Source organism: Enterovibrio litoreus (assembly GCF_045679545.1).
Classification (GTDB): domain Bacteria; phylum Pseudomonadota; class Gammaproteobacteria; order Enterobacterales; family Vibrionaceae; genus Enterovibrio.
Map to the genome: position 1 here is coordinate 1037732 of NZ_CP166195.1, position 115343 is coordinate 1153074.

The following is a 115343-nucleotide window of genomic DNA, read 5'->3' on the forward strand; positions in this document are numbered from 1 at the left end:
CCAATCATTTTGATGACATCCTTGGTTTCTGATTTTTCGTGTTTTAGCATGAGTTGATAAATATCATGAAAAAATGGGAACAGATGCAATGCTTCATGCAGGTGTTTGCATTCAATAAGGACGCCGAAGATGAGTGATTACATCATTAAAAAGCACGCCATTGAAGAGATGGAAGGGACCACCAAAACCCACTTTTTAAACCCCAATGCAATACGCACCAATAAATCTTTGGGCGACCTTGTCGGTTTAACAGGGCTGGGCTTCCATATTATTGAGATTGAGCCTGGCTATGAATCAACCCAATACCATGTTCACTATTTTGAAGATGAGTGCGTCTATGTGTTGTCAGGGACGGCGGAAGTCACTATCGCTGAACAGGCCTACACAGTTTCTGAAGGAGACTTCATCGGTTATCCCGCAGGTGGTTTACCGCATACCATGATCAATACTGGAGACAGTACATTGCGATGCATTGTGGTTGGGCAGCGTCTTGCACACGATGAAGCGGATTACCCGCGTTTGAACAAGCGTATTTTTCGTAACCAAGGTCGCCCTTGGCAATTGGTAGACATTGAGGATATTGATTTTCCAAACGCAGGGAAGAAGTCGTGAACAAAAAGCTTGCAGAAATCGCTCTCGTAACGGGGGCAAGCCGAGGGATTGGCGCAGCGACGGCGAAGCAACTTGCGGAGCAGGGGTTTGTTGTCTGTGTCAATTTCCACAAAAAGAAAGACACAGCCGAACAAGTAGTGGCAGATATTGAAGCGCAAGGTGGGCGTGCTTTTGCAGTTCAAGCGGACATTTCTAAAGAAGACGATGTATTAGCGCTCTTTGGTAGTATCGATAAAAGAGGTTTGCCACTTACCCGATTGGTCAATAATGCAGGCATTTTGTTTACCCAGAGTAAGCTGGTGGACATGAGTGCAGATCGAATCAACAAGGTGTTAATGGCGAACGTAACGGGCAGTTTACTTTGTGCACGTGAAGCCGTTAAACGCATGAGTTTTTCTTGTGGTGGAAAAGGTGGGGCGATGGTGAATGTATCATCGGGTGCTTCACGCACGGGTTCTCCGAATGAATACATTGATTATGCGGCAAGCAAAGGAGCCATCGATTCTTTCACTATTGGTTTATCGAAAGAAGTCGCTTCTGAGGGCATTCGTGTGAACGGTGTTCGGCCGGGTTTAATTTATACCGACATTCATGCTGATGGTGGCGAGCCGGATCGCGTTGCACGCCTGACTCCACGAATTCCTTTGCAACGTGGTGGAACCCCAGAAGACGTTGCCGCAGCAATCTGTTTTTTGTTGTCTGATGAAGCTTCATATATTACCGGTAGCATCATTGACGCGACGGGAGGGATATAGCTTTCGTTACATTATCCCGCTTCAAAAAATGAGAGAGGGTATCAACAATCTATCCCATCTATGGAATAATCCTTGACCAACTAACAGGTTGATAGGTTTGATGTTGTTCTTTATGCGGTCTTCCTTTTGTGTCTCTGCAGCTCTTCTGGTCTCATTGTTTGTATCATCGGCTTTTTCTGCTGGATTTGCCGATGAGCCTAGTGCTAGCACTGCCCCCTCTCCGAATCTTTATGAACGACAGCAGGTAAATATCAGTGAGCCTGTCTGCAGTGCCAATCTTCGCGCCCAACTTTTGCAACAACAAATTATGTTCAGCAATAGCCAGAACTCTCAGGAAGTGCGGCGTATTGCAGAGGAAAGCATTGACGTGGCACGCGCTGCGTTTGAAGAAGAAAAAAGTTATTGTGCTGCCAGTCTAACTCTGACCCAATTTGTAGAAAAACATACAATTGAAAATGCGAACATGCCGAAAACCGGTCAGATCCAAAGCTTCGACAGAAGTCATTGATATTTATACAGCATGACTCTCAATCGGTGGCTCGGGTAATGGGTGACTCGGGTGCATCTCACCGATTGGCTTTTAATATTCGAGTAGAAGCCATGTGTTTTTTGCGGTAAGCCAACGGGCTTAAACCGTTAATACGACGAAATTGGCGGCTAAAGTTCGCGAGATTGTGAAAGCCGACGGTTTGGCTGATGTCAGCGATAGCGTTATTCGTTTCACTTAGAAGCACACAGGCACGTTGTATCCTGACGCGATTGACGAAGTCGGTAAAGCGGTGGCCCGAAGATTGATGAAAGAACCGCGAGAAATACGATTCTGTCATCCCCAGTTTGTCTGCGAGCGTCTTTAATCGAAGCGGTTGTTGGTAATTCTGCATGACGTAGTCCACCACTTCATTGATTCGGCTTTGTAATGTGCCGGCATCTTTCACTTCTGACGCTGGCATATTAGAGAGTAAGCGGGTGCTGCGCTGGCTGAGGTAATCAATAAAAGAAAGAAAATTGACCAAGCGTGTGACGCCTTCGCTCTCTTTTACTTTGGTAAAATAGTCTACTGCCGTATCGAAAGGCACATTCAAAAACTCGATGCCCATTTTGGCTTGCTCTAGTAAAGGCGCAAGTTGAGCAAGTTCAGGAAACGACTTTGCGGCAGTATAGAAAAGATCAGGTTTGAACAGGATCACCATATCTCTGAGTTCGTGCGTTTCCCCGGGCATTAACTGACTTTCCCAATTGTGCGGTAGCCAAGGGCCTACGAGGGTCAATTGCCCTGGAGAAAAAGGCCCAAGGTGATTCCCTATCATGGCTTTGCCATTGGTTTTGACCATCAAGTGCAGTTCATATTGTTCGTGAACATGCCAATGGATACTGTGATGTGGTACGCCGTGTTCCTTATAAAACACAGATTTGTCTTCAATCTGGATAAATTCCCAAACCGGATCTTTAGCAACTGACATCAGGATGTCCCTCTACCTGCTTGTGTGGCCATAAGTCGGCGATAGTGCTTGGTATAAATCGCTAAAATGCACATGCTTATTCACATAGATATCGTGCCTGTGTGAGTTGGGCTGATAGATGGCTTCGACAGGCGGTGGTGCACAGACCGATTTAATATCTTGCTGAGTGTGACTCAATATAGCAAGTCTCGCAGCGCCCATTGCAGGGCCTGTCTCAGCCCCTTGGTATTTGTGAATGGGCACATTCAATACATCGGCCAATATCTGTAGCCAGAATGCGCTTTTTGCGCCGCCGCCAATGGCGCCGAGAGCAGTTAAAGGTCGATCACTTTGATTGAGCGCCTGTAAGCAATCGCGGAAACTAAATGCGATACCTTCCAAAATAGCCTGTGTCATGTCGCTGCGCTGAGTATGCCCAGTCACGCCCTGAAAACTGCCTGTGGCAAAAGGGTTGTTGTGGGGTGTACGTTCACCTGTGAGGTAAGGCAGAAAGTAGACTGACAGTTCAATGTCATAGTCGCTTTCTGCTTCATCTAACAAGGTCGTTATCGGTGTTGATGTAATAGAAGAAAACCACTGCAGTGGGCTAGCGCCATTGAGAAGACAGGCCATGTGACACCATCGGTTTGGAAGTGCGTGAGCAAAGGCATGAATGTAGGCGTCTGGGTTAGCGAGATGTTGTTCTTTAGCGACGAATATTTGGCCAGACGTACCGAGTGATAAAAACGCATCGCCTTCGTTAATCGCCCCGATGCCAATACCGCCAGCCGATGCATCTCCTGCACCTCCTGCAACCGTTACGAGCGAGGACAAGCCAAGCTCTTTCGCAACGTTTTCCAACAACGAGCCGCTATTATCGTTGCCTTCGATCAGCGTTGGCATTTGCACTCGCGTCAGGTGACAAGCTTGCAAAATGTCATCATCCCAATCTCGTTTGGCTTCGTCGAGCCAGAGGGTGCCAGCGGCATCGCTGACATCCGTAAAATACTGACCTGTTAGCTGCAGGCGAACATAGTCTTTGGGCAAGATGACCTTGTGGATCTGGCGAAACAGATCCGGCTCGTGTTGATGCAACCAAAGTAGCTTGGGGGCAGTAAAGCCGGGCATGGCTGGTACGCCTGCTATATGGCCGATATTTGGGCACAAATGGTTGAGTGTCGCGCTCTCTTGGAAGGCGCGACCGTCATTCCATAAGATAGCGGGACGCAATGGCTGCCCTTGGTCATCAAGGCAAACCGCGCCGTGCATTTGCCCTGATAATCCAATGGCTGCCACTTGGGGCCAAGCTGCTTCGTTTCTTGCTTGCAGCGTTTTAAGTACTCGGACAGTCGCGTTCCACCACACGTTTGGGTTCTGTTCGTTCCATATGGGCTGCGGTGAGTCGATTCCGTATGATTCGGAGTGACTATCAAGCACCTGCCCCCGATTATCGACCAGCAGCACTTTGACTGCTGATGTCCCAATATCAATGCCAAGATAGTTTGTCATACCGTTAACTCATCACGTTGCCGCCGTCGACGTTATACGTCTGGGCGGTGATGTAGTCGGAAATCGGCGAGGCAAGAAACAGTGCCATGCCAGCGATGTCATTGGGCACGCCCATTCGCCCGAGAGGCACTTCTTCACCCACGAGTTTTTTCTTTTCACCGAGTTGGCGGTTTTCGTACTTGGCAAACAGCGCATCAACGTTATCCCACATGGGGGTATCAACCACACCCGGGGAAATGCCGTTTACCGTAATACCGTGTTCTGCCAAAGCCAACGCGGCGGATTGGGTATAGCTGATCACGGCGGCCTTGGTGGCGCAGTAATGGGCGACGAGCGCTTCGCCGCGGCGTCCTGCCTGCGATGCCATATTGATGATCTTGCCACCGTTACCGGCTTCCACCATCACGTTGGCGACATCTTGCATCAGAAAGAACATGGCTTTCACATTCACGTCAAACAGCTTGTCGAATTGTGCCTCAGTGGCTTCCAGCAACGGTCCCATATCGAAGATGGCAGCATTATTAAATAACACATCGATGGTGCCGAATTGCGATAAGGTTGAGCTAACAATATGGCGTCGTGAATCAGCATCCGTGATGTCCGCATGCAGATAAGCAAGGCTGTCGCCGTATTGGTCTATCAAAGCGGACAGACCAGCAGACGGTTCTTTGGGTAAATCTGCTATCACACATTTTGCACCACTGGCTAGGTACGCATAAGCTACCGCTAAACCAATGCCGCCATTGGCGCCTGTCAGTAATGCTACTTTACCTTCCAGTAGTGGTTTGCCGTGTTGCTGCAATGAAAGGGTCATGGATAGCGCTCCTGATACTCATCTAATGTCTGCATGATTTGCGTGGCAAGTGATTCAGCAAATAGAGGATAGCGCTGATTGAGCCCCTGCCAGATATTTGGGTCTTTCAAGAAGGCATCGATGGGGTCAGCGTGCTCCATCCACCGTTGTGCAGCGGCGAGGTAGGGGTCTTTATAGTTAAATGTAAAACGACCACTGATGTTGAGCGCCAGAAAGCAATACCAGTGCGCAATAAGCCTCATGGCAGCGGTTGGTATATGGTTTCGCTCTAAATTGAGTTTTACTGTTGGCAAAATGAACTGTGGAAATTTGCTGATGCTGTCCATTGCGATACGTTCGATAGAGTCGGCAATATAAGCATTGCTGAAACGAGAAATAATGATTTCCCGATACGCTTCCAAATCAAACGGGCGATCGTAGATCGTTGGGATGACTTCATTTTGATGATACTGCTTGAGCCATTCGTTGAGCTCAGCGTCTCGCACATTCTCATCGTAAGTTTGATAGCCACGCAGCGCACCGACATAGGAAAGCAGAAAGTGGCCGCCATTGAGAATGCGGATTTTTGCTTCTTCAAACGCATGCACCTTGTTGGTGAACGTCACGCCGACTTTTTCCAATGGCGGGAAAGCGGTCGCGAGTTTGTCTTCGATGACCCATTGCTCGAAATCTTCGCCCATGATTGGGCAGGCATCGTCAATACCTGTGTATTGCTTCACTTCTGCAGCTAGCGATTGGGGGGGAACCGGTGTGATTCTATCCACCATAGAGCAAGGGAAGGTGACGTTGTCACTTATCCAATTTGATAGTGTGTTGAATTCAGCGGCGTTAACAAACTGAAAGAAGGCTTTTTCAAGGCGTTTTCCGTTGTCGCGCAAGTTATCGCAGGTGGCGACCGTGATAGCGCCATCATGCATTTTTTTGCGAGTCAGCAGGGCGAGAGCAAGGTAACCAAAAAGTGTCTTAGGTTGTCCGCTACCTTGGCGAATGACAGCGACGTCATGTGACACCTCGTGATTGTCGAGATTGAGGTCGTCGCTGTCTGTCAGGTAATAACCGGCTTCCGTCACTGTAATGGTTAGGGCCTTAACGGCGCTATCATTGAAGATACGCTCGATCACAGACGGGTCTGCCGACGCATCTTCAACGCGGTCGATACTGTCTATCTGAATGTATTGTGCTGCACCGTCTGGCGCGATGCGCTTGAAGTGATAGATGCCTTGCTGCTTTTTCAATGCATCCGGTATGTGCCGGGTGTCATCTCGTAAGTTCACATCGGTGTAATACCAACGATCGGCTTCTTGAAGCTGCTCATTGAGCAGTTTCAAGTAATAAGCCTGATGGCCTCGGTGGAATGCACCAATACCAAAATGGACAAGACGATTGTTTTTAGACATGACTAACCTCGCCATAAATATTGGTGGTTTTTCCCTCACTATCAAATAGATAGACTTTAGATGGGTCCAGTTTTACCCCGACAGATTCACGTAGCTTAGGCGTGAATTTAGGCTCTGCACGAATAACGATGGTTTCGCCACTTAAGGTGCGAACATAGGTGAGTGTTTCGCTACCCAGTTGCTCAATGACTTCGACATCACCCTTGATGTCACCTTCATCAGCAGTGCAAATGGTCAAAGATTCAGGACGAAAGCCGATGCTTGCCGATGCGAGTGCGCGCCCGTCATAGGTGTCTTTGGGCAATCGAATTCGCGCATCTTCATTAAAGGCCACATCGAGCATTTCTCCGTCAGTGACTTTGTTGACGGGTAAGACGTTCATTTTCGGTGTACCGATGAAGGTGGCAACGAAACGGTTTGCTGGCTGATGATAGAGCTCAAGCGGTGTGCCGATTTGAGCCACTTCACCTTGGCTCATGATCACCACTTTGTCAGCCAACGTCATGGCTTCGATTTGATCGTGGGTAACATAAATCATGGTGCTTTGGAGTTCTTGGTGCAGCCTTGAAAGCTCGATGCGCATTTCGACGCGCAGCGCGGCATCAAGGTTGGACAAGGGCTCATCGAACAGAAAAACTTTCGGATTTCGCACAATGGCGCGACCAATAGCGACACGTTGGCGCTGCCCACCAGAGAGGGCTTTGGGCTTGCGATCAAGCAGTGCATCAAGCTTCAACGCTTTGGCGACTTTGCCGACCTTTTGCTCGATTTCCTGTTGTGGACGTTTCGCCAGCTTTAACGCAAAAGACATGTTGTCTTTCACTGTCATGTGCGGATAGAGCGCATAACTTTGAAACACCATGGCCACATCACGTTTCGAGGGGTGCGTTTCGATAATGGACTCACCATCAAGGTGTATGTCGCCCCCTGAGGAAGACTCTAACCCTGCAATGGTGCGGAGCAGTGTAGACTTTCCGCAGCCAGACGGGCCGACAAAAACCACGAATTCTCCTTTTTGAATTTCGAAGTCGATGTCTTTGAGTGCCAGTGTTTCGCCATATTTCTTGTATAAGTGTTTAACTTGTAAGTAACTCATTTCACAGCCCCAAAGGTTAATCCTTGAACCAGTTGTTTTTGACAGAACCAACCAAGAATGACGATAGGCGCACACGCGAGGGTAGAGGCCGCAGACAGCTTCGCCCAGAACAAGCCTTCTGGACTGGAATACGTCGAAATCATGGTGGCTAAGGTTCCCGCGTTGGCTGACGTCAGGTTGATGGACCAGAAAGCTTCGTTCCAACTTAGTACGATGGAAAGCAGCGCAGTGGATGCAATACCGCCTAGTGACAAGGGCAATAGCACGTGGCGGATTTCGCCTAGCGTATCTGCACCATCAAGACGCACAGCTTCAAGGATGTCACGCGGGATATCCTTGAAGTACGAGAACAACATCCACACCACAATTGGCAGGTTAATCAGGGTATAAATAATCGTCAGTGCAAACGTCGTATCGAGCAATCCCGTTTTTTGGCAAAGCACATAAATCGGAACAAGCACACCAACGGCGGGCAGCATCTTGGTTGATAGCATCCACAGCAGCATATCTTTGGTGCGTTTTTGCGGATAAAACGCCATGGAGTAAGCTGCGGGAATGGCAATGATCAATGCCAAAATGGTAGAACCAAACGCGGTGATGACTGAATTGATAGCAAACTTCATGTAGTCACTGCGTTCTTGCACAATCCCAAAGTTTTCCACGGTTGGTTCAAAGATGAACGTCGGTGGTACGGCGATCGCTTGTTGCTCGGTTTTGAATGCGGTGATCAGCATCATGAAGATGGGGAAGAACACCAATAGCGCTATTGCCCAACAAATGATGGGGCGTAGCCAGCCCGTTTGATCGATAAGTGAAACGTCTTTAGCCATGATGCCTCCTTAAGCGACCAAGTTTTTGCCAATTGCGCGAATGAGGAAAAACGCAACAATGTTGGCAAGAATGACGGCAATCAAGCCACCTGCAGAGGCGACACCCACGTCAAACTGCATTAGCGCCTGCGCGAAGATCAGGAAAGCGAGGTTGGTAGACTCGTATCCTGGGCCGCCGCCAGTGGTGACAAAAATCTCAGCAAAGATCGATAACATGAAGATGGTTTCAATCATCATCACGACGGCAATAGGGCGCGCTAAGTGTGGCAAGGTGAGATAACGGAATACTTGCCAACCTGTTGCACCATCAAGCAATGCTGCTTCTTTTTGCTCGTGGTCCATCGATTGCAGCGATGTAATGAAAATCAGCAATGCAAAGGGCATCCATTGCCAACTGATCATGGTAATGATGGAACCAAGCGGGAAAGCCGTTAGCCAATCGATGGGTTCGAGCCCCACGCTTTCCCAAAGTGAAGCCAGCACGCCGTATACGGGGTGCATCATCATGTTTTTCCAGATCAGTGCGTTGACGGTTGGCATGATGAAAAAAGGTGAAATTAACAAAACGCGGGCGATGCCTCGTCCAAAAAAGGGCTTGTCTAGTGCAATGGCAATGAGTAGCGCACCAATGACTGTCACCACCAATACCATGCCCACTAAGGTTAAGGTATTGAACAGTGCCGGCCAAAAAGCATCGTCGGTATAGAAAAATTCGAAATTCATCGAACCGATGAATTCGTTCTCTCCGGGGTAAAGTAGGTTATATCTGATGGTTGAGAAATATATCGTCATGGAGAGAGGGACGATCATCCAGAGCAGCAAGCTGACAAAGGAGGGCGCAACCAACAGTCGAGGCAACCATTTTTGCATGAGCGACTATCCGAAAAACTGAAGAAGAAGTAGCCGGACAGCGAACTGTCCGGCGAAAGGACAATTACTTGTAGTAGCCAGACTTACGCATTTCGCGATCCGCTGACTTGTTGGCGCTTTGTAGCGCTTTTTCTACTGTCGTTTTTCCAGCTAATGCAGAAGACAATTGCTGACCTGTTGCAATACCAATGGCTTGGAATTCAGGGATGGCAGCAAATTGAACCCCTACGTAAGGGCTCGGGTTCTGTGTGCTGTTGGCGGGGTCTGCCGAATTAATGGCAGCCAGTTCCGCTTCTGCAAAAGAAGCAGCGTCAAGAAATGCTTGTGTTTCATAGGTTGATTGACGAGTGCCAGTGGGTACGCTTGCCCAACCATTCTTCTCAGCCACTAACTTGATGTAGTCTTTTGACGTTGCCCAAGTCACGAATTTTTGTGCGGCATCAGTATTTTTGGTTGCAGCAGGCACTGCCAGTGCCCAAGCCCAGAGCCAGTTTGCACCGCGATCGGTAACAGCGACGGGAGACTGTGCAAAGGCGACTTTGTCATGCACTTTGCTCTGTTTGGGATCGGTGATGAATGATGCCGCAATGGTGGCATCAATCCACATACCGCATTTGCCTTCATTGAACAGTGCGAGGATTTCATTGAAGCTGTTCGAGCTTGAGCCTGGAGGGCCATAGGTGCTCAGAAGATCCACGTAGAAGTTAACGGCATGATTCCACTCTGGCGAGTTTAGCTGCGGTTTCCAATCTTCATCAAACCATTGAGCGCCAAACGAGTTAGCCATGGTGGTGACGAAAGCGGTATTGTCGCCCCAGCCTGGCTTACCACGAAGACAGATACCGTAAACACCGTTATCGGGGTCGTGAATGGCAGCCGCAACGTCACGGATGTGTCCCCACGTTGCGCGGTCTGGCACTGTCATTCCTGCTTTGTCGACCAGATCTTTGCGGTACATCACCATGGAACTCTCGCCGTAGAAAGGAACGGCATAAAGTTTACCGTCTGCCGATAAACCTGCGCGCATGGCTGGCAGGAGATCGTCAACGTCATATGCTTCGTCGGTTTCGATTTCTTTCAACCAACCTTTTTCTGCCCAAATCGGCGTCTCGTACATACCGATTGTCATGACATCAAACTGACCACCTTTGGTCGCGATATCTGTAGTGACGCGTTGACGAAGTACACCTTCTTCGAGTGTCACCCAGTTGAGCTTGATGTCGGGGTTCTGCTTTTCAAACTCTTCGCTGAGCTTTTGCATTTCGATCATGTGACCGTTATTCACCGTTGCGATGGTTAATTCGGTCGCCGCATAAGCGGACATTGAGAAAGCGGTACAACATGCAGCAAAGGCGGTTAACGTTTTCCTTGTAGACAGCATTTTTAGTTCCTCACGGTTGAAAAGATGAATATCAAATTACTGTTAACATCTGTTTAACAATGTAAGTACAAAAAAAGGCAATAGTGAATAAAAGAGGTGAAGAAAAGTACTTTTCTTCCAGTGGAATGATGAATTCTTTACTTCTGGGGGGACCTGCTGTCGGCATTATTGGGCGTGAAAACAAAAAAGCTGCCCCGTTTCTAAGGCAGCCTTTTTATGGAGATATTTGAAAGAATTAGCAGTGTAGCGCTTTAGAATCGAGCTCTGTCAGAAGATCCTCTGAGATGGAAACGGGCGCTTGTTTGAGTATTCGCTCACAGTAAAGCGTCATGAAATCTTCGCGAACCAGTTGTTCCAATTCGATCGCTCGTTCGGTCGGGCAGAACAATCTGATATGCACTTGCGGGTCGCCTAATTCTGTTGATGTGACCAAAATATGAGGATCTGCGCCAGGAAGATCGACGCCCGCATGACGCTCAATGACGTGATTATATCGTGTTGCCACGTCATAAAAATCTTCACAATGGTCGTCTATGCGTGCGAGCAGGCTCGGCACCAAAGGATAGAGGTTAGCTGTCTCTTTTACAGTGATTTTAAATTCATGATAAACATAGCGCTTCATGAAATTTAGATTTTTCACTGGTGTGGTGAAAAACAAGCTGTTTGGAAAGGTGACCGTTTTACCTGTGTAGTTATAAGTACCGTGGTAAAGGTCGATTTCCTGAATTTTGGTTGCGATCAGGTTATGTTCGATCACCTCCCCACACTGTGAACCGACTTCAATCCATTCACCAATCTGAAATGATCGTGAACTTGCGCGCTGAATAGAGCCAGTAAAACACAAAATAATCTCTTTTGAGGCAACAACAACCGCAACCGCGATGGCCGTTAGTGAAAGGGCAAACTCATTGATTTCTGATTGCCACACCAAAAACATCACGATGAGAAGCACCGTAAATGACCCATTTTTGGTTTGCGAAATCCATTTGCGTTGTTCTTCGCTCAGAAAATTTGTATCGCCCCAAATGAGTCGGATCATGATGCGTCGAATGGTCCAAATGACAGCAATGATCAACAAGGTCAGGAGAAATTTATGTTCACTAAAAAACGTGATAAGTGACTGAAGTTGTTCCACTGGTGCTTCCTGTTAAACGTGGGTTTTTAAATCGATAAAATCCTTCGGCGCCACACTACTGACTAAATAGAGCCTGATCAAGGGAGAGCATGCTCTGTTTTTGATATTGCGCAGTTTGTGGGGGACTCATTTCTTAAAGTTTAGCGTGAAGATGGGAAGCCCGTTGGTTGTGGGGGTTTTCTGTTCACATTATTCGAGTGTTCAGGCGAGATGGTTCGCACACATGATCAGGAAAGAATGTAACCAATTGAACTGCTAGCGCTTAAAATGTGCGCCTGGTATTGGATAAAAAATAAACAGCATCATTATCAACCGTTGCCTTTATCAATGAGTGATCGTCAACCATTATTAATAAGGAATCAGATGTCTCCTAATTGAAAATGGTGATTTAATGATGTTCAACTGGCGTCGAGTTGTCACTTTCTCCCTTGCCCTTGTACCTGCGGCGGCCATTTACGGTGCGACGATTGAACACGTCAGTGGAAACAGTCCATTGCTTTCTGATGCTCAGCCAGTGGCTCGATCATACTCAGCAAATCAGACGCCTTTTTCTGGGTTTGTGCCCGTTGAAACCGTGGTGTTGCCCAACGGCAAGGTGAAGTCAAAACATCAGCAATATTATCAGGGGCTGCCTGTCCGTAAGGGCCGTATCGTATCGGACAAATCGGGAGGTGGGTACAGCAACGCGCTCGGCAAACATGTGGTTGGGTTATCTCAGAGCCTACCGCAAGTGACGCCATCATTGAGCCATCAAGGCGCGAAACAACGTCTAAAAGACCGGCAACTACTTTCTCCCCCTTTTGTCGATGTTGCCATCCCGGAAGATGAAGCCAGTGAGTTGTTTGTGTGGCTTGATAAAAACAACACCCCTTACCTTGCCTACGAAGTTAGCTTTTTTGTTCCCACTCAGAAACCGACACGACCCCACGCCTACATTGATGCCAAAACGGGGGAAATCCTCAAAATGTGGGAAGGGTTAGCGCATGCCGCCGATATTGGGCAAGGGCCGGGTGGTAACACAAAAACAGGGCTTTATGACTATGGTGATGATTACGCGGGGCTTAGCATTGATAAAGTGGGTAACACTTGCACGCTCGAAAACGCCAACGTGAAAACCGTGAATTTGAACCATGGAACCTCGGGTTCGACAGCGTTCTCCTACACCTGTAATGACAGTAGCAACATCAATACGCATAAAAGCATTAATGGCGCCTATTCACCATTGAATGATGCACATTTCTTCGGCCAGCTGGTGTTTGACATGTACAACGATTGGTTAAGCATGGCGCCGCTTTCGTTTCAACTTGTGATGCGTGTGCACTACGGCAACAACTATGAGAATGCATTCTGGAATGGTGCTTCCATGACCTTTGGTGATGGCTACAGCACGTTTTATCCGCTGGTCGATGTGAATGTGTCAGCACATGAAGTGAGTCATGGCTTTACCGATCAGAACTCTGATTTGATATACAGCGGCATGTCCGGCGGCATCAATGAAGCGTTTTCCGATATTGCGGGGGAAGCCGCAGAGTACTACTGGAAGGGCAGTGTTGATTGGGTGGTCGGCGCGGACATTTTTAAATCTGGCAGCGGCCTGCGCTATTTCGTGACACCGTCTAACGATGGTCGTTCAATTGACCATGCCAGTGAGTATTACCCTGGTTTGGATGTTCACTATTCGAGCGGTGTGTTTAATCGCGCATTTTATCTACTCGCTACCACGTCGGGGTGGGATGTTAGAAAGGCATTTGAAGCTTTTGCGTTTGCCAACAAACTATACTGGGAAGCCAATTCGAATTTTGATGATGGTGGCTGTGGTGTTGTTCGTGCCGCCGACGATCTAGGTTACAACACCTCAGATGTGGTGAATGCTTTTGAACAGGTGGGAGTTTACGCCTGTTTAGATGCGGTTGAGCTATCGGATGAAACTCCTGTCGCGAATATCAGTGGCGGTGCTGGATCTCAAACTTACTTCTACTTCTCGCTCCCAACCAACACGGACAATGCCACGGTGACCTTATCTGGCGGTTCGGGCAATGCGGATTTGTACGTGAAATACAATGGTTGGCCGTCGCCTTCAGATTATGATTGCGTTGCGGCTGGGGCAAGCAACGATGAGGTTTGCGACGTGACCTTGCAAGGAAGCGGCGAGTACAACGTGTTGGTCGTGGGGGACTCGAGTTATAGCGGCGCAACGATTGAGCTTGATGTCAACGTGACACCGCCTCAAACATTGGCGGTGGGTGACACAGTGTTGAGTCTCTCGGGCAGTCGGGGTGACATGTTGTTCTATATTTTCTCCATACCAGAAGACGGCAGTGACTTGGATGTGCGTATTGCTGGTGGCTCTGGCGACGCCGACCTGTATTTGAATCTTGGTAGCGCGCCGTCTCAATCAGATTTCGATTGCCGACCCTACTACTATGGAAACAACGAAACATGCACGGCATCTGGCGACGTGGGAGATACATTCTATGTGATGCTTCATGGCTATAGCGACTTTGCAGGGGTGGCGTTATCTTTGCAAAAAAGTGCGCCACCATTGCCGCCAGAACAGCGTGCTGATCCTATTGACCCAGCCATACCCGTTACCAATCTGCAGGGTTCCCCCGGGGCGGCAATCTATTACTCTTTTACCGTGACCAGTGCCGGCGTATTAGCGTCAAACCGTGCTACACCAAACGCCAGTGGTTTTTCTGCTGGGGGGGTCACCATTTCTTTGGCTGGAGGAATAGGGGATGCAGACCTTTATGTACGAGCAGGAGAAGCGCCGACTACCGCAGAGTATGACTGCCGATCGTCGTCCAGTTCAAATCAAGAAAGCTGCCTTTTGTCTGGACTGAGTGCAGGAACCTACTACGTGATGATATATGGAGTTCAAGCCTTTGAGGGAGCGACGTTGTCGATGTCAGAAACATCGAGTCAGCCCAGTGTGGATTCCGGCGGAGGTGGTGGCGGGAACGCATTTTTTCTAAGTTTCTTTGCAGCAATATTGCTGTTGTCCTCCAAAGCCATGAGTCGAAAGAATCAGCGGGTAGATACGATTCGGCAGTCTTCACCTTCAGGTTGCTCAGTAGGTGAAGCCATCGCTCGTAGCTAGAGGGCATCATTTAAATGCGATGGTTTCCGCAGTGTCCAAATGGTTTGACGCGGATTGGTTTGCTGCAGATTGGTTTGCCGCAGATTGGTTTTGCCGCGGAAATATTGCTGGACTATGTGTTTTTCTCTGGCGGGAACTGTTTGAACATTTCTTTGACTTGCTCCTGAATGAAAGCATTCTTGCTGGATGGCGTCATGCTATCAGTCAACTTTCTTTTCGATACGGCGCGCCAAATCACTTGGTTTGTTCTTGGGTCAACCATTTCAACCACCAACTGGCCATACTCTCGCTCTTCAACACGCACAGGGGTTTCGTAACCGATACCAACGCGATTAAAGCCATAGCCAAAACGAAATGAAGGGCCATAAGCGACACTTTCCGTCTTAGGCTCAATAAAATAGCGAACATTCACACTTGGGTTGCTATCTGCTTCCGTTAGCCCTAGCAGAAGAAGTTCTTGTTCTACTGCACGTTTTATCCGGCTGTCATCCAAAGAAATCGGCGTTGATGAAGGATGTGCAACGATCTCGAAAGACTGAATGTCATTGTAGGAATACTGTTGATCGTAGTCGGTATACACGCTTTTCATGCACCCCACCAATAGCAAGGTAACAAGAAGTGAAATCAGACGTAAGTGCATGATAGTCCTCTCAGGCATAATGAAGTAGATAATGACCTAGATGCGACGACATATACCCAAGCATTTTGAGGTTGTTTGGGTATCTGTCTGCAAGGAAAGGGTCAGCATAAGGCTATAGACCACTAAACGGACAAAAAAGTTGCTGAATTTGAAATCATGCGGGAAATTTTGGCATTGCAGATTGAATATTCATTAAGGGCAGTTCAGGCCCTTAATGAATGCGGCTAGGTGTTGGTATCGGCGATAAGAGATAGGGCTTCTTGCGTCAGAGGGTGCGTAGGAGCCAGCTTTTGCATTTCTTTTGCCCAAGATTGCGCTAACTGTGGTTCATTCATATCTAAAGCCGCTTTAACGGCACCAATATGTATCCAAGCTTGTGGGCCAAATGGGTAATACTTGAGTTGCTCCGACGCCATCATGTTTTTAAGCATGTTATAACCGCGCTCTTTTTGATGAAGATACTCTGGCGTGTTTGCAAAGGTAATGGCAGCAATCGACTGTATGTAAATACCTTCATTCAGACCGTAATAGGGTTTAGAAAAGGAGTCGTTGGAAAGCAATTCTAGCGATTTGTTGAGTGAAGCCATCCCGAGGGTTGAGTACTTTTGTTTATTCCAAGGGAGCCAAGAATCCCGTGCTTTTACAGAGAGAGTACTTCCGTAGTAAGCCGTTAGCAGGGCATCTTCAGGATATTGTCGGAGTAGGCTATCTACTGCGCTTAACACACGCTCTCCTGCACCGCTGACACCTGAAGTCGCGTCGATGAATACTTCCTGCAGGGTTTTTGGGATAGGGTCGGCATTTACTTGTGCAAACCAGATAGGAATGATGCTAGTAAAAACGAAGATACCAACGAGGGCTGAACGACTCATGAAGTTGTCTTTAAGGGGCATGGTTGCCTCCCAGTACGAAGCAATGTGTTTGATATGCCGCCACTCTATACCGCATATGTATAATGAAAAGTGCGATGCGACAAAAGGTAAATCTTACGGATAAATAGCAAATACAGACGCTGAGAGCATTGCCCAATATGATGGATGAGAAAACTACATTTGTTTGAACAATGCATTGGCGTTGCGACTGACGGGAAGTTTGCGATTGTCATTAGACATCTCCACCACCATTTTCCCTGTGATGTCTCTTGAAACGCGGTTAATCGATGCGACCTTCACAATGATAGAACGGTGGATCTGCCAAAAAGTATCACTGCACAAACTTTTTGATAGGTTCTTCAATGGTGTTCTGATGATGTATTCATTGCCTTGAGTCACAACAGTAACGTACTTGTCTTCTGCCTTAAAATAATCAACGTCATCAACATGGATGAGATGTATATCTTCACCTTTCGCTGCCTTTAGCCATGTCAGCGGTGTTTCTCGTTTCACTTGGGTTTTGGCAATAAGTTGAATGAGGTCGTCTCGATTAAGGCTTTGCTCAAATTGATTCTCTAATCTTTCACATGTTTTTTGTAAGCGGGTTTCATCAATGGGTTTAACCAAATAATCAATGGCGCCCTTCTCGAAAGCTTCAATCGCATAATGATCATAAGCTGTGACAAATACGATGTGTGGTAACACATCAAGTTGGTTGATGGCGGTTGCCACTTCTAAGCCATCAAGCCCAGGCATTCTTATATCCAAGAACACCACATCGGGGGTGAGTTGCTTGATTTTCTCAACGGCTTCAATGCCGTCTTTTACACTCGCAACGACTTCAATATTTGTGCTTAACTCACCGAGTAATTTGCTCAAATGGTGGCGAAGCAATGGTTCATCATCGGCAATTAATGCGCGCATAGAATAGAAATCCTTGTTGTAAACCCGCCGTCACGATGTGGAAAGAGTTCGAGCTTTCCGTGCTCTCCATAGAGAGCTGAAAGACGTTGTCTGACATTTTTCATGCTAAGACCGTTTCCTTTTGAGGCCTCATTAAAACCAATCCCGTTATCTGATACTTCAACCGTAACAATGTTACCGTCACGGTAAAAATGCAGATTAATGTGTCCGCCTTTAATCGAAGGTTCAATACCATGAATAACCGCGTTTTCTACTGCAGGTTGAATTAAAAAGGGAGGGATCAAGGTTTGTGGTGAGATAGATTCATCAAGCGAGATGCTATATGCCATACGTTCAGAAAGACGGATTTGTTGTATCGCTAAATAACTATCGAGGAGTTTTATTTCATCACTTAGTGTGATGGTATCTTTTCGCTGCTGTTTAAGACTGGCTCGAAGTAGATCGGTGATTTTACCAAGCAGTGTCTTTGCTTTGTTTGCGTCGGTATCAATCAGAATTTGAATGTTTGCCAAGGTATTAAACAGGAAATGAGGTTCCATTTGCCCTTGAAGGTTTCTTAGCTGGCTATTGATGAGCGCTTTTTCTTGCTCCGCTTGACGCAATTGAATGTCTTTTAGTTCTGATTCTGCACGCGTGGCGCGTTCTCTGGCAACATAGAAATAAGCCATAAAAAAGGCGATAGCGACCGTCGCTAATAGTGCGGGGATAATGGCATCTACCTTCCAGATCCCTTTGTAAGCATAGATCCATAAAAGCATGTTGATGATCCCAAAAGGCATGCCACCAACGGTAGCAACTAAGATACACTTTCCGCTGGGCCAGTGGGGGAACATGTTATTGATATAAGCATTGGAAAGGGTAAATGTGATGCCGAATCCGAGTGAAATGGCGAGATGGTAGGTCAATGAACCGCCAAAAATATGCTGAGTACAATAGGCGATAATGAGACTCACAACTGTAGTCACAATTGTTATGGTTCGGTCAATGCGTGAGAAAATTTTTGACATGTTTGATTGCCTAATAATTCTTAGAAGATGTTAATTTTTATCAGGGCAAATCGAAACACCTAGATCTTCGAAGGAAAGTGATAATTGTCGAGAAAACTACAAATTTCACTTAGCCAACGCATCATATTCAACGTTGAAATAAATACGTGATTAAAAAATAGGCGCAGCAAAAAATATGCGCGCCTTTCGATAAGGTATTTCGGATGCACAGTGGCTTTTCCGTCATGTTTGGTAATACAAGATTGGAAAAACAACCAACAGCGCCACGTTAACGCAAAATTTCCACCAGTGTTAACGGATGAGATAAAGGTGAATATTTGCCGATAAACCGCGCTATGTTGGAATAAAGCGGGCGTGAGTAGTACCTATACCTGAACAACCTCAAGATGCTCTGAATCCTGTATCGTGAGGTTGCTTGGATATACTAATTCCCCTGCAATGTGTTGGGCGATGAGTGAATCTCAATCACATCAGATCGCGTTCCATTGCCGCCTTGTCTTTCTGCATCAATGCGCATCATTTCACTGGTATTAAACATATGTTGAGGGTTAATGCGGTCAGCGGTACTTTCAAGTGATGACAACCCAATGCTTAGTGTAAGTGCGCCCGTTTTTGACAAGATGAAGGGAATATTTTGCTGTTTTAGGCCATCGTGTAATTTCTGACAGACCACTTTCGAGTTGTCGCGTGTGGTGTGCGGCAAGATAATGGCGTATTTGCCGTTGAGAAGAAAGGCGAGCACATCAGAAGATCGCTGACAGGTGTTTTTGATGACTTGGCCTATCACAGCAAGCTTTTTGTTAGCATCGTCTTCACCATGGGTATCAAGGTAGCCGTCGAATTGATCAACCGAAACAAGCAATAAGCTGAGGGGCGTTTTATAGCGGCTTGCTCGGCGTAACTCTTTATCTAGCATGTCGTTAAAATGACGAACGTTGGCCAATCCCGTAAGATCATCAATGGTGTTGACTTCTTCGAGTTGGTGCGTCACATCCTCTAATGCTTCTTGGTTTATATCTAAGGCGTGAGTGAGTTCGGTGTTTTCATCACTTATCTGGTGAATGGTCTCGGTTTGTCGTTTTGCGAGCAATACGAACGCGAGCACGAGTGAGAGAAGACCAAACACGACAACCAGAGTCGTTAAGGCTTCTGTTTTATATTCCTGCCAAATGGGTGGCTGATAGTTAATGAACCTCGCCCCTTCTAGCAGTCGTGTTTTATCAATTCTGTGATTTTCCACTGCCTCTAAGTCGAAGAATAACGAGGCTGGTGCCGTCTGATGATCAGGTAGCGGTGCATTAATATCTGACGCTAATACTTGCAGTGCCAGTTGCGCTGCAGCTTTCCCTTGACTGAATCCAGTCACAATCTGACCACCCAGTGCGCCGTGTCCAATATGTGAGTGCCAAAAGGTATAGACAGGAAAAGGCGTCACAGATGCTAACAGGCGCGCTGTTTCAGCGGGGCTATAAAGCGTCCCATCACTTTTAGGTAAAGTATTGCTGAGCGCAAAGAGGACGGTGTTGGTCGGGAGTTGGCTTAAAGCGGCATCGAGTTCATCAAGTGGCTTGTCTATGTAGATCTCTATGTCGAGTTTGTTTGCGAATGCAGGAACAACGCTTTTTTTGATGATGTCGACAATGCGTTGATTGTGAGGTTCACGCTGCGAACCAATAAACGCCAGACTTTGTGTTTTTGGATGCAGAGAGAGGGCAACATCGATGGCTTGTTGGTAATCGGTATATTCGGCGATTCCTGTCACGAGTGGGTTCATGTCGTACGCGTCGGTCGACACATCCTTTAGCGCTGTATAAATAATTGGTTGGCGAGGAAACAGGTCTTTTTGATGAGCCAATGCAAATTCAATGGCGGCGTTATCTGAGGTGATAACTAGATCTGTCGCATCAGAAACGCGTTTGAGCTTAAGAATATCAGCCAATTTATCTTTGATGGGTAAGGCATCGTGACGAAGCGCATCAAGGTATACGACAGATAGCTCTATAGGCACCGCTGAGGATGCTAACGTTTCTCTTAAGCCGTTTTCTACTTCATCACTCCATCCGTAGCCGCGGTGATGTGAATTGATGAAGAGTATTTGTTTGGCATCTGTTTCCGCAGAAGCATGGGGGGATGCCATCATGATGACACTTGTCGTCAGTAAAACACCGACGGCCATGGCGAGAAAATAAAGACTGAATAATCGAGCGACGGTGGTTTTTGTGATGTATCGAAAGCGGTTGCTCATAGCTATCCCATTTACGGTGTCGTTTTGAATGCGATTTCACGCCTCAATAATGAGACGGTCTAGCTTGTAAGTGTAGTTTCAATATCAGCAGGTGCGTCGAACAAAAAGTAGGATATGAGAAGTAGGAAGCTTAAAACAATCAATTGGTTGTTGGTGGTTATGGGGTGCTCAAGGGCTAGAGAAAAGAGTGCTTAGCAGGGGGGGGCTTTCACTGGCAATGACGTAGATACTCGATTTTTTAGTGTCAGACTGTGACTCAATTCTCTGTTTACTTGAAGTAATGGAACGATCTCTGTACTCTTGCGGCGTTTTGTATTCATAGCTCAGGATAGTAATAACTTTGATTAGTACAGCTAATATCACCCAGCAATTTGGCGCTAAGCCTCTTTTCGAAAACATCTCTGTTAAGTTTGGCGATGGTAACCGCTACGGCCTTATCGGCGCGAACGGTTGCGGAAAATCAACCTTTATGAAAATCCTGAGCGGTGAGTTAGAGCCTACCGGCGGTAACGTGAGCGTGGATCCTAACGAGCGTGTCGCTAAGCTAAGCCAGAACCAGTTTGCGTACGAAGAATTTACCGTTATCGACACTGTGATCATGGGACACAAAGAATTGTGGAACGTGAAGCAGGAGCGTGACCGCATTTATGCGCTGCCAGACATGAGCGAAGATGACGGCATGCGCGTGGCGGATCTGGAAGTAGAATTTGCCGAAATGGACGGCTACATGGCGGAATCTAAAGCAGGTGAACTGCTTCTTGCCGTGGGTATTCCACTAGACCAACATTATGGCCTGATGAGCAGTGTTGCACCGGGCTGGAAACTGCGTGTGTTGTTGGCACAGGTTCTGTTTGCTGACCCTGATATCATGCTGCTTGATGAACCAACGAACAACTTGGACATCGACACAATCCGTTGGTTGGAAGATACGCTTAATGAGCGTAACTGCACCATGATTATTATCTCGCACGACCGTCACTTCCTGAACTCTGTGTGTACCCACATGGCAGACTTGGATTACGGTGAACTGCGTGTTTACCCAGGCAACTATGACGAATACATGACGGCGGCGACTCAAGCCCGTGATCGTCTATTGACCGACAACGCGAAGAAGAAAGCACAGATTGCAGAGCTTCAAACCTTCGTCGCGCGTTTCTCTGCGAACGCATCAAAAGCGAAGCAGGCAACGTCTCGTGCCAAACAGATCGACAAGATCAAATTGGATGAAGTCAAAGCCTCTAGCCGTCAAACGCCATTTATTCGCTTTGAACAATCTAAAGAGCTGTTTCGTAACGCACTAGAACTCGAAAACCTGAGCCAAGGTTTTGAGCATGATTTGTTCTCTGGCTTTAGCGGCATCTTTGAAGTGGGCGAGCGCATCGCAATCATTGGTGAAAACGGCGTGGGTAAAACAACCCTGTTGAACACGCTGGCGGGCGTACTAGAGCCGCGTACTGGTTTCTACAAGTGGTCTGAAAACACCAACCTTGGCTATTACGCGCAGGATCATGCTTCTGATTTTGAAGAAGACTTGAACCTGATGGATTGGATGGGCCAATGGCGTCAAGAAGGTGAAGACGAGCAAGTTGTTCGTGGTTTCCTTGGTCGTATGCTGTTTTCACAAGACGATATCAAGAAATCAGTTAAAGTGCTGTCTGGTGGAGAGCAAGGCCGCATGTTGCTGGGTAAACTAATGATGCACAAGCCCAACATGCTGCTGCTTGATGAACCGACTAACCACATGGACATGGAATCCATTGAATCTTTGAATACCGCACTTGAGCAGTTCAAAGGTACTTTGTTCTTCGCATCGCATGACCGTGTATTTGTTGACTCGTTGGCAACACGTATCATTGAAATTAAAGACGGTAAGATCACCGACTTTAAAGGTACTTACGCCGAATTCCTCAAGTCTCGTGGTGTTGACCACTAACCGAGCCTTGGATAAAAAAACACCCGCTGATGCGGGTGTTTTTGTTTGTGCTGACTGGTCAGTGCTTGATCTTGTTAACCAAAGCTTCAAATGCCTCAATGCGTTTTTCTGCAATCGAAATACTTTGCTGCCAAAAATCCGGTTGCTCCAAATTCGCGCCAAGGTGTTTGAGTGCGACCTCTTCCGCTGTCATGCGTCCAGTGTCTTTCAGAAGTGATTTATAGTCTTCATAAAAGGCGTCACCTTTTGCTACTCGCTGCGCGTAAACGCCTGTGCTGAAGAGATACCCAAACAGATACGGATAGTTATAGAAGCTGATTTCGGCAATGCTGAAGTGAAGCTTACTGGCCCAAAACAGATCGTTGGGTTCTGACATGGCATCGCCATACCAATTCTTCCACGTCTCCGACATTAGGCCGCGCAATTGTCGTGGTGTGAGCTCCCCTTGCTGTCGTTGCTCATAGAACGCACGTTCAAACTCAAAGCGGACAGGAATGTTCAGCATTAGGGCCACTGCTGTTTGCGCTTCTTCCCAAAGCATTAACAGTTTATCGTGATCATTGCTCGCTTCTTCAAGCAGCGCGTCACGCACCACGTTCTCTGCAAAAATAGAGGCGGTTTCAGCCAATGTCATTGGGTAGTTGGTTTCCACAAGTGGCATATCCTTCATCACCCAGTTATGGAAAGCATGACCGAGTTCATGAGCAAGCGTGAGTACATCAGACATGCTGCCACCAAAGCTCATGAACACCAGTGGGGTGCGCGTTTTGGCTATCTTTGTGCAGTAAGCGCCCATAACTTTGTTTGGCTGTGGCGCGGCATCAATTAAACCTTGTTCAACCATCATATCCACGAAATCAGCCATTTCTGGGTGCACGGAATGGAAGGCGTGACGAATGATGGCAATAGCATCCTGAAATGAATAGCTTTTAGAAGCGCCGCCGTCTTGCACGGGCATCGCTGCCATTTCGTCCCAAGGCGCCAAGGTTTCATGACCAAACATTTTTGCCATGGCTTTCGCGGCGCGGCGAGAGAGGTCTTTGTGTTGCTCTGTTACACGTATCATGGCATCAAGTGTTTTTTTCTCAATGCGGCTTTGTTCTAATGCAGGCGCAAGAAAGTGCAGGGGCTTTGTGTGACTGCGTTTTTGATACTCCGCCAAACGGCCTCCCGCCAGGGCATTAAGAATGGCTGCAAAGGTGATTTCTTGTTTTTCCATTGCAGCGTGAATAGCTCTCCATGCAGGTTCTCTGCGATAGGTGTCACTGCCGTATAGAAGACTAGCAGCTTGGGATAGCCCCATCACTTCTTCGCTTCCGTCAGGGAACGTCAGCGCCACTTTGGCGGTGCCTGTTATCGAATCATAGAGTCGTCCCCACGCATTGCGTCCATCAACCTGCAACGCAGATAGGAGTTGCTCTTCGGGTACAGACAATCGGAAAACACGGTGCTGACGAAGACGGGAGAATCGGAACGCGTGACGATCGTAGTTTCCAGCGTCGTCACTGCCTGACATGACGGCGTTAAAAAAGCCGTCATCACAGACCGACAATTGGCTTTCAAACGGGCTGAATGCTTGTGTTAGCGTTGATTGCATGACATCGGTCTTGACCACCAATGCTTTAGCCGCTTCGTTGGTCGCATCAACAGAAGACTGACAACCGGCATAGTTAGAGACGGACTGAATGAGGGTAAGAATATCGTCGTGAAGGGTAAGTGCCCGCTGGCAGGCATCGACTACGTCTATGGATAGGTGTGTTAACGCATCCAAATACTGGTTGCTAAGTTGCAGGTCTTGATTGATCGCAGGGTCTTGAAGGCTTTGGTAAACAAATGAAAAATCCCAACTTGGCGCTGACATGCCGCTTTCCTCTTACGTGCTTATGTTGTGTTAACCATAACGCATTAAAGAGAAGGTGAGTACCTATAGACGGGCAATGCCAAGTTGGAAATAACGACTGATTCTAAATTTTTGAAAAACAGTCATTTATTCGGGTCACGCGTTTTCTTGTGTGCCTGTTTTCTCATCAGCACTTGCGTTTTCAACGCTTGATTCTAGTGAATCAACCGCTGCGTCAGATTCTTCTGATGCCAGTTTCTCGCGATCCGCTTTAGAAACGTATTTAGGCTTGTTAGAAGTATGCAATTTTGCATTTTTCTTCTTCTCGCGTTTCTTTAGCGTTTGAATGATTTTCTTTTTTCTGTTCATTGTTGATGACCATCAATATTTCGAGGGGGGATTGTAAGGACAAACCATAACGGGACTCAAGCACAAACCTTGAACTTGGCGAATATAGTACGAATAGTGAGCAATCGACGCGGTCGTCAATCATTCACGTGGTGAATGCATCCACCTTTTGGTTGGTGTGATGTTCGTCTCATTTTTAGCCTGATAACGATAGCTTAACCATACTGACATTGTGATGACAAATGGCTGTTAATCGGCTGTTGCACCTGCCGGATTTGGCTTAAATTCTTGCACTTTTCAAGAGAAGAAATCGCTGTATACTTCGCCAACTTTTTGAACTCACAGTGTGTAATATGATGAAAAAAATTGCGATGAAAGCTATTGCTGCGGCAGTGCTAACTGCGTCTTTGACGGGTTGTATCGGTCAAATGGCGACGTCTGGTATGGTAATGAAATTGAACCTGACCGCTGTAGATAACCGCTACGCTCGTGCAGGCCTGTACCTACTGATGAGCCCGGTTTACGGTATCGCTGCTACTGCTGACCTGTTCATTTTTAACTCTATCGAATTCTGGACTGGCACTAACCCAATCTCTGGTAAGTCACCCGCTGTTGCAGATATGCCTGCGGATGCAATTTTCCGAATCAATCAGAAGCTGGATAAAGACCTGACCACGGCACCAATCAAGATCTCTTCGGCTGACGTGAAGCAAGTTAACGACAAGTCTATCGAGATGTCAGTTGCCTATGCAGATGGCACCACACAAGTACTACGTGGCGAAAAAGACGGTGAGATGGTTAACTTCTTCTTGAACGATGAGTTCATCACCACTGTTTCTGTTGACGAGCTGAATGACTACGCGGCAAATCGCGTATAATTCTCGCTGAACAAACATATTAAAGTTATTCGGTTGTGAACCGCAGAGCCTCGCCTTTTGGGTGGGGCTTTGCTATTTGTGCGGTGTGACCGATCCAGTGCGGTGTGACCGATCTGGCGGGGTTTGAAATATCCCGCGCATTTTTCGAAAGGATGCGTACTCATTGAGGAGAAACGTATGTTGAAAATTCTCTATACATTGCCGCCTTTTGTATCACTGGCTGTCGCTATTTTATTTGAAATTATGGCCACGTCCATGATGCCAAAAACACAGTCATTTACACAGCCAATCACCACCGCTGTCGTTTTGTCTTGTTATGCGGTGTCGTTCTATTTACTTTCAATCACCGTAAAAACCATGCCTTTGGGAATCGCCTACGCCATTTGGAGCGCGGCGGGTATTGTTTTAGTGTCATTGGTTGCGTGGCTTTGGCATGGTCAGCACCTCGATCTTGGCGCAGTGCTGGGCATGGCATTGATTGTTGCGGGTGTGATTGTCATTAATCTCTTTTCAAATGTGATGCAATAAAGCGATCACGTCGCATAGCACACACTGTTGTGCGGACGTTAGTTGGGTTGATGCGCGTTTAAAAGCTAGGGTTTGGCTTTGGTTGCAAAGCTTCGCGCAATGCCGAGCAGCTCAGTAAAATCGAAATCGCCTTCTGCATCTACCCAAGAAACGCCGACATTATAATCCAGGGTATAAGGGAGCTTCTTTTCGACCGCATATCTATCAACCCTTTCTTTAAAGCGATCCAAGATATCTTGAGTATTGGCTATCGGTGTGTTGGTGAGAAGCACTGCAAATTTGTCGCTTTCCAAACGCGCCAGCACATCAGAGTCACGAAACCCGAACGTCAATAATTCCGCGAAGAACATTAATGCGTTGTCGCCCTCTCGGTTGCCTTGCGATCGGTTAATTTTCTTCAGCCCTCTGACATCAAAATAAGCCAATGAAGCTGGTGCGTTAAGACGTTCGCACATGTTTAGACTGTTTTGTGACAACACCTGAAAACCATGTGCATTGAGGAGACCAGTGAGTTGATCCTGCGTGGTGAGTTGAATGGCGCGCAGCTCGCTTTGCACCAAATCTGCAATGTCCTTAAAACATGCAATGTCATAGTCGTCAAAGCCTCTTGGCTCGTCATCCATGATACTGAGTGTGCCCAATATTGTGCCATTGGCGTGTTTGATGGGGTAACCCGCATAAAACTGAACATTTGGCTCTGCGGTCACTAATGGATTACCACAAAAGCGAGGATCGGTTGATGCATTGTTCACGACCAAAGGCTCAGAACTCAAAATAGTATGTGCGCAGAAAGAAATATCACGAGGGATTTCTTGGTTAAGAGGGCCGATACATGATTTCACCCATTGCCTGTTGGCGTCGATAAAGCTAATGGCCGCGACCTTGGTTGCAAACATCTGCTTAGCAAGCCGAGAAAGCCTGTCAAATCGCTCTTCAGCGCTGGTGTCGAGAATATTGAGGTTCTCTAACGATTGAAGTCTCAAAGTTTCATCAGCGGGCAGCGCGGCCTTTTTCATAAGCAATCCAATGCAATGGCGTTTCCATTACTATAGTCGATGGGGATACCTTTGCATCGGATTGCTAACCTCGTTCGCCAAATGGTTCAAAAGAGATGCGAGGATGTGTTTTCGTGGCTTACGCGCTCGCCCACTGGTTTTGTGCCATGTTGATTTCCCTGTCCGATCTTGGTGCGCTAGGGGTTTCTGAATGAGATCGTTCCCGCTCACCAGTGAATGTGCCTACCAATCGATCGAGTTCATTGGCTAACTGCTCAATAGCGCTGGCTGAGTGGTTGGATTTCTGCGCTGCGGAAGCAGTTTGCCCAGCAAGCTCAGCAATCACCACAATGTTGCGGTCAACGCTGTCGGTGACCATGGTTTGCTCTTCAGATGCCGTAGCAATCTGCATGTTTTGACCTGCAATGTCTTCAATTTGATCGACCATGGCACTCATGACTGCGGCACCTTCTCGCGCCTGATTCACGCTTATCGTGGCCATTTCGCTGCTCTCACTCATCACGTCCACGCTATGGCGGATCCCCGATTGGATCTGTTCGATTATCTTGGTGATCTCATCGGTTGAATGGTGTGTTTTCATCGCCAGTTCGCGCACTTGGTCGGCAACCACGGCAAAGCCTCTGCCTTGTTCACCGGCTCGTGCTGCTTCAATCGCAGCGTTCAGCGCGAGCAGATTGGTTTGCTCAGTGATAGAACGAATAACATCAATCACGGAACCAATTTCTTCGCTGTCTGCATTGAGTCTTTGCATGTTTTCACTCGCGCTGAGCATGCTTGCAGACAGTTCCGTGGCTTTTACCGACGTTTCTGTGTTCACATCTCGTCCTGTTTGCGCGGAGGTTTGTAACTCTCTGGCGACACTTGCCGCGCGTGCCACACTTTGTGCAATTTCACGGCTGGTGGCGGTCATTTCAGTCATGGCTGTGGAAACCGAGTCGGATTCGGCACGTTGCTTCTCTGCGTTTTCAGCCGTCGCTCCCGCCATGACTAGGCTGTGTCGCGCATTGGTCGTTAATTCAGACGAGATATCAGCGATTTTCTCCATGGTGTGCTGGAGGTTAGCAATGAAGCGATTGAAGTGTGTCGCCAGTTGCGAGAGCTCATCGTCACCGGGTAATTGCATACGCACATCCAGTGAACTGTTGCCTCTGGCAATGTTGCCCATCAGTTGATTAGCGACTGAAATCTTTTGAGTGACATGGCGGATAATAAACGCTAAAGCAAGGCAAACAATGACCGCCAATGTGCCACCGATAAGCGTTAGACGCGTCGTGACCTGATGTTCTCGCTGATCGATCGCGCTGACTAAGTTTTCGCTGAGGGATTTCATCTGTGCTTCTGTTTCTCTCACCGATGCTCTCAGGCTACCGTGTAACCCTTCTTGTGGGCTCAAACCAATATCTTGCAGGCTGGACGCCAGTGAATTAAAGGCTTTGTGATAATCCCCTAAAGAGGTTTCCATCAAAAGGCGATGACTTGATGGAATTTCACTGCTGGCAATTACTAGCCCAACGTTACTCATCTGCGCATTAAACTCGTCGACATATTTCACGTCAGAGCGAAGCAGAAAATCTTTCTCATGACGACGGAGCATAAGCAGCATCTTGTAGATGGTGTCATCTTGGATTCGCTGAATGGCTTGCTCTACGCGGTGAGAAGCGGTTCGTGCTATGCCTTGTAACCCTGTGTCATACTCAACGCCCACATTGACTCGTTGGACAACGAGAGAGCTAAAATCCTGCTGATAAGTATCGAGCTTGAGCAGCATGTCGGTTATTGCTTCGCGACCGGACATATTAAGCGAAGACAATTTGCTTAATGCGCTAGAAAGTTTTCCTCTGATTGCGTTGTATTCATCATCAAACTTGTCTTTGTATTTCACGTCATTTCTGGCCATGAAATCTTTTTCGTGTCGACGGAGCATTAAGACGGAAGTCTGGCTTTTTAGAATATCAACGGATGCACTATCTAGCGTCCCAAGCTCTTTGAATGACGACTGAAAAGTGACCGCGAAGACAATAACGGACGCCAAAATTAACAGGACAATACTGCTTAGTTGTCCCTTGATGGTGCGAGGAAGTGGCTTACGCATGTTCTCTCCTGTTTTATTGTAACTGGCGCTTTTACTGCATCGACTGCCGCATGAAATATGATTGCCTGTACATTTCCTGTCTTAAATATAGGACAGCATTTGTATGCGTCACATAAATTGTTGCAAAAATATGACAGCCAAATGTTTTACGTGATGTCGTCCAGCTAGTGTGAGCAAAGAGTGAGGCAATAGGAGGAGATCGAAAGTGAACAAATGTTCGACTTTTAACGTATTGGCACTTCGTGTATTGGCAACTATGTTTATAGAAAGAAGTGAATAAAAAGAAGAATTTGTATTCAGATACAATTCCACAATCATAGAGAGGTCACCATGAAGAAAGTACTAATTGCCATGAGTATGATTGCTGCTTCATCGACAGCTTTCGCGGGAACGACGAACGATGCAGTGGATATGCGTGTTGTCACTGTTGGGCAGGGCGCTTGGGTTCAGGTGCTACAAAATGGTACGCCAGTTGAAGGCGCGACGATCACGTTGTCGGGTTCGTTGGGAGAATATGTCACGCCAGAAAATGGCATGGTGTTTGTCATGACAGAATCGCCTTTTACACGTACCGGTGTGTTTACTGCCATGCTAGAAAATGGTGATGAGGTTCAGCGATCTATTGTCATCCCGCGCGACCACTGATTAGCGAACCTGCGTGTCAATAACAGAAATACACGTTTGAAATCCTGCTTTATGCAGGATTTTTATTTTGTTAGTAGAACGATTTGTTGGCCACGTAACATTGCTCATAGCCATCATTCCAACCTTCAGCGTATCTATCTTCTTTGAACATACGTTCAGGATCTTTGCGAAAGCCATCTTTAATGGTTTTTGCAGCAGTCACTTTGCTATGACACCCATCGTCATAGCCTTCTAAATAGGGGGTTGCGAAACCCAAATCGGCGAGCTTGTCATGACGTGTGGAAGAGCATGCGCTTAGCGCGAACGTCATCGTTATCAAGCTGACTAGCCATGCTATTTTCTTTGCTCTGTAGCCGACGGTCATGCCAAACATCCTCTACTCAAACGCACTAAAATGCGCAGACATTATGCTTATTGATACATAGCAACAGATTACATTTTCATGGCTCACGAAGTCTGTCTCAAAAATAACTTGATGTGTAAAGTCTCCTTTTCGGTACAAATTAGTCTCGGCCCTTTGGAATCAAATATTGGGGTTAGCGGTCTATTCTTAGGCGCGTATTGATGTACTTTGAAGACAAAGCAGAACAGGAAAAAGGATTGATGAAGAGAAGGGGGTTGGCGCGGATTGGCTTGATAGTGTGTGGGTTGATGATAAGTTGCGGGTTGATGATAGTTTGCGGGTCGATTTATGCTGAAACAAAGGGCGTGCAGGAAGACAGTGCGCCCAATGGAATGTTAGACAATACTCGCGTACCCCAAAAAACGGCCGGTAACCCTCTATCAAGCTATCGCGTGATATTTATTCACGGCTCGCCAGGCAGCAAAGAAGCCTATGACGACTATCTTAATCATCCAGCCTTACAGCAAGTCGATCTCGTTTCAATAGATAGGCCAGGCTTTGGTCAGTCCTCAATGCCTGTCGAGACCAGTCTTAAAAAGCAAGCCGAAGCCTTGTTGCCTTTGCTCAAAGAGAATAAAAACACCCTGCTTGTCGGGCATTCTTTGGGAGGGCCAATAGCGCTGCAATTAGCGTTGCTAGCACCAGAACATGTTGATAGCTTGCTGCTGATTGCATCTGCGTTTGATCCTAAGCTAGAAGCGCCAAAGTGGTACAACTATATGGCTGATACCTTGTTGGCAAAGTGGGTGATTCCCGACGATATGTTGCGCTCAAATGCCGAAATGATGGTGTTGGAGAATGAACTGGAAAAGCTCGCCGCGCAGAACTGGGGATCGTTGACCATGCCTATCGTTTTGGTTCATGGGAAGGATGACGATCTGGCTGATCCTGGTAATTCCTATTTTGCTAAACAACGTTTACCGAATGCCAAATTGAAAATGCTTAACAACGAAGGGCATTTTGTGTTGTGGCAAAATGTCCCATTATTAGTGAATGAAATCAAAGCGATGATTGATCTGCCTTGAGTCGTTGGCATGAAAATAGAGCAAAGTTTGTGTGGCGAGAGTGTAAATATCTGTAAAGCACCCTTGAAAAGTGAGCGTGAGAGGCGCATTTTATCTGTTCAGAAGCCAACACGATTTTAATCCACGGGGAATTTACATGAGACAAATCCTGATCGGTGTGGTTACGCTTATTTTGGGCTTCTTTACATTAATGTTTGCTGCGGTGTTTGGCTTAATCGTTTCTATTAGTGCATTGATTGCCAAACCCTTCATCATGAAAAAGCTACGCAAGGCTCAAGCAGAGCAAGCGAATTTGTATCGGCAACAACATGAACAGCCTATTGAGCAAACGCCGTTTGGCCCTAAACAGAGGCATCAAGGACAAACCATTGATGGTGACTATCAAGACGTCACTAACAAGCGGTAGTGCAACGCATAAGAATACTGAAGAACACCAAAAAAAGCCGCTATTGAGCGGCGTTTTTTGATCATGTATTTATGGTTTCTGAAAAGGAAAATAGTCCCATTCATATTCGTCGAACATTGCTTGCAGCTCACCGGACTTTAATAGAGCTTCGAATCGCTGATCATAGATCATCCTCAGTTTTTCTCCCTCTGAGGAATTCACAAACGCGGGATAGAGCTTGAGATCAATGAGGTTTGAAACAGCAAATGCACTTCGGTCAATGTAGCCTTCTTCAAATTCCTCTTCGATTTCAGCACGGGCGTCAATCAGTGCATCAAGTCTGTCTGAATACACCATGGTTAGTCCCTGGCGGCGTGATTTCACTTCCTTCACTATCAGTTTTGTCTTGATGTAATCGTTATAATCGTATCCCTTTATCCACCCGACTGTTTTACCTTCTAGGGATTCTTCACCTGACCATGTTGAGATAACTGACGCCTTGTAAACTGCCACGACTTGCTCGGCATCAAAATGCCAATAGGGATAAAGCACGTTTTCTTGTTCATCGATATAAGAACCAAGAAATGCATGCATCTTTTGGGTTTGAACCAAATAAATACTGCGAGAGTAGGTCGTCGTTAGGGTTTTCACCTTGTATCCCAAGGGTTCAAATACCTTGCGCATAATGTCGAAGTAAAGACCCGTTCCATTTTTTTCGGTTGCGTCTTCCCATGCTTCGCTGACTATCACGATTTCTTTTTCGGTATGATTCTCCGCGAGCGCTAGGGTTGAGAGAGCGAGCGCAAGTAGACAAAAAACTCGCGTTGAAAATTTTGATAACCCGAATATAAATTTAGAAAATTGTGCAGTACGCAACATGACCATCGCTCTCCAACTTGGTGTTTTAAGGCTGTCTTCATAATGAGACTCTATTTAAACCTATGCCAAGTAGAGGAGCGTCGCGAGGAAATTGCGGGTTGTTTTTTTCTTGCGTGATGTGTGATTAACGGCGCAAGCCAATGGTGACGCTGATAATCGCGTGATCACTGCTGTAAGCATCTTGATCAAACTTGGGGTTGATAAGATGCCTGTCTTCACAATGAAAGTCGCCAACTTCTGCAAGACTGGCGGGATCGCTGCTGTTGAATTCATTGGAAAGCAAAATGTAATCAAGCACTGAGCCTTTAGCATGAAAGTAATGCGTGCTAGGACGGGCAAGACCCGTTTCACCGGTATTTTTTACAAATAAGTCCCAGCTATCGTGAAGTTGATAATGCGAGAGTGGGACGTCAGCCATGTCTTCGGTAATAGAGCGCAAACCTGTAACATGAAAGGCACGCAATACGTCTGAATTCAAATCATCGTTAAAATCGCCCATGACAATTGCAGGGTTGTTGGTGTCGGATCGGCGTTGAATAATCGATGCCATCAATTGGCACACTTCTGAACCTCGTTGAATTGATGATGCCCAAGAGCCCGCAATTTCTGCTTGCATGGAATCATGGAGTGTCTTGACCGTTTTACCACCGTCCTCACTTTCTTCCATCATAGGACGTTTTGATTTCAAGTGAACCACGTAGATATCCGTTTGGCCCAGAGAGGGAAGTTCAAGTGTTGCACAAAGCGGCAGACGGCTGTATTCGAAGTCCTTTGTCATCCCAAGCTTTTCCGACAGCTCGGGATCGGCGTGAAGTGGCAATGCACTTAGTATGGGGTAACGCGAAGCAAGGCAAACTACCGGGCTCTTGTATACATAATCGTTGGCTGAATTGATGGGCTCAGGTTCATCAACAACAGAGAAAAAACGATAGCCAAGTGGTTCAAGCAGCGATTTTAGCGCAGAGGCGCTAAACACTTCCTGAAAGGCGATGATGTCAGGTTGGTAGCTGCCAATGTAACGGTTGAGCCACATACGTTTTTGTCGCCATTGGTCTTCACTGTAGATGTTGCTGAACTCATAGAATGCACCAGGTGGCTCGATAAAATTAAACAAGTTAATCGTCGCGAGCTTGAGGCCAAAGGCGCTGTGTGCGTATGAGTTTTTGCTATTAGTCGCGAACACAATATCGTCTCAATATTGAAAATATTTCTTTAGTATAGCGAAGAGTTTGTTGATTATCGGTGAGTCGCCAGGGATTTAAAAGCGTGGGCAGGAAAAAGAAAATGCGCTTCGAGAGGAAGCGCATTGATTCGATGCGTCAGAATGACGGATTTTCTACGTGACCAGATTTATGCTGACACTTTTTCTCCGTCGGGTTTCTTTTTGTCGGCATCCTTCGCTGCCTCTTTGTCTGCGTATGTGTCGTCATGACTTGATTGGTCGCTCAAGACTTCAACCACGCTAGCACGTGAAAGCTGACCTTGAAGTTGACCGTCTTGATCCAGCACAGGCAGTGGCAGTTCATGTTCAATGGTGTCTGGGATGACTTGCTCGATCAGGGCATCAGATTGAATGCCAGGAACGATTTCCAATACCTTGTCATCAATGGCATCGCTATGACGTGATGCATCGAATGATTCCAAACGCTCGCGACTCAGTGCGCCCTGATAACCATCATCGTTCATGTAGTAACCGTGCTGCACTTTTGCCTGGCGCATTTGCGATAGCGCTTCGCCAATGGTGTCTGTGCTGATACGAAGGCTCTGCGGCTGCATAACGGTGTCAACGGTGAGTGCGCGGGCGCGATTTACGTCTTTGACGAATGCTTCAACATAGTCGTCGGCTGGGTTAAGTAAGATATCAACCGGGCGACCCTGCTGGATGAGCTTGCCGTCGCGTAAAATAGCAATGCGATCGCCCAAGCGAAGCGCTTCGTCCAAGTCATGGGTGATGAAAATAATGGTTTTCTGAAGCTTTTCCTGCAAACCAATGAGCTGATCTTGCATTTCACTGCGGATGAGTGGGTCAAGGGCAGAGAATGCTTCATCCATCAAAAGGATTTCTGCATCGGTACACAAGGCGCGAGCGAGGCCAACACGCTGTTGCTGTCCACCTGAAAGCTGTGACGGGTATTGCTGCTCGTAGCCCGCAAGCCCAACCGTGTCTAACCACTCGGTGGCTTTTTTATCACGCTCGGCTTTGTCCACGCCTTGCACTTGCAGCCCGTATGCGACGTTTTGCAAAACCGTGCGGTGTGGCATCAAACCAAAACGTTGAAACACCATAGACATTTTGTGGCGGCGGAAATGCTGCAGCCCTTTTTCGTCTAGTTTCATGACATCTTCGCCTTCAACGATGATTTGCCCTTCAGTCGGGTCAATCAAACGGTTGAAGTGGCGGATCAGCGTGGATTTCCCCGAGCCTGAAAGGCCCATGATCACGAAGATTTCTCCGCGTTCAATGTCTAAATCAATTTGCTGCAAACCCACTGTGTGGCCAGTATCCGCCAATATGTCGTCTTTGGATTTTCCGGCTTTGACGTCGGGCAGGACTTTTTGCGGGTTTTTGCCGAATATCTTATAAAGACCTTTAATTTGGATCAGCGGTGTCGTGTTGGAATTACTCATGATGACCTCCGCTCAAATGTTGCTGAGTACGTTTTGCATAACTTTGTGATACTCGGTCAAAGATGATTGCCAAGGCAACGATCGCAAGACCATTGATTAAGCCAAGGGTAAAGTATTGGTTGGTAATAGACTTAAGTACCGGCTGGCCAAGACCTTTCACCCCAATCATTGAAGCGATCACGACCATAGCCAACGCCATCATAATGGTTTGGTTGATACCCGCCATGATGGTTGGCATTGCAAGGGGTAACTGCACGCCAAACAAGCGTTGCGTGGAACTTGCGCCATACGCGGTTGCCGCTTCCAGCACTTCTTTGTCCACGAGTCGAATACCAAGGTTTGTCAGGCGAATGACTGGCGGAATGGCGTAAATAACCACGGCAATGACCCCAGGGATTTTACCAATGCCAAGCAGCATCACGACCGGGATCAGATATACAAATGCGGGCATGGTTTGCATTACGTCAAGTAGCGGTGTCACCAGAGATTGAATGCGGTTTGAGCGAGCCATAGCGATACCAATCGGTATCCCGAGACCAATGGCTAACATGGTACAAACTAGGATGATACTCATGGTTCGCATTGTATCTTCCCACATGCCAAAGTAACCAATGGCGAGAAAGACAAAGATAACACTGACCGCCAATTTCCATGATCGGCTGGCGAGGTAAGAGACACCGGCGAGAATCGCGATCATCAGCCACCATGGGGTGCCGAGCAATAGCTTTTCAAACCAGATAAGAAATTGAAGAAGGGGATCAAAAAAAGATTCGATGGTTTCGCCGTAGTTTCGTGAGAATTCGCGATAAGCGCCATCAAGGGTTTTTCGGATGGTTAGAAGGTCGGAGCGTTCCATCTCCGGGAATTCCGTTAACCAAGAATTATCTGCCATAACAGTACAGCATCCTCTGCATAGTTGTTATTAGTAAAATATAGTGAATATACCCGCCACGAAAGCAGTCTCGACGTTTTCTGTGAGACTTATGTGATGCAAAACGGGAGAGGGCCTAAGCACTATATTTGCGTGTGGTGAATTTGCGTTTTTTGAAAACGGGCTGATTGTGAGCAGCCCGTTGGCAGAATGCGTGCTTTATAGTGCCGCTTTCACTTTTGCTGCAACCTCAGGGGTAACCCACTGCGTCCAGATGTCAGCATGACTTTGTAAGAAGTATTCGCCAGCAATCTCACCATCAGCCTGATTGTCTTCCATCCAAGCCAGCAGAGTGTTTAGATCATTGGTGGTGAACGAACGATTTGCAAGATAGCTCATAGCACCGGGTGCACGTTGAGCAAAGCTCTCAGTGACAACGGTATCTACCGCTGAAGGTGGGTACATGGTCACTTTTGGCTCAAGACACTGTTCACTGGTTGTACACGCTTTGAAGTGCTCTTCATCAATGCCTGATCCAAAGTCAACTTTAACCATTTCATACTTACCAAGAACCGCTGTTGGTGCCCAGTAATAGCCAAACCAACCTTGACCGCGCTCATATGCTTTGGCGATAGAGCCCGCAAGACCGGCGCCTGAACCTGGATCAATCAATTCAAAACCACTGTCTTCAAGTCCCAATGCGTTAAACAGGTTGCCTGATGAAATCTGGCAGTTCCAACCTGCAGGGCAGCCATAGAATGCGCCTTTCGTTGGATCTTCTGGGTGTTTGAAAAGTAGCGGATTGTTTTTCACACCTTGAATGGTTGCTAGGCTTGGGTCTTTGTCGACAAGAAACTTAGGTACCCAGAAGCCTTCTACGCCGCCTTCAGAGAGTGTGCTACCAGCAAAACGTAATCGGCCTTCTTCTACGCCTTTGTCCAAAGCTGCTTTTAGAGAGTTACTCCAGAATTCTGGCGCAATGTCAGGCTCGCCCTTTTCGATCATCGACGTACCCGTTGGCATGGTATCGCCAGGCACTAACTCTGCGTCGCAGTCATAGCCGTTTGCCAAAATGAAACGGTCAATATTGGCGATGAGTGTTGCCGAGCTCCAGTTCATGTCTGCGATGGTGACCTTGCCACAGTCTGCGGCGAAGCTTGTCATTGGCATTGCTGAAAGCAGCAGGCATGACGTGGCTAAAAGTTTATTCATGGAAGTTCCCTCTCATATGAGCCGTGATAATCAATACAGCTCTAATCATTTACAGTTCCCGCGTACCATTACGAAAACCTATTATTTATGGTTTAACAGATTGAAAAATAGGTACGCATTAAAGTAATCATAACAAACACGCGTCACATTTTCTGCACATACATTACATTTCTAGCTCAAATTGATTCGTCCCCTAATCAATTTGAGCTGGAGGTTATAGGTTGGTTGGCACTTAAGTAATTGATTTTTATTACTTAAATGCCCTTTGGTGTAAATCGGTTGTTTTATTTGTAAGAATTCACATTCAGTTTGGAGAAAGACATACCGAAAACTGTGTTTAGGCGCTCAGTGGTGAAATTTGTGCGTTAGTTAGGCGCTCATACATGGAATCCGACTAAAACAAGGCTAACGGAGTCAACATGTCTCAGACCGTACTCGTATTAGAAGATAATGCCGACATCGCCGAACTGGTATCACTGCACCTCAAAGTGATGGGCAATGATGTCGTGAAAGGAACGTCATTGAAGGAAGGGTTTCGCGTTCTCAACGAAAGAAAAATCGATGCAGTAATATTAGATCGCGGCCTTGATGATGGCGATGGCATGGCTTTGTGCCAACAACTTCGTCAGCAACACAATGGCGTGCCCATCTTGATTTTAACGGCGATGGATTCTGAATCCGACATGGTGGAAGGCTTGGAATCGGGTGCTGATGATTATTTGGCAAAGCCATTTAGCGTGATTGAGTTTCAGGCCAGAGTGCGTGCCCTAATGCGTCGGGCTGGGGTGCACAATCAGTGGAATCAAATGCCCGCAGAAGCCGAAGAGGCGGATTGCGACGAACTGAGCGAGGGGTCTTTGCTGTTTAACCACCTTGAAATCTCACCTGAAACACACAGCGTGACCCTGGGCGGAAAAACCATTGACCTTACTCCCACGGAGTTTTCATTACTGTGCTGCCTCGCTAAACGTCCAGAGCGAGTGTTCAGTAAAGACGAGTTGTTAAGTCGGGTTTGGAATACGGACTACGATGGATACCGTCACACGGTTTGCTGTGCGGTGAATCGCTTACGAAGCAAATTGGAACGTGATCCAGACATGCCAAAATACATTCATACTGTTTGGGGAGTGGGGTATAAATTCCGAGAAGCCACGACCTTGCATCATCTATAACGCGTTGCTGGTTATTGGCTTGAGCCGTGGCGGATTTTTGGCCTTGCTCTGTAACAAGTGATCAATCGTATGGAGTGCGAAATTGACGTTTAAACATCGTCTGTTGTTATTCACCATAGTGTGGTTTTTGTTCAGTGCAGCGCTGCTGACTGCATTGAGCGTGTCTGTGTGGAAAGAAAACGAATTCAGGGCAAAGCAGATCCTGCATAGTGAATTGGCGGTTCACATGAGAGACGACAACCCGTTGATGGTGGGAGATGACTATAGCACTGAAGCGTTATCCTCTATTTTTCACACCTTGATGTTGTTGGGCCCCGATTTTGAAATCTATTTTCTCGACCCTGAGGGAAACATCACCACGTCAGGGCCACCCATTGAAGACGTGCAAAGGCGCAAGATCGATGTCGCACCCATTCAGCAATTTCTAGATAGCCAGCCTTACCCTATTTTAGGCGACGACCCTTTGTCGCATAGTGGCAAAAATGTGTTTTCGGCTGCGCAAATAGATGCGGGTGGCAAGGTTGCTGGCTACTTGTATGTGGTGATCGGGCGTTCTGAAAATGGCGCATTATTAGATTCCGAATCCTTGCTTCTCTATGCACCGGTTGTGTTTGCTGCGCTGGTGGCAATTTTGCTGTTTGCATTGTGTGTTTATCGCATGGTGTTTCGCCATATCATTACACCGGGACGATTGATGGTGCACCAAATTGAGCAAGCGGCGAGTTCTGAATTTCGCGTTACCCCACCACTTAAGTTTTCAACTGCCGAGCTACAAGAGTTAGCGTCGCAATATCGTCGTATGATGGCCGTGATCCAACAGCAGTTTATCCAGCTTAGAATTCAAGAAGCACAGCGCCGTGAGCATCTTGTGCAGCTCAGTCACGATCTTAAAACGCCTTTGGCGAATGTACTGGGTTATCTCGAAACCTGGCGAATACAACATAATGAAGGTCGTGGCATGATTGATACGGCGTATCATAATGCGCAGCGACTACAGCGCCATCTGAAAGAACAACTTGATGCCGCGCGATCCCCCACCGCCAAGGTTGTGCTGTCGTATCAAGAAATTGATGTGAATGCTTTGCTACAAGAGATCAAGCAGCGCTTTGCTTTGTCGGCAAAACATAAGCTGGTCGATATTGTGGTGAGCGCTGACATTCAAATCTCAGTGATTGCTGACGAACAACTGATTAACCGTGTCTTTGATAATTTGTTGGAAAACGCGATCCGTCATAGCCCGTCGCATTCAACCATTTTGATTGATGCTGCTAAAGCGAGTGCGCGCCGTGTAGGCTTTCGTATATCCAATAGCGTTGAAAAGGGCAGTGCATCTGGTTCGTTGGGGATGGGAACCAAGATCGTTGAAGCGATCTTAAGCCTTCATCAAAGTCAGCTTGAGCGTATTGAAGAAGATTTAACAGAGTCATTCAGTGTTTACTTTGAACTCTCGTCGATAGCGGATAAGACGAGCAGCCAAATTCGCGCCGTTCCCGACGTTTTTACTTCAGTTATAGATAGTGAAAACGAACCCCAAATGACCTCATCGTTGCCGACAGTGAATGGGGGCTTACGAGAGACTGCTGATGAAACCCGAGCCATGCCAATGTTGATGACAGACGATCCGGCAAGCGCTGAGCCGTTGCCTTCATTTAGCGCATCAGACACTGGTCCATCTAGTGGCAGTAGTGACGAGAAAAATGAGCAAGCAGATGAACGTGGACGAAAATAAAGCCAGCCAAATGCATCGCTTCTGCGCTTTTAAGTCAATCGTCTTGTTTTATTTGTTTTGGCAGTTGTGAGTTTTGCGGATCTGGGCTGAAGCAATATCAATACAAATATTCCCAACATCACCGCGCCCATGATAGAGAGCAGGCGCTTTCCATCTTCGATGAACGCGCTGCCAGCATTTTGAGTAATGCCGTAATACACCAAGACCACAAATCCGGAATAGAGCAATTGAATCGTGCTGTAACTAGCATTTTTCTTCATGGCATGAATGCCCATAAGGAGCGAGCAGGTCAATACAATGCCCATGTTCCCAATCAGATCGGTTTGCAAAACACTCATCACGAGCACAGGCAATGTGAACAGGAAACCCGCCAAGGTAGCGAGAAAGCGCCTAACACCATAGCTATGGGCACTGATAGGATCGGGATCTTTAAGTATCAATGCAACGGTAATTGTGACAATGGTGCTTTGCACCAGATTGAGGGCGATAGAACTGATCAAAACCAGCAAAATTATGCTGGCTTTCAGTACGATATGCCAGACTTCGGTGTGTTTAGGCTCAGAAGGCAATGGTGTTGGTGTTGGTGCTATCGGGTCGCCACCCGGAATAAGAAAATAGGCCAGATACGCAACAAATCCTGCGATGAAAATGTTCTCCATTAACGCCAAAGGCACTTGCGTGACGTCTATCCCTTTTTGGCGGGAGAACACGGCGATCATCGCAGTTGAAACTACCAGGAGTGTCGCCAGTAGATCTTGTGGATTAATTCGACAGCGCAGCATGCACCAGTAGAAAACCACAAACAGCATGCAGTAATACACAATGGGATTGTCGAGAAGTAGGTTACTCAGGCTGGCCTGAAACCATGCCGTAATAAACAGCACTACAGCCATTAATATCACCATCAGCAATGGCGGCGGTTTGTGTGATGTTGTTAGAAACACCGCACATATTGCTGGGCCTAATAGCGGAATTTCCGTCCCAAACACGTGCTGCCAAAAAAGCAACAAGACGGGAAAGATCGCGACACGGATAATGGCGTTTCCGGGGCGTCTAAACATGATTAGGTCACACCATTACGAGACATAGCTCAGGTAGCTCCAAATCCACGTCCACACATCAAGTAATGCTTCCCCAAAATCAGATTGCCGTGGATAAAAGCTCACGGTTGCAAGGCCGCCATATCGAAGATTGACGTCATCGGGTAAGTCAAAAAAGCGGATGTTGACGGGGAATCGCTGTGCACGCTGGATATCGGCTGGCGAATCAAATAAACCATTGTTTCCATCGATTTGAAGGCTGCCATTGCCACTGCTTCCCCAGCCAATCGAAGTGACTTCACCATGAAAAATCTCTCCAGGATAAGCATCGAAAACAATTTTCACTATGGTGCCTTTTTGGATATAGACCAGAGAATTTTCACGCACCATGGCAGTGAGCCAAAAATGGCGGTTATTGATATAGGTCAGTAGAGGCTGCCCAGTCGCGGCATAATCACCGGCGGCAAGGTTGATGTTGGTGATCACACCTGCTGCTGGCGCATTGATGTCAGTATAAGAAAGATCGAGCAAGGCTTTGTCTAACCTGTTCAGTGCCGATTTAACTTGAGGGTTGTTCTCTCCTTTAGGCCCCAACGCTTCTTGTGCTCGGGCGAGTGCTGCGATGGCTTCGGCAAGGTTAGCTCTGGCAGTATTCAGTGCAGATAGGCTGTCATCAAGCGTCGCTTGGCTAACCACCCCCCGTCGTGCCAACGCAGTATTGCGCTCCGCATGCTGTTTGGCATTAGCGAGCTTGACGCGAGCAGCAACTTCCGTGGCTTTGGCGGCATCAATGGCGGCAGAATCCGCATTGACCGATTGTGATGCTTGTTGAAGCGCTAAACGAGCCGATTCCACGTTCAATTGAAAGGGACGCTTTTCAATGGTCAGGAGTGGCTGCCCACGTTTGACCTCGGCATTGTTAACCACAGAAATGCTCGAAATGGGGCCGGATATTTGAGGGCTAATGCGAATGAGCTGTCCGTTAACTCTGCCATGGCTGGTCATGGGCGTCACACGGTCAGCCCATAGGGTGTAGATCCAAATGACCAATGCTGCTGCGATGAGATAATAAGTGAAACGGCGGGCGCTGTTCACAGAGGGCGACTGCTCCTTTGTATTCGCGTTCGTTTCTTCCTCAATGTTCGGCTTGCTGGCATCACTCATGACATGTGTCCTTATTGCCATGACCATCTGAAGAATGGCCATTAGAAATGGATGATGGCGATTCATCCACGGAAGGTAATTCTATGAGGAGTGAGAAGGAAAAGTTGTCCAAGTTAAGACACTTTGGTGTAAACAGTGTCATATCAGGCATATAGGGTACGGCGTGTGTTTTGGCGGGTTTGGATGTAGTGAGCAGAAAAAAGGAGCACCGTTCATTTGAACGCGGCTCCCCAGAAAACGATTCAACTATTTTGTTAGCTATTTTGACGGCATTTTTGACCGCAATATAGACCGTAATTTTGAAAAGCGGATTGCGCGTTAGTGACCCATAAAATTGGGTTTACGTTTAGCTATGAACGCTTTCATCCCTTCTTTTTGATCGTGAGTGGCGAATAAACCGTGGAAAACTCGACGCTCAAAACGCACTCCTTCGCTCACGGGTAGCTTTTCAGCTATCACTACACACTCCTTTGCCAGTGTCACGGCTGGCTTGCTGTAACTTGCAATCGTGCGTGCGGCATCCATGGTTTCTCGCAGCAATTGATGTTCAGGCACCACGCGAGACACCAGCCCAGCGCGTTCGGCTTCTGCGGCGTCCATCATCCTGCCAGTCAGAATCATGTCCATCGCTTTGGCTTTGCCGACCAGCTTGGTGAGGCGCTGTGATCCGCCCATGCCAGGGATCACGCCGAGGGTGAGCTCAGGTTGACCAAATAGCGCAGAATCCGCTGCAAAAATGGTGTCGCACATCATGGCTAGCTCGCACCCGCCACCCAAAGCATAGCCAGAAACGGCGGCGATAATCGGGGTGCGAATGTGGTCAATGGCCTCCCACCCCGCAAAGTAGTCGCACGCTGCCATGTCCTGATAGCACATATCGGCCATTTCGCTGATGTCTGCACCAGCGGCAAACACTTGTTCTGAACCCGTGATGACAAAGCAGCCTACGTCAGGGTTTGTGTCATATTCCGTCAGTGCTGAGACCAATTCTTGCATCAACGCCGAATTGAGGGCGTTACGTTTTTCTGGACGATTTAATCTAAGGGTAACGACGCCTTGATCCATGGTGGTTTTAATCAGCATATTCATGTCCTTAACTGTCCCAGATTGCGCCATAGGCAGGTATGCCACGGCTTTCTAAACCGTAAACAACTTGGCGCGTGAGTTTTTGATTGGAAATGCAAATAACCGCCTCTGCATCAAAGGCTTTGTAAGCAGCGTAAGCCAGTTTCACCATGTCAGGTTTACCTTCTTTGTCGGTATCCCAGATCAGCGCATCGGGCTGTGCCGCAAGAATTTCGTCGACCAATTCATCGCCATAGGTTTTGCGTGGGTCGCGGGTTGACCACACCAACTGCATCGGTAATTTCTGTGCCAATAGGTGCGGTAAACAGGGGCCAATGCCACTGCCAGTCGCGATGTACACCACGCGTTTAAACAGCACTTCAATGTTGGCAACGCCCGCGGTGGGAACACCTTTGACCCAGACATGGCTTGGTTTGTCGTCGATCAGTTTCCCTGTCCAATCTCCGGCGCGAGAGACGGTTAAGCGATAACCGGGCTCAGTGGGTGAAGGCACATTGGCAAAGTGGTGCCATTCAGAAAGGGGGGAGCGGCTAATGGCCATTGATGAGCCAGCAAATGGCGTGACGCCGTAATTGAACTTCAGCAGCGCGACATGGCGAGAGGGCGTCGTGATAGAGACGGGCACTCGACGCAGGCGCAACCAAGGAAGCAAGATGCTGAATGACATGATGAGTAGAAGCCACATGGACGGTGTATTCAACATTCGTTCCCACGTTGTCTGATCAGGTTGGCTATCTGTTGCAATGGCAAAAGCCTGTACCCAGAATAAAATGAGCACGCTCCATCCCGCAAAGCGGTGAGTGCGCTCGAAGGCATTGTGAAACTTCTTCCGAATATTGGGCATGGCCATGGCAATCATCACCACCAACAAACCAATGATCCCCCAAGTGGTAAAAAGGCTGGTGGCCGAAACCGATGCCGGGTTTTGATTGTGTTGATAGATCAGCGCGCCCGTGAAAAGTGCAAACCACAAGGTTCCGTTCACTGCACAGCCACTGTGCAGTCCACCGTGATGATAGATCTTGCCTAAATGCCAACGCACAGAAAGTGGCCAAGTCACCGGTGCACGCGTTGCCAGCCAGAACAGTAGATTGATGACATATTGTTGGCGAACCAATATCGCGACAAAGAAGTTACTGATCACCATGTTGCTCAGGCTGGTTAGGTCAATATGGTTTGGTGCAAACCATTGCCCGCTTGTGATGCCATAAATCAGCCAACCGAGATTGATCGCAGACACCAAGATAATCAATCGAACATAGTGTTCCAACGCGGGATATTTCCACATGCGTTGCAGCAATCCTTGCTTGGCGGGTAACTCAGACTGTGAATAAGGCGCCATCATGCCGATTTCCCTCCTTGGTTTTGAGACTCGTCGTACAGTGCTTGCAGTGCGCGCTTATCAATTTTCCCCCGCGGCGTTAACGGCAGAGTCTCAAAGGCCATCACACGAACCGGCACACAGTAGTAGGGAAGGTGGGAGGCAACATGATTGATGGCGTCCTGCTCATTAACGCTTGCTGGGGCAACAAAGGAAACAAGATGATTGGCGTCGGCTTTTAACGTGACCGCTAAGCGACACGCTGGAACCTGCTCGATGATGCTGGACACCGCATCAAGCTCCACGCGAAAGCCTTTTACTTTTACTTGATCGTCGGTTCGACCATAGTGTTCAAGTTCACCGCATGGTGTCCATCGTCCGAGATCTCGGGTTCTGAACATTACATGCCCATCGCCTAAAAAAGGATCAGCACGATAACGTGCTTGGCTGAGATCTGCGTTGGCGAGATACCCCTTCGTCACGCAAATACCGCCGGCCCACATTTCCCCCACTTCACCGATTGCACAGGGTTCGAGCTTTTCATTCAGCACGTACACTGTGTTATTTGGGGTAGGCTTGCCAATGGTTAGCGAATCGCCGGGGCGGTAAAGTTTGGCGGTATTGATGATGGTGGTTTCTGTTGGTCCGCAACAGTTGTAAAAATCGCAGAATGCTCCCCAAGTATCAGCTAGAGGTTTAGGGCAAGGTTCACCTGCGACCGCGACTACGCTGACATCACGACACTTTTCAGGGTCAATCTGTCCGAGTACAGACGGCGTGGCGATAATGACATCGGCATTGACGGCGGTATGCTCAATCACTTTGTCTCGAATCAGTAACGTTGCACCGTGACAGAGCGCAACAAACACCTCCCACGCAGACATATCAAACGCGATACTTAATATCTGAGCCACACGCATGCCGGGTTTCACTCCCAGATTCCCCGGTGACGTCATCACAATGTTGCAGACATTTTTGTGGGTGACCTGAACACCATTTGGCTTTCCCGTTGTGCCCGAAGTGAAAAGAATAAAGCAAGTGTGCTGAGGTTTTGTTGGGCGCTTCCCTGCGATTTTAAGAGAAAGAAATTCACTTGATTTCAATAGATTATCAAGCTCAATGACTGTGCAGTCGTCGAAAGCAGGTAGGCTTTGTTTGTGTTGAGAAAGGGTAAGGACAATCTTAATACGTGCGGTTTCAACGATATGTTCGAGCTGAGGGTGTGGTGCAACACCGGCATGTTGCGGTACATAATTTGCCCCAATTTTCAGGCACGCCATCATGCCAGTCAGCATGGGAATCGAACGCGTAAGAAACAAACCTACGGAGTCGCCGGGTTTTACGCCAAGTTGCTGCAAAAACGTGGCGAGTTGCTCTGCGTGTTGATTCAATACCTGATACGAAATTGAACGATTACCATGCATGGCAGCAATCGCATGGGGTGTTTTGTCAGCGTGATATTCGAAAGCTTTATTTAGGGTGCTGAACGAAGGGGACTCACTAGGGCCACGACCGAATTCAATGAATTTTCGAAGCTCAGTCGCATCGAGACTTGCCAATGGCGAAACATTAAAGTCGTTGCCATCGCCCGATAGCGATGATTTTGGTGATGGTGGAAACAACGGCGAAGTAAGTGAAGCTGTCATCTTGATCTCCCTGACATCTATTCTCCAAATTGCTCGAAGCGATTAGGAGTGACAGGGAGAATTTAGCGAACAAATCTCACAAAATTATCGCAGAGGGTTCGCAAAGTGCTAGTAACAACCAATGGGTTCAATGTGATAGGGTTGATGAGCAAGAGTTACAGACTTTCACCGATATCTATTTGGTAACCAAGGTCGATAGAGGATTCCCAATCCTCACTACCTTTTAGGCGATTCAGCAGTTGTTTGGCGGCAACCCGTCCCACCTCTTCACGAGGTGTTACCACGGTGGCAAGGCGCGGCAGCATGGCTCGGCTGACATCTAAGCCGTGAAAGCCTGCAATGGCAATGTCTTCGGGGATGCGAATGCCACGACGCTGGCACTCGTACAACGCGCCAATGGCCAAGTCATCGTTGGTGCAAAATATGCCATCAACATCAGGGTGGTTTGCGATCAATTCATTGAGTAAGGTTGACCCTAGCGTAAACGAAGACGCCTCCTCAGTTTGCAAGGTAATGGGCGCTAATCCACTCGCATTCATGGCCTCGAGATAACCTGCCATTTTCAATCGTGTGCGCTGATCCATGCGTGCGGCGAAGTAGGCGATTTTTTTACATCCCTTGTCCAGCATGGCCTGTGTCATGGCTTTGGCTGCTGCACCGTTATCAAACCCGACGGCTTGTTCAATGCATGGAGAAATGGAGTCCATGATCTCAACCACTGGAATAGACGCGGTTTCGAGCATTTTTCTCGATTTATCTGTGTGCGTGGTTTGGGAAAGAATGATCGCATCGACGTTGTAAGAGAGCAGGGAAGCAATGCTCTGCTCTTCCAGTTCTGCACTGTAACCATAGTGCGCAATCATGGTTTGATAGCCCGCGGGCGCGGTCACTGACTCGATACCGCGGATCACTTCAGCAAACACCTGATTCGTCAAAGAAGGAACCAGTACGCCAATGGCGTTACTTTTTGCGTTGGAAAGAATATCAGGGGCGCGATTAGGAATGTAGCCAAGCGTTTCAACGGCTGCTTCAATTTTATGTTTGAGCGCTTCTGAAACCTGTGAAGGATCGCGCAGGCAGCGGCTAACCGTCATTTTGGTTACGCCAACTTGGTCGGCAATATCTTGAAGTGTGGGTCTTTTTTTCTTACTTACCATAACGAAAATCTAATCGCATATTATTCACATCCTGTGAGCGGTGATGTTACACCTTAGTGTGGATCTACTCACCACTTTGTTGTCAGTAAGTGCCGCTATTCAACAATATAGCGGTGGCTGTAAAGTTTAGAGGTGGCCACAACCTTGGCTAGCGAGGACTCGAGACGCTCTGCATCAAAGTAACGGCCTTTACCGAGTGCGGATGCTTCTAGGTGAGCACGTGTTACCGAGGCCAATGACGGCGATATCAGGTTGACTCATTGCTTGCTCCTTCCAATGCGCGAATGACTTGCTCCAATACGTGTTCAGATTGATGGGAAATATCAATGAAAACAGCTTCGTCTGCCGTCGGCTCCACCAAGGTTTCAAACTGGCTTTTTAGCATTTCTTGGCCATTGAAGTAGTGGTCGGTACGTTTTTGATGGCGAGACCAAATGGTATCAAAATCCCCTTGGAGATAAACAATGGTCATGTCTTTATTATTTTGTCGCAATGTATCGCGATAGGTCTTTTTCAGTGCGGAGCAGGCGACAACCAGTTCGTCGTTATCGATGAATAACTGGTTTAACGTCAGCAGCCAGTCGTGTCTGTCCGCGTCACTGAGTGGAATACCTTGACGCATCTTTTTGACGTTTTCTTCAGGGTGAAAATCATCACCATCATGAAAGGGGATCGCCAGTTTTTGTGCGATCAGGCTACCTATTAGGCTTTTCCCAGAGCCTGACACGCCCATGAGTAGGATTTTTTTAGGTTTCATTGGAATCGTTATCCTCTTGCCTTTATCAATGCGGAAGGCATAAAAAAGTCACTGAGTGATCGCTTCTAGACGGCATCATTTCCACCACATGGCGAGTTGAGGGAAGGCGATGGTTAAGCCAAGAACAAGGATTTGAAGCCCGATAAACGGCAGCAGTGAACTGAAGATTTCGCCCAGACTGATGTCTTTTGGTGCAACGGATTTAAGATAAAACGCCGCAGGGCCGAAGGGAGGTGACAGGAAAGAGACCTGCATGTTTAGACAGAACACCACGCCAAACCAAATTGGGTCATAACCCAGCTCAGTGATCATCGGCACGAAGATCGGCATCGTGAGCAGCGCGACGCCAACCCAATCAAGGAACATGCCCAGTACCAGCAAAATCAGCATCATGATCAAAAGCGTGGAAAGCGCGCCGCCGCCACTGAGGGAAAAGATAACATCACCGACAAAATCGATGCCGCCCATCAGATTGTAAATGCCGACTAAGGCACTGGCTCCGATACCTATCCAAATGATCATGCCGCACGTACGCATAGTTGCGACGGCACTGTCTTTGAGCATGCTGTAGTTGAGTTCACCACGAATTGCCGCACTCGCCATGATGCCGATAACGCCCAGTGCCGAGGCTTCTGTGACCGACGCGATACCGGAATAGATACTGCCAAGTACCACGGCAACAGACAGTAGCGGGAAGAACAGCGCCTTCATATAACTGATTTCTTCCTCTTCTTCTGCGTCAGACGGAATGGTGTCGGGTGCGAGGGAAGGGTCGATATAACAGCGGATCAACACATAAGCGATGTAAAAACTTGCCAGTAATAGGGCAGGCAAGAAGGATGCTTTGAACAAATCGCCGATGGAGACACTCGCGGTCATGCCATAAATGATTAATACGATACTTGGTGGCAACATGGTGCCGAGTGCGCCGCCCGCACAGGTTGTGCCAATGGCGAGCTTGCGGTTGTAGCCTAATCGCAGCATTTGAGGCAGTGCGAGAATGCCAAGCAGAACGGTTTCACCGCCGATCACACCACTCATTGACGCTAAAACAACAGCAACCAGAAGGGTTTGCACCGCCACGCCGCCACGAACACGACGACCAATGATGCGCATGGCGTTGAACAAATCTTTGGCAATGCCGGAGCGATCAAGAATGGATGCCATCAAGACAAACATGGGGACAGCGAGAAACACATAACCTGAAACAAAGCTGTAGGTGCGGCTAGCAATCAAAGGCAGGGCATCAGGGCCAAACCAACCTATGGTGAAAAACAAGGCGACAAAGCCAGTCACGAAGGCGAGCTGCATGCCGGTGAGGAGCAGTGCGACCATCATAACCAGCATGAGAATACTGCCCCAACCGAGGCCGATTGCCGATAAATCAAACATCTTCCGACTTCCTAAAAGTGGCGATTTCCTGAATAAGGTGCAGCACGAACTGAATCACCAAAATGCAGAGTGCGACGAAAATCAGCCCTTTGAGCAACGCAGGGTAAGGGGCATTGAGCACCGAGCCTGATGTTTCAAGGCGAAGGTCTCCCCAAGGGGCAAACCAAGATTCGTTCGCAATGAGGTAGGCGGAATAGGCCAGCATGCCTGCGAAAGCCAGCCCAATAATATGATGCACTATGTTGAGATATTGACGTTTGCGAGGTGACACGGCGTCGTAAATCAGCACAACTCGAACGTGTTTGTTGGTCGCAAACGCGTAGATGCCACCAATGATAAACAGGCATCCACCAATAAATGAGGCGGTTTCATGCACCCACGTGGTGGGCGCGTTAAAGGCGTAGCGCATGACGACTTCGTAAAACGAGATCAACGCGGTGACGATAAACAGCAAGCTGAGTGCGTCGCCAACACGAATAATGGCTCTGTCTAAAAGGTTACGCGGCTCGTCTTCATGGTGGCTTTCTTCAGCCTTGGTCAGTTGATTATCCATAACAATCTTGTCCTGAATAAAGAGGGCGTGAGCCCTCTTGGAATCCAATGGTTGGAGGGGAATCCAAACGAAGGAGGGTTACAGCAGGCCGTTAGATGTCAGGAACAGTGTGACCGAGTCATAGACTTTCTGAGCATTTGGCGAGCGTTCAGCAAACACTTTCCATTGGGTCTTCGCGATTTCGCGGAATTTCTTACGCTCGTCGGCCGACCAATCGTGAAGGGTGATGTTTGGGTTGTTCTGCGCTTCAGTGACCGCCGCTTGGTCAGCAATTTTTAGCTGCGTGGTGATGTCGTAAGAGAAGTCTCTGACCGAGGTAGTCAAGATCTCTTGCAGATCCGCAGGCATGGCATCCCATTTCTTCTGAGAGATTGAAATGTCGATAAGTGGCAGGGAATGGAAGCCAGGCTGAACGGGGTGCGTGGCAATGTCGTTCATGCCCGCTTTTTGGTTAGTGGAAAATACGGTGTAGTCCGCGGCGTCGATAACACCCTTGCTAAGGCCAGTGAAGACTTCAGAGCCCGGCAAGTTCACTGGGGTTGCACCTGCGGCAGCAAACACTTGTTGAACCAAACCTTCCGGCGCACGCAGCTTAAGGCCTTTCAAATCGTCAACGCCATTGAGTGGCTTTTTAGAGATAAAGGATTCAACGCCCGTGGTGGATGCGCCGATGAATTTCACACCATACGGCGCGTAAAGTTCCGTCATCAGTTCATTACCGCCACCATAGTTCATGTATTGCAGTAGTTGGGTGGTGTCTGACCATGCACCGACCATGTTGCCAATCAAACCAAACGCAGGATCTTTACCGGAGAAATAACCCGTCGCGGTCACGTGGCCATCGATGATCCCCAATTTGATCGAACCTAATGTTTCAGTATGCTTAACAATAGAACCAACAGGGAGTAGGTCGATATCGATTCGGCCATTAGACATGAGTTCGACTCTTTCAGCCCACTCTTGCTGAAGCTTATAGTTGAGATCTCCTGATGGATCTGACGATTGGATTTTTAACGTAAAATCAGCAGCTAATGCTGATGTAGAAAAGAGTCCGGTGAGGGTGGCAGCTAACAAAGCTTTAGATAGCACGTTCATTTCAGAGGTATCCTTATGGGTTCCACGTTGAAAAAATACAGTGTTTCTACTGTTCGTTATTGTCCGGTTTGTTATTGATGTTACCGGTAACGTTGCAATATTGTTACCGGTAACCTGAATCTATTCCGAGATCCATATCCCAATTCCCCTATTCGTTAACAACTCATTTACGAAGTGAGCGATCTCGCTTGTTGTGGTTTTGCAGGCAAAGAAAAACGCCCTAAGTCATCGAGACCTAGGGCGTTGCCTTTTTAAACGTTTAACTGCGATATGCCTTGCCTTGCCTTGCCTTGCCTTGCGGGCGAAGAGACCTGACTTTTCCCGAGGTCTATCGGGCTAAACCACTGACGAAACGATCAAAGGGTTGGCATAGAGAAAACCGCGCCTTCTCGAACGTTCGCCGATGGCCAACGCTGCGTAATGGTTTTTCTGCGTGTGTAAAACTTCACGGCATCAGGGCCATAGGCGTGCAAATCGCCGAATAAGGATTGCTTCCATCCGCCAAAGCTGTGGTATGCCACAGGCACGGGCAGCGGGACATTGATGCCGACCATACCGACCTTGATGTTGTCCGAGAAATACCGCGCCGCCTCACCGTCACGGGTGAAAATGCAGGTGCCATTGCCATAGATATGACTATCAATCAATGTCATGGCTTCTTGCATGGTGTCTACGCGGACAATTTGCAGAACAGGGCCAAAGATTTCTTCTTGATAGCTCGTCATGGTCGGTAGGACGTTATCAATCAGTGTTGGGCCGACAAAATACCCGCTTGAATAGCCCTCAATAGATGGGTTTCTGCCGTCAACGACAATGGTGGCGCCATCGTTTTCCGCCGAAGAAATATATCCTTCTACTTTTTGCTTGTGCTCACGGCTGATCAAAGGCCCAAAGTCATTGTCATTGTCGTAAAACGCGCCAACGCGAAGCTTGGCGAGTTTAGGCGTGAGCAAGGCAGCCAAATTGTCTGCTGTTTCAGCGCCAACAGCGACCGCAACTGACAATGCCATGCAGCGCTCGCCGCATGACCCGTAAGCTGCGCCAACCAATTGATTCGCTGCGTTTTCGAGGTCGCAGTCTGGCATCACAATGGCGTGGTTTTTCGCGCCACCCAGTGCCTGACAGCGCTTACCATTCTGGCTGGCTTTTTCGTAAATGTATTTTGCAATTGGTGTGCTGCCGACAAAGCTAACCGCTTCAATGCCATCATTGGTGAGTAAGCCATCAACCACCGATTTGCCACCTTGAATGACCTGCATCACACCATCAGGAAGCCCCGCTTCTTTGAGCAGTTTGGCGATGAACAATGAGGTGCTTGGGTCTTTTTCGGAGGGCTTGAGAATGAAGCAATTCCCACACACCAGAGCCATTGGGAACATCCAAAGCGGAACCATGGCAGGGAAGTTAAACGGTGTAATTCCTGCCACAACGCCAAGTGGCTGATGTTCCGACCAAGAATCAATAGCTGGGCCGACATTTTTGCTGAACTCGCCTTTGAGCAATTCCGTGGCGGAGCAGGCGTATTCCACATTTTCGATGCCGCGTTGCAACTCGCCCATGGCGTCATGCGCAATTTTCCCATGTTCTTCGCCGATGAGTTTGCAAATCTCATCTTTGTTTTCTTCAAGCAACTGCTTGTAACGAAACATGATGCGCGCACGTTTAATCGCGGGCTGATCGCGCCACGCGGGGAAAGCGGCTTTGGCGATCTCGACAGCTTCACTGACGAGAGCATCGGGTGCCAACAGCAATTCTCTGATTGCTTCACCTGTGGCAGGGTTGTAGACCAATTGCGTGTCTGTGCAGTCTTCGCGCAGTTCACCGTTGATCAAATGTCCAATTTTTTCCATTGAGGGGCTCCTTTCTCTTAAGACCAAAGATGTCGATATAACGATTTCATTTCATCAGGGGTGGGTATTCTAGGGTTGTTTGATGGCGAACCAGACGCGAGCGCCTGTTCAATCATGGTCTCCAACACAGATTCAAATTCGTCTTGTGATACGCCAAACTCTGCCAATGTCGGTACGTTGAGTTCCTGATTAATCGCCATCAGTTCTTCAACAAGTCTCGTGTTGGCCACCTCTATGGGGTCGCTTTCGGTGGCAAGACCCATTGCAATCGCACATTTTGCATAGCGCTCAGGCGCGGCTTCGATGGAAAACGCCGTGATACTGGGCAAAAGCATGGCGTTAGAAAGACCGTGAGGCACATGGAAGAAAGCACCGATCGGGCGGCTCATTCCGTGTACCAAGGCGACAGAGGCGTTGGAGAACGCAATGCCTGCTAACGTTGCACCACGCATCATGGATTCACGAGCGATGGTGTCATTGCCGGTGTGATAAACCTTGCGCAGATTTGGCGCGATCAAACGCATTGCTTCGAGCGCATTAAAGTCACTAAACGGGCTCGCTTTGCGGCTAACATAAGCTTCGATGGCGTGAGTGAGCGCATCAATCCCGGTGTCTGCGGTAATTCGCGCAGGCAAGGTCATGGTGAGTTCATAATCCACAATGGCAGCGGTGGGGGAAAACCCTAAACCCACGCACAGCATTTTTTCATCGGTAGCGTCATCCGTGATCACCGTAAACTTGGTGACTTCTGACCCAGTGCCCGCCGTGGTCGGGATGGCAATGATGGGCAACCCTTCTTCATTCACGATGCGAGGCACTTTGTAGTCACGCATCACTCCGCCAAATCGTGCAAGAATGCTGATGGCTTTTGCGCTGTCTATCGCGCTACCGCCGCCCAGTGCAACAAGGCAATCAAAGCCACCATCTTTGGCTACTTGCACCGCTTCATTCACTGAACCTGCGGTTGGCTCGGGGATGGTGTCTGCATAGACACGCGATTCAATATCTGCTTGCGTCAGCAGTGCTTGAACTTTGTCGACATAGCCAAATTGAACCATGGTTTTATCGGTAATCAGCAGCACACGGCTGGCATTCAAGTTTCTAACCATGTCGGGAATGCGTGCAATAGCGCCGCCCCCAATTTCCATCATTCTGGGTAAGGTGACTGATGCACTCATTTTGCTTCTCCTAGCGTGTCAGGTTTTCCGGGAAGGGGCTCTCTACGCAGCGCTTTGTAGAGGCCGACGGCCGTTGCGATGATGACGAACGAATAGGGCAACGCCGCAACAATAGAGGCGGTTTGCAGTGCGCCCAGCCCGCCAGCGAGTAAGAGAACAGCCGCCACAAAGCCAATCGTCATACCCCAAAAAATGCGGTAGCGGGTGGGGGGATGTGCGCTACCCATAGAGATAAGCGTACAAATAACAAGCGTTGCTGAGTCAGCAGATGTCACGAAATAGGTGACGAGCATGATGGTGCAAATGGAAGCGCCAAGGGTGGTGAGAATCGGGCCCACATCCATTAGCTCGATGGTGGTGAACAGCGAGAGTGTGAGGTCTTTGTTTACGGCTTCAACGACACCGCCCCCGCCAAACAGCTCGATATACATCGCGGTATTACCAAAAATGGTGATCCAGAAAGTGGCAAGTAAGGTTGGCGCAATTAACACGCCAAGGATGAATTCACGAATGGTGCGTCCCCGTGAAATACGGGCAATGAAGATGCCGCAAAACGGTGCCCATGCAATCCACCAACCCCAGTAGAAAATGGTCCAAGAGCCTTGCCAAGTGTGCGCTGGATCGGGATCTACCCACAATCCCAACGAAGTGAAGTTCAGCAAGTAGTCGCCCAAGTTGGTGAAAAACGAGCCAATCACGTAAGCCGTCGGGCCCAAGATAATGAAAAATGCCAGCATGACGACTGTGAGTTGCATGTTGAGTTCACTGAGGATCCTGATGCCTTTGTTAACGCCAGTGATGACCGAGAATGTGGCGATCATGGAGATGACAACGATGATGACTATTTGTGTCGTGGTATTGATATCAACGCCAAACAAGTAATTTAACCCCGCATTCATTTGCTGCGCGCCAAGGCCTAGCGAGGTGGCAATACCAAAAACTGTACCGAACACGGCCAAAAGATCTGCCGCATGGCCGATCGGGCCATAAATACGATCACCGAGCAAAGGGTATAAACCGGAACGAATCGAAAGAGGAAGCCCTTTGCGGTAAGAAAAATAGGCGAGAGAGAGACCACAAAGCGCGAATAAGCCCCATCCATGAAGGCCCCAGTGGAAGATACTGACGCGCATTGCGACCTGTCCAGCATCGATAGACATGGCATTTTCAGGTGATATGAAAGGGTTGCTTTGAAGGTGGTACATAGGCTCGGCGATACTCCAAAAAAGAATACCAATGCCTATGCCTGCGCCAAACAACATTGAAAACCATGAAAAGAAGCCAAATTCAGGCTTCTCATCATCTTTTCCTAAACGAATATTGCCGTATCGGCTAAATACAAGATAAATCGAGATAAATAAAAAGGTACTCATTAACCCGACGTAGTACCAAGCTAAATTTGTTGCAATGTAACTTTTCGACGCTGAATAAACGCTACTGGCATGTTCCGGTGCGAGCACGGTATAAAGAACAAATAATATAATGAGTAGAGAGGAACCTATTGCCATGACAGGATTAACGCCGGCAAAAAAGCCTTTGCGTTCCTCTGGATTTATTTCGTGTTGCATTGAATGCTCCTTGTTAATGCCTTTTTATTATGTTTTTAGTGATATTAATCACACTCCATATTTATGGCTTTTATCGTTGAATGCTAAAAAAATGTTTAGTGCTGTAAGTATTAATTCTTCTATATTATTAAACTCCATGTTTATTGATTTTTGAGCAATCAAAAAAAACGAATCCTCAGACATAAGAAAATTTATACATGGTGATTTTGTTTCGAATTTATTACGGCACACCCGGATTTAATGGTTTACATTGAGGAGGTAAATATAAGGACGTAAAGTAAATATGAAAAAAAGACTTCCCCCATTGAATTGGCTTCGTTCCTTTGAAGCGGCAGCAAGACACCTTAGTTTTACTCATGCATCGCAAGAGCTGCATATTACGCAAGCTGCCATGAGTCAGCAGATCAAAGGGCTTGAAAGCCAATTAGGGACTGCACTATTTATTCGTCTTCCGCGAGGGTTAGAACTGACCGAGGCCGGTTCTGCTTATATGCCGGTCGTTCATGAATCCATTGAAAAGTTATCAGAAGTCACTGAAGAACTTTTTGGTCAAGGAAGAGCAAAGCTATTGAATGTGCGTGTCAATATGGTGTTCTTTCTTCATTGGCTGGCACCAAGGCTGCAGACTTTCATAGATAGCAATCCTGAGGTTAATCTCAAGATTACCAGTAATATATGGGTCAATAATCGTAGCGGTTCAAGCGATTGTGACCTAGAGATCACCCATGGGAATGGGCGTTGGCCGCACCTGAATGCGCGGCGGTTAACATGGGATACTTTATATCCTGTGTGCAGTAAGCAATATGCGGAAAGCCTACCTTCGGGATTTGGCCCCAAAGCGCTATTAAATGAAAAGCTGTTGCATGTTATTGGCTATGAAGATGGTTGGGGGCATTGGTTCACCAGCATGGGCTTGCCATACGCGGAATTTGAGCATGGCAGCCAATTTGATACCTTGGTTAATGCGCTAGAAGTGTCGGTAAATCATGGTGGTATAGCTCTTGGTCGAAGCAGTTTAGTGAAGCGATATATCAATGAAGGTAAACTTGTTCGCTTATTTGAGACGGAAGTTGCAACGCGAGAAGCTTTTTATTTAGTGAATCCTAATTCAGTTGTTCTGCACTCCCATGCACAGCTATTTATCGATTGGATTCTAAACGAAGTGGGGCATGATGTATCGAATAATTCTTATCGAGAATTATACGTGCAATAAATTAAGTCTATTAATTTTTTATGCGCTAAGGCCTAATTTTTATTAATAGTCGTCATTCACATCGCAAACTATCATCGCCAGTAATGAAACCTCGTCCCTTTGGAAAGGAGGGTTTCTCATTTCAGGTAAATATCTCTATGGTAGGAGCGAAAATAAATGAGAAATACACTGCCGCTTGCCGGAATTAACGTTGTTGACTTTGGTCAATATATTGCAGGGCCAGCCGTTGCGATGATTCTTGCCGATCTGGGCGCGAATGTTGTTCACGTTGATCCCCCAGGTGGCCCAATGTGGGATGATCCGGCAAATGCGGTTTTAAATAGGAATAAACTGTGCATCGAATTGGATTTAAAGACAAATGAAGGCCGAAAGAAGGCGCTGACTCTTTGTGCATCTGCAGACGTCATTATTGAAAACTTCAGGCCAGGCAAACTGTCTCAGTTGGGTATAGATTTCGACGCACTACGTGAAGCCGATCCTCGCCTCATAACGTTATCCGTCCCCGGCTTTGCTTCGAACGACACCTTGAGGAGAGAGTGGAAAGCAACCGAAGCGGTGATTTCTGCAACATCCGGTGTGTTTACCGACATGGGGTTTAACCGTGTGCTTATGGGGTGCAACCCCAGCTTTTCACCGTTAGCGCTTGGTTCTGCGTATGCGACATCCCTTGCGGCCAGTGGCGTATCGTTGGCTTTGTATGCGCGAGAAAAACACGGTCGAGGTGATCACATTGAAGTGCCAATAGCTGCGGCACTGATGGAAGGGCTGTCTTATAACTCTATCGTGATTGACGGCCTGCCAGACCGATACCTGACAATGCGTGAGCATGAAATCGCACATCGTCGTGAGAACGGGCTGGAAATGGATGTCACTTATGAGGAGTTGCAGGAATATCTCGACCCCTTCTATCGCACCTACAAATGCAAAGATGGCCGTTTCTTTTATGTCGTTTGCCCATCACACCGAAACCATGCCAAACGTTGCTTACAACTTGCGGGACTTTACGATGAACTTCTCGAAGAAGGCTTGCCTGACGTGGCTGATTTGTACCAGCCGGTCGCAGAGTGGGATGGAGAAACGTCAATTGGTGTGTATCCATTGCCTGCAAATTGGGCGGCGAAAATATCCGAGAAGATGAAACGGGTCTTTTTAACCAAAACCTCGGAAGAGTGGGGGAGACTCTTTGGCGAAAATGGCATTCCCGGCGCGCCCCATCGTACGACTCAAGAATGGGTAAACAGTGAGCATTGCAATCAAAGTGGTTTGATCGTGACGGTTAACGATGAAACTTATGGCGAAATGAAACAGCCGGGTCCATTGGTTTGGTTTGAGGAAATGGCAGAGCAAATGTGCGAAGTATTCCCAAGTCGTAAAGGCGATTTCGCTGATGCAGTGGACGTGTTTTCTCAACGCGCCCCATTTTCCAATTCCGCATATTCACACGCACCATCCTTGGAAGGTGCAGATAAGCAATGGCTCAACGGTGTGCGTGTTTTGGATCTCACGAATGTGATCGCAGGGCCCCACTCTACTGCATTTTTAGGACGCTTCGGTGCAAAAGTCACCAAGCTTGATCCTACAACACCGCTTTATGACCCGTTGATTGGTGTCTTTTTCAGTTTCTTATCCAACATAGGAAAAGACAGCCTGCTAATGGATATGTTGACTGACCAAGGCAAAGAAGTGTTTGAAAAATTGGTCAAGAATAGCGACGTGGTGGTGATAAACGCACCGTCGCGGCAGGTTGAAGCCCTGGGTTTAAGTGACGAGCGCCTCAAGGCCATTAACCCTGATGTTATATTTTGTCGCCTAGATTGTTTAGGTGGGCCGAAGCGCGGTGAGAAAACCGATTACATTGGTTATGACGATATCATTCAGGCACATAGCGGAATTATGAGTCGCTTCGGTGGTGAGCAAACCCCAGAGGAACATGCACATCTTGGCACCTTGGATGTGAACTGTGGTTTCGCTGGCGGCTTAAGCATCGCAGTGGCTCTGTATCATCGTGAAAGAACAGGGCAAGCACTGCGTGCGCGTACATCATTATCTTCTACAACCAATTTTGCGCAGATCAAATATAGTTATGACTATGTTGGTCGTGCTCCATTCAATGAGCCATCAGGTCGAGAAGTGCTGGGTTACGGCAGTTTGTCACACATCTACCAAACCAGTGATGGTTGGCTCTACCTTGATGCGAGTGAAAACGACCTGCCAATCTTTGAGCTTCTCAAGCATTTTCAAGGGGTATCGTCGCTCGATGAAACGCAACGAAAAACCTACTTTACCGATGCGTTAGCTAAGCAATCGAGTGACTATTGGATCAATACCTTTTGTGAACTTGATATTGCGGCAGCAGAAATTAAAAGTATCGAATGGCTACGTGAGCAATACAGCAGAAAAAATGATGGCCTTGTTGGGCGTCATTTAGGCAGCTATGCATTCTCGATATATGACCAGCACCCAAGCGGGCTAGAAACCACCATTGTCGATCATTATGCAATACGCCCTAACATAGCAGACGTTGTTGCGCTGAAACCTACAGAGAGATTTGGTGCATCAAGCCGCAAAGTTCTTCAAGAGCTAGATTTGAGCGATGACGTGATTCAACAACTGGTTGATGATGGTGTTGTTAGTGACGGCTGGTCGAAGGTCTTCTTGCCCAATTAATGTGTTTTTCTGATTGCATGCAATAAAAATGGCGCTCAAGGAGCGCCATTTTTGTGTGTCTAAAACAAGCTCAAAACCAAGCGCTTATGCGACCTACAAATCACGTTCAACACTTGATTCACGTGGTTCACTGTCATCTGTTTTCCAAATCGTCCAACCCATCACACCAAACAAAATGGTGACTAACGGCGATAGCACACAAAAGAAATTAAACGGCAAGTAAGCCAGTGTTGCAACGCCCAAGGTGGCGGCTTGATAAGCGCCCCCTGAGTTCCACGGTACAAGGTTGGCAGTGACGGTTGCGGAATCTTCCACGGCGCGTGAAAGGTTCTCTGGTGCCAGACCACGTTCTCGATATGCTTCTGCATAACTTCGTGCTGTCATGACAATCGCCATGTATTGGTCACAAAGAATCAGGTTTGCGCCGATTGCCGTCAGTACCGTCGACACGATCAATGATCCTGTGGATTTGGCGGCGGCCAGAATTTTGTCGGCGATAACGCGAAGCTGGTTGGTTCGTTCCATCACACCACCAAACATCATGGCGACGATGATCAAGCTGATGGTGTACATCATGGAATCCATACCACCGCGAGAGAGCAAGGAATCCACATCAGATACGCCTGTTTCAGCGCTATAGCCCCCAAAGGCGACACTGGCGATCGCGTTGTAATCCGCACCTTGTAAACTTGCTGCACAAATGGCACCTGCAATCACACCGAGTGCAATACCGGGGATGGCGGGCATTTTTTTATATGAGACGACAAGGACAATCAGAAGAGGAAGGAATAACACAGGGTTGATAAAGAAAGAGTTGTCTAAGGTCGTCAAAATGGTATTGATGCGCTCAATATTGCCACCACTGGCGCTGTATTGCAGGCCGAGCACCGTTTCGATTATCAAGGTTATCGTTATCGTCACCCCGGTGGTGTAGGACATGTGCTTGATGTGGGTAAACAAGTCAGTTCCCGCCATGGCGGGCGCGAGGTTAGTGGTATCAGATAATGGTGACATTTTGTCACCGAAGTAGGCGCCAGAGAGCACTGCACCAGCAACAATGGGTAGTGGGAAATCTAGCCCGCCGCCAACACCCATCAGTGCCACCCCAATTGTCCCTGTTGTGCCCCAGCTTGTCCCCGTCGCCAAAGACGTCACGGCACAGATGAGGACGCAGGCAGGGAGGAAAACTTCAGGAGCAAGGATTTTAAGGCCGTAGTAAATCAGTGTGGGCACCACACCCGCGAGTATCCAAACACCAATGAGCGAGCCGACGATCATCAGAATAATCATCGCGGGGAGAGCATTGTAAATGCCGTTCACCATGCCTGCTTGAATGTCTTTCCACGTAAACCCGCAACGAAGCGCGATGATGCAAGCCACGATAACGCCCAATAGCATTGGGATTTGTGGATCAAGCCCGTACATGACAATCGACACACTGATACCGAGAACGAGTGACATTAGCGAGATAATGGCTTCCCATAAGTGCGGCGCTCGTGCGCCTTTAGGAATATCCGTCTTCATGTTACCTCCAGTTATTTTGTTTTTTTGATCTGAAAGAACCGAGAACTCGTCGCGTGAAAAATGGATTCTAAGCAAAAGAAGATCCACGCAGAGAGAAAGCGATTTCTTAGATGATGCACGGATGTAGACGAGCCGTACCTTGGACTGAATTCAGTCGGGTACCACTTTTCTCGTTTTTGGCGGGAGATCGTATCCGTCATTGGAAACCCTCTTTGGTGGCATCTTTCAATGCGCCAAAGAAAACAACACATGCGTATTATTGTTAGAGGGGAGAACCCTCAGTGTTTTTTGACTAAGTCACTTCAGACTATGTGTCATGTGGCCCAAAGGGGGTGTTGTAGAAGCGAGACGTGCAGAGGTTTTCCTACATTGGGGCAATGTAGGATGTGCATTTCTGTTGAAAGCGAGAGATAGCGTTATGATTCAGAGTGCTTAGCCCGTTGACCAATGCGCGCGAGGTGGGTCGATACAAAGGCATTGCTGTCTTTCAAATCGTCGCCAAGGGCGCGATCTAAACCGATGTGTGCAAACCCAATTAGGCTGGCACAGGTGACCGCAGGCGGAGGAAAAAATAGGCTTAGGGCGAGTTGGACGGTTAGTGGAGAACTGCCATATTGGTGAACGTCATGCTCTCGCAGATCTCGATGGCCTGCATGTAGTCGGCTTCATCGTCGACATAGATACCAAGTTGTATGTAGCTTGAGTGCGAGAACACGAAGCAATACACAGAGGCAACGCTGTAGTCGTTGGTTTCTTCAAACAAACGATAACGATAAAAAATCAGACCATCTTTCTCCGTTTGATGCACGTCGAACGCCTTTTCAGCTTGTTCTTCGACCACCCAAGCCATTGCGTCCTGTTGCGTTTCACCGTAGTCAATATCCCAAACTGAGCACCAAATGGTCAGCCCTGATTTCCAGATGACTAAGTCTTCATCTTCAATTTTGGTCTGAAAAGTTGACGGCAGCGTGACAGCCCATTCGTCTGTAAGAGGGTAATCGCCTGAGACTGTGGGGTATTCGTTATGATCGAGCATGTCAGTAAAATGCCTACGGCTATAAAATGAAAAGAGGTTGTTTGGGTATAGAAGCCTATCATTGAAGGCGCTCTGCCGTCTCTTAATACAATATATTTGTGCCACAACATGGGCTTGGTCTTGTTTTATGTCTACCCGAGCAACCTGCGATAACCCCTTAAAGTGAAATAGCTCAAATTTCCCTGCCAATGATCGACTGGTTTGACGATCAAAATCACAGGTCTTCATTTCAGATAAAGACCCATCGAAACGTTTCGATTATTGTCAGCGAAACGTTTCGATGGTCTTGAGATTTAGAGCGTCATCGGCAAATAAAAAAACTTCACTTTGCGCGAATCATCGCGGTGACAAGGTAAAAGAATGAAAAAAAGTACCCTGCTTAATTCAGACATTGCGCATTTAGTTTCCACATTAGGGCATACCGACGAATACACCATTTGTGACGCTGGCTTACCCATTCCCCAGCATGTGCCTCGTATCGACTTGGCGTTAACCCATGGCGTTCCCAGCTTTCTGGAAACGGTGCGCGTGGTGCTGACTGAATCCCAAATTGAAGGTGTGATCATGGCAGAAGAGTTCGCTTCGGTGAGCCCGGAATGCCACGCGGCGTTGCTCAACGAAATCAAACAAGAAGAAGCGCGTTGTGGCAAAAGTATCGCCATTCAATACCTGTCTCACGAGGCATTTAAACAACGTACCCATAGCAGCCACGCGGTGATTCGCACGGGAGAATGCACGCCCTATGCGAACGTCATTTTCCAAGCTGGCGTTGTGTTCTGATCCGAGCGAAATGAGGACAAACCATGACTCAAGCAATATTGCAGCTCAACGAAATTGAAAAAGCCTTTCCCGGTGTGAAAGCCTTGGATAAGGCGAGCCTGAATGTTTACCCCGGACGCGTGATGGCGCTGATGGGCGAAAATGGCGCGGGAAAATCGACGCTGATGAAAGTGCTGACGGGTATTTACAAACTCGATGGGGGGACGATTCATTATGAGGGCAAGCCTGCAGCGTTCAAAGGCCCGCGTGATTCTCAACAAGCTGGTATCAGTATTATTCACCAAGAACTGAACCTGATCCCTGACCTAACCATCGCCGAAAATATTTTTCTTGGCCGTGAACTCACGAGCGCGTTTGGTCGCGTTTTGTGGAGCGAGATGTTCGCAGAAGCGGATAAGTTACTCGCGCGTTTGAATGTGAAACACAGCTCGAAAACACGGCTTGGTGCGTTAAGTTTGGGCGAACAGCAAATGGTGGAAATTGCCAAAGCGCTGTCGTTCCAATCCAAAGTCATCATCATGGATGAACCAACGGATGCGTTGACGGACACCGAAACCGAATCCCTGTTTTCCGTGATTAATGAGCTTCGCGACCAAGGTTGCGGCATCGTTTACATCTCCCATCGTCTCAAAGAAATTTTCACCATTTGTGATGACATTACCGTGCTACGTGATGGCAAATTTATCGGCGAATGCCTCGTGGCAGATACCGATGAAGACGGCCTGATTGAAATGATGGTGGGGCGCAAACTCGAAGAGCAATATCCACGCATTGCTGTGACGCATGGTGATACTTGCCTAGAGGTGATGGGCGTATCTGGTCCAGGTGTGAAAGCGGTGAGTTTTACCCTTAAACGCGGGGAGATTTTGGGCGTATCTGGCTTGATGGGCGCAGGGCGTACTGAGCTGATGAAAGTGATTTACGGTGCGCTGCCTTTGCACGGTGGCGACATCAAGCTCAATGGCAAGTTGGTTAACCCAATCAGCCCGCGTGATGGCCTTGTCAATGGCATTGCGTATATCTCAGAAGACCGTAAAGGCGATGGGCTTATTCTTGGCCTTTCCGTGAAAGAGAACATGTCTATTTGCTCGCTCGATCAGCTGAGCAAAGGCATGCAAATCAATCACAGCGACGAAGTGATCGCGGTGGATGATTTTATTCAACTTTTCAATATAAAAACCCCAAGCCGAGACCAACTCATTGGCAATCTTTCCGGCGGTAATCAGCAAAAAGTGGCAATAGCCAAAGGCCTGATGACCAAGCCTCGTGTCCTCATTCTCGACGAGCCAACTCGCGGTGTAGATGTGGGGGCGAAGAAAGAAATTTATCAACTGATTAACCGATTCAAAAGTGAAGGCACCAGCATCATTTTGGTGTCGTCAGACATGCCAGAAGTGCTTGGCATGAGCGACCGCATCATGGTGATGCATGAAGGTCGTATTACCGGTGAGTTTGACGCCAAAGAAGCCAACCAAGAAACACTACTCGCTTGCGCGGTAGGTAAACACGTTAAGAAGGATGCAGCATGAGTAGCAACGCCGTAACCCAATCCGATTCTGATAACAAAAAACTGTTTAGCAAAGCGTGGTTGATTGAACAAAAATCCCTGATCGCATTGCTGCTCTTGATTGCCGTGGTGTCGTTTCTAAACCCGAACTTTTTCACCGTCGACAACATTCTGAACATTCTGCGCCAGACGTCGATTAACGCCATTATTGCGGTAGGGATGACGCTGGTTATCCTCACGGCCGGCATTGATTTGAGTGTTGGATCAGTGCTCGCGCTTTGTGGCGCGTTTGCCGCCAGCTTGATTGCCATGGAAGTGCCTGTGCTGGTGGCGGTGCCAACGGCATTGTTTGCAGGCGCCGTGTTAGGTGCCATCAGCGGCATCATCATTGCCAAAGGCAAGGTGCAAGCCTTTATAGCGACCTTGGTCACCATGACACTGTTGCGCGGTGTGACCATGGTGTACACCGAAGGTCGTCCTATTTCGACAGGCTTTACCGACACGGCTGATGCATTTGCATGGTTTGGTACGGGCTACGCGATCGGTATTCCTGTCCCTGTGTGGCTGATGGTGGTGGTGTTTGCTGCGGTTTGGTATTTGCTTAACCACACTCGTTTTGGCCGATACATCTATGCGCTGGGTGGCAACGAATCTGCCACGCGTCTATCGGGTATTGATGTCGATAAAGTCAAAATTGGTGCCTATGCGATTTGTGGTTTTCTGGCAGCGCTAGCAGGCATTATCGTCACCTCGCGTCTGTCTTCTGCGCAACCGACGGCGGGTATGGGCTATGAGCTAGATGCCATTGCTGCGGTTGTTCTTGGCGGCACCAGCTTGATGGGCGGCAAAGGCCGCATCATGGGTACCTTGATTGGTGCACTGATCATCGGCTTCCTCAACAACGCGTTGAACCTGTTAGATGTTTCCTCCTACTTCCAAATGATTGCCAAAGCCGTGGTGATATTGGCGGCGGTCATGGTTGATAACAAAAATAAGTAACACTCCCATTTTTGCTCAAACGAACGTGTAGAACACGCGCCTGAACCCTACCTCTCAGGCGCGACTTAAAACAAAAAAGAGACTAAAAAGGAACGTAAAATGAAAAAATTATCGCTATTGATCTCCGCGGCTTTGCTGTCTTCAACCGCTTCTGTTACCGCACATGCGCAAGACACCATGGCCATTGTATTATCCACGTTGAACAACCCATTTTTCGTGACCATGAAAGATGGGGCGGAAGCCAAAGCACAAGAGCTGGGTTACGAGCTGATTGTTTTGGACTCGCAGAACGACCCAAGTAAAGAGCTTTCAAACGTGGAAGATCTGACGGTGCGCGGTGTGAAAGCCATTTTGATTAACCCAACCGATTCAGCGGCAGTGTCAAACGCCATTCGTATCGCGAATCGCAGCGGTATTCCTGTCTTTACCTTGGATCGCGGCGCAGCACGCGGTGAAGTGGTTAGCCACATTGCGTCTGACAACGTGCTAGGCGGCGAAATGGCGGGGCGCTATATCGTCGAAAAAGTCGGCGAGAAAGCCAAAGTGATTCAGCTAGAAGGCATTGCGGGCACATCCGCGGCGCGCGAGCGTGGCGAAGGTTTTGCCAATGCGGTTAAAGCCAGCCAAATGGAATTGTTAGCAAGCCAACCTGCGGATTTCGACCGCACCAAAGGCTTGAACGTGATGGAAAACATGCTAGCTGCCAACCCTGATGTGCAAGCGGTGTTTGCGCAGAACGATGAAATGGCGTTGGGTGCATTACGCGCTGTTCAGGCTTCTGGCAAAGACATTCTGATCGTTGGGTTTGATGGTACAGACGATGGTATTGCTGCGGTAAAACGTGGCAAGCTAGGTGCTACCGTTGCTCAGCAACCTGACCTTATTGGTGCTATCGGTGTTGAGATGGCTGACAAAATGCTGAAAGGTGAAGCGGTTGAGAAATCAATTCCCGTGCCTTTGAAAGTGATTACTCAGTAATTGCTGAATTAATCACTAGCGGGTCTTCTCTTTTCGATTTATAAGCATTGGTTTACCGCCAATCGAGAAGAGAAGATTCCTATTCCATGCAAAACAGAGCATCAACTGCGACGTGACACCGGCAAAGAATGAGAGAGCCGAACGATTTAGGGTTTGGGAATGCAAACATTAAATCCTTCCGTTTTCCTGCTAAATACAACAACAAGGCTTTTAGATAAGCCGAGGATAGTGCAATGAACAAGTTAGTGGTTTTGGGTAGTGTTAATGCCGATCATGTGCTTCAAGTCCCTTCTTTTCCTCGCCCTGGTGAAACGCTTCACGGCCGCAGTTACCAAGTGATCCCTGGTGGGAAGGGCGCAAATCAAGCGGTTGCTGCAGCACGTTTAGAGGCGGATATTGGTTTCATCGCTTGCGTGGGCGATGACCCGTTTGGCGTGAATATTCGTGAGAGCTTTAAATGTGATGGTATTAACATCGCGGGCGTGAAAATGCAGGCGGATTGCCCAACGGGCATTGCGATGATTCAAGTGTCTGACAGCGGTGAAAACAGCATTTGTATCTCTGCTGAAGCCAACGCCAAACTCACCGCTGACGCCATTGAACCGGATTTGACGCGTATTCGTCAGGCGGATTACTTGTTAATGCAGTTAGAAACGCCACTGGACGGTATCGAACGGGCTGCACAGGTGGCGAAAGGTCATGGTACAAAAGTCATTTTAAACCCTGCTCCAGCACGTGAATTACCTGAGCGTTTGTTGGCCTGCGTGGACATTATTACCCCTAACGAAACCGAAGCTGAAGTGCTGACAGGCATCAAAGTCGACGATGAAACGTCTGCCAAGCTTGCTGCTGACAAACTGCATGACAAAGGGATCGAAACTGTGATGATCACCTTGGGTGCGAAAGGTGTTTATGTTAGCCATCAAAACGCCAGCCAGCAAAACGAAGGCAAAATTATTCCAGGGTTTCGCGTAGAAGCGACAGATACTACTGCGGCAGGTGATACTTTTAATGGCGCATTCGTGACTGGTCTAATGGAGTCTATGCCTTTAGAATCAGCGATTAAGTTTGCGCACGCAGCGGCAGCTATATCTGTCACGCGCTTTGGCGCACAAACCTCCATACCCACTCGTGATGAAGTTGACGCATTTTTAATGCGCCACGAATAGCGGCGAAGAGTAAAAGCAAGAGCGAATGCAAAGGAGATCGCATGGCAACAATGAAAGACATCGCGAAGTTAGCCGGTGTTTCCACCTCTACCGTTAGCCATGTGATCAACAAAACGCGTTTTGTCAGTGATGAAATTGCAGAACGCGTGAATTCAGCCGCCAAAGAACTCAAATACTATGCGCCGTCTGCGCTGGCTCGAAGCCTCAAAATCAGTCGCACCAACACCTTTGGCATGATAGTGACCACCTCGACTAACCCCTTTTTCGGCGAAGTGGTCAAAGGGGTTGAACGCAGTTGTTATCTGGCTGGCTATAACCTGATTTTGTGTAACACCGAAGGCGATGCTAAGCGCATGAAAGCCTCCATTGAAACCTTGATGCAAAAGCGCGTCGACGGCTTTATCTTGATGTGTTCAACGCTGGAGGGCGAATACACAGAGGTGTTAGAACGCCTAAGTAGTGTGCCTGTGGTGGTGATGGACTGGGGCCCGATTTCATTGCCTTGCGACAAAATCCAAGATAACTCTTTGCGCGGCGGTTATCTTGCGACCAAACACTTGATAGAAAAAGGCCACAAAGATATCGGCTGCATCACTGGGCCGCTGATTAAACATCAAGCCAAAATGCGTTACGAAGGATTTAAGCGCGCGATGAAAGAAGCTCAGCTTCCAATCAAATCACACTGGGTTGTCGAAGGCGACTTCGAATGTGAGGGCGGTTATCAAGCGCTTGAGCAATTTCAGAATGGTGCCAGTATGCCCAGTGCCATTTTTGCCGGAAACGACATGATGGCGATGGGGCTAATGAATGCCGCACAAGCTCATGGGATTAGCGTTCCTGATGATCTTTCTATCATGGGATACGATGACATCCACATCGCGAAATATATGTCGCCGTCGCTTTCTACCGTTCACCAGCCCAAATATCGCTTAGGCAAAGCGGCGGTCGATGCGCTTATACAGCGCATTAATCACAAAGACAGCGAACGCCAAATTGTCGAGTTAGAACCTGCCGTCGTTGAGCGTTGCTCCGTCGCGCAATATGTCGTCGCGTAAACGCTTAGTCGCGCAATAACGGGGGGAGTAGCCATGAAAACCGTCGGAGCAAATGCGCTGGTCGTTGAAGGCGGTGCAATGCGAGGGATCTTCTCTTGCGGCGTACTCGATCATTTTATGGCGCAAGATTTTTCGCCGTTTGATAGTTTCTGGGGAGTGTCAGCAGGGGCTAGCAATCTCGCTGCCTATCTGGCAAACATGCCTGGTCGCAACCGCAAAATTTACCTCGACTACAGCCTTCGCAAAGAATTCATTAGACCCGGAAAATTCGCCCTAGGTGGTGATTTAATGGATCTAGATTGGATGTGGAAGATTACCCTCGAAGAGTTAGGGATCGATAAACGTGTTCTACAAGCCGATCCGCGACCTTTCTTCCTCGGCGTGACACGACAAGACACGGGCGAAGCAGAATACTTAACGCCACATGTTGATGTGTTGGCCGAAACCATGAAGGCCAGCAGTGCCTTGCCGGTGTTGTATCGCCAAGGTGTTGAACTTGACGGTGTGCATTACGTGGATGGCGGTGTAGCGGATGCGATTCCTGTTGCCGAAGCTATTCGCCGCGGCGCAACTAAAATCATGGTGCTACGAAGTCGCCCCTCTCGTTATCGAAAAACGGCGCCTAAATTTACAGCCCTCACAAAACGACTCCTCAAAGATCACCCAGCGCTGATTACGCCAATGCTAACGCGTCATGTTCGTTATAACGAGGCGCTGGAACTGATCAATAACCCGCCTGAGGGCGTCGAAATCATCGAAATCTGCCCACCTGAATCGTTTAGATTAAAACGCCTGAGCCGTGACACAGCCTCACTGGAAAAAGGCTATGACATCGGTGTTGTAGCAGGGCAAGAGGCGATCGCGCGGTGGCTCCGCTAGATCAATGGAAAAGAAATAGGCAGATGAAAGACAAGCCGCTTGTGTAGCTGCCAGGCAATAACAATCAGAACTTGCCGTTGAGGTTGTTCCAGTAAGCACGCGGTGGAACGGTTTCGACGGTATCCCAATGTTCGACAATGAGGCCGTTGTCGAGCCGAAATAAATCATAAAATGCACTGTGAATGCCTTCCCGATAACCCTCACAAACGCTCAACACAAAGTTGCCATCTGCCAATGTGCGATGGTGCTGTTGATAATGAATACGAGGAGAGCCATCGGCCTCTGTGTCCAGCAGTGCAGTATTTAGCGCCCTGATATCATCCGTCAGCGCTGGGTTGTGTTCGACGTAGCCCGTAGCAGCAACATAGTCGGGTAGGGCATTGGTGCTTCGTTCTATCAACACCTCTTTCACAAAGGCATTGATACACTGTCGGTTACTCTCGGTTTTATCTTGATCTTTCACCTTCGTTTCGCCATCAATCATCGAATGACCTGACGCATTGGGCGCTTGCTTTAGTTGAAGATTATCCCAATGTTCGACGGTGCGTTCGCCTTCAAACCGGAACACTTCAAAACAAATTTTTTCACTGCTGAAGTCATATTCGGTATGTGCGAAGACAAAATCGCCATCTGAGAAAATTCTAATGATTTCGACGCGTGGGTTGGTTTTAGCCAATCGGGCGAACAATTCCGCTAGCCCAACATCGCCTTCTTTGGTGAGCGGATTATGTTGTATGTATTGATCTTGGTCCACGACCCTGACTGATTCTGGGTCTCCCGTTTCGATCCCTTTTAATAAGTCATGGATGCTTTGTTTTCTTAGCGTGTTCATGTGCAAGATCCCTTTAATTGCATTTTTCTGTCGGCTATGACCATAGCCTAGCGTGTTTTGAGTATTCAAATTGGCTAGCTTTTGATTCAACGAAGAAAATGGTGAATCGAGAGAAAAGGGCGTGCCAATAGAAAAAGCAGCGCAGAGGGAGGGGGGGGTCAATCGCGCATTTGTCATCGCATTGTCTGTCAGAGATCAAGTAAAGCGGTAATTCTGTCATGCTTGATTCTCCTTTCTCGGTAAGAGTGTGGGTATACTGCGCCTTGTTATCTACCATTCGATTTTGTAGTCACAATCCATGAAACTTGCCAATAGCCCCGTTACCCAGCATGTGTTTGAAGAGATCCCGTTTTACTTGAAACGTGACGATTTGCTACACAGCCAATTTTCAGGCAACAAAGCGCGAAAGCTGATGTCGCTTTTGCAGCATGACGATCCCAATATTACGCACTTGATTGGCTATGGCTCACCACAGGCAAATTCTTTGCTTTCTTTAGCTGCTTTGGCGGCCATCAAAGGGTGGCAGTTGGAGTTTTATGTAGACAGGATCCCAAGCTGGCTTAAAGCGCGTCCAATCGGCAACTATCGTGGTGCGCTGGATCTGGGGGCTAAGGTGATCGCGATGTCAGACATTTGTGCCGAACCTATACATCCTGAGGCGTTTATCAAAAAACATCGTCAGGATGAGCATCATTTACTGGTGCCAGAAGGTGGCCGATCACCCATCGCGGAAGCGGGCGTGAAAACACTGGCTGATGAGATTGTAGAGTGGTCACGGTTTAATCAAGACAAACCCATCGTTGTTGCTTTGCCATCAGGCACAGGCACAACGGCACTGTATTTAAATAAGCATCTTAACCAACATGGCATTGAAGTGCTGACCTGCCCATGTGTGGGCGGAAAAGACTACCTGACGACACAGTTTAATGATCTGAATGAAGCCAACCATCCAAAGGTATTATCGCGCAGCCAGAAACATCATTTTGGCAAGCTGTACGAAGCGGATTATCGCGTATGGCAATCTTTACTCGATCAAACCCACATTGAGTTTGACCTACTGTATGACCCGTTAATGTGGCGTTGCTTGCTTGAATGGTATCCGAAAAACAGAGATAAGCAGCTGTTGTATGTTCATCAAGGCGGGGTGCTGGGTAATGAAAGTATGTTGCCGCGCTACCAGCGAAAATTTGATTGAAGCATTTCATCAGATGGAAGCGACATAGATAGGGGGTAAGAAACAAGAAAGTGGACTAGAAAGTGCACAAGAAAGCGGAATAGAAAAAAGCTTTTTTTCGTTCAAAGCCGCAGAACAACTTGCGTTCAGTAAATGCAGAGAAAAACCATTCGAAAACGTTTAATTTTTCTCTTCACTGCTAAGACAAGCGCCACATTGTATAAAAATAACCGCCATCAGACGTTTAGCTTGGTTAGCCCTTGCTACGCTTGTCATATCACAAAAATATGAGACAGGTAATGCTAGAAACCACAGGGGTTCATTCGGTGGAGGGGGTTGTTCATCGTCAACTTCACAAGCCAATTTTCACGCAACTGGTTATTTTCCTTGGCACATTGCTGAGTTTTTATCTCTCGTCTTTTTTTACTTTTGAGCCGATGGGCTTTTTTGTTCTGTCGTTTGTAAATGGGTTTATGGTGGCAGCAATGTTGCTGCTGGGTTTGCGAGTTCTACCCGCTATTATTGCGGCACTTATTGTGCGTTATCTGTTGTTTGTGGACGTGCCGATCGATCATGCCATTCTTTTGACAACAACATTACCTATCCCACCGATTATAACCACGTTGGTTTTTAATGCAGCAGTGAAGAAGGTGAAAGCCCACAGCGTTCCGCTTAAGGCTGGTATCTATTTTCTCATGTTTTGCATGGCCTTACCTGTGCTTCAGGCGTGTTTGCTTTTGCTGGTCGCATCCCTTTCGGGTGTGTTGATTAGCGGTGAATTCATCTTCTTCTCGTCGATCAGTATGGCGCTCACTCACCTGATCATTACCCCATTACTGTTCATCTTATTGAGCCTGCTGTTTTGGTCAGGGAAAGATAAATACATCAGCCTGGACAAGAACATATTTCTTGCCAATAGCTCACCATTGGCTTATCGCATTTGGCTTGCGCTGTTGTCGTTGTTGATTGTCGTTAATCTGTTGCTACCGGATTCTTTGGCGCTCTATTCGCTAGGGTTCTTCTCGATAGTCATCGTATTCGCTGGTATTGGCCGATTTGGGGTTTTGCGTCCAATGGCATTTGGCTCAGTGGTGATGGCGGTCGTAATGTACAGCGCGACAAATCGAGTAAATATGGCTATGGCTCTCGATGACAGATTTGTGGGTTTGACGGAGATGCTTACCGCCTTTGCTATTTTGGGCTACATTCACGGCAGTTCCACGATCAGAAGCTTCATGATGGCAAATGAAAAGATTCGTGTGGAACGCACCGATCCCTATACCGGGCTCTATAATCTTGCTCAGTTAAAAGAAGATCTCGAGTGCAGCAAGCAGCCCATTTTGGTTTTTCTTGATTTATGGCCAACGCTGTCGAAGCTGGCGGGGATCGGGCATCGTGGGCAATCACAGTTACTGCGTCAAATCACACGCAGCCTTTTCGCCGAGCACTCTGATATTAAACGGGCATATCGTCCGCCATTTACAACGGGTGTGTTGTTTGTTTTGCCTCGGAACAAGAATGTGAACGGTGAGCTGTTGTCGTTAAGCACGATGCTGGATGAATTTCAGTTCTACTGGCAGGACACGTCGATCAGCTTGGTCTCTCATACCTTACATTGTTTGAAACTGACTAACGATGAGGAATTGGATGCCAAAATTTCGATGTTTTGTGACCAGCCTTACCTCGCTCATCAAAAGATCTGTTGGTTTGATGACAGTGGGCTGTCTGCGCAAAGAGTGTCACGGTTGATCAAGGTTCAGAAGGCGCTGAAAAACAATGAATTTGAGCTTTACTGTCAGCCATATCGGAACTTGCAAGATTCCCGTGTAGCAAGCAGTTTTGAAGTGTTACTGAGGCTGCGCCCTGCTGACGGATCGTCGCTAGATCCCGAAGAATTTTTCCCTATGATTAATGAGTTTGGCGTGGAAGAAAAATTGGATCAGTGGGTAATCGAAAATACGTTTAAGCAGCTATCAACCCATCTTACACAGTGGGATCTCATCAATCGTTGTGCCATTAATCTCACGGCGAAGTCTTTGGGTAACGAAGATCTTTCTGATTATGTGCTTGCACTCGCTAACAAGTATCAGATCCCGTTAGGACGTATTTGCTTTGAAATCACGGAATCCGCGGCTTTGGAAAATGAAGCGCAAGCTATCGCGACGGTAGAAGCGTTAAAAGAAGCGGGTTGTAACATTGCGTTGGATGATTTTGGAACAGGGTACGCGAGCTTTGCTTACTTGCGCCGTATTCCGGTAACTGTGCTGAAGATCGATGGGGAGTTTATTCGCCACTTACCAACGAACCCAACGGATCAGCTCATTGTGCAGTCGATTAGTTTGGTTGCACAGAACATGTCGTTGGTGACCGTTGCTGAATACGTGGAAACGGAAGAGCATGCTGCTTTGCTACAAGATCTCGGCATCAATTATGCGCAGGGCTTTGGCATGGCTAAACCGATCCCTCTGTTTCAGCATATAGCGGCAATGAACGCATTGGTACAAAGGTAATGCTTACTCGCGGGATAGGGATAGCGAGAGCGCGTCGAAACAGCAGGGTGACAAAGAAAAAGCCAGAATCAGGATTCTGGCTTTTTCGCTTGCAAATGATTGGGATCTGGAAACGGTCTGACGATGTTTAGCTGCGCTTCGGTTGCTTGTAGGTGCGACCCGCGGCCGCGTAAGTATCGCGGTTTTTGATTTCAAACTGGGTGTAGAAGAACCAAGCAACGAAAACGATCACGTCATCGCCCACGTTCATGACATGCTCAACGAACTCTTCTTCTTTGCCTTCATCGTTTGTTTCGGTGAATACGTGATAGACGCGGTTATCACCGCTTTCGGTTTCAGCCAGTGAAAATTGGCCTGTCATGGCATTAGCAGCCTCTGCCACTTCTGTATCATCACATGCTTTTAATACTTCTAGCGCTTCTGGCAAGTTGGTTTTTTCGCAAAGGGCTTTTACCAGCGTTTCAAAATCTTGTTGTTCCATGGAGGAATCCAACCTGTTACTTAAGGATATAACGGAAAATGCCCGGTCGAACCGGGCATTTCGTGACGCAGAGGTGAAGGATTACTCCTCGATTTCTGCGTTGTGGTATACGTTTTGTACGTCGTCGCAATCGTTCAGCATGTCCATGAATTTGTCGAAAGCTGCAACATCGTCGCCTTTCACTTCGGTCATGGTTTGTGGAACGAAGGTGATTTCTTCAACATCAATCTCAACATCAGGCATTGAATCTGCCAGTGCGTTTTTGACTTTGAAAAATTCAGTCGTTGGCGCGAATACAGTGATCACGCCATCTTCGCATTCAATGTCAGTCACATCAACGTCTGCCATCATCAGGGCTTCAAGCACGGCTTCTTCGTCATCGCCCGCAAACTGGAAAACCGCTTGGTGCTCGAACATGTGAGCAACCGTACCAGGGCCACCAATTTTAGAATGTGTTTTCACGAAACACTGACGTACTTCCATATAGGTACGGTTGTTGTTGTCAGTTAGACAGTCAACAATCACTGAACAACCACCCGGACCAAAGCCTTCGTAGCGAGCAACTTCATAGTTTTCACCACCACCGCCAGCCGCCTTTTCAATCGCTTTTTCGATAACGTGGCTTGGCACCTGATCTTTTTTTGCTTTTTCGATCATGCGCTTTAGCGAAAGGTTAGTATCTGGATCGCCGCCACCGTTCTTCGCGATAACATAGATCTCTTTGCCATACTTTGAATACAGCTTAACTTTGGCGCCTTGGGTTTTCGCCATTGCATTTTTGCGAACTTCGAAACTGCGTCCCATGGGGGTTACTCTCTATAATTTACGTTTGTTGAAGTGGGTGGATTTTATCAATCACTGCTTTGGTTTTTCCAGCATTAAAGTGATGTAAGCGCCATGAAATGCCGTGTGGGATCAAATCTGATGGTATTTGCACAATTTATAAGCGTAAAAAAGGCGGCTTTCGCCGCCTAGTTACTGTGTTACTGAGCGTTTACTTCTCGTAACGAATGTTGTCGATGTTAAGAACCATTGGACCGGTAGGTTCAATAACAAAGATGTTTTTCAGCCCACCAACGTTAGCTTTTGCGCCAGGAGCGAAGCGGTTTCCATTGTTCACCAACTCGGCGAAGCTAATGCGTACTTCTTTCCATTGACCAATTGGTGGCAGTTCAACATCAATATCACTTGATGCTGGCCAGCCGCTATCAACGCGAACCATGACGCCTGTACCAGGTGCTTGTTCTTCGACCATCATGTCAAACACGATCTCTCCACCACTCATCCAGTCCGTCATGTTGACTTCTGGGGATTCGAAGTAAAAGTTACCGATTTCACCCGTCTTCTTGATGCCAAGAACATTACCGCGTCCTGCAACTTCTTTGGTCTCAATGTAGATCTTGAACTGCGGGTCATACTCTTTCGAGCGCAGGTGCTTGTCAAGATTGTCATCATACAACGTAAACAGCGGGCCTTTTGCGTAGTCTGGACCTGGAATGATGATCTCAGGTGCCGGAGTGCCTGCAACAAACTGCGCGTCTTCCGATACCGTGGCACAGCCTTTGCCTGTAACCGGATCTTTTGAACATTCGTAAACGCGAACAAAGTCCACTTCCATCGTTTGCGGGAAGATGGCTTCATCGATGCCGCCTTCATTGGCGTTAGATGCCCATGAGCCACCCAATGCTAAGTTCAGGATCATGTGAAAACGCTGGTTGAAGGGGGCATCGCTTTCGCCGGTGACCCATTTGCCACCTTCTTTGTATTGGCTGTACCAACCATCAGAACGCTGCGTGGCGTAGTGCACATCATCTACATACCAGCGCATTTCATCCTTTTCCCACTCGATAGAGTAGGTATGGAAGCCATCTGCTGGGTTAATGTGATTAGGAAGTTCATACTCGGCTGCGGTGCTCACGTTATCAGGCCATTCGCGACCGTAGTGAAGTGTCCCGTGAATACGGCCTTCTTTCTTACCTGGTTCGGCACCAAGCTCATCCGTTGGCGTTTTCAGGTTAACGGCTTCGACAATGTCGATTTCGCCAGACGCAGCCCAACCACCATAAACATAGTCAGTCGGCAGCATCCATATTGCTGGCCAAGTACCTTGTCCGAATGGCAGTTTAGCGCGAACTTCAAAGCGCCCGTATTGCCAATCGCCTTTGTTCATGGTTCTTAAGCGAGCAGACGTATACGGAAGGGTTGCTTTGTGACGGCTCTTACCTTCTGGATCAGACGGTCCAGTAAACTGATAGTTGCGTGCAACGATGTGCAGCTTTCCATCTTCTACGAACGAGTTAACGGGCCGTTTTGTGTAGCATTGACGCTCGGCGTTACCGCCGCCGTAACAGTTTACTTCATGTTCCCATTTGTTCTTATCAATGGTGTCGCCACTGAATTCATCATTCCATATCAGCGTCCACGACGCGTTTGGTTGCACCACAGCAACGCTGGTGTCTGGGCCCGCTTGAACAGGCTGATACACTTTCGACTCACAACCTACCATGGCGCCTAATATCGCGGTGGCTAACAGTGCACGTCGATAAGGGAAATTACTCATCATTGTTTCCTTACTCGTCGGCAATTCATGAGAATTGCTAAAAATCTCTTATTCGTTAAGGCTACATATTTAGCGTAGCCATACATGACGTGAACGGCTTACCAGTAAGCATCTGCTTGAATACCAAAGACGATGTCGTCTTTAAGTGGTACAGCGTTGCCACCGCCTTGCTCTCCCGTCGTCCAAGATAGCGGCAAATAAGTAGCTGTAAATCGAATCTCTGCCGTAGAAAGGCCATCAGACAACACAAAGGTCGGGGCAACAGTAAACTTAGATTGGTGCCAGTGACCCCCACTTTGGACATTTTCGTAATAACCGACTTCGGTTTGGACAATGAAATTGTCAACAACTGGGAAGATGTTACGCATCATGATGGACACCCAGTAGTTGTAACTACCGTCGTCACCTTCATTGTTGGTGCCTTCATCGTTGTATTGTGCTTGTAAAGACGGGAAAAAACCTATTCCACTGCTGTTTGTGTAACCACCCCATAAGAGTGCACGAGCGGAAGTTGCATCTTCTTCTCTGAGAGTGATTCGGTAGTAGGGATCACCAAAAAATGGAGCACCATTACCAAAAGCTCTTACGTCGTTTATTTTGTACCCTTGAGTCAATGAGCCTGGACGAAGAGACGCATAGTCAGTAATAGTACCGCCTAAAAGATTGCCTGAACCGAGCCCTTCTCCTGCCTGTAAAATTGCATAAGAGAAAGCGTTCCCTTTAAGACCAAAAAAGTTAAGCATGTGATAGATAGCGGTAACATCGTAACCATCTTCTGCCCACTCTTTACCCGTTAAATCCCAGTTGTCTGGCATATACTTATAATTGCCTTGTAACGTCAGCGCACCAAGCGTGTATGAAAGATGGAAAGTGTGCATCGGGTTGTTTTGGTTTTCGTAAAGGGAATTGCGTTCAGCATCTGTTACGTAACGCTCATTTTGCTGCGAGATAACGTTTGGGTCTTTTGATGCGCGTTCAATGAAATCATCATAGTCGCCGTCAAGACTAATATTTCGTTCACTCGAAATGTAGGCAAGATCAAGGAAGCCGTCACCCACTTCAAAGTCTTGGATACCAGCGCCAATCCCTTCAAGATCGGTATAGAAAAAATCGGTCATGAAGATGTAGTTTTCTTCGCCGAGTTTTCTTTTACCACCCCAAAGTGTCCCTGAGCGAGTGAGGCCATCCATTTCGACAAAACCGATGAGGTCATCAAATTCTGTATCACCAACGCCAATGTTGATGCGAAGCTGTTGGTCGTCACCAATATTAGTAATCGTGGTAAAACCAAAGTTACCGTCGTTGTCCGACTCTAACCCGAGTCGACCTAGCTGTTCCTTTTGACCGCCGATATCTGCTTTCTTGAAGTCATTTTCCTTACTGGCAAAAAAGCCAGCACGAAAGTAACCGTGGAATTCAACTTCGTCAATGATGGCAGCATTCACCGCCGGCACACCCGAAAGGGCAGCAGCAGCGCTTAGCACAGCCATCGATAATCTGGACTTTTTCATTCTCACTCCGTCAGAGATTAGGTTACCCCTAAAAGAAAGCGCTTTCTTGTCATGGTATTTTAAAACCCGAGTTCATCCCTACAAATGCCAGACACCCGAATGACAGAAGAGGAAGTAAATACCGAGTTTGACTAGATTTTTAGTGTCATGTGTGTGAAAAGTTAACAATAGTGTTTCCACATGAACCAAGAAACCGCTAGTCATATGACAAACTAAGCAGGCTCCCTAAATTGTGCAAATATTACCGCCAAAAACATTAGCTGATTCACAATAAATTTACATTTTGTCTTCAAATTTAGTGACTCTTGTATTTTATTATGGGCCTTCATGCATATATGTATTCAATTTGTGTGACGTGGCTCATAGATGAGAATCTTGCATTTCATACACCTCATACCGTGGATTCTCTCTTTCTATTCAATGTAAATTGCATATTGTTGTTGAGTTGCACTGTCACTTAACAATAAATTTACATTATGCGCGAGGTTTATACCTTGGTAGTAATAAAGCTGGGTAACCGGCTTTATTTTGAATAACAAGTGAAAGCGCTTTCTTTTGGCAATGACACCCACTTTGCAAAAAGATTTCTCCTACTAGCAGGAGAGTTCTCAGACCAGCGGTAGTGACTGACCTGTCGCTGACTAGATGTAGGACAAAATACGGACGACATGATGAAGAATTTATTTGCAAAAGCGCTACTTGTGGCTTCAGTCGCGCTAAGCGGTTGTGGTGGGGGTGACGAATCGCCAGGTGGCAATCCACCTGCGGGTACTCCAACGGGCAATGATGTTTATACCGTTTATTATCAGGGTGTTCTCAACCAAGGGCTTGAGGGAATTGGGTTTGAGAATGAAGCGGCATCAGAAAGCACGGGTAGCTTTGTGGGTACTGCTTTTATGGCGGCAAATGGTGAAACACAGTCACTATTTGTAGAAGGACCTACCACATCAAACCCTTTCCAAGAAGCTGAATGGGGCTGGGGGGCTGGTGTGATTGGCCGCAATGGCCAAAAAGCGGGCTCGGCTAATCTCATTGGTTACAATAGCGGTTACTTAAACTTCGATATCAAAGGCACGACTACTCAGCCAGTCGTTATCGGTTTTCAAACTGGTAAAGGCACTTCTTTCGAAGGCAATGAACTGAATCAGCGCCCGGTGAAAATCGCATCGGTTACGCTGCAGTCCGATACAAAAAGTGCAAACAGTCTAATTTCGTCCAGATCGGGGTCTGACCGCACTATTGGCAATGAATGGAAAACTATTCGTATACCAATGAGCGAGTTGATGGGCCAGACGGTAATGGATCTGGGCGACGTTTCAATGCCTTTGTTTGTTCGTACTGAGGGTAGCGATGCGGTAGTTGAATTGCGCTCGGTCTATTTTAGTACTTCTACAAACACGAATGTTGGTGAAGATATCGGCGTGGGTCAAACTGAAGCTGAGGTGAACCCTGACTCAACAGTGACACTTTACAGCGATGGTTCGTTGCAATACGGGCTTCAGGCAAATGGTTGGGAAGAGACTTCTTTTCTTGGCAATAACTCTGAGCTCCAATCACTTGAGCTGACGACGCCTCCTACGGCTGGTACGGCGAAAGAATGGGGTTGGGGGGCTGGACTTTCGTTGGCTCAATCAGGTGCAGTATCCCTAGTGGGTTTTGAAGACGGCTTCATGAACTTCGAAATCAAAGGCACAACGACAACTGACATCAACATTGGTTTTCAAACTGGTGTATTTGATAGCAGCACGCGTCCTCAAACTAACAACTCAGTGGTGTTTGGACCTGGCGGCCGTTCATTGACTTCGGATTGGCAAACTATACAGATACCTGTATCTGAACTGATCGGCGACAAAACAATAGATCTTTCTGATGTTACATCTCCCCTTTTCTTTAACTCGTCTACCACAGCTGATGGTGGTGTGATTGAGGTTAGAAATGCTTTCTTTAGTAAGTCAAAAGATGATTCGATTGGCGCAGATTTAATTGATAACGGCACCGATGGCGGCACAGACGGCGGCACCGATGGTGGCACTGACGGCGGCACCGATGGCGGTAGCAATACTGATTACTCAGTGGCACCAGAAATCGAACCGCAACCAACCGCAACGGGTAACTTCCCAGTTTCAACTGTGACAGGTGGTGTTGCTTCAGGAGAGCCGGTGCTTGGTACTGCTGAACTGACTGCAATTTCTTACGGCGCATTCCGCACAACGACACGGACTGAAGCCAATGTACCAAGTGTTGCTGAGCTAAAAGAAGACCTGAGAATTATGCACGCTTCAGGCATTCGGATGTTGCGTACGTACAATACGCAAGGTTTCTCCGATACTGAAAATCTGCTTATCGCAATCAGCGAATTGAAAGAAGAAGACGCAAGCTTCGAAATGAATGTGATGCTTGGTGTTTGGATTTCTGCACTGAATGCATTCTCTGATCAGGCTATTGATCATTCTCAGGAAAGCCCTGAGAACGATGCGGAAATGGCCAAAGCGGTGGAGTTGGCTCAAGACTACCCAGACATCATCAAAGTTATTGCCGTTGGTAATGAAGCGATGGTTGAGTGGGCAACCAGTTACCGTGTTGATCCTAGTATCATCCTAAAACGTGTTAATGAGCTTCAAGCACTTAAAGCTGAAGGCACAATCGATGAAGACATTTGGATCACCAGTTCTGAAAACTGGGCGGTTTGGGCTATCAACAATGGTTACTATCAAGCACATGAAGCAGACATCAAAGCGTTGATTCAAGCGGTTGACTATGTGTCCGTTCATGTTTACCCATTCCACGACACGTTCCACGATGGTGATTTCTGGCCAGTGCCTGAATCAGAGCAATCTCTGACTCGTCAAGAACAAGCTGACAAAGCAATGGTGCGCGCGTTCAACAAAGCGCTGACTCAGATCGATGCCGTTAAAGATAGCATCATGGCTATTGACAGTACTAAGCAGATTCACATTGGCGAAACAGGTTGGTCAACGCAGTCAAATACTGGCTTCGGCGCTGGTGGAACAGGCGCTTCTGATGAGTACAAGCAGAAGAAATACTATGACGCAATGAGCCAGTGGGCGATTGACTACGGCGCATCTGTATTCTTCTTCCAGGCATTTGATGAACCATGGAAAGGTGGACCTGAAAATACAGAAGATCCTGAGAAGCACTTTGGTCTGATCGACATTGATGGTAATGCGAAATATGCCATCTGGGATCTCGTAGATGCTGGCGCATTCGAAGGGATCACTCGTGGTGGTAATCAGATCGTTAAGTCAAATGGTGGTGTTGAGCAAAACGTCATTGATGCGATTCACGCCATTCCGTACGAAACGGGTACTGACACCTCTGGTGCTGGATACGTCATGTATACCGGTAAAGACACTGTTCATGGCTTCGACGATATTCAAGTATGGTCTCAAGACGGAACGGGTGCTTCTATTGGTGCCGGAAGTGACAGCGCTTATACCCCTGTTCAGGAACTGACGGTAACGGGTGGTTGGGGTTCTGCTGCTTGGTTGTTTAACACAACAAAAGTAGACCTTACTCCATATACACATGCCGAGTTCAAAGTAAAAACATCTTCTGCGAATGTAGATGTCACCTTTATCAACCAGGCAGATGAAACAACAGCGAACCAATACCCACTGTCATCAGGCACATCGCTTGATAACGGCTGGGTACAAATGAGTGTGCCAGTGCCTTCATATGTTGATATGAAAACATTTGCCTTAACTCTTGTTGTCAACGGAACACTTCAAATCGCCGATATTGCTTTTGTGAATAATGACAGCAATGGCGGTACTGAAGCTCCTGAAACGGGCTACGTACTGTATACCGGTCAAGAGACAAACATTGTTTTTGAAGATATTCAAGTGTGGAACGATGCGGGTCTGAGTGAAGTTGATAACAACCTGTATGATCCAGTACTAAAACTAAACGTGACTGGCGGCTGGGGCGCAGTCGCTTGGGTTAACAACTCAAACCCAATCGACATCTCGTCTTACACACACGCGCAGTTCAAAGTACGTACAGATGCAAGCGTCGTTCGATTGTCTATTCAGAGTCTGTCACAGGACGAGGTCGCGAATGACTACTCTCTGTCACAGGGTACTGATCTGACTGACGGCTGGGTACAAATGGAAGTGCCATTGCCTGCATTCACAGACATGACAACCTTTGCGATGGTATTGGGCCAAAACGGCACATTGGAAATTGCGGATGTTGCGTATGTGAACAAAGGCAACGGTGGTTCTGTGCCAGAAATTGGCTACATCCTGTACACAGGCCAAGAAACCAACCTTGTTTTCGATGATGTTCAAGTCTGGAACAATGCAGGCCTTGGTGATGCTACGAGTGACTTGTACAACCCTGTACTGGAATTGACAGTCACTGATGGCTGGGGAGCATTGGCGTGGTCAAGCACGCTGAACCCAATCGACGTTACATCGTACACACATGCACGCTTCAAGCTTCTGACTGACCTTGCTCAGGTTCGCATCTCAATCCAAGGTGTAACCGATGGTGAAGTGGCAGAGGATTACTTGCTTTCAAATGGAACAGCGCTGACTGATGGCTGGGTTCAAATGGAAGTACCATTGCCAGACTACACCGATCTCACTACCTTTGCGGTCGTCCTGACTGAAAACGGTAGCTTCCAAATTGCAGATGTTGCGTTTGTAAACGCTGATAATGACGGCGGCACTGATGGTGGTACTGACGGCGGCACCGACGGCGGCACCGACGGCGGCACTGATGGTGGCACTGACGGCGGCACCGATGGTGGCACTGACGGCGGCACTGATAGTGGTACTGACGGCGGCACCGATGGTGGTACTGACGGCGGCACCGATGGTGGTACTGACGGCGGCACCGATGGTGGTAATAACGGAGTAACAATCACAGCGAGCGATATCATTGACTTCGAAGCGAACACGGTAACGTGGGAAGTGTTCGAGAACGATGACAACCCAGCAGTGGAACTTGTTGCTAACCCAGATACCTCTGGAGCAAATGTCTCGGCTACTGCAGCCAAGCTTATTGCTCGCACCAATGGTGCGCCATGGGCTGGCGCGATTACTCGCGACGTGCAACCGTTCACCCTTGATGCGACCAACAGCGTTGTTCGTATGATGGTCTACAAAGACAAAATCAGCACCGTACGCTTCAAATTGGAAACGGCGAGTGGTTACGCGCAAGAGCTTCTTGCCAACAACACGCTTGTTAACCAGTGGGAAGAGCTGACGTTTGACTTCTCGTCTGTCGCAGACCTGTATGATGGTCCTGTTACTGGCGTTGTTATTTTCCCTGATTTTGTTGATGCAGATACCTCACGTGACGCAGATGCAGTGATGCACTTCGACAACATCACTTTCAATGCTGCTGGCACTGACGGTGGTACTGGTAACGGTATTGATAGCATCGACTTCGAAACCAACGTGGTAACGTGGGAAGTGTTCGAAAACGATGACAACCCAGCAGTGGAACTTGTTGCTAACCCAGATACCTCTGGAGCAAATGTCTCGGCTACTGCAGCCAAGCTCATTGCTCGCACCAATGGTGCGCCATGGGCTGGCGCGATTACTCGCGACGTGGAACCGTTCACCCTTGATGCGACCAACAGCGTTGTTCGTATGATGGTCTACAAAGACAAAATCAGCACCGTACGCTTCAAATTGGAAACGGCGAGTGGTTACGCGCAAGAGCTTCTTGCCAACAACACGCTTGTTAACCAGTGGGAAGAGCTGACGTTTGACTTCTCGTCTGTCGCAGACCTGTATGATGGTCCTGTTACTGGCGTTGTTATTTTCCCTGATTTTGTTGATGCAGATACCTCACGTGACGCAGATGCAGTGATGCACTTCGACAACATCACTTTCAATGCTGCTGGCACTGACGGTGGTACCGATGGTGGCACTGACGGTGGCACAGATGGTGGCAGTGACAGCGGTATTGATAGCATCGACTTCGAAACCAACGTGGTAACGTGGGAAGTGTTTGAAAACGATGACAACCCAGCAGTGGAACTTGTTGCTAACCCAGATACCTCTGGAGCAAATGTCTCGGCTACTGCAGCCAAGCTTATTGCTCGCACCAATGGTGCGCCATGGGCTGGCGCGATTACTCGCGACGTGCAACCGTTCACCCTTGATGCGACCAACAGCGTTGTTCGTATGATGGTCTACAAAGACAAAATCAGCACCGTACGCTTCAAATTGGAAACGGCGAGTGGTTACGCGCAAGAGCTTCTTGCTAACAACACGCTTGTTAACCAGTGGGAAGAGCTGACGTTTGACTTCTCGTCTGTCGCAGACCTTTATGATGGTCCTGTTACTGGCGTAGTCGTGTTCCCTGATTTCGTTGATGCAGATACTTCACGCAATGCAGACACAGTGATGCACTTCGACAACATCTCCTTCAATGCAGTTGGCTCGAATGGTGGCACTGACGGAGGCACCGATGGTGGAACTGACGGCGGCACCGATGGTGGCACTGACGGCGGCACCGATGGTGGCACTGACGGCGGCACTGACGGAGGCACCGATGGTGGTACTGACGGCGGCACAGATGGTGGTACTGACGGCGGCACAGACGGTGGTACTGACGGCGGCACCGATGGTGGCACTGACGGCGGTAGCACTGGTACTACGCCAATTATTATCTTCAACGATGCGGTGAACCCACAGTGGGTTGCGTGGGATTCTGCAGACGCAGAGAACACGCCACCTGTTGTTATCGATACTGATGCTGAGTACGGCGCAGCGACTCGCTTCCAAGTACCGAGCAGCAGAGTGAATGGTTTCAGCTCCCGTGAAGGTGTGGCTTCAAACCCAAGCCCAATTGACGTGAATGCATGGATGGTAGATGGGGTTATCTCTTTCGATATCAAATTGCTAGCGGCAGGGAATTCACCTGCAACAGAATGGTTCATCAAAGTTGAATCGAATGGTGGTAGCGAGTTTGCAGAGTTGAGCCTAGGTACTGTCCCAGAGTTAAATGTATGGAAAAACTACACGTTTAACTTGAGTGACCTATCTAACTCCGGACTAGACCTGACAGCGATTGACCTGATTATGGTATTCCCAGCATGGGATACTGGTCATGGTTCTGAGTATCTCGTCGATAATGTGACTGTTTCTCCTACTGGTGCTGATAGTGGTACTGATGGCGGTGACGGTGGAACCGGAGGCGGTGAACCTGGCGACGCAAACACCTTCGTCACGTTTGATGGTGCGCAAGATACAATTGGTCTTCAGTTTGTTGGTGATCAATGGGGTAGCGGTGTCGTACTTACTGCAAACAGCGATGATGCACCTTACTCAGATACCATTACCAGTTCGCCAGCGAGCAACTGGACGGGTGAAGGTCAATCGGCGACCGTTCAATGGGCGACAGCAGTGATGGAGACCACTAACACTGCGGGTGTCAACATTGCTTCATATACTCACTTCTCTTATAAAGTGCAGCAAAGCGACTTTTATGAGACGAAGATTGAGTTTCAAAGCGGTAGCAGTGGAACGATGACGTATTTGGTGAGTAGCCAGAATCCAGCTGGCAACATCAATGGTGATCAGGTTGTGACAGAAGATTTGGGTAACGGTTGGTTGAAAGTCACTGTACCAACGCCTAGCCATTCTGATATGAAAGTGATTGGTATTATCCTTAAAGGTGATGTTGCAGACACTGGTGATATTAAATTCGCAGAGTTTGAGTTTACCACTCAGTAACAATCGTTTTTCATTCTCTATTAAAAGGAGCCCACTTTGGGCTCCTTTTTTATTTCCCATCGAAAGAAATAGTTGGAGCGGAGGAATAAGGTAAATAACGTAGACACACACCCTAAAAATGGAAAGAGGCGTTACTTAGCTTACATCGAAAACGGCTTTCTGGTCTTCGTCTGCCAGACCGTTAATTCTTTTGCCTTTCTTAAACACGTCCACTTATCAGCTAACGGCCTGAGACTTATGTATGACGAAAAACGTCATATTCAATCAGCTGTCGACTGAAATACCAACAATCGTTAAATAATGCTCACTTCTGTGATTTCAACCAGCGAATTAGCCAGTGCTTGGGTTCGTATTTTTAACTATTGTGATGGGGGCTGTGTTTTCCTTAAGTCATGGTTTGATTGGTTTTTAGGTCAATGTGAAAGCTGAGGTGAAGGTTTTTATCGACGGTGTAGTATGTGTAAGTTGAAAGGCCGAATCCGTCGACGGTATTTATGTTGATTAATAACATTATGCGTGGATATTTACATATAGTAATCTTTAATTATCTCAGGATAAATATTATCCATGTTGTGACTGTTTTACGTATGCATTATGGTGATATAAGCTATTTTATTTTTTTGTTAAAATAGAGACAGGTGTGTAAAGCATTTTCATTGTAATTTTGAGGAGAAGTTGGCTGTAACAATAAGGAAAAGGAATGAAGTTCATAAAGCAAGGAAGTGCGATAGCGCTTGGTCTCGTTATCTCGGCTTGTGGCGGCGGCGGAAGTAGCGATACCGGAGGATCGGGCGCGGAAGGCGCGTCACTTTCAAACGCCTCATCGTGTTATAACCCTCAACGTGGTCAAGTGGGCACCACAGTGACTTATGATTATGCTATTCGATCAGTCAGCACGCTACCCTCTGAAGAAGAAAAGAGCTTAGATGACGCGGAATGGCGTTATTATGGTTATCATATAATAAATGAGAGTATCGTTTCTTATTCTGGTAATGACGGTGTTATTCAGTCGTTATCACTTTATCGTTATTTTGACGGCGATGGTAATTTTACGTCTCAAGAAGAAAATGGTTTTTTCGAATACACGCAATATGATGATGACGAGAGATCACAAACACACTTTGGATATAAACAAGAAATTGGAAGTAGAACCTATGAGGAGCAATACTTGCCATCAGGATGGAAAATGAGTTATGACGTCGATGAAGGCAACGAAATTAGCTTGGATAGCATCACGACAAGATATTTCATCGATGGTGTAGGACAAAGTGACACCACTGTGGATGTTGCGATGAAATTTATAGGTAAGGAATCAATTACTCTTAATGGGACCGTTTATCAAACCTGTAAGTTCGAAGAGAAAACAGTCACTACGACACCTGACTTTACATCAGAGACGACCTATGTGTCTTATGTAGGCGAGGGAAATGGAATAACCTTGATGTCTACTCGATTTAGGGAGTGGGATGATGGTGAAACTTATCGATCTGTTCGACAAATAACCGGTGCTTCCATTAATGGTGAGCCGATTTGACAGCTGCTCACTGTGACGAAAGCGCCTTAAAGGCGCTTTTTTAGTTGTAGTGGTTTTATGTGGCATTCACTCCAGAAGATTTTTATCGTGACAATCAATTGATGGGACAGACGCCTAGAAGTTTGGCGAGAGCGTCTTATCTCAATCAGTTGGTTTATGCGCTTACTCAACCAGCACATCGCCTCAGAGGCCAACCGCGAAGACAAATGTACAGGCCATTTCTGGGAAGGGCGATTCAAAAGCCAAGCGTTATTGGATGAAAAAGCCTTAGCCGCTGCCATGGCGTACGTGGATTTGAATCCAGTGAGAGCCGCCATGGCGGAAACACCAGAAACCTCAGAGAATTGCTGGGACAGACACCCTAAGAAAATCATAGTGTTGTCAGTTTCGGCGTCTTGCGTTTCTTGGCTCATAAACGCGCTTTGAAGATGAATGGCAAGTGATTGAGCGATATGCTCACTGCATTGTTCAATTGTTAGCCATTTAAATTTCCAATGACAAAAGCCCGCTCATCTCTTATCAGTGTTGACGCCACGCCTTACTATCACTGCGTTTCGCGCTGTGTGCGACGCTCGTTTCTTTGTGGTTATGATGACAAATCCCAGCAAAGCTATGAGCACCGCAGAGAATGGATTGAAAAACGTCTGTTAGCGCTGGCAAAGGCATTTTGTATCGATATTTGTGCTTACGCGATTATGAGCAATCACTACCACGTGGTATTACATATCAATACGGAAAAGGTCAAAAGACTGTCACCGCACCAAATCGTTGAGCGGTGGCTGGCGTTTCATCAAGGCCCCGCACTTGTTCAGCGCTTCATGCAGGGAGATAAACTCTCCGATACAGAAACAGAGCGATGCAGCGAAATCATAGAAATTTGGCGAGAGCGTCTTATCTCAATCAGTTGGTTAATGCGGTTACTCAACCAGCACATTGCCTCAGAGGCCAACCGCGAAGACAAATGTACAGGCCATTTCTGGGAAGGGCGATTCAAAAGCCAAGCGTTATTGGATGAAAAAGCCTTAGCCGCTGCCATGGCGTACGTGGATTTGAATCCAATAAGAGCCGCCATGGCGGAAACACCAGAAACCTCAGAGCACACGTCCATCAAGGCGCGTATTGAATCGCTAAAGAAAGCAGAAATTACCGCTGCCCACTTATTCCCGTTCGCAGGAAACCCGCGACAAGACATGCCTGATGGCATCCCCTTTCGGTTGATGGATTACCTCGCGCTTGTTGATTGGACAGGCAGACAAATCCGAGATGATAAAAGAGGGAATATAGACAACACGCAGCCATCATTGCTTGAACGGCTGGGCTTTGACAGTGAAAACTGGTTGAGCACCTGCACATGTATAGAGCGAGGCAGCATGATTGGCACAGAATCGTCACTGAAAGCGGCGTTACCTGACTTGCATCGTAAACGGCTTTCTGGCCTTCGTCTGCCAGACCGTTAATTCTTCTGCCTTTCTTAAACACGTCCACTTATCAGCTAACGGCTTGAGACTTCTGTATGACGAAAAACGTCATATTCAATCAGCTGTCGACTGCAATACCAACAATCGTTAAATAATGCTCACTTCTGAGATTCCAACCACCGAATTAGCCAGTGCTTGGGCTCGTATTTTTAACTATTCTTAGGGTGTGTGTCCCTGTATTTGCTATTGATTTTGTTACGGACATATATGAGGCAGGCGAAGATACTTTCAACAGTATTCGTAAGTACTTTGATTGATTTTTATTGAATTTCAATGCTAGGCAGCGAAATAACGAACGTTTGCCTAGCATCCATTGCTAATTCAGGTTATGTTTTGCTTTTTATCAGGGCTTAGTTTGTGGATATTGTGAAGTTGGCTCTATTTTTTGTTCTGATATTGATGATGACAACCTTTCCTATGTCTGTTGCTTTTTCTTTTTATATGGGTTTTTTAATGAAGAAGTATGATAAGGAGGGGTACGGTAATCTATATTTTTTTTACATGCCTGTATCGCCATATCTAACAATAAGCTATATTTTTAGGTCATCAGTTATCCAGAAATACCCTGAAAAAATAAGGTGGTTATTCCCTGTTTCTCGTTTTTTAATAATTACTTGGGCTACATGCTTTTGTCTACTTATGGTTGGGGTAATTGTGTACAACTGAATTATCTAAAAGGAATGTCATCATTAAAGAAGAACAACAACTCACTTGTCGATAGACTGTTGTTATAAAGACCGTTTTGTCAGAGAGATACTCAAGCGACTGAGGCCGCTAGATTTCGCATCAAATCTGATTAAATCTGGAAACGTTGGTGAAAAACAGGGACAGGCACTTTTAGAGAAAGGTTTGCAATTGCTGGGATGCAATTGCTGGGACAGACACTCTAAGAAAATCATAGTGTTGTCAGTTTTAGCGTCTTGCGTTTATTGGCTCATAAACGCGCTTCAATTACTTCAATTAAAGGGGACAGACACCCTAAGAAAATCATCGTGTTGTCAGTTTCAGCATCTTGTGTTTCTTGGCTCATAAACGCGGTTTGAAGATGAAGATGAAGATGAAGATGAAGTGGTTGAACGATATGCTTCTCGTCTCATTCAATTACTCGCCATTTTGATTTCAATGACAAAAGCTCTCGCCCCTCTCATTTCCTCCTTGATTCGTTAATTCGATGTTATTCCCATACACAGTGTCATTCACTTTTGAGAACTGGGTTCGTATGTGTGGCATATGAATGGTTGGAGGGTAAAGATCTGATTTAACTTCTGTTAGCCTTTTTGGCATTCGCACTCACAGCGAATGTGGATTGGCGTGAAAAGCCTAAAAGCTTCTTATGAGTCGAACCTCTGATTTGAACAAACAAGGGAGTGAACCTGTGAAAAAACGCAAACTTTGTATCATCGTATTGGCTAGCATCGCGCCTTTTGGTGTGGTGGCAAAAAGCGGCGATGGGAGCGTGTCTGATGAAGCGATTGCAGAACAGCGTAGTGAGCTGGCAGAAAATACGGCTGGTGAAGGATTCGGTCCTCAGTCTCCAAGAGACATCGATTCGCATGAAGGTCGCAACACGTTGTCGTTTAACCCAGCGCCGGAATACACACAGATGAATCTGTGTAATATCCACTTCCATAAAAATGCGGAGCACAAAGGGGGAGAATTCACGAAGTATGCAGGCAATGGTGACGGCCATGGTTACCAAAGCGGCTTCCAATATGCCGGTAAGCTGAGTGCAGCTGAGCTTGCGCCTGTGAAGGGTGAAATCTGCCCAAGCAAGCGTGGCGACGTGAAGGCGGGTGATACGATCGAAGTGCATTACGTTCATACCACTGCACAAGTTAAACCAGGTCCAACCTTGGGTTCATGTTTTAATGACGCCAACAAAAATCCACAACTCCGCGTAGAAACGCAAGTTTACGTGGTGGTAAATGACAATACTGCGTTGGATTTTGAAAAACTGAATGAGCACGAGAAGAAAGACGGCGTGCATCAGGCGATCAACATGCCAAACAACACAGGTAAACCTATTCAATACGCAGGCTCAACGACGGGCCCTGGATATAATGAAGAAGGCTCACCATTCCAAGTGACCTGGAGTGTTCGCCCTAAGGTTGCCAAAGTAAATATTGCGACCGTTGGTGCATGGTGTGAGGGCAACGATTTTGATGAAGATCATGCTCATGGCGTCAGAAACCTTGTTGTGAATAAAGATCTGCTTTCTGAAATCCAGCAATAGCAATAGCAATAGAAATGACGAAAGGGCGCATATTTGCGCCCTTTTGCCTGCCTATCTCCGTACACACTGCTTATCACTTTTCCACATCTAGGTCGTAGTGCGAGTTTGAAATACTGAAGATACTGGGAAGACACCCTAGTTCAACACATAACAAATCATGATGTGTTAAATAAAGATTCATGCATTTTTCCTGATGGGTTGGTGTTTTACATTGTGTTCATAGCAAAAAACATACAAGAGAGAGACAGTCTATGAATACGCGTTTTGCACCTTCTACCCTTGCGCTCGCATTAATGGTTTCCTTCAGCGCATCAGCGGATTACGCCAGTTTAGAAACGTACAAAGGAAAACCGGCTACCGAACAAACAAAGCAAGCCAATGCAGAACTGGCAAAGCAACTGCCTTGGCAAGATACCTCAGCGTTTGAGCGCACTCAGCGTGGATTGATTGCAGAATTCGGCAGCCACCAAGCCGGCGAGTTGAAGCAACGATTTGACTACATGGACACCATGAATGTGGATCAATTGCCTGACACAGTGAATCCGTCAATCTGGCGTCAAGGTATGCTCAATTACACCGCAGGTGGTCTGTATGAAGTGACCGATGGCGTGTATCAAATTCGCGGTGCCGACTTGTCCAACATGACTATTTACCGCACCGACAATGGTTATGTGATTCACGATCCATTGTTATCACGCGAAGCGGCGGCCGCTTCATGGGAATTTGCCAAGCTGCATCTGCCGAAAATTAAAGGTGAACACAAAATCACCGGCATGATCTATTCGCACATGCATGCGGATCACTTTGGGGGTTCACGCGGCATTCTGGAATCTGGTGACATGGTAAAAGACGCGCAGATTTACGCGCCGAAAGATTTCATTAAAGAGCTTGCTGATGAAAACGTGATTGCAGGCACCGCCATGGGGCGTCGTGCAAACTACCAATACGGCACAACGTTAGATAACAACCCGCAAGGTATTGTCGATAACGCACTGGGCTTGGGGACATCGCGTGGTGAAGTCACCTTGGTAGCGCCGACGCAAGAGATCCAACCGCGTGAAAAAGAAATCACCATTGATGGGCTAACATTCCACGCGATTAACATGCCTGGCGCAGAAGCACCCGCAGAAATCGTGCTTTATGTGCCGGAATATCGATCATTGAATACTGCTGAGCTGACTTATGACGGAATGCACAATATCTATACGTTCCGTGGCGCGAAAGTGCGTGATGCACTGGTGTGGACCAAATATCTCACTGAACTCAAGCTACGCTTTGTGGATAGCGGACTGGTAGACAACATTCATGCTGCGCACTCTGCACCGGTGTGGAACGATGCTGACACAAAAGTGAATGAAATCTCAGAATACATGGCACTGCAAAGAGACAACTATGGCTTCATTCATAACCAATCTATGCGTTTAGCTAACCACGGTGTCACTGTTCACGATGTGGGTCGTGAGATTGAAAAAATTGTGCCGCAAGCACAAAAAGACACCTGGCATACCAACGGGTATCACGGTTCTTACAGCCACAACGCAAGAGCAGTGGTCAACCTGTATCTTGGTTATCACGACATGAACCCGGTGAATACTAATCCACTGCAGACCACCGATAAATCGTGTGTGTACGTAGAAGCTGCGGGTGCGGACACGCTTTACAAGGCAGGCCAAGTGCACTTTACCAACGGTCAATACCAAGAAGCCTCGCAACTGTTCAATGATTTGGTTCAATGCGACCCAAGCAACATTGATTATCGCTTTGCATTGGCAGACAGCTTTGAACAGCAAGGCTACCAGTCGGAAACCATGGCATGGCGTAACTCTTATTTGCAGGGCGCGGTAGAACTGCGTACTGGTGAGATTCAGCCGTCAGTGAAAATTGCATCGGCAGACGTGATTGCAAATACACCAACAGGTATGTTCCTTGATTTTGTTGCGGTGAAGCTTAACGCTGAAAAAGCCGAACTCGCTAATTTGGACTTCCGTTTCGCGGTCTCGCACCCTGAGCTAGAAGAACATTACTATGGCGAAGTCTCCAATGCGAACATGGCGAATATCCAAGTAGAGCAGCTACCGCAAACCGATGTTGCATTGTCAGTGAGCAAGAACGACTTCACGCAAATCGTCTTGGGTAAAACAACACTAGACGCACTGGTGAAAGAGGGTAAGGCGACACTGAAAGGAGACGCAAGTCTAATACAATCATTGGCAGGGACGTTGGACGAGTTTGACGGTATGTTTGAAATTCTACCCATGCCAAACAAATAAAAACCCTAACAGAGCGTCACAAAAATCCCTCAGCCTCGGCTGGGGGATTTTTCGTTGGCGACGTGGTAAGGCCTTTGGCTTGTCCTTACGTTGTTTCTGACGGTCAGAAATCTGCAATATCGAGCACAGACTATTCTGCAACAATGCAATAAATCTTATTAATGATATCACCGATAATTCCCTGTCGGCATATCTGTGACCGATGTTACAAAAAGGTAAATGGCAGCTTGTCGCTTCTCAGCATTTTTCTAATATCATGTTAAAAGAAAGCGCTTTCTTTTTGGTATTGTTTAGACCTATTGCTGTTTACAGGTTGGCTACACTATACAAATGAAAGACATGGTTAAGTTTTTGCTGAGTGCGTGGCAAGGCGTTAGCTTGGCGGATCAATAATTGATAAAAACAAAGGACGGAATGATGCAAAACAAGAAACTACTCGCTTCTATCGTGTGTGGTGCGTTGCTAAGTGCTGGCATTTCTGCGTCTGATATTAAGCAGGGTGGCACGCTCAATGTGCCTATCATCACCACCGGCTTTGTTGAAAACTTTAACCCTTATACGTCTAAAGATGTGTTCCACGGCATCATGTTTGAACCTTTAATGGTGTTCAACAACATGACGGGAGAGACGAACTTCCGTTTGGCAGAATCTGCCAATTATTCTGACGATTTGAAAACCATTACCGTAAAACTTCGTGATGGCTTGAAGTGGTCTGATGGTGAAACGCTGGATGCAAACGATGTGGTGTTCAGTTTTGTGCTGACAAAAAATTTCCCAGCGTTCGATCTCAAAGGTATTTGGTCGGGTGGCAATTTGCAGTCGGTAGAAGCGAAAGACGGCAACACGGTTGTGTTTACCTTGGCAGAGCCAGATTCCACCTTCATCTGGAACCTGGAAAAATACCACATTGTTCCCCAGCACAAATGGTCAGGGGTGGAAAACCTCACCACCTTTACTAATCCAGAGCCTGTGGGCAGTGGCCCAATGACCACAGTAAAGTTCCTTAAATCGCAACAAATGGAGCTTTGCCGCAACCCGAATTACTACCTTGAAGGGCGTCCTTACCTTGATTGTGTGAGCTTTCGTTCATACAACGATAACTCCCAAATTCAGCCTGCGCTGATGAAAGGCGAAATCGATTGGGGTTCAAACTTTATCGCGGATATTGAATCTACCTTTGTCGCGCGTGATAAAGCCAACAACCATTTTTGGTACCCCGCAAACGACGCGATCCATTTGTATTTGAATACAAAAGAAGCGCCTTTTAGCGACCTGCGCGTGCGTCAGGCGTTATCCATGGCGCTTGATCGTGACCTGATTGTCGATATCGCTGCTTACGGTTACCCCACTGCCAACTTTAATGCTGGCGGTATCGGCGAGCTTTATGAAACCAACATCAACAAAGACATCTCAAAAAAATACAGCCATTTGACTGAGTTCAACCAAGAGAAAGCCAAAGCACTGCTTGATGAAGCGGGCTTGAAAGATGTCGATGGCGATGGATACCGTGAAAAAGCGGATGGCTCGCCACTGGCGTTTGATATTGAAGTGGTCAACGGTTGGACTGACTGGATTCAAGTGGTCCAAATGGTGACTGAGTTTTACGATGAAGTCGGGATCAAATCTGCCATCAAAACTGTTGATTGGGCGGTATACGACAAGAACCTCAAAGAGAGTAATTACGACGTTGCGATTAACTGGTCGATGGTTGCCACCAATCCGATTATTGCTTATCAGGAATATTTCTCGTCGTCGCGTGTTGGCAAAGGCTGGCATGCTGGTCATGGCGTGAACGACCCTGAAATTGATGCATTGATTGATAGCTTTGGTAAGACGGGTTCTGCCGAAGAGCAAAAGGAAATATTGGATAAACTGCAAACCTTTACGGCAGAAAACATGCCGTTTATCCCACTGTTTTCGAACCCAACGTGGTTCCAGTACAGCACCAAGAAAGTGGACGGTTGGCCAACCAAAGAAAACCCATACGTTCAGCCAGTTTGGTATGACGGCGGTAAGCGCGTGATCATTTTGAATAACTTGCATCTTAAGTAACCAAACCGCGAGCCCTCGCTAGCATCGGGGGGGCTTAGAAAGGAGCAATGCGATGCCATTTTTGCTGCGGCGGTTTGTGTTCTATTTTTCCGCCTTTTTGATTGCGATTACGTTCAACTTTATGTTGCCACGTATGATGCCGGGTGACCCGGTAGAAGCCTTGTTTGCTGCGTCGCAAGGGCGGATGGATCCCGCGCAAATGGACGCCGTTCGCGAAATGTATGGCTTCCTTGATGGCAATATCTTTGAGCAATATTTGGCGTATATCAAAAGTGTCTTCACGCTGGATCTTGGTCCATCTGTGCTGATGTTCCCAGTGAGTGTGTCTGACGTGATCGCCAATGCCTTGCCGTGGACTTTGTTCTTGGCCCTGGGTTCGTTGATTGTGTCTTTGATCATAGGCGTGAGCATTGGCACGTATGCGTCTTACCGTCGCACCGGTTTTTTTGGTCAGGTTGTTCCGCCCGTATTGGCATTTATCAGTAATTTTCCGTATGTCGTGACCGCGCTGTTTCTGTTCTACATTTTTGGTCTCAAATTGGATTTACTGCCACTGGCGTATACCTATGACCCGTCCCTGGATCCGGGCTTTAATCTCGCATTTATTAGCAGTGTGCTCGAGCACGCCATTTTGCCAGTAGGTTCCATGGTGTTGGTGGGCATTGCCTCATGGGTGTTTAACATGCGTAACGCCATGATCAATGTACTGGGTGAAGACTACGTGACCATGGCCGAAGCCAAAGGCTTAAGTAGCTATCGCGTGATGAGCCGATACGCAGGCCGAAACGCCATTCTTCCGGTCGCGACCGCCATTGCTATGGCCATTGGTTTCTCGTTTGCAGGTTCGATCATGACCGAAGTGGTGTTCAACTATCAGGGGCTTGGCAACATTTTGCTGAAAGGCATTGTGGCGCGTGATTACCCTCTGATTCAGGCCATTTTGCTTATTCTTGTGTCAGCGGTTTTGACTGCTAACTTTGTCGCCGACTTGTTGTATGTTTGGCTCGATCCACGCATTGCGAGTGAGGGTTAAGAGATGGACAAAACTGTCGATACAAGCATCCAAGGCCAAAACATGAAATCGCCAAATGGCGGCATGAAAAGAGTCAAACGTGCGTTTGGCGCGATTTACGCCTTTTTCTACGGCAATCCCCCTGCAATTATCGGCACGCTTTTGCTGTCCGTTGTGCTGGTGGGCGCGATTTTTGCCAACGTCTTGGCGCCATACCCGCCGGAAAAGCGGGTGGCGCGGCCGCATCAAGAACCTAGCGCGAAATACGTGATGGGCACCACGCGAAGCGGACGTGATGTTTACAGTCAGGTGCTTTATGGCGCTCGTAAAACACTGACCGTCTCTTTGTTTGCTGGTTTGATCGCCATGACATTGGCTGTCGCGGTAGGTGTTTCTGCGGGCTACTTTGGCGGCAAAATTGATGAGCGCTTGAATTTTATAACAAACGTTTTCTTGGTGTTTCCGCAGCTCCCCTTACTCATTGTGCTCGCTGCCTTTTTGGGGCAAGTGGGATCTGTGGTGATAACACTTTTACTGGGGCTGACCTCCTGGCCATGGGGGGCGCGAGTGATTCGTGCGCAGACCATGGCAATCCGTCACAAAGAATTCATCCTCTCTGCGGAGGTGATGGGTGAATCCAAGTTGCGGATAATTATGGTCGAGATTTTGCCCAACCTTGTTTCCATTGTGTTTGGCGGCTTCTTGGGTGCTGTTATTTATGCAATGGGCTCCGAGGCAGGGTTGGGTATTTTAGGCCTGGGCGACGCGACCGAAGTGAGCTGGGGTTCCATGCTCTACTGGGCGCAGACGTCCTCAGCGTTGTACACCGGCGCGTGGTGGGAAATGATGGTGCCAGCATTGGCATTGGCCATCACCGGTGGTGGACTCGCGCTAATCAACATGTCGATAGACCAAGTGAGCAACCCAAAGCTCAAAACGGGTCCGCACATGAAACTGTGGCACGAGCTGAAAAAAATCGCCGATAAGAGGAGAGGGTTGTGATGTCAAAATTACTCGAAATCAATAACCTCTGCGTCGATTATGTGTCACCGAATGGCGTGGCGCGTGCCGTGAACAACGTCAGTATTTCCATCGCAGAAGGTGAAACGCTCGGCATTGCGGGTGAATCCGGTTGCGGAAAAAGCACGCTGGCGTTCGCGATATCACGTCTTCACAAAGCACCAGCACTGATCTCTGAAGGGGAAATCCTCTACAAGGATCAAGATGTGTTGAAAATGAACGACAAAGCGTTGCGAGCTTTTCGTTGGAACCAAGTCTCTGTGGTGTTTCAAAGTGCCATGAACTCCCTGAACCCAGTGATCACGATTGGCGAGCAGCTCACAGACGTCATGCTGGCGCACAAGAAAGTGACGCCAAAGCAAGCGTATGAAAAAGCCGCCGAGCTTCTGCAAACCGTGGGTATTCATCCAGATCGTTTGACCGCGTTTCCGCATCAACTAAGCGGCGGCATGCGTCAACGTGTGGTGATTGCGATTGCGTTAGCGCTTGAACCAAAACTGATCATTATGGATGAACCAACCACCGCACTTGATGTGGTGGTAGAGCGTGAAATCTTAAATGAGCTTTACGATTTGAAATCGAAGTTTGGCTTTTCGATATTGTTCATCAGCCACGATCTGAGCTTGATGGGTGAAATTGCTGATCGCATTGGCGTGATGTACGCGGGCAATATGATTGAGCTAGGTGACGCGCAAACTGTGTTTGGCGCACCGCAGCACCCGTATACCCAAGGATTGATCTCCTCGTTTCCAACCATTCATGGACCGAAAGAGCGTTTATACGGTATTCCAGGTAATCCCGTTAACCTGCTGCAAATTCCGCAGGGGTGTAATTTTCAGGCACGTTGTAGCAAATGTTTTTCGCCGTGTACCGAACATGAACCGATGCTGAAAACGGTCGCGCCTGCGCACCAAGTATCGTGTCATTTGGTTTAGAGAGGCAGAGAAGAATGATGGATAACAACGAAACGATTCTCTCAATCAAAAACCTGATGATGGATTTTCGCATTGGGCACTCAAAGTCCAATTTGATGCGCGCCGTTAACGATGTGTCGTTTGATCTTAAAAAAGGTGAAGCACTCGCAATTGTGGGCGAGTCGGGATCTGGAAAAAGCACAGGTGCGCGCATTCTTACTCGCATCTACAAAGAAACGGGCGGAAGCATTACGTTCAAAGGCAAGCCGTTGGCAGACTATGTGTCTGAATATGGTGAACTGGAGTATGCCCGTCAGGTACAAATGATTTTCCAAGACCCGTTTAGCTCACTAAATCCGGTGCACAATATTCACCATCACATTGCGCGTCCGTTGTTAATACACCAGCGTGCAACCAAGCAGAATGTCACCGAGAAAGTGATTGCCTTGCTAGAACTGGTGGGGTTGTCGCCAGCCGTTGAAACGGCACAAAAATTCCCGCATGAGCTTAGCGGAGGTCAACGCCAGCGAGTCGCCATTGCGCGGGCGATTGCGGTTGACCCAGAAGTGATTTTGGCGGATGAACCCATTTCAATGCTTGACGTCTCAGTGCGTCTTGGCATTTTGAATTTGATGGCGGATCTCAAGGACAAACATGGGATCGCCTTCATGTATATCACACACGATATTGCAACAGCGCGCTATTTTGCCGAGAAGACCGCAGTTATGTATGTGGGTCATATGGTGGAATGGGGCGAAAGTGACAGCGTGACTCAGAACCCGCAACATCCGTATTCTAAATTGCTGTTATCAGCAGTGCCAGAAGTCGGAAAAGCAGGACGTCGCGATTTGTCTGTTAAGAAAGGTGATATTCCGCTCTGGAAACCAAGCAGTGTCGGATGTCCGTTTGCGTCGCGTTGCCCAATAGCAACCGACACATGTACGCAATCAATGCCCGAGGCGACACGGGTTCGTCCCGGTCATTATGCAAGGTGTCACCACCTATAAATCGCTTTTACCTAGAGATTTCCCGATGAAGGATAGAAATCCGAGTCGGGATTTTATTTGACTAGAAAAGAAAGCGCTTTCTTTTGTTAGGAACCAAGAATTATGGACAAGTGTTTTAAGTTGACAACCGCCCCAGTCAAAGGGCAATTCGTTGATAATAATGGCGAACGTTTTTATCGCATCGAGAATGTCGACCACATGCCCGCGTTTTTTATGAGCGTGGTATCGGCAAACGATCACTGGTTATTTGCGTCATCAACAGGTTGCTTGTCAGCTGGACGTGGCAAACCGGAAAATGCGATTTTCCCTTATCGTTCAGTCGATTTAATTCATGAAAGTGCTGATAACACCGGCCCTAAAACCTTTATTCGCCTCGAAGATAATGGCGGTGATGTGGTCACATGGGAACCGTTCAACCAGCAGCATGACGGCAAATTCAGTGTCATTCGTAACCTCTACAAAAACATCACTGGCGACAAAGTGGTGTTTGAAGAAATTAACCAAACATTGTGCCTGACGTTCAAGTACAGCTGGGAAAGTGGCAACAAAGTTGGTTTTGTTCGCCGCAGTGAACTGTCCGATTTCTCAGGTCAGGCGCGTGCCGTTGAGATCCTCGATGGCGTGCAAAACATCCTGCCGCACAGCGCTCCCATGGCGGCATTGCAAACCCGAAGTGCCTTGGTTGATGCCTATAAGTGGAACGAACGCGAGCAAGACTCAGTGTTGGCACTTTATAGCATGTACGCCAAACTGAGCGACCGCGCTGATCCTGCCGAAGCATTGTTGACCAATACCGTATTTAGCATTGATAGCGACGAATCAGAAATATTACTCAGCAGCCAACAGTTGCTCGCGTTCAAACGTGGCGACGTGATTGAAAGTGAAAACCTCACGCGCGGGGTGCGCGGTGCATATTTCATTCATAAATTGGTGACGCTGAAAGGGGGGGAATCAAACCAATGGCTTATGGGGCTTGATACAGGCAAAGACCACGCCGATATCGCCACGCTGCGCGCTCAGCTGGAAGACAAAGACGCATTTAAAGCGCTGATTGATCAAGATTGCCAAGAAAATCGCCAAGAGCTCATATCACTAATCAGTGCCGTTGACGGCTGGCAGTTCTCTGCGGATGAAGCAACCAGCAACCACCACTATGCCAACGTGTTGTTCAATGCGATGCGCGGTGGTGTGTTTGAGCAGGGCTATACGTTGCGTAAAGACGACGTAATGCACACTGCCAAACTGACAAACCAATATGTGTTTGGGCGCAATCAGGCGTTTTACAGCGCGTTACCTGAGCGCTTTACGCAGAACGAGCTGATCAAACTTGCAGAGCAAGCAGATGATATTCAATTGGTGCGCCTTTGTTACGAATACCTGCCGCTGACCTTTGGCCGTCGTCATGGTGACCCAAGTCGCCCTTGGAACCATTACGACATCAAAGTCAAAGACAAGGAAGGCAATCCGTTGTTGGCCTACCAAGGTAACTGGCGTGACATCTTCCAAAACTGGGAGGCCTTGTCACTAAGCTATCCGGGCTATCTGCGTTCGTTCATTGCTAAGTTCGTGAATGCATCCACCATTGATGGCTATAACCCTTATCGCATCACTAAAGACGGCATTGATTGGGAAGTGCTGGAGCCGGATGACCCGTGGAGTAACATCGGTTATTGGGGCGATCACCAGATCATCTATTTGCTGAAATTCCTCGAATGGTCAGAGCGCTTTGAGCCGTCACAGCTTTCTGCCAATTTGACGCGTGAAATCTACAGCTACGCGAACGTGCCGTATTTGATTGGCGACACCAAAACTTTGTTTGATACCCCGAAAGACACGGTCACGTTTGATACTGACCTGCAGGCGAAAACAGAAAAGCTCGCCACCATGATAGGCAGCGACGGTAAGTTGTTATTGGATTCAGATCGCGAAGTCTACCTGGTCAACCTGTCAGAAAAATTGATCGTGCCTTTGCTTGCGAAACTTAGCAACTGGGTGGTGGACGGTGGTGTGTGGCTGAATACGCAGCGCCCTGAGTGGAACGATGCCAACAACGCCATTGTGGGCAACGGCTTATCGATGGTGACCTTGTATTACATGCGTCGCTACGTGGAGTTTTTGCAAGGTGTGTTTGAAGGCGCGCCGGAAAAAATTCGTCTGTCATCTGAAGTCGCGACTTGGCTAAAAGAAACCACGGACATTCTGAACACTGCGTTGCGCGATGTGAAGAAGAAAGCGGTGACTCGCCAGACTAAACACAAATTGCTGACAGAGTTGGTTGAAGCCGCGAGCGATTATCGTCATCAGGTTTATCACCAAAATGGCTTCTCGGGCAAAGATCATGTTGATCTGTCGGATATCTCCGGATTGCTTTCAACGAGCTTAGAATTGCTGAACAGCAGCACGCTGGCGAACCTGCGTGAAGATGGCTTGTTCAATGCCTACAACGTGGTTCAATACAGCAACGAATCGGTAGAATCTTTGCCGCTGTATCCGATGCTGGAAGGGCAGGTTGCGGCGTTAAGTTCAGGTGCGTTGACCAGTGCTCAGGCCGTGTCATTACTTGATAACCTGTTTAGTAGCGGTATGTACCGCCGCGATCAAAAATCGTTCATGCTCTACCCAGATCGCGAGTTACCAAGATTTATGAGCCGTAACTGCATCTCATTGGATGCCGTGAAGGAAAACGCGCTGTTGTCTGAAATGAACAAAAATGGTGATAAGCGCATCATCAAGGCTGACAAAAATGGCGTGTTCCATTTCCATGCCGATTTTGAAAATGCGGGTGCGCTGAAAGAAGCACTCAGCACATTGCGTGATGAATACGCACATATTGTTGATGCGCAGTTTGACGATGTCACTGCCCTGTACGAAACCGTATTCAATCATAAAGAGTTTACGGGCCGCTCAGGCACGATGTTTGGTTATGAAGGTTTGGGCTGTATTTACTGGCATATGGTGTCTAAGTTGCTACTTGCTGTGCAAGAAGTGTACTTTGCCAGCCTTGAAGAAAACCCGAATAGCGCTGAAACCCAGGCATTGGCTGCACATTACTACCGTGTGCGTGAAGGGATCAGTTTCAATAAAACGCCAACGGAATACGGCGCATTCCCTGCTGACCCTTATTCACACACGCCAAAACATGCTGGCGCTCAACAGCCGGGCATGACAGGCCAAGTGAAAGAGGAAGTGATCACTCGCTTTGGTGAGCTGGGTGTGCTGGTGGAAAAAGGGGCTATTCGCATTGCGCCAACATTGCTCATGAAGAATGAATTTAGCGTGAAACCTGCGTTATTCAACTTTGTGCGCACTGACGGTGTCACTGAGAATGTGTCTCTGAATGTCGGTGAACTGGCGTTCACTTATTGTCAGGTGCCATTCCTTTATCGTCTGACAGACGGCGCGACAACCAACATCGTGGTCAAGATGGCGTCTGGTGAGGTGATCTCGGTGGAAGGTAACAGTTTGCCGGAATCTATCAGCAAACACATCTTTGGCCGCTCTGGCGACGTTGAGAGTGTGATCGTGGATGTGCCTGAAAGTATGCTCTATCAGCCTGCGTAAACCTTGCGGGTGTTCTCCTTGCCCGCTTGTTCTTTGTTGGTTTTAAGCTTGATGATAAGACTCAGAAATAAAAACAGCCGCATCTGCGGCTGTTTTTTTGTTGGTATGCTCTAAAACCATAACTAAAAGGATAGATAAAACGCGAGATAAAACGATAGCTAAAGGATGTTAGTTAATGTTTTTCACCGATCCCCGTTCCATCAAGGAAGGGAAAAGACGCTTTGTGACGTTGGTGAGCGGTTTGCCATTGAGAATATTCAAGACACCTTTCGCCGCTTCAGATGCCATCTCCTCCAGGGGAAAGTTTATGGTGGAAAGGCTTGGCGTCATGAATGGGCTGTAAGCGTGGTTATCAAACCCGACAATGGAAATGTCCTCGCCTACTTTGAGGTTTCGTTCATGGCATACGCCATAAGCAGCTAGCGCGATGCTGTCATTCAGGCAGAAGATAGCAGTGATATCATCGCTTCTGTCCATCAACCGACGGATTGCTGCATCGTTGCCATCATGATCGAATCGACCTTCAATCACCAGATTCTGATCGTATTCAATATCGTATTTTGCCAGCGCATTGCGATAGCCCTGAAGACGGTCACGGCTATCTGTTTTACTCAACTGGCCAGTAATACAACCGATGCGGCGATGCCCATTATTGATCAGATATTCAGTGGCGATATAGCCGCCCCATTCGTTATCCATGCAGATGCATTGATCCGAAATCTCTGGAATATAGCGGTTCATCAGCATGGTAGCGGGGGTTTTCTCGACAATTTTCAGGATATCCGCATCGCTCAACATGTCGGAACTGAGCACTAAGCCATCAATTTTCTTCGCATTCAGAAAGCGGATAGATTCTTGTTCTTCGTCATATTGCTCATGGCCACTTGTGATGATCAGGTGATAGTTTTGTTGTCTTACCACGCGTTCAACATTGTGCATCAAAGGGCCAAAATAAGGACCATCAAAAGTGCCAACCAACATGCCAATACTGTGAGAGCGGTTGGAAGCAAGGGCTTGTGCGAACGCATTGGGTTGATATCCCAACGTCTCGATGGCTTCGAATACCTTAACCCGGTTCTTCTCCTTAACTGACTCGTGGCCATTGAGGGCTCGTGAAACGGTCGACTGAGAAACGTTTGCGAGCTCAGCCACCTCTTTTATGGTGATCAATTGAATCTTCCTTAATGTACCAATAGCCACCTCGTTTTCTGTACGGTACGAGGCATGCCAAAACACTCCTTCATAAGGGCTTTCTTTCTGAAGGCCATGAAGGTGAAACGCGTTATATTTTAAATGGTTATCTATCACATGGCGCTAGAAGTATCCGCTGCTACGTGTAGAGCTTGATAAAAGTAATCGGTAGTTGTGCCATGAATAACGCGCTATTTCTAGCTTGAAAGCGGTTGCATTATGTACAAATGCTCACTGTTAACACTTTTGATACCATCGTCTTTATAACGTGTCGTAACAAAGGAGCATTCTGGGAGTAAAAATAAATATTTTGCATTCTACGTTGAGAAAACGTGAATTAAGTCAAATAATTTAATACTCAGGAGGAGTGACTGACTATGTGTGAAATGCTGCAACAGTATCCGATTATCAATGGGCGTGAGATTCATGTTAGGACGTGGAACCCTGAAGGGGGTGAGACCGTGATTTGCTGGCACGGATTGGCACGCAACAGTATTGACTTCGTTGCAATCGGGGATGAACTGGCGGCGAAAGGCTATCGCGTCATTGCACCAGACACGCTAGGTCGCGGTCTTTCTGAGTGGGCTGAATCCCCAAAAAGTGAATACAGCTATGCCAATTACATTGAGATGGCTGTGAAGTTGATGGACTTTTACTCTTGCGATCGCGTGCATTGGGTTGGCACTAGTATGGGCGGTTTGATTGGTATGTTGCTCGCCGCCAGCGAAGAGCAGCAGCATCGTATCGCGACGTTGGTGTTAAATGATATTGGTCCTGAAGTGCCCGCAGATGCGTTGAAACGCATTATCAATTATGTGCAGGAACCGATTTCTTTTGGTCGTTACAGTGAAATCAATCAATACCTGCAAACCCTTTATCAGCCATTTGGTCCGCATACATCGCAGCAGTGGCAGACCATGATTTCAGCCTCGGTAAGACGGCTAGATAATGGTCACTACGCGACACATTATGATCCCAATATTTTGGCTGGCTATGATGAAAATGCGCCTGTGCTTAATCTATGGCGTCAATTTGCAAAACTTGCGCAACCCACAATGTTGATGCACGGCTTACACTCTGATGTGCTGACCAAAGATATCGTAAAACGCATGCGTGAGGTGCAACCGGACATGGCCGTAAACTACTATCTTGGATGCGGTCACGCGCCAAACATGTTCTTCAAATCTTATCGGCATGATGTCATGCATTTCATTGAAAGCCATTCCTTGGACGCGCCTCCAAGACACAAGGGTTTGGATCAAAACGACGCGCTCAAAAGAAACGCGAGTTAGCGCTGAGTATTTTGAGCGAGAGCAAATGCTGTAGAGCTGTAGGCATGTGGGCATGTGGGCATTGATCAAAGACACAAGACAAAAACCGAAGGTCACTATTAAATAAAGCGTGACCTTCGAGAGTTGGCAGTGCTCTGTCACACCAACATCATGACGTTTACACGTTGACTATATTTCCGATTTCGACGCCCAAAGATGAAGTAGTTCGGTAACAATGGTTGCTCCCGCCAATGCAGTGATTTCAGAATTGTCGAAAGGGGGGCTGACTTCTACAACGTCCATACCCACCAAGTTTATTCCCCGTAATGCACGCAGAATGCGAAGCGCTTTGTCAGATGTCACGCCACCTATCACAGGCGTACCCGTGCCGGGCGCGAATGCGGGGTCTAAGCAATCAATATCAAAGGTTAAATAGACAGGTTGTGAGCCTACCAACGCTTTGACATGGTTGGCGATATCTTCGGCCGGCATATCAATGGCAGCTTCTGCGCAAATCACATTAAACTCATGGTTGTCTCTGTCATAGTCAGTTCGAATGCCGATTTGCACTGACGATGACGCATCGATCAACCCCTCGCGTGGCGCGTGATAAAACATAGTACCGTGGTCATATTGGCTGCCTTGACTATATGTATCGGTGTGTGCGTCAAAATGGATCAATGCCATCTGTCCGAATTTGGCGAAGTGGGCACGAAGTAAAGGTAAGGTAACAAAGTGATCGCCACCGAGCGTTAACAATGCTTTGTTGGACGCAAGCACTTGGCTCGCGGCATCGGTCGCCATAGAAAGGAAATTCTCGCTGTCGCCGCAGGTAAACACTAAATCACCCGCATCTACTATGTGACAGCGATCCCTCAGGTCGAACGGCCAAGGGTAGCGAAAACCTTCCCATGCAAGATTCACCGATGCGCGTCTTACCGCATCTGGGCCCAAGCGTGCACCCGATCGCCCCGTTGTCGCCATGTCATAGGGCATCCCCAAAATGACAATATCGGCCTCCGTCTGGGTGGGATCTTTGACCATAGGGAGACGAAGAAACGAGTAGGGATTGGAATAAAGGGAATCATCTTTTCTCGAGAATACGTTTTCCATAGCAGCCTCTCTTTTCGTTTACGCGCTTTTAAGTCGTTTAAGCCGTTTAAGCCGTAGTGGCACGATAACGAACAGTCGTTAGTGTCTTTCTTCAAGGTAGCAGCAGGGGAAAATTGCTTTGTCTATTTTCTGCGGCAGTCAGCCATTGTTTGTAATGAAGCGGTAGGGCTGCAACAAACTGTGATTCCTTTCGGTTTGTTGTCAGGTGAATAGAAACCTTCACCATGATGTATTGAATAGTGGTCTATACAGAGTGCAGAGCTTTCACATTGAGGAAATATCATGGCGGCAACGCGTAAAAAGAAAAAGCCGACAGTCTGTCTGGTGCTTCAAGGAGGCGGAGCGCTCGGTGCTTACCACATCGGCGCATATCAAGCGCTGGAAGAGGCTGGGTTCACACCAGATTGGTTTGCGGGGATCTCCATTGGCGCGTTGAATGCTGCCATTCTTGCGGGTAATCCCCCAGAACAACGACTGACGAAACTGGCGCAGTTTTGGGATCGTATTTCACGGCCCGGCACTGACATGGAGATACCAGAAGTGATGGCGCAAACCTTCAACAATGCCAGTGCACAGCAGGCCTTGATGTTTGGTCAGCCGGATTTTTTTAAGCCCCGTTCGTTCAACCCTTGGCTTGCACCTCCTGGAGAAGAAGCGACCAGTTTTTACGATACGACACCGTTGTTTTCCACCTTGAGTGATTTGACTGACTTTGATCTGATCAATCAAGGCGCAGCGCGGCTTACCTTGGGTGCAACACGTGTAACAGACGGCGAGTTGGTGTTTTTTGATAGCCTGACAGAGACCATTGAGCCAGCACATCCTGTCGCCAGTGGGTCGTTACCACCAGGATTTCCCGCCACCAAAGTAGGAGAGGACTATTACTGGGACGGTGGCGTGGTATCTAATACACCATTGAACGGTATTCTTAATTTGGCGTGTGATGAGGAACTTCTGATCTTCATGGTTGATTTGTGGAACCCTGTCGGAGACCTGCCAAAAACCATGGGCGAAGTGTTATGGCGTCAGAAGGAGATCCAATATGCAAGCCGAACGTATGAGCATGTTGAAGCGTTAATCGCAAAGCGCAATCTGGATCATCTATTAACCAAAGTCCCTGAACTGATCGATGGCAAACAGGCGCCAAAGGCGACCAGCCTTAAAGGTGGAACGAAAATAGATATTGTTCACATCACGTTTGAGCCCTTACACGGGCATGTTCCACTGAGTGACGCTGAGTTTTCACGCCGTTCAATTCGTCTGCGTCGCGACAGCGGGTATGAAGACATGAAACAAGCACTAGCAGAATCTCCTTGGACACAGGCCAACGAAGGGCTGCCCGCGCACTTCTATCGCCGTCAGCGTCATGGTGGCTGGCTAGAAAAGAAAGACTAGAACAGAAAAACCGGTCAAGTTTGATGGGGTTAGCTAGTCAGATAAAGCTAGTTGGATAAAGTTAGTAGGATAAAGTTAGTAGGATAAAGTTACTCCAATAAAGCGATTAGACTAAAGCGCTTGAGTATTGACCAGAACGCAAAAAGCCCCGATATCGGGGCTTTTCACTTTCTCACACAGGCAGTGGTGAATCAGGGGGTGTGAAAAATTCGGTTACGCGGGTGTCGAGACTTTGAAACGCCCCACAGAGGTTCGGAACTGACTGACTAGGCCATTCACTTCGCGTGCTGAGCCTTGAACATCAAACGCAGATTGGTGGTTGTTGGTTGCCATATCCGCAATGTCTTGAATGCGTCTTGCCAATTCTTGGTTGGCGCTGGATTGTTCATGCAGCGATCGCGACACTTCTTCGATGATATTAATAAGATCTTGCGATTTCTGGTGCATCTCACGCACTGACTGCTCGGCAGAGTGGGTTTGCGACATATTGTCGTTCACCACAAGCACGCTGTCTTCAATATGGCTTACAGTCGCTTCAATGCCTGAGCGCAATTCTTGAATCGTCGAGGCAATCTGCTTGGTTGAATCTGAGGTGCGTACCGCAAGGTTTCGAACTTCATCAGCAACAACAGCGAAACCGCGACCCTGATCGCCAGCACGCGCTGCTTCTATTGCCGCGTTGAGCGCAAGCAGGTTGGTTTGTTCAGCGACATCGTTAATCACGCTGATAATGCCTTCAATTTCTTTTGAATGTTGGTCAAGCTCAGATACTGCGCTACTTGAACGTTGTGATTTCTCCGACATCTGGTCCATATTCGCAATGGTTTGACGCATGCTGGTGGCACCTTGTTGTGCCTGAATGCCGCTTTCATCAGAAAGCGATTTCATCTTGTCAGCATCATGAGAAATGGTATTAATACTGGCAGCAAATTCTTCCACTAAGGCAGCAATACTGCCCGTGTCTTCGGATTGACGCGTAGACGCGCCAACGATGTGGTTGGACAAATCTTCCAGTTTCGCGACTTCACTATTTAGCTGGTTTGCACCAGAAGCGATGCTCGTCAGCGTTTCTTCAAACGCGTTCATTAGGTTGTTAAACGCACGACCTAGATCGGTGATTTCATTTTTGCCTTTCGGACGAAAACGAACGGTGAGGTCTAAGTTCCTCTCTGCGTTTTGTAGCAGTTCTTTTAAGGTATTGATGGGTTTAGTAATGCTATTGGCAATGGTGAAAGAAATCGCCATCAACACTGCTGCAATCGCGGCAACCAATAACAGCAGGCGACGTACGTCTTGATAGAACACCGCATCGACATCATCCACGTACAAGCCTGTGTTCAATACCCATTCCCAAGGCGTAAAAGGGAGGGAGTAAGCCACTTTGGGGTGGGGAGTATTGTCTTGTCCCGCTTTCTTCCAGTGGTACTGGACGAAGCCACCGCCATTTTTCGCCATTTCAACTTGCTCTTTAATGATGTACACACCGTTCGCATCTTTTAAATCAACCAGATTCTTACCTATCAAATTGGTGGCGATAGGGTGGTGAATCATTTCAGAATTCATGCTGTAAATCATGAAGTAACCATTTTCGCCGTAACGCATCGCATCAAGGGCGTTTATTGCCTGTTGCTTGGCTTGCTCCATACTGATGTTGCCGGACTGTGCTTGTTGATAAAGGCTTGTCACCAAGCTCTCTGCCGTTTCGACCAACACTTGGATTTGATTCTTACGCTCTTCCAACATGTTGTCTCGTTTCACGACAAGAGAAATGGTTGTGACTGAAACCAAAGACAGCACTGCAATGGCAATGATTAACGATAACCGCTGTCGAATGGATAAGGCATTCATGATTCCCTTCCTTAGGTGATATTCAACTCATTAAATAAAAAGAAATTTACATGCAAATAGCTTAGCCCTTTATGCAAACTATGCTCGGTTTTCATACGGATGTTTGAACGGTAAAAGAGAGCGGAAGAGAAGGTCAGCCTCGTCTATTTAAATGGACATCAAGAAGAATAAAGGCCTGGCGAGTCATGATGAAAGAAATGATTCACAAGATGAATTTTTTGTTGCGAATTATCTCATCGTGAAAATGTGAACTGATGCAATTTACTGTGGAAGAATTGTTTGTGCTATGTAGAAAAAGTGGCGCGATTGTAAGGAAGAAAAATCGCGAAGGTGACAAGCCATGAGGTATTGATAGAGAGAAATAACGTGAAGATACAGGACTAAGCATTAACCATATAAAAAAAGCGTGCTTATCACGTTTGGCTATATCCGTACTGCAATGATTGGTTTAGACTACCGCCCTCTTTACCCATGTGAACCGAGGTAATCATCAATGTCTCTACCAAATTGCCCACAGTGCAACTCTGAATACACTTACGAAGATGGCGCACTTTATGTATGCCCTGAGTGTGGTCATGAGTGGTCACAAGATGCCTCTGCAGATGCTGACGACGTTAAAATCATCAAAGACTCTAACGGCAATGTTCTGCAAGATGGTGACACAGTCACAGTCATCAAAGACCTGAAAGTGAAGGGTTCTTCACTGGTGGTTAAAGTGGGTACGAAAGTTAAAAACATCCGTCTGGTAGACGGCGATCACGACATCGATTGTAAAATCGACGGTGTTGGCGCAATGAAGCTGAAATCTGAGTTCGTGAAAAAAGTGTAAGCAACACCACTTTTACAGGAAAAGCCGCGCTTTCATGCGCGGTTTTTTTGTGCCTGAGATCTTTCCGCTTCCGCCAGTGGTTTGCCTTTAACGGTATTGGCTAATATCGTTCTTTAGTGAACGATTTATAGTAAGACGCGTACTGAAAGGTAAATATAAAACGCCGGAGGCAATGTGGCCGAGTACAAAGACGGAAAAGACGGAAAAAAAATTCCTAGCAACAGGCTCAGCCGCGTTGGTATGTTTGGCTCTGTGGTCACCAAAGTCGCCACCAACATGGCGACCGAAGGCGCTAAGCAATTCTTATCGGGTAAACGCCCCTCAGCGAAAGATTTGCTGCTGACTCCCAAGAACATTTCTAGTATTACTGATCAACTCGCCCAGCTTCGCGGCGCCGCCATGAAAGTCGGGCAGTTGCTCAGTATGGATGCGGGAGATGCGCTACCCAAAGAACTTACGGATATTCTGGCCAAACTCCGTTCTGACGCTTCCCCAATGCCAGCCAAACAACTCGCCTCGGTGCTGGAGTCGGAGTGGGGAAAGTCGTGGCAGCAGCACTTCATTTCATTCAAGTTCAAACCCATCGCCGCGGCGTCGATTGGGCAAGTTCACTTTGCGTATGGCGATGATGCGTCCGAGCTGGCCATCAAAGTGCAGTATCCTGGCATCAAGAAAAGCATCAGCAGCGACGTAGACAATGTCGTCACTCTGCTGCGTTTAACAGGATTAGTACCAAAAGAAGTGGATTACAAAAGTCTGCTAGAAGAAGCCAAAAAGCAGCTTCATGATGAAGCTAATTATGAGCTTGAAGCAGAGATGGGTGACACCTTCTATCAGCTACTAAAGAATGACAACAGATTCATCGTGCCCAAAGTCTACAAAGCGTTAACAACGCCCTCTATTTTGACCATGAGCTTCGAGCAAGGCGAAGCGATAGAAAACCTGCAAGATTTGCCTCAAACAGCGCGAAATGACTTGGTCACCAATTTGTTCGAGCTGCTGTTTAAAGAAGCCTTTCAGTTCAAACTGGTTCAGACTGACCCCAACTTCGCCAATTATCTCTATCAAAAAGAGACCGAGAAAATTGTGCTGCTCGATTTCGGTGCCACACGACGCTACGGCGACGTGATAAGCGAAGGCTATCAAAAGCTGCTGACTGCTGCGCTAAACAATGACCAAGATGGCGTGAGTGATGCCATGGAACAGATCGGCTTTTTCAGTGAGCACATCTTCCCTGAGCAAAAAAACGCGGTGGTGAACATGGTAATGACCGCCTGTGAGCCAATCCGATATGACGGCGACTACGATTTTGGCAACACAGACCTCGGCAGCCGTATTCATGAAGCGGGCATGGCGCTGAGCATGGAGCAAGGCTATTGGCACACACCGCCAGCCGATGCGTTGTTTTTGCATCGTAAAATCGGTGGGTTGTTTTTACTCGCAGCACGGTTAAACGCGAAAGTGAATTTGCGAGAAGTCTTTAAACCGTTTCAATGGGAAACACCGGCAACGTGCAAGCGAGCCGGCTAGGTGCGAAAAACAACCAAGTGCGAAAAGCAACCAAGCATTTAAAATTACAGGCTTAGGGTCATACTTTTGATTACCCTCTTTTGAAAAAGAGGGTGGGGAGGAGTAAAAGCGAAGTAACGTTTACCCAAGTTCATACCAAGGACAGCCTGTATGCCAAGCCGCATTTATAAACATCTCGAAACCCTTTGGGATTACCACCAACTTGGCCATGCTCCTCAGCCTTCAGATTGCATCTTCATTCTTGGCAGCAATGACGTCCGTGTAGCAGAATACGCCGCTGCACTTTATCGTCAAGGCTTCGCGCCGTACGTGATGGTATCTGGCGGATTTGGCCGATTCACCAAAGATGAATTCGACAAAACCGAAGCGGAAACCTTTGCTGACGTGCTCATGGATGAAGGCGTACCAGAATCCGCAATTATTCTAGAAACCAAGGCCAGCAACACTGGCGAAAATGTCACGTTCGCTTATCAAACCATGCACGAAAAAGGGCATGATTTTAAAAAGCTCCTGTTGGTGCAAAAGCCCTTTATGGAGCGACGTGTTTACGCCACTTTCGTTAAACAGTGGCCGGGTGAATACGATGCTGTTCTTGTTACCTCTCCGCCGATTTCGTTGGTGGAATACCCAACCGACGACATCCCCTTTGATATGGTGGTAGAAGCCACACTGGCAGATTTCGAACGCGTACGCGATTACCCCGCACAGGGCTATCAAATCGAACAAACTATTCCCGCGCATGTTACTGCGGCTTATGGCGAGATAAAAAAAATGGGGTTGTGGTAAGAACGGGGTTGACCTGTTTCTATAACAACCTAAAACGGCCCTCAAGGGGCCGTTTGTTATTCTGGTAAGGGCTAAATCAAACCGTTGTTAATTAAACGATGTCGATACCAGATTGCGTGATGTGTTCAGCATCCGTCCAGACGGTAATTTGAGCACTGCTATTGAAGTCATTAGTAAATACGTACGCCTGTAGTTCGGCGGCTTCAACGGAAGTTAACCCCATTTGTTGCAGCATCTCTGGAGAAATATCTGCGTTGGAAATACCTGCCGCATCATAGCTCCAGTTAGCGCCAACAAGGTTGAGAGTGTCATCACCTTCACCCAAATAAGCAACAAATCCATCCCAATCACTACGGTCGATATCGTCTGATTGAGCAAAGATAGCATGTTCATTAACGGTGACGGTTTGATCTCCTGCGTCACCAATAACGGCTTCGACACCAGAAATGACATTGCCCTTGATGCTGGCGTCAGCTTGATACGCTTCACCTGTAAAATCGGCATGGATATCACCATTGACTTTGAGCGTATCAAAGCTGGTCCCTGCTGCGTAAATCTTCGTGTTGATTTCACGGCCAGCTAAATTGATAGATGTACTGCCATCAAAGTCATTCACATCGAAGATTAACGTATCGCTACCTATACCACCTCGATAAATATCGACACCTGCGCCACCATCGAGTGTGTTGTTGTGCCCGTTGCCAGCAAACAGATAGTCGTTACCCTCACCACCCAGTAACGTATTGCTGCCAGCACTACCAAACAACTGGTCATCACCAGCCCCGCCATCTAAGGTGTCATTTCCTGCTTTGCCATGAAGGATATCGTTACCGTCTCCTCCATTGATCGTGTCATTGCCAAAACCGCCACGAATGTCGTCGTCACCGGCATCACCGTTTAGGTGGTCGTCACCAAGTCCTCCGAAGATAAGGTCATTTCCATCGCCACCTGAAATCGTGTCTTCACCAAGGCCACCAAAGACAGTGTCATCGCCCGCTCCAGCTGAAATTGTGTCATCATCAGGCTGGTCTGGCAGGAATTGGTTGACGTAAACTTCAAACGTTGTATCAACGAAATCGCCTTGACCGAGGTTCCAGCGATCTTCCCAGATGCTGGTATCACCAATGATCTGTTCGTGATCCTGACCATCGCCGTTTTCGTTTGCTTGCGAGACGTAAACGATTGATGCAATCGCACCTTGACTAACAATTGGAATTTGGCCAGAGATATCCAATGTCACGTCGCCATCAACAAAGCCTTGTGAGGCACCGTCGGGAATAAGGAATAAGCTCAGAGACGTCGCGCCTTGCGTATCAACGTTATAGTCATTGACGCTTGTCGCGGTTTGCGCACTAGAAGAAAGGACTTCGGCTTTAAGAATGTTTCCACTGCTATCGAGGAGAAAATAGCCGATTGAGTTGTTGAACTCAGTGTCGTTAGTAAAGTTCGATAGGCTAATATTGAATGTATTGCCGTTGCTCACATCATAGGTGCCATCAGTGTTTCTTGAGCTAGGTGATGCGCCGTTGGCGAGCTCCCCCCCAATAATGACATCATTTCCATCACCACCATTGAGAACATCATCACCCGCTAGACCATAGATGATGTCGTCGGTAGAAGTGCCATTTAGTGTATCGTTTTGGTCGGTACCAATAATAGAAGCCATTTTTCATTGCCCTGTTTATAGATAGA

General features: G+C 47.6%; 88 protein-coding genes and 1 pseudogene. 40 read left to right on the forward strand and 49 right to left on the reverse strand.

What is annotated here, in order from left to right:
• The first annotated feature begins 129 nt into the window (after positions 1-129).
• The 3 genes from AB8599_RS20030 (at position 130) to AB8599_RS20040 (ending at position 1875) form a co-directional block, all read left to right on the forward strand.
• Complete coding sequence (locus AB8599_RS20030; RefSeq protein WP_407333493.1) at positions 130-612, forward strand: cupin domain-containing protein; 483 nt, start codon at positions 130-132, stop codon at positions 610-612.
• Positions 609-1367 (forward strand): SDR family oxidoreductase, encoded by a 759-nt coding sequence (locus AB8599_RS20035; RefSeq protein WP_407333494.1) that lies wholly within the window; start codon positions 609-611, stop codon positions 1365-1367. The genes AB8599_RS20030 and AB8599_RS20035 overlap by 4 nt, the downstream gene beginning before the upstream one ends.
• A 100-nt stretch (positions 1368-1467) precedes the next feature.
• Positions 1468-1875: a hypothetical protein gene (locus AB8599_RS20040; RefSeq protein ID WP_407334440.1), complete on the forward strand. Its 408-nt coding sequence runs from the start codon at positions 1468-1470 to the stop codon at positions 1873-1875.
• A gap of 58 nt (positions 1876-1933) precedes the next feature.
• Here the strand turns inward: AB8599_RS20040 and AB8599_RS20045 are convergent, their stop codons facing one another.
• The 9 genes from AB8599_RS20045 to AB8599_RS20085 all read right to left on the reverse strand — a co-directional run bounded on the left by AB8599_RS20045 (position 1934) and on the right by AB8599_RS20085 (position 11838).
• The gene (locus AB8599_RS20045; protein ID WP_407333495.1) at positions 1934-2827 is read right to left on the reverse strand and encodes a helix-turn-helix domain-containing protein; all 894 of its coding nucleotides are present in this window, start codon (positions 2825-2827) and stop codon (positions 1934-1936) included.
• A gap of 12 nt (positions 2828-2839) precedes the next feature.
• The gene (gene xylB, locus AB8599_RS20050) at positions 2840-4315 is read right to left on the reverse strand and encodes a xylulokinase (RefSeq protein ID WP_407333496.1); all 1476 of its coding nucleotides are present in this window, start codon (positions 4313-4315) and stop codon (positions 2840-2842) included.
• 4 nt (positions 4316-4319) lie between these two features.
• Positions 4320-5129: an L-iditol 2-dehydrogenase gene (locus AB8599_RS20055; RefSeq protein ID WP_407333497.1), complete on the reverse strand. Its 810-nt coding sequence runs from the start codon at positions 5127-5129 to the stop codon at positions 4320-4322.
• Positions 5126-6526 (reverse strand): mannitol dehydrogenase family protein, encoded by a 1401-nt coding sequence (locus tag AB8599_RS20060; protein WP_407333498.1) that lies wholly within the window; start codon positions 6524-6526, stop codon positions 5126-5128. The genes AB8599_RS20055 and AB8599_RS20060 overlap by 4 nt, the downstream gene beginning before the upstream one ends.
• Positions 6519-7622 carry an ABC transporter ATP-binding protein gene (locus AB8599_RS20065; RefSeq protein ID WP_407333499.1) on the reverse strand — a complete coding sequence of 368 codons (1104 nt, stop codon included), beginning with the start codon at positions 7620-7622 and terminating at the stop codon, positions 6519-6521. The genes AB8599_RS20060 and AB8599_RS20065 overlap by 8 nt, the downstream gene beginning before the upstream one ends.
• The gene (locus AB8599_RS20070) at positions 7619-8452 is read right to left on the reverse strand and encodes a carbohydrate ABC transporter permease (protein ID WP_407333500.1); all 834 of its coding nucleotides are present in this window, start codon (positions 8450-8452) and stop codon (positions 7619-7621) included. Before AB8599_RS20070 ends, AB8599_RS20065 begins: the two co-directional genes overlap by 4 nt.
• A 9-nt stretch (positions 8453-8461) precedes the next feature.
• Positions 8462-9322 (reverse strand): carbohydrate ABC transporter permease, encoded by an 861-nt coding sequence (locus AB8599_RS20075; protein ID WP_407333501.1) that lies wholly within the window; start codon positions 9320-9322, stop codon positions 8462-8464.
• Between the two features lie 64 nt (positions 9323-9386).
• Positions 9387-10703, reverse strand: coding sequence for an ABC transporter substrate-binding protein (locus AB8599_RS20080; protein WP_407333502.1), 1317 nt, complete (start codon positions 10701-10703; stop codon positions 9387-9389).
• Positions 10704-10938: 235 nt separating this feature from the next.
• Entirely contained in the window at positions 10939-11838 is a 900-nt protein-coding gene (locus tag AB8599_RS20085) for a mechanosensitive ion channel family protein (protein ID WP_407333503.1), read from the reverse strand.
• A 391-nt stretch (positions 11839-12229) separates the two neighbouring features.
• On the opposite strand from AB8599_RS20085, the gene AB8599_RS20090 reads away from it, so the two are divergent.
• Complete coding sequence (locus tag AB8599_RS20090) at positions 12230-14938, forward strand: M4 family metallopeptidase (protein WP_407333504.1); 2709 nt, start codon at positions 12230-12232, stop codon at positions 14936-14938.
• A gap of 112 nt (positions 14939-15050) precedes the next feature.
• Here the strand turns inward: AB8599_RS20090 and AB8599_RS20095 are convergent, their stop codons facing one another.
• The 5 genes from AB8599_RS20095 to AB8599_RS20115 all read right to left on the reverse strand — a co-directional run bounded on the left by AB8599_RS20095 (position 15051) and on the right by AB8599_RS20115 (position 20626).
• Positions 15051-15578, reverse strand: coding sequence for a DUF4136 domain-containing protein (locus AB8599_RS20095; RefSeq protein ID WP_407333505.1), 528 nt, complete (start codon positions 15576-15578; stop codon positions 15051-15053).
• A 224-nt stretch (positions 15579-15802) separates the two neighbouring features.
• Positions 15803-16450 carry a hypothetical protein gene (locus AB8599_RS20100; protein ID WP_407333506.1) on the reverse strand — a complete coding sequence of 216 codons (648 nt, stop codon included), beginning with the start codon at positions 16448-16450 and terminating at the stop codon, positions 15803-15805.
• 174 nt (positions 16451-16624) lie between these two features.
• The gene (locus tag AB8599_RS20105) at positions 16625-17374 is read right to left on the reverse strand and encodes a LytR/AlgR family response regulator transcription factor (RefSeq protein ID WP_407333507.1); all 750 of its coding nucleotides are present in this window, start codon (positions 17372-17374) and stop codon (positions 16625-16627) included.
• On the reverse strand, positions 17362-18381 hold the full coding sequence (locus AB8599_RS20110; protein ID WP_407333508.1) for a sensor histidine kinase: 1020 nt from the start codon (positions 18379-18381) through the stop codon (positions 17362-17364). The genes AB8599_RS20105 and AB8599_RS20110 overlap by 13 nt, the downstream gene beginning before the upstream one ends.
• A gap of 424 nt (positions 18382-18805) precedes the next feature.
• On the reverse strand, positions 18806-20626 hold the full coding sequence (locus AB8599_RS20115; protein ID WP_407333509.1) for an ABC transporter substrate binding protein: 1821 nt from the start codon (positions 20624-20626) through the stop codon (positions 18806-18808).
• A gap of 340 nt (positions 20627-20966) precedes the next feature.
• Here AB8599_RS20115 and AB8599_RS20120 point away from each other — a divergent pair, with 340 nt between their 5' ends.
• Positions 20967-22559, forward strand: coding sequence for an ABC-F family ATPase (locus tag AB8599_RS20120; protein ID WP_407333510.1), 1593 nt, complete (start codon positions 20967-20969; stop codon positions 22557-22559).
• A gap of 58 nt (positions 22560-22617) precedes the next feature.
• On the opposite strand, the gene AB8599_RS20125 is transcribed toward AB8599_RS20120, so the two are convergent.
• Both AB8599_RS20125 and AB8599_RS20130 read right to left on the reverse strand, forming a co-directional pair.
• Entirely contained in the window at positions 22618-24420 is a 1803-nt protein-coding gene (locus AB8599_RS20125; protein ID WP_407333511.1) for a M3 family oligoendopeptidase, read from the reverse strand.
• A gap of 135 nt (positions 24421-24555) precedes the next feature.
• Positions 24556-24768 (reverse strand): DUF2986 domain-containing protein, encoded by a 213-nt coding sequence (locus tag AB8599_RS20130; protein WP_407333512.1) that lies wholly within the window; start codon positions 24766-24768, stop codon positions 24556-24558.
• Between the two features lie 335 nt (positions 24769-25103).
• Here AB8599_RS20130 and AB8599_RS20135 point away from each other — a divergent pair, with 335 nt between their 5' ends.
• Both AB8599_RS20135 and AB8599_RS20140 read left to right on the forward strand, forming a co-directional pair.
• Entirely contained in the window at positions 25104-25625 is a 522-nt protein-coding gene (locus tag AB8599_RS20135; RefSeq protein WP_407334441.1) for a DUF3332 domain-containing protein, read from the forward strand.
• A 198-nt stretch (positions 25626-25823) separates the two neighbouring features.
• Positions 25824-26153 (forward strand): DMT family transporter, encoded by a 330-nt coding sequence (locus AB8599_RS20140; RefSeq protein WP_407334442.1) that lies wholly within the window; start codon positions 25824-25826, stop codon positions 26151-26153.
• 65 nt (positions 26154-26218) lie between these two features.
• Here the strand turns inward: AB8599_RS20140 and AB8599_RS20145 are convergent, their stop codons facing one another.
• Positions 26219-27169: a diguanylate cyclase domain-containing protein gene (locus tag AB8599_RS20145; RefSeq protein WP_407333513.1), complete on the reverse strand. Its 951-nt coding sequence runs from the start codon at positions 27167-27169 to the stop codon at positions 26219-26221.
• A gap of 118 nt (positions 27170-27287) precedes the next feature.
• Entirely contained in the window at positions 27288-29261 is a 1974-nt protein-coding gene (locus AB8599_RS20150) for a methyl-accepting chemotaxis protein (protein ID WP_407333514.1), read from the reverse strand.
• Between the two features lie 330 nt (positions 29262-29591).
• Here AB8599_RS20150 and AB8599_RS20155 point away from each other — a divergent pair, with 330 nt between their 5' ends.
• Positions 29592-29906, forward strand: coding sequence for a hypothetical protein (locus AB8599_RS20155; RefSeq protein WP_407333515.1), 315 nt, complete (start codon positions 29592-29594; stop codon positions 29904-29906).
• 70 nt (positions 29907-29976) lie between these two features.
• On the opposite strand, the gene AB8599_RS20160 is transcribed toward AB8599_RS20155, so the two are convergent.
• The gene (locus tag AB8599_RS20160; protein ID WP_407333516.1) at positions 29977-30270 is read right to left on the reverse strand and encodes a hypothetical protein; all 294 of its coding nucleotides are present in this window, start codon (positions 30268-30270) and stop codon (positions 29977-29979) included.
• A gap of 371 nt (positions 30271-30641) precedes the next feature.
• Between AB8599_RS20160 and AB8599_RS20165 the strand changes: the two genes are divergently transcribed.
• On the forward strand, positions 30642-31334 hold the full coding sequence (locus AB8599_RS20165) for an alpha/beta fold hydrolase (protein WP_407333517.1): 693 nt from the start codon (positions 30642-30644) through the stop codon (positions 31332-31334).
• A gap of 136 nt (positions 31335-31470) precedes the next feature.
• Entirely contained in the window at positions 31471-31740 is a 270-nt protein-coding gene (locus AB8599_RS20170) for a hypothetical protein (protein ID WP_407333518.1), read from the forward strand.
• 69 nt (positions 31741-31809) lie between these two features.
• On the opposite strand, the gene AB8599_RS20175 is transcribed toward AB8599_RS20170, so the two are convergent.
• The 5 genes from AB8599_RS20175 to AB8599_RS20195 form a co-directional block, all read right to left on the reverse strand.
• Positions 31810-32469 carry a substrate-binding periplasmic protein gene (locus AB8599_RS20175; protein WP_407333519.1) on the reverse strand — a complete coding sequence of 220 codons (660 nt, stop codon included), beginning with the start codon at positions 32467-32469 and terminating at the stop codon, positions 31810-31812.
• 253 nt (positions 32470-32722) lie between these two features.
• A complete protein-coding gene (locus tag AB8599_RS20180; protein ID WP_407333520.1) occupies positions 32723-33781 on the reverse strand; it encodes an endonuclease/exonuclease/phosphatase family protein in 1059 nt (352 codons plus the stop codon).
• 167 nt (positions 33782-33948) lie between these two features.
• Complete coding sequence (locus tag AB8599_RS20185) at positions 33949-35226, reverse strand: glycine betaine/L-proline ABC transporter ATP-binding protein (protein ID WP_407333521.1); 1278 nt, start codon at positions 35224-35226, stop codon at positions 33949-33951.
• Positions 35219-36118: an ABC transporter permease gene (locus AB8599_RS20190; protein ID WP_407333522.1), complete on the reverse strand. Its 900-nt coding sequence runs from the start codon at positions 36116-36118 to the stop codon at positions 35219-35221. Before AB8599_RS20190 ends, AB8599_RS20185 begins: the two co-directional genes overlap by 8 nt.
• Before the next feature lie 198 nt (positions 36119-36316).
• Entirely contained in the window at positions 36317-37309 is a 993-nt protein-coding gene (locus AB8599_RS20195; RefSeq protein WP_407333523.1) for an ABC transporter substrate-binding protein, read from the reverse strand.
• Positions 37310-37728: 419 nt separating this feature from the next.
• Here AB8599_RS20195 and AB8599_RS20200 point away from each other — a divergent pair, with 419 nt between their 5' ends.
• Both AB8599_RS20200 and AB8599_RS20205 read left to right on the forward strand, forming a co-directional pair.
• Positions 37729-38481 (forward strand): response regulator transcription factor, encoded by a 753-nt coding sequence (locus AB8599_RS20200; RefSeq protein WP_407333524.1) that lies wholly within the window; start codon positions 37729-37731, stop codon positions 38479-38481.
• 82 nt (positions 38482-38563) lie between these two features.
• Positions 38564-40210 carry a sensor histidine kinase gene (locus AB8599_RS20205; protein WP_407333525.1) on the forward strand — a complete coding sequence of 549 codons (1647 nt, stop codon included), beginning with the start codon at positions 38564-38566 and terminating at the stop codon, positions 40208-40210.
• 29 nt (positions 40211-40239) lie between these two features.
• On the opposite strand, the gene AB8599_RS20210 is transcribed toward AB8599_RS20205, so the two are convergent.
• The 13 genes from AB8599_RS20210 to AB8599_RS20270 form a co-directional block, all read right to left on the reverse strand.
• Complete coding sequence (locus AB8599_RS20210; protein WP_407333526.1) at positions 40240-41271, reverse strand: DUF2955 domain-containing protein; 1032 nt, start codon at positions 41269-41271, stop codon at positions 40240-40242.
• Positions 41272-41286: 15 nt separating this feature from the next.
• Positions 41287-42414, reverse strand: coding sequence for an HlyD family secretion protein (locus AB8599_RS20215; RefSeq protein ID WP_407333527.1), 1128 nt, complete (start codon positions 42412-42414; stop codon positions 41287-41289).
• A 318-nt stretch (positions 42415-42732) separates the two neighbouring features.
• A complete protein-coding gene (locus AB8599_RS20220) occupies positions 42733-43497 on the reverse strand; it encodes an enoyl-CoA hydratase-related protein (RefSeq protein WP_407333528.1) in 765 nt (254 codons plus the stop codon).
• A 10-nt stretch (positions 43498-43507) separates the two neighbouring features.
• Positions 43508-44845 carry a hypothetical protein gene (locus AB8599_RS20225; RefSeq protein WP_407333529.1) on the reverse strand — a complete coding sequence of 446 codons (1338 nt, stop codon included), beginning with the start codon at positions 44843-44845 and terminating at the stop codon, positions 43508-43510.
• Positions 44842-46467: an AMP-binding protein gene (locus AB8599_RS20230; protein WP_407333530.1), complete on the reverse strand. Its 1626-nt coding sequence runs from the start codon at positions 46465-46467 to the stop codon at positions 44842-44844. Before AB8599_RS20230 ends, AB8599_RS20225 begins: the two co-directional genes overlap by 4 nt.
• Positions 46468-46622: 155 nt before the next feature.
• Positions 46623-47624, reverse strand: a complete 1002-nt coding sequence (gene gntR / locus AB8599_RS20235) for a gluconate operon transcriptional repressor GntR (RefSeq protein ID WP_407333531.1) — start codon at positions 47622-47624, stop codon at positions 46623-46625.
• A gap of 247 nt (positions 47625-47871) precedes the next feature.
• Complete coding sequence (locus AB8599_RS20240; protein ID WP_407333532.1) at positions 47872-48381, reverse strand: gluconokinase; 510 nt, start codon at positions 48379-48381, stop codon at positions 47872-47874.
• Positions 48382-48456: 75 nt separating this feature from the next.
• Entirely contained in the window at positions 48457-49773 is a 1317-nt protein-coding gene (locus AB8599_RS20245; protein ID WP_407333533.1) for a TRAP transporter large permease subunit, read from the reverse strand.
• Positions 49766-50326 (reverse strand): TRAP transporter small permease subunit, encoded by a 561-nt coding sequence (locus tag AB8599_RS20250; protein ID WP_407333534.1) that lies wholly within the window; start codon positions 50324-50326, stop codon positions 49766-49768. The genes AB8599_RS20245 and AB8599_RS20250 overlap by 8 nt, the downstream gene beginning before the upstream one ends.
• A gap of 78 nt (positions 50327-50404) precedes the next feature.
• A complete protein-coding gene (locus AB8599_RS20255) occupies positions 50405-51421 on the reverse strand; it encodes a TRAP transporter substrate-binding protein (protein ID WP_407333535.1) in 1017 nt (338 codons plus the stop codon).
• Positions 51422-51777: 356 nt separating this feature from the next.
• Positions 51778-53271, reverse strand: a complete 1494-nt coding sequence (locus AB8599_RS20260; RefSeq protein ID WP_407333536.1) for a CoA-acylating methylmalonate-semialdehyde dehydrogenase — start codon at positions 53269-53271, stop codon at positions 51778-51780.
• 17 nt (positions 53272-53288) lie between these two features.
• Entirely contained in the window at positions 53289-54449 is a 1161-nt protein-coding gene (locus AB8599_RS20265; RefSeq protein WP_407333537.1) for an iron-containing alcohol dehydrogenase, read from the reverse strand.
• Positions 54446-56017: a BCCT family transporter gene (locus tag AB8599_RS20270; RefSeq protein WP_407333538.1), complete on the reverse strand. Its 1572-nt coding sequence runs from the start codon at positions 56015-56017 to the stop codon at positions 54446-54448. The genes AB8599_RS20265 and AB8599_RS20270 overlap by 4 nt, the downstream gene beginning before the upstream one ends.
• A 283-nt stretch (positions 56018-56300) precedes the next feature.
• Here AB8599_RS20270 and AB8599_RS20275 point away from each other — a divergent pair, with 283 nt between their 5' ends.
• Together AB8599_RS20275 and AB8599_RS20280 are read left to right on the forward strand one after the other, a co-directional pair.
• Positions 56301-57230, forward strand: a complete 930-nt coding sequence (locus AB8599_RS20275) for a LysR family transcriptional regulator (RefSeq protein ID WP_407333539.1) — start codon at positions 56301-56303, stop codon at positions 57228-57230.
• A gap of 156 nt (positions 57231-57386) precedes the next feature.
• A complete protein-coding gene (locus AB8599_RS20280; RefSeq protein WP_407333540.1) occupies positions 57387-59897 on the forward strand; it encodes a CoA transferase in 2511 nt (836 codons plus the stop codon).
• A gap of 93 nt (positions 59898-59990) precedes the next feature.
• On the opposite strand, the gene nhaC is transcribed toward AB8599_RS20280, so the two are convergent.
• The 3 genes from nhaC to AB8599_RS20295 form a co-directional block, all read right to left on the reverse strand.
• Positions 59991-61421: a Na+/H+ antiporter NhaC gene (nhaC, locus tag AB8599_RS20285; protein WP_407333541.1), complete on the reverse strand. Its 1431-nt coding sequence runs from the start codon at positions 61419-61421 to the stop codon at positions 59991-59993.
• A gap of 416 nt (positions 61422-61837) precedes the next feature.
• Positions 61838-62059, reverse strand: a complete 222-nt coding sequence (locus AB8599_RS20290; protein ID WP_407334443.1) for a DUF4260 family protein — start codon at positions 62057-62059, stop codon at positions 61838-61840.
• Positions 62017-62457 (reverse strand): hypothetical protein, encoded by a 441-nt coding sequence (locus tag AB8599_RS20295; RefSeq protein WP_407333542.1) that lies wholly within the window; start codon positions 62455-62457, stop codon positions 62017-62019. The genes AB8599_RS20290 and AB8599_RS20295 overlap by 43 nt, the downstream gene beginning before the upstream one ends.
• 360 nt (positions 62458-62817) lie before the next feature.
• Between AB8599_RS20295 and rbsD the strand changes: the two genes are divergently transcribed.
• From rbsD to AB8599_RS20330, 7 genes are all read left to right on the forward strand, one after another.
• Entirely contained in the window at positions 62818-63237 is a 420-nt protein-coding gene (gene rbsD / locus AB8599_RS20300) for a D-ribose pyranase (protein ID WP_407333543.1), read from the forward strand.
• A 23-nt stretch (positions 63238-63260) separates the two neighbouring features.
• Positions 63261-64766, forward strand: coding sequence for a ribose ABC transporter ATP-binding protein RbsA (gene rbsA, locus AB8599_RS20305; RefSeq protein ID WP_407333544.1), 1506 nt, complete (start codon positions 63261-63263; stop codon positions 64764-64766).
• A complete protein-coding gene (rbsC, locus tag AB8599_RS20310) occupies positions 64763-65743 on the forward strand; it encodes a ribose ABC transporter permease (protein WP_407333545.1) in 981 nt (326 codons plus the stop codon). Before rbsA ends, rbsC begins: the two co-directional genes overlap by 4 nt.
• A 99-nt stretch (positions 65744-65842) precedes the next feature.
• Positions 65843-66721: a ribose ABC transporter substrate-binding protein RbsB gene (gene rbsB, locus AB8599_RS20315; RefSeq protein ID WP_407333546.1), complete on the forward strand. Its 879-nt coding sequence runs from the start codon at positions 65843-65845 to the stop codon at positions 66719-66721.
• Between the two features lie 233 nt (positions 66722-66954).
• A complete protein-coding gene (gene rbsK / locus AB8599_RS20320) occupies positions 66955-67890 on the forward strand; it encodes a ribokinase (protein WP_407333547.1) in 936 nt (311 codons plus the stop codon).
• Positions 67891-67931: 41 nt separating this feature from the next.
• On the forward strand, positions 67932-68945 hold the full coding sequence (locus AB8599_RS20325; RefSeq protein WP_407333548.1) for a substrate-binding domain-containing protein: 1014 nt from the start codon (positions 67932-67934) through the stop codon (positions 68943-68945).
• Positions 68946-68978: 33 nt separating this feature from the next.
• Positions 68979-69824 carry a patatin family protein gene (locus AB8599_RS20330; protein ID WP_407333549.1) on the forward strand — a complete coding sequence of 282 codons (846 nt, stop codon included), beginning with the start codon at positions 68979-68981 and terminating at the stop codon, positions 69822-69824.
• 64 nt (positions 69825-69888) lie between these two features.
• On the opposite strand, the gene AB8599_RS20335 is transcribed toward AB8599_RS20330, so the two are convergent.
• Positions 69889-70656: a hypothetical protein gene (locus AB8599_RS20335; protein WP_407333550.1), complete on the reverse strand. Its 768-nt coding sequence runs from the start codon at positions 70654-70656 to the stop codon at positions 69889-69891.
• A gap of 298 nt (positions 70657-70954) precedes the next feature.
• Between AB8599_RS20335 and AB8599_RS20340 the strand changes: the two genes are divergently transcribed.
• Both AB8599_RS20340 and AB8599_RS20345 read left to right on the forward strand, forming a co-directional pair.
• Entirely contained in the window at positions 70955-71851 is an 897-nt protein-coding gene (locus tag AB8599_RS20340; RefSeq protein WP_407333551.1) for a pyridoxal-phosphate dependent enzyme, read from the forward strand.
• Between the two features lie 278 nt (positions 71852-72129).
• A complete protein-coding gene (locus AB8599_RS20345; protein WP_407333552.1) occupies positions 72130-74340 on the forward strand; it encodes an EAL domain-containing protein in 2211 nt (736 codons plus the stop codon).
• Positions 74341-74467: 127 nt separating this feature from the next.
• On the opposite strand, the gene AB8599_RS20350 is transcribed toward AB8599_RS20345, so the two are convergent.
• The 4 genes from AB8599_RS20350 to AB8599_RS20365 all read right to left on the reverse strand — a co-directional run bounded on the left by AB8599_RS20350 (position 74468) and on the right by AB8599_RS20365 (position 78892).
• Entirely contained in the window at positions 74468-74821 is a 354-nt protein-coding gene (locus AB8599_RS20350) for a hypothetical protein (protein ID WP_407333553.1), read from the reverse strand.
• Positions 74822-74902: 81 nt separating this feature from the next.
• Entirely contained in the window at positions 74903-75625 is a 723-nt protein-coding gene (locus AB8599_RS20355) for a YebC/PmpR family DNA-binding transcriptional regulator (RefSeq protein WP_407333554.1), read from the reverse strand.
• A 190-nt stretch (positions 75626-75815) separates the two neighbouring features.
• Complete coding sequence (locus AB8599_RS20360) at positions 75816-77381, reverse strand: family 16 glycosylhydrolase (RefSeq protein ID WP_407333555.1); 1566 nt, start codon at positions 77379-77381, stop codon at positions 75816-75818.
• A 98-nt stretch (positions 77382-77479) separates the two neighbouring features.
• Positions 77480-78892 (reverse strand): carbohydrate porin, encoded by a 1413-nt coding sequence (locus AB8599_RS20365; protein WP_407333556.1) that lies wholly within the window; start codon positions 78890-78892, stop codon positions 77480-77482.
• A 671-nt stretch (positions 78893-79563) separates the two neighbouring features.
• Between AB8599_RS20365 and AB8599_RS20370 the strand changes: the two genes are divergently transcribed.
• The 12 genes and pseudogenes from AB8599_RS20370 (at position 79564) to AB8599_RS20425 (ending at position 103688) form a co-directional block, all read left to right on the forward strand.
• Complete coding sequence (locus AB8599_RS20370) at positions 79564-86607, forward strand: hypothetical protein (RefSeq protein WP_407333557.1); 7044 nt, start codon at positions 79564-79566, stop codon at positions 86605-86607.
• A gap of 700 nt (positions 86608-87307) precedes the next feature.
• Positions 87308-88141, forward strand: a complete 834-nt coding sequence (locus AB8599_RS20375) for a hypothetical protein (protein ID WP_407333558.1) — start codon at positions 87308-87310, stop codon at positions 88139-88141.
• A 114-nt stretch (positions 88142-88255) separates the two neighbouring features.
• Positions 88256-88483 (forward strand): annotated as a pseudogene (locus AB8599_RS20380) (transposase); the annotation flags it as partial.
• A 152-nt stretch (positions 88484-88635) separates the two neighbouring features.
• Positions 88636-89598, forward strand: a complete 963-nt coding sequence (locus tag AB8599_RS20385) for a transposase (RefSeq protein ID WP_407333559.1) — start codon at positions 88636-88638, stop codon at positions 89596-89598.
• 1396 nt (positions 89599-90994) lie between these two features.
• Positions 90995-91852: a delta-class carbonic anhydrase gene (locus tag AB8599_RS20390; protein WP_407333560.1), complete on the forward strand. Its 858-nt coding sequence runs from the start codon at positions 90995-90997 to the stop codon at positions 91850-91852.
• 251 nt (positions 91853-92103) lie between these two features.
• Complete coding sequence (locus AB8599_RS20395) at positions 92104-94122, forward strand: alkyl/aryl-sulfatase (RefSeq protein WP_407333561.1); 2019 nt, start codon at positions 92104-92106, stop codon at positions 94120-94122.
• Positions 94123-94539: 417 nt separating this feature from the next.
• Entirely contained in the window at positions 94540-96174 is a 1635-nt protein-coding gene (locus tag AB8599_RS20400) for an ABC transporter substrate-binding protein (RefSeq protein ID WP_407333562.1), read from the forward strand.
• Between the two features lie 52 nt (positions 96175-96226).
• Positions 96227-97207 carry an ABC transporter permease gene (locus AB8599_RS20405; RefSeq protein WP_407333563.1) on the forward strand — a complete coding sequence of 327 codons (981 nt, stop codon included), beginning with the start codon at positions 96227-96229 and terminating at the stop codon, positions 97205-97207.
• A gap of 3 nt (positions 97208-97210) precedes the next feature.
• Complete coding sequence (locus tag AB8599_RS20410) at positions 97211-98188, forward strand: ABC transporter permease (protein ID WP_407333564.1); 978 nt, start codon at positions 97211-97213, stop codon at positions 98186-98188.
• Positions 98188-99141 (forward strand): ABC transporter ATP-binding protein, encoded by a 954-nt coding sequence (locus AB8599_RS20415; protein WP_407333565.1) that lies wholly within the window; start codon positions 98188-98190, stop codon positions 99139-99141. Before AB8599_RS20410 ends, AB8599_RS20415 begins: the two co-directional genes overlap by 1 nt.
• A gap of 17 nt (positions 99142-99158) precedes the next feature.
• Positions 99159-100127, forward strand: a complete 969-nt coding sequence (locus AB8599_RS20420) for an ABC transporter ATP-binding protein (protein ID WP_407334444.1) — start codon at positions 99159-99161, stop codon at positions 100125-100127.
• Positions 100128-100229: 102 nt separating this feature from the next.
• Entirely contained in the window at positions 100230-103688 is a 3459-nt protein-coding gene (locus AB8599_RS20425; RefSeq protein ID WP_407333566.1) for a hypothetical protein, read from the forward strand.
• Between the two features lie 168 nt (positions 103689-103856).
• Here the strand turns inward: AB8599_RS20425 and AB8599_RS20430 are convergent, their stop codons facing one another.
• Positions 103857-104858 (reverse strand): LacI family DNA-binding transcriptional regulator, encoded by a 1002-nt coding sequence (locus AB8599_RS20430; protein WP_407333567.1) that lies wholly within the window; start codon positions 104856-104858, stop codon positions 103857-103859.
• Positions 104859-105256: 398 nt separating this feature from the next.
• On the opposite strand from AB8599_RS20430, the gene AB8599_RS20435 reads away from it, so the two are divergent.
• Positions 105257-106171, forward strand: a complete 915-nt coding sequence (locus tag AB8599_RS20435; RefSeq protein WP_407333569.1) for an alpha/beta fold hydrolase — start codon at positions 105257-105259, stop codon at positions 106169-106171.
• Between the two features lie 168 nt (positions 106172-106339).
• Here the strand turns inward: AB8599_RS20435 and speB are convergent, their stop codons facing one another.
• Positions 106340-107263, reverse strand: a complete 924-nt coding sequence (gene speB / locus AB8599_RS20440) for an agmatinase (RefSeq protein ID WP_407333570.1) — start codon at positions 107261-107263, stop codon at positions 106340-106342.
• A gap of 282 nt (positions 107264-107545) precedes the next feature.
• Between speB and AB8599_RS20445 the strand changes: the two genes are divergently transcribed.
• Positions 107546-108658, forward strand: a complete 1113-nt coding sequence (locus AB8599_RS20445; protein WP_407333571.1) for a patatin-like phospholipase family protein — start codon at positions 107546-107548, stop codon at positions 108656-108658.
• 213 nt (positions 108659-108871) lie between these two features.
• Here AB8599_RS20445 and AB8599_RS20450 read toward each other — a convergent pair whose 3' ends face one another.
• On the reverse strand, positions 108872-110506 hold the full coding sequence (locus AB8599_RS20450; protein WP_407333572.1) for a methyl-accepting chemotaxis protein: 1635 nt from the start codon (positions 110504-110506) through the stop codon (positions 108872-108874).
• A 493-nt stretch (positions 110507-110999) separates the two neighbouring features.
• Between AB8599_RS20450 and AB8599_RS20455 the strand changes: the two genes are divergently transcribed.
• The 3 genes from AB8599_RS20455 to AB8599_RS20465 all read left to right on the forward strand — a co-directional run bounded on the left by AB8599_RS20455 (position 111000) and on the right by AB8599_RS20465 (position 113651).
• Positions 111000-111335 carry a zinc ribbon domain-containing protein YjdM gene (locus AB8599_RS20455; protein WP_017014763.1) on the forward strand — a complete coding sequence of 112 codons (336 nt, stop codon included), beginning with the start codon at positions 111000-111002 and terminating at the stop codon, positions 111333-111335.
• Between the two features lie 174 nt (positions 111336-111509).
• Entirely contained in the window at positions 111510-112865 is a 1356-nt protein-coding gene (locus AB8599_RS20460; RefSeq protein ID WP_407333573.1) for an ABC1 kinase family protein, read from the forward strand.
• A 150-nt stretch (positions 112866-113015) separates the two neighbouring features.
• On the forward strand, positions 113016-113651 hold the full coding sequence (locus AB8599_RS20465) for a YdcF family protein (RefSeq protein ID WP_407333574.1): 636 nt from the start codon (positions 113016-113018) through the stop codon (positions 113649-113651).
• Between the two features lie 91 nt (positions 113652-113742).
• On the opposite strand, the gene AB8599_RS20470 is transcribed toward AB8599_RS20465, so the two are convergent.
• The gene (locus tag AB8599_RS20470) at positions 113743-115317 is read right to left on the reverse strand and encodes a calcium-binding protein (protein WP_407333575.1); all 1575 of its coding nucleotides are present in this window, start codon (positions 115315-115317) and stop codon (positions 113743-113745) included.
• Positions 115318-115343 lie beyond the last annotated feature (26 nt).

Coding starts and splice junctions, on each gene's coding strand:
- AB8599_RS20130 (WP_407333512.1), bottom strand. CDS start 24,768: ATGAACAGAAAAAAGAAAATCATTCAAACGCTAAAGAAACGCGAGAAG.
- AB8599_RS20210 (WP_407333526.1), bottom strand. CDS start 41,271: ATGTTTAGACGCCCCGGAAACGCCATTATCCGTGTCGCGATCTTTCCC.
- AB8599_RS20355 (WP_407333554.1), bottom strand. CDS start 75,625: ATGGGACGCAGTTTCGAAGTTCGCAAAAATGCAATGGCGAAAACCCAA.
- AB8599_RS20170 (WP_407333518.1), top strand. CDS start 31,471: ATGAGACAAATCCTGATCGGTGTGGTTACGCTTATTTTGGGCTTCTTT.
- AB8599_RS20105 (WP_407333507.1), bottom strand. CDS start 17,374: ATGCGCGCATTAATTGCCGATGATGAACCATTGCTTCGCCACCATTTG.
- AB8599_RS20350 (WP_407333553.1), bottom strand. CDS start 74,821: ATGGAACAACAAGATTTTGAAACGCTGGTAAAAGCCCTTTGCGAAAAA.
- AB8599_RS20135 (WP_407334441.1), top strand. CDS start 25,104: ATGAAAAAAATTGCGATGAAAGCTATTGCTGCGGCAGTGCTAACTGCG.
- AB8599_RS20055 (WP_407333497.1), bottom strand. CDS start 5,129: ATGACCCTTTCATTGCAGCAACACGGCAAACCACTACTGGAAGGTAAA.
- AB8599_RS20255 (WP_407333535.1), bottom strand. CDS start 51,421: ATGAACGTGCTATCTAAAGCTTTGTTAGCTGCCACCCTCACCGGACTC.
- AB8599_RS20270 (WP_407333538.1), bottom strand. CDS start 56,017: ATGCAACACGAAATAAATCCAGAGGAACGCAAAGGCTTTTTTGCCGGC.
- AB8599_RS20415 (WP_407333565.1), top strand. CDS start 98,188: ATGTCAAAATTACTCGAAATCAATAACCTCTGCGTCGATTATGTGTCA.
- AB8599_RS20190 (WP_407333522.1), bottom strand. CDS start 36,118: ATGGCAGATAATTCTTGGTTAACGGAATTCCCGGAGATGGAACGCTCC.
- AB8599_RS20425 (WP_407333566.1), top strand. CDS start 100,230: ATGGACAAGTGTTTTAAGTTGACAACCGCCCCAGTCAAAGGGCAATTC.
- AB8599_RS20340 (WP_407333551.1), top strand. CDS start 70,955: ATGAAACTTGCCAATAGCCCCGTTACCCAGCATGTGTTTGAAGAGATC.
- AB8599_RS20230 (WP_407333530.1), bottom strand. CDS start 46,467: ATGACAGCTTCACTTACTTCGCCGTTGTTTCCACCATCACCAAAATCA.
- AB8599_RS20045 (WP_407333495.1), bottom strand. CDS start 2,827: ATGTCAGTTGCTAAAGATCCGGTTTGGGAATTTATCCAGATTGAAGAC.
- AB8599_RS20195 (WP_407333523.1), bottom strand. CDS start 37,309: ATGAATAAACTTTTAGCCACGTCATGCCTGCTGCTTTCAGCAATGCCA.
- AB8599_RS20090 (WP_407333504.1), top strand. CDS start 12,230: ATGATGTTCAACTGGCGTCGAGTTGTCACTTTCTCCCTTGCCCTTGTA.
- AB8599_RS20395 (WP_407333561.1), top strand. CDS start 92,104: ATGAATACGCGTTTTGCACCTTCTACCCTTGCGCTCGCATTAATGGTT.
- AB8599_RS20345 (WP_407333552.1), top strand. CDS start 72,130: ATGCTAGAAACCACAGGGGTTCATTCGGTGGAGGGGGTTGTTCATCGT.
- AB8599_RS20240 (WP_407333532.1), bottom strand. CDS start 48,381: ATGAAACCTAAAAAAATCCTACTCATGGGCGTGTCAGGCTCTGGGAAA.
- AB8599_RS20375 (WP_407333558.1), top strand. CDS start 87,308: ATGAAGTTCATAAAGCAAGGAAGTGCGATAGCGCTTGGTCTCGTTATC.
- AB8599_RS20410 (WP_407333564.1), top strand. CDS start 97,211: ATGGACAAAACTGTCGATACAAGCATCCAAGGCCAAAACATGAAATCG.
- AB8599_RS20335 (WP_407333550.1), bottom strand. CDS start 70,656: ATGAACACGCTAAGAAAACAAAGCATCCATGACTTATTAAAAGGGATC.
- rbsK (WP_407333547.1), top strand. CDS start 66,955: ATGAACAAGTTAGTGGTTTTGGGTAGTGTTAATGCCGATCATGTGCTT.
- AB8599_RS20220 (WP_407333528.1), bottom strand. CDS start 43,497: ATGCTGATTAAAACCACCATGGATCAAGGCGTCGTTACCCTTAGATTA.
- AB8599_RS20445 (WP_407333571.1), top strand. CDS start 107,546: ATGGCGGCAACGCGTAAAAAGAAAAAGCCGACAGTCTGTCTGGTGCTT.
- rbsD (WP_407333543.1), top strand. CDS start 62,818: ATGAAAAAAAGTACCCTGCTTAATTCAGACATTGCGCATTTAGTTTCC.
- nhaC (WP_407333541.1), bottom strand. CDS start 61,421: ATGAAGACGGATATTCCTAAAGGCGCACGAGCGCCGCACTTATGGGAA.
- AB8599_RS20100 (WP_407333506.1), bottom strand. CDS start 16,450: ATGAGTCGTTCAGCCCTCGTTGGTATCTTCGTTTTTACTAGCATCATT.
- AB8599_RS20465 (WP_407333574.1), top strand. CDS start 113,016: ATGCCAAGCCGCATTTATAAACATCTCGAAACCCTTTGGGATTACCAC.
- AB8599_RS20265 (WP_407333537.1), bottom strand. CDS start 54,449: ATGAGTGCATCAGTCACCTTACCCAGAATGATGGAAATTGGGGGCGGC.
- AB8599_RS20250 (WP_407333534.1), bottom strand. CDS start 50,326: ATGGATAATCAACTGACCAAGGCTGAAGAAAGCCACCATGAAGACGAG.
- AB8599_RS20400 (WP_407333562.1), top strand. CDS start 94,540: ATGCAAAACAAGAAACTACTCGCTTCTATCGTGTGTGGTGCGTTGCTA.
- AB8599_RS20225 (WP_407333529.1), bottom strand. CDS start 44,845: ATGATGGCGCCTTATTCACAGTCTGAGTTACCCGCCAAGCAAGGATTG.
- AB8599_RS20275 (WP_407333539.1), top strand. CDS start 56,301: ATGAAAAAAAGACTTCCCCCATTGAATTGGCTTCGTTCCTTTGAAGCG.
- AB8599_RS20150 (WP_407333514.1), bottom strand. CDS start 29,261: ATGCGTAAGCCACTTCCTCGCACCATCAAGGGACAACTAAGCAGTATT.
- AB8599_RS20160 (WP_407333516.1), bottom strand. CDS start 30,270: ATGACCGTCGGCTACAGAGCAAAGAAAATAGCATGGCTAGTCAGCTTG.
- AB8599_RS20070 (WP_407333500.1), bottom strand. CDS start 8,452: ATGGCTAAAGACGTTTCACTTATCGATCAAACGGGCTGGCTACGCCCC.
- AB8599_RS20280 (WP_407333540.1), top strand. CDS start 57,387: ATGAGAAATACACTGCCGCTTGCCGGAATTAACGTTGTTGACTTTGGT.
- AB8599_RS20065 (WP_407333499.1), bottom strand. CDS start 7,622: ATGAGTTACTTACAAGTTAAACACTTATACAAGAAATATGGCGAAACA.
- rbsC (WP_407333545.1), top strand. CDS start 64,763: ATGAGTAGCAACGCCGTAACCCAATCCGATTCTGATAACAAAAAACTG.
- AB8599_RS20215 (WP_407333527.1), bottom strand. CDS start 42,414: ATGAGTGATGCCAGCAAGCCGAACATTGAGGAAGAAACGAACGCGAAT.
- AB8599_RS20455 (WP_017014763.1), top strand. CDS start 111,000: ATGTCTCTACCAAATTGCCCACAGTGCAACTCTGAATACACTTACGAA.
- AB8599_RS20245 (WP_407333533.1), bottom strand. CDS start 49,773: ATGTTTGATTTATCGGCAATCGGCCTCGGTTGGGGCAGTATTCTCATG.
- AB8599_RS20420 (WP_407334444.1), top strand. CDS start 99,159: ATGGATAACAACGAAACGATTCTCTCAATCAAAAACCTGATGATGGAT.
- AB8599_RS20115 (WP_407333509.1), bottom strand. CDS start 20,626: ATGAGCAACCGCTTTCGATACATCACAAAAACCACCGTCGCTCGATTA.
- AB8599_RS20385 (WP_407333559.1), top strand. CDS start 88,636: ATGACAAAAGCCCGCTCATCTCTTATCAGTGTTGACGCCACGCCTTAC.
- AB8599_RS20040 (WP_407334440.1), top strand. CDS start 1,468: ATGTTGTTCTTTATGCGGTCTTCCTTTTGTGTCTCTGCAGCTCTTCTG.
- gntR (WP_407333531.1), bottom strand. CDS start 47,624: ATGGTAAGTAAGAAAAAAAGACCCACACTTCAAGATATTGCCGACCAA.
- AB8599_RS20145 (WP_407333513.1), bottom strand. CDS start 27,169: ATGAAAAAGGCCGCGCTGCCCGCTGATGAAACTTTGAGACTTCAATCG.
- AB8599_RS20185 (WP_407333521.1), bottom strand. CDS start 35,226: ATGAGTAATTCCAACACGACACCGCTGATCCAAATTAAAGGTCTTTAT.
- AB8599_RS20095 (WP_407333505.1), bottom strand. CDS start 15,578: ATGCACTTACGTCTGATTTCACTTCTTGTTACCTTGCTATTGGTGGGG.
- AB8599_RS20155 (WP_407333515.1), top strand. CDS start 29,592: ATGAAGAAAGTACTAATTGCCATGAGTATGATTGCTGCTTCATCGACA.
- AB8599_RS20405 (WP_407333563.1), top strand. CDS start 96,227: ATGCCATTTTTGCTGCGGCGGTTTGTGTTCTATTTTTCCGCCTTTTTG.
- AB8599_RS20200 (WP_407333524.1), top strand. CDS start 37,729: ATGTCTCAGACCGTACTCGTATTAGAAGATAATGCCGACATCGCCGAA.
- AB8599_RS20165 (WP_407333517.1), top strand. CDS start 30,642: ATGTTAGACAATACTCGCGTACCCCAAAAAACGGCCGGTAACCCTCTA.
- AB8599_RS20110 (WP_407333508.1), bottom strand. CDS start 18,381: ATGTCAAAAATTTTCTCACGCATTGACCGAACCATAACAATTGTGACT.
- rbsB (WP_407333546.1), top strand. CDS start 65,843: ATGAAAAAATTATCGCTATTGATCTCCGCGGCTTTGCTGTCTTCAACC.
- AB8599_RS20470 (WP_407333575.1), bottom strand. CDS start 115,317: ATGGCTTCTATTATTGGTACCGACCAAAACGATACACTAAATGGCACT.
- AB8599_RS20125 (WP_407333511.1), bottom strand. CDS start 24,420: ATGTCAGCGCCAAGTTGGGATTTTTCATTTGTTTACCAAAGCCTTCAA.
- AB8599_RS20060 (WP_407333498.1), bottom strand. CDS start 6,526: ATGTCTAAAAACAATCGTCTTGTCCATTTTGGTATTGGTGCATTCCAC.
- speB (WP_407333570.1), bottom strand. CDS start 107,263: ATGGAAAACGTATTCTCGAGAAAAGATGATTCCCTTTATTCCAATCCC.
- AB8599_RS20260 (WP_407333536.1), bottom strand. CDS start 53,271: ATGGAAAAAATTGGACATTTGATCAACGGTGAACTGCGCGAAGACTGC.
- AB8599_RS20075 (WP_407333501.1), bottom strand. CDS start 9,322: ATGCAAAAATGGTTGCCTCGACTGTTGGTTGCGCCCTCCTTTGTCAGC.
- AB8599_RS20450 (WP_407333572.1), bottom strand. CDS start 110,506: ATGAATGCCTTATCCATTCGACAGCGGTTATCGTTAATCATTGCCATT.
- AB8599_RS20365 (WP_407333556.1), bottom strand. CDS start 78,892: ATGAAAAAGTCCAGATTATCGATGGCTGTGCTAAGCGCTGCTGCTGCC.
- AB8599_RS20030 (WP_407333493.1), top strand. CDS start 130: ATGAGTGATTACATCATTAAAAAGCACGCCATTGAAGAGATGGAAGGG.
- AB8599_RS20325 (WP_407333548.1), top strand. CDS start 67,932: ATGGCAACAATGAAAGACATCGCGAAGTTAGCCGGTGTTTCCACCTCT.
- AB8599_RS20295 (WP_407333542.1), bottom strand. CDS start 62,457: ATGCTCGATCATAACGAATACCCCACAGTCTCAGGCGATTACCCTCTT.
- rbsA (WP_407333544.1), top strand. CDS start 63,261: ATGACTCAAGCAATATTGCAGCTCAACGAAATTGAAAAAGCCTTTCCC.
- AB8599_RS20435 (WP_407333569.1), top strand. CDS start 105,257: ATGTGTGAAATGCTGCAACAGTATCCGATTATCAATGGGCGTGAGATT.
- AB8599_RS20330 (WP_407333549.1), top strand. CDS start 68,979: ATGAAAACCGTCGGAGCAAATGCGCTGGTCGTTGAAGGCGGTGCAATG.
- AB8599_RS20360 (WP_407333555.1), bottom strand. CDS start 77,381: ATGAGTAATTTCCCTTATCGACGTGCACTGTTAGCCACCGCGATATTA.
- xylB (WP_407333496.1), bottom strand. CDS start 4,315: ATGACAAACTATCTTGGCATTGATATTGGGACATCAGCAGTCAAAGTG.
- AB8599_RS20370 (WP_407333557.1), top strand. CDS start 79,564: ATGAAGAATTTATTTGCAAAAGCGCTACTTGTGGCTTCAGTCGCGCTA.
- AB8599_RS20080 (WP_407333502.1), bottom strand. CDS start 10,703: ATGCTGTCTACAAGGAAAACGTTAACCGCCTTTGCTGCATGTTGTACC.